The 115343-nt window shown below is 54.2% G+C and carries 90 protein-coding genes, 1 other RNA gene and 1 other annotated feature (2 of these 92 running past the window's edge); of the genes, 53 read left to right on the top strand and 38 right to left on the bottom strand.

The genetic code is table 11. The annotated features are described in order from the left end of the window. The 11 genes from putA to ABRZ26_RS07105 all read right to left on the bottom strand — a co-directional run. Positions 1 to 1365, bottom strand: partial view of a trifunctional transcriptional regulator/proline dehydrogenase/L-glutamate gamma-semialdehyde dehydrogenase gene (gene putA, locus ABRZ26_RS07155; protein WP_319603560.1) — the start only. 2418 nt of this gene lie to the left of the window's left edge; only the first 1365 of its 3783 coding nucleotides appear in the window; it begins with the start codon at positions 1363 to 1365; its stop codon lies beyond the left edge, outside the window. A gap of 185 nt (positions 1366 to 1550) precedes the next feature. Further along, complete coding sequence (locus tag ABRZ26_RS07150) at positions 1551 to 3092, bottom strand: amino acid ABC transporter permease/ATP-binding protein (RefSeq protein ID WP_319603559.1); 1542 nt, start codon at positions 3090 to 3092, stop codon at positions 1551 to 1553. A gap of 331 nt (positions 3093 to 3423) precedes the next feature. Further along, the gene (locus ABRZ26_RS07145) at positions 3424 to 4320 is read right to left on the bottom strand and encodes a transporter substrate-binding domain-containing protein (protein ID WP_319603558.1); all 897 of its coding nucleotides are present in this window, start codon (positions 4318 to 4320) and stop codon (positions 3424 to 3426) included. 365 nt (positions 4321 to 4685) lie between these two features. Next, positions 4686 to 6059, bottom strand: a complete 1374-nt coding sequence (locus ABRZ26_RS07140) for an MFS transporter (protein WP_319603557.1) — start codon at positions 6057 to 6059, stop codon at positions 4686 to 4688. A 155-nt stretch (positions 6060 to 6214) separates the two neighbouring features. Next, positions 6215 to 7102: a heme o synthase gene (gene cyoE, locus ABRZ26_RS07135; protein ID WP_319603556.1), complete on the bottom strand. Its 888-nt coding sequence runs from the start codon at positions 7100 to 7102 to the stop codon at positions 6215 to 6217. 14 nt (positions 7103 to 7116) lie between these two features. Continuing rightward, on the bottom strand, positions 7117 to 7449 hold the full coding sequence (locus ABRZ26_RS07130) for a cytochrome o ubiquinol oxidase subunit IV (protein WP_319603555.1): 333 nt from the start codon (positions 7447 to 7449) through the stop codon (positions 7117 to 7119). Continuing rightward, positions 7449 to 8063, bottom strand: coding sequence for a cytochrome o ubiquinol oxidase subunit III (locus ABRZ26_RS07125; protein WP_319603554.1), 615 nt, complete (start codon positions 8061 to 8063; stop codon positions 7449 to 7451). The genes ABRZ26_RS07130 and ABRZ26_RS07125 overlap by 1 nt, the downstream gene beginning before the upstream one ends. Continuing rightward, positions 8053 to 10044: a cytochrome o ubiquinol oxidase subunit I gene (cyoB, locus tag ABRZ26_RS07120; protein ID WP_319603553.1), complete on the bottom strand. Its 1992-nt coding sequence runs from the start codon at positions 10042 to 10044 to the stop codon at positions 8053 to 8055. The genes ABRZ26_RS07125 and cyoB overlap by 11 nt, the downstream gene beginning before the upstream one ends. A 4-nt stretch (positions 10045 to 10048) precedes the next feature. Further along, positions 10049 to 11011, bottom strand: a complete 963-nt coding sequence (gene cyoA / locus ABRZ26_RS07115; protein WP_319603552.1) for a cytochrome o ubiquinol oxidase subunit II — start codon at positions 11009 to 11011, stop codon at positions 10049 to 10051. A 411-nt stretch (positions 11012 to 11422) separates the two neighbouring features. Next, positions 11423 to 12907, bottom strand: a complete 1485-nt coding sequence (gene ampG, locus ABRZ26_RS07110; protein WP_319603551.1) for a muropeptide MFS transporter AmpG — start codon at positions 12905 to 12907, stop codon at positions 11423 to 11425. Between the two features lie 62 nt (positions 12908 to 12969). Beyond that, positions 12970 to 13548: a lipoprotein gene (locus tag ABRZ26_RS07105; RefSeq protein ID WP_319603550.1), complete on the bottom strand. Its 579-nt coding sequence runs from the start codon at positions 13546 to 13548 to the stop codon at positions 12970 to 12972. A gap of 315 nt (positions 13549 to 13863) precedes the next feature. Between ABRZ26_RS07105 and bolA the strand changes: the two genes are divergently transcribed. The 8 genes from bolA (at position 13864) to ABRZ26_RS07065 (ending at position 24038) form a co-directional block, all read left to right on the top strand. Further along, positions 13864 to 14178 (top strand): transcriptional regulator BolA, encoded by a 315-nt coding sequence (gene bolA, locus ABRZ26_RS07100; RefSeq protein ID WP_319603549.1) that lies wholly within the window; start codon positions 13864 to 13866, stop codon positions 14176 to 14178. 306 nt (positions 14179 to 14484) lie between these two features. Continuing rightward, a complete protein-coding gene (gene tig, locus ABRZ26_RS07095; RefSeq protein ID WP_319603548.1) occupies positions 14485 to 15789 on the top strand; it encodes a trigger factor in 1305 nt (434 codons plus the stop codon). 406 nt (positions 15790 to 16195) lie between these two features. Beyond that, positions 16196 to 16819: an ATP-dependent Clp endopeptidase proteolytic subunit ClpP gene (clpP, locus tag ABRZ26_RS07090; RefSeq protein WP_319603547.1), complete on the top strand. Its 624-nt coding sequence runs from the start codon at positions 16196 to 16198 to the stop codon at positions 16817 to 16819. A 163-nt stretch (positions 16820 to 16982) separates the two neighbouring features. Next, a complete protein-coding gene (clpX, locus tag ABRZ26_RS07085) occupies positions 16983 to 18257 on the top strand; it encodes an ATP-dependent protease ATP-binding subunit ClpX (RefSeq protein WP_319603546.1) in 1275 nt (424 codons plus the stop codon). Positions 18258 to 18447: 190 nt separating this feature from the next. Then, positions 18448 to 20814, top strand: coding sequence for an endopeptidase La (gene lon / locus ABRZ26_RS07080; RefSeq protein ID WP_319603544.1), 2367 nt, complete (start codon positions 18448 to 18450; stop codon positions 20812 to 20814). A gap of 196 nt (positions 20815 to 21010) precedes the next feature. Next, positions 21011 to 21283: a nucleoid-associated protein HU-beta gene (gene hupB, locus ABRZ26_RS07075; RefSeq protein ID WP_005976031.1), complete on the top strand. Its 273-nt coding sequence runs from the start codon at positions 21011 to 21013 to the stop codon at positions 21281 to 21283. Between the two features lie 373 nt (positions 21284 to 21656). Continuing rightward, positions 21657 to 23537, top strand: coding sequence for a peptidylprolyl isomerase (gene ppiD, locus ABRZ26_RS07070; RefSeq protein ID WP_319603543.1), 1881 nt, complete (start codon positions 21657 to 21659; stop codon positions 23535 to 23537). A gap of 138 nt (positions 23538 to 23675) precedes the next feature. Beyond that, positions 23676 to 24038: a helix-hairpin-helix domain-containing protein gene (locus tag ABRZ26_RS07065; protein ID WP_319603542.1), complete on the top strand. Its 363-nt coding sequence runs from the start codon at positions 23676 to 23678 to the stop codon at positions 24036 to 24038. A gap of 154 nt (positions 24039 to 24192) precedes the next feature. Here ABRZ26_RS07065 and queC read toward each other — a convergent pair whose 3' ends face one another. After that, the gene (queC, locus tag ABRZ26_RS07060; RefSeq protein WP_319603541.1) at positions 24193 to 24888 is read right to left on the bottom strand and encodes a 7-cyano-7-deazaguanine synthase QueC; all 696 of its coding nucleotides are present in this window, start codon (positions 24886 to 24888) and stop codon (positions 24193 to 24195) included. A 246-nt stretch (positions 24889 to 25134) separates the two neighbouring features. Here queC and ABRZ26_RS07055 point away from each other — a divergent pair, with 246 nt between their 5' ends. The 5 genes from ABRZ26_RS07055 to amtB all read left to right on the top strand — a co-directional run bounded on the left by ABRZ26_RS07055 (position 25135) and on the right by amtB (position 31224). Next, positions 25135 to 25596 (top strand): Lrp/AsnC family transcriptional regulator, encoded by a 462-nt coding sequence (locus ABRZ26_RS07055; protein ID WP_319603540.1) that lies wholly within the window; start codon positions 25135 to 25137, stop codon positions 25594 to 25596. Between the two features lie 78 nt (positions 25597 to 25674). Then, entirely contained in the window at positions 25675 to 27441 is a 1767-nt protein-coding gene (locus ABRZ26_RS07050) for a SmdA family multidrug ABC transporter permease/ATP-binding protein (protein ID WP_319603539.1), read from the top strand. Then, positions 27441 to 29222, top strand: coding sequence for a SmdB family multidrug efflux ABC transporter permease/ATP-binding protein (locus ABRZ26_RS07045; RefSeq protein ID WP_319603538.1), 1782 nt, complete (start codon positions 27441 to 27443; stop codon positions 29220 to 29222). Before ABRZ26_RS07050 ends, ABRZ26_RS07045 begins: the two co-directional genes overlap by 1 nt. A gap of 340 nt (positions 29223 to 29562) precedes the next feature. Then, positions 29563 to 29901 carry a P-II family nitrogen regulator gene (gene glnK, locus ABRZ26_RS07040; protein WP_002208627.1) on the top strand — a complete coding sequence of 113 codons (339 nt, stop codon included), beginning with the start codon at positions 29563 to 29565 and terminating at the stop codon, positions 29899 to 29901. A gap of 36 nt (positions 29902 to 29937) precedes the next feature. Beyond that, the gene (gene amtB, locus ABRZ26_RS07035; protein WP_319603537.1) at positions 29938 to 31224 is read left to right on the top strand and encodes an ammonium transporter AmtB; all 1287 of its coding nucleotides are present in this window, start codon (positions 29938 to 29940) and stop codon (positions 31222 to 31224) included. Between the two features lie 167 nt (positions 31225 to 31391). Here the strand turns inward: amtB and tesB are convergent, their stop codons facing one another. Beyond that, positions 31392 to 32255 carry an acyl-CoA thioesterase II gene (gene tesB, locus ABRZ26_RS07030; protein ID WP_319603536.1) on the bottom strand — a complete coding sequence of 288 codons (864 nt, stop codon included), beginning with the start codon at positions 32253 to 32255 and terminating at the stop codon, positions 31392 to 31394. 250 nt (positions 32256 to 32505) lie between these two features. Here tesB and ABRZ26_RS07025 point away from each other — a divergent pair, with 250 nt between their 5' ends. Next, on the top strand, positions 32506 to 33057 hold the full coding sequence (locus ABRZ26_RS07025) for a YbaY family lipoprotein (RefSeq protein WP_319603535.1): 552 nt from the start codon (positions 32506 to 32508) through the stop codon (positions 33055 to 33057). A gap of 29 nt (positions 33058 to 33086) precedes the next feature. Here the strand turns inward: ABRZ26_RS07025 and ABRZ26_RS07020 are convergent, their stop codons facing one another. Further along, positions 33087 to 33407, bottom strand: a complete 321-nt coding sequence (locus ABRZ26_RS07020; protein ID WP_319603534.1) for an MGMT family protein — start codon at positions 33405 to 33407, stop codon at positions 33087 to 33089. A 163-nt stretch (positions 33408 to 33570) separates the two neighbouring features. Here ABRZ26_RS07020 and ffs point away from each other — a divergent pair. Further along, an RNA gene (gene ffs / locus ABRZ26_RS07015) (signal recognition particle sRNA small type) lies at positions 33571 to 33667 on the top strand. Between the two features lie 470 nt (positions 33668 to 34137). Here the strand turns inward: ffs and ABRZ26_RS07010 are convergent. The 6 genes from ABRZ26_RS07010 to ABRZ26_RS06985 form a co-directional block, all read right to left on the bottom strand. After that, a complete protein-coding gene (locus ABRZ26_RS07010) occupies positions 34138 to 34341 on the bottom strand; it encodes an HHA domain-containing protein (RefSeq protein WP_009114000.1) in 204 nt (67 codons plus the stop codon). 56 nt (positions 34342 to 34397) lie between these two features. Continuing rightward, complete coding sequence (gene tomB / locus ABRZ26_RS07005) at positions 34398 to 34766, bottom strand: Hha toxicity modulator TomB (RefSeq protein WP_239781879.1); 369 nt, start codon at positions 34764 to 34766, stop codon at positions 34398 to 34400. A gap of 576 nt (positions 34767 to 35342) precedes the next feature. Next, complete coding sequence (ykgO, locus tag ABRZ26_RS07000) at positions 35343 to 35486, bottom strand: type B 50S ribosomal protein L36 (protein ID WP_136165254.1); 144 nt, start codon at positions 35484 to 35486, stop codon at positions 35343 to 35345. Positions 35487 to 35618: 132 nt separating this feature from the next. Then, positions 35619 to 35867, bottom strand: coding sequence for a type B 50S ribosomal protein L31 (locus ABRZ26_RS06995; RefSeq protein ID WP_319603533.1), 249 nt, complete (start codon positions 35865 to 35867; stop codon positions 35619 to 35621). Positions 35868 to 36066: 199 nt separating this feature from the next. Beyond that, positions 36067 to 39216, bottom strand: coding sequence for an efflux RND transporter permease subunit (locus ABRZ26_RS06990; protein ID WP_319603532.1), 3150 nt, complete (start codon positions 39214 to 39216; stop codon positions 36067 to 36069). 16 nt (positions 39217 to 39232) lie between these two features. After that, positions 39233 to 40426: an efflux RND transporter periplasmic adaptor subunit gene (locus ABRZ26_RS06985; RefSeq protein ID WP_319603531.1), complete on the bottom strand. Its 1194-nt coding sequence runs from the start codon at positions 40424 to 40426 to the stop codon at positions 39233 to 39235. Between the two features lie 142 nt (positions 40427 to 40568). On the opposite strand from ABRZ26_RS06985, the gene acrR reads away from it, so the two are divergent. Then, on the top strand, positions 40569 to 41201 hold the full coding sequence (gene acrR, locus ABRZ26_RS06980) for a multidrug efflux transporter transcriptional repressor AcrR (RefSeq protein WP_319603530.1): 633 nt from the start codon (positions 40569 to 40571) through the stop codon (positions 41199 to 41201). A gap of 26 nt (positions 41202 to 41227) precedes the next feature. Here acrR and rsmS read toward each other — a convergent pair whose 3' ends face one another. Together rsmS and priC are read right to left on the bottom strand one after the other, a co-directional pair. Then, positions 41228 to 41404 (bottom strand): pleiotropic regulatory protein RsmS, encoded by a 177-nt coding sequence (gene rsmS / locus ABRZ26_RS06975; protein WP_319603529.1) that lies wholly within the window; start codon positions 41402 to 41404, stop codon positions 41228 to 41230. Between the two features lie 67 nt (positions 41405 to 41471). Continuing rightward, positions 41472 to 42008 (bottom strand): primosomal replication protein PriC, encoded by a 537-nt coding sequence (gene priC / locus ABRZ26_RS06970; RefSeq protein ID WP_319603528.1) that lies wholly within the window; start codon positions 42006 to 42008, stop codon positions 41472 to 41474. Between the two features lie 311 nt (positions 42009 to 42319). On the opposite strand from priC, the gene ABRZ26_RS06965 reads away from it, so the two are divergent. The 15 genes from ABRZ26_RS06965 (at position 42320) to ABRZ26_RS06895 (ending at position 62468) form a co-directional block, all read left to right on the top strand. After that, positions 42320 to 42688 carry a DUF454 family protein gene (locus ABRZ26_RS06965; protein WP_319603699.1) on the top strand — a complete coding sequence of 123 codons (369 nt, stop codon included), beginning with the start codon at positions 42320 to 42322 and terminating at the stop codon, positions 42686 to 42688. A gap of 188 nt (positions 42689 to 42876) precedes the next feature. Continuing rightward, complete coding sequence (gene apt, locus ABRZ26_RS06960; protein ID WP_319603698.1) at positions 42877 to 43428, top strand: adenine phosphoribosyltransferase; 552 nt, start codon at positions 42877 to 42879, stop codon at positions 43426 to 43428. A 74-nt stretch (positions 43429 to 43502) separates the two neighbouring features. After that, positions 43503 to 45533 carry a DNA polymerase III subunit gamma/tau gene (gene dnaX / locus ABRZ26_RS06955; RefSeq protein ID WP_319603527.1) on the top strand — a complete coding sequence of 677 codons (2031 nt, stop codon included), beginning with the start codon at positions 43503 to 43505 and terminating at the stop codon, positions 45531 to 45533. Continuing rightward, positions 44863 to 44927 (top strand) — a sequence feature (DnaX frameshifting element). It overlaps the preceding gene by 65 nt. A 39-nt stretch (positions 45534 to 45572) precedes the next feature. Next, a complete protein-coding gene (locus ABRZ26_RS06950) occupies positions 45573 to 45902 on the top strand; it encodes a YbaB/EbfC family nucleoid-associated protein (RefSeq protein ID WP_319603526.1) in 330 nt (109 codons plus the stop codon). Next, positions 45902 to 46507, top strand: coding sequence for a recombination mediator RecR (gene recR / locus ABRZ26_RS06945; RefSeq protein ID WP_319603525.1), 606 nt, complete (start codon positions 45902 to 45904; stop codon positions 46505 to 46507). The genes ABRZ26_RS06950 and recR overlap by 1 nt, the downstream gene beginning before the upstream one ends. 178 nt (positions 46508 to 46685) lie before the next feature. Next, positions 46686 to 48569 (top strand): molecular chaperone HtpG, encoded by a 1884-nt coding sequence (gene htpG / locus ABRZ26_RS06940; RefSeq protein ID WP_319603697.1) that lies wholly within the window; start codon positions 46686 to 46688, stop codon positions 48567 to 48569. A 252-nt stretch (positions 48570 to 48821) separates the two neighbouring features. After that, positions 48822 to 49466, top strand: a complete 645-nt coding sequence (gene adk / locus ABRZ26_RS06935; RefSeq protein ID WP_319603524.1) for an adenylate kinase — start codon at positions 48822 to 48824, stop codon at positions 49464 to 49466. A 279-nt stretch (positions 49467 to 49745) separates the two neighbouring features. Continuing rightward, the gene (gene hemH / locus ABRZ26_RS06930; protein WP_319603523.1) at positions 49746 to 50708 is read left to right on the top strand and encodes a ferrochelatase; all 963 of its coding nucleotides are present in this window, start codon (positions 49746 to 49748) and stop codon (positions 50706 to 50708) included. 433 nt (positions 50709 to 51141) lie between these two features. Continuing rightward, positions 51142 to 51618, top strand: coding sequence for a cellulose biosynthesis protein BcsO (gene bcsO / locus ABRZ26_RS06925; protein ID WP_319603522.1), 477 nt, complete (start codon positions 51142 to 51144; stop codon positions 51616 to 51618). Next, entirely contained in the window at positions 51609 to 52412 is an 804-nt protein-coding gene (gene bcsQ / locus ABRZ26_RS06920; protein ID WP_319603521.1) for a cellulose biosynthesis protein BcsQ, read from the top strand. The genes bcsO and bcsQ overlap by 10 nt, the downstream gene beginning before the upstream one ends. A 24-nt stretch (positions 52413 to 52436) precedes the next feature. Continuing rightward, positions 52437 to 54548 (top strand): UDP-forming cellulose synthase catalytic subunit, encoded by a 2112-nt coding sequence (gene bcsA / locus ABRZ26_RS06915; RefSeq protein ID WP_319603520.1) that lies wholly within the window; start codon positions 52437 to 52439, stop codon positions 54546 to 54548. Beyond that, positions 54545 to 56926, top strand: a complete 2382-nt coding sequence (bcsB, locus tag ABRZ26_RS06910; protein WP_319603519.1) for a cellulose biosynthesis cyclic di-GMP-binding regulatory protein BcsB — start codon at positions 54545 to 54547, stop codon at positions 56924 to 56926. Before bcsA ends, bcsB begins: the two co-directional genes overlap by 4 nt. A gap of 27 nt (positions 56927 to 56953) precedes the next feature. Beyond that, entirely contained in the window at positions 56954 to 60952 is a 3999-nt protein-coding gene (locus ABRZ26_RS06905; RefSeq protein ID WP_413556163.1) for a cellulose biosynthesis protein BcsC, read from the top strand. Between the two features lie 2 nt (positions 60953 to 60954). Further along, the gene (gene bcsD / locus ABRZ26_RS06900) at positions 60955 to 61449 is read left to right on the top strand and encodes a cellulose biosynthesis protein BcsD (protein ID WP_319603517.1); all 495 of its coding nucleotides are present in this window, start codon (positions 60955 to 60957) and stop codon (positions 61447 to 61449) included. A gap of 17 nt (positions 61450 to 61466) precedes the next feature. Continuing rightward, entirely contained in the window at positions 61467 to 62468 is a 1002-nt protein-coding gene (locus ABRZ26_RS06895; protein ID WP_319603516.1) for a family 8 glycosyl hydrolase, read from the top strand. A 58-nt stretch (positions 62469 to 62526) separates the two neighbouring features. On the opposite strand, the gene ybaL is transcribed toward ABRZ26_RS06895, so the two are convergent. Then, the gene (ybaL, locus tag ABRZ26_RS06890) at positions 62527 to 64212 is read right to left on the bottom strand and encodes a YbaL family putative K(+) efflux transporter (RefSeq protein WP_319603515.1); all 1686 of its coding nucleotides are present in this window, start codon (positions 64210 to 64212) and stop codon (positions 62527 to 62529) included. Positions 64213 to 64734: 522 nt separating this feature from the next. Between ybaL and ushA the strand changes: the two genes are divergently transcribed. The 4 genes from ushA to yjiA all read left to right on the top strand — a co-directional run bounded on the left by ushA (position 64735) and on the right by yjiA (position 70436). Next, positions 64735 to 66387: a bifunctional UDP-sugar hydrolase/5'-nucleotidase UshA gene (gene ushA, locus ABRZ26_RS06885; protein WP_319603514.1), complete on the top strand. Its 1653-nt coding sequence runs from the start codon at positions 64735 to 64737 to the stop codon at positions 66385 to 66387. 569 nt (positions 66388 to 66956) lie between these two features. Next, positions 66957 to 69110, top strand: coding sequence for a carbon starvation CstA family protein (locus ABRZ26_RS06880; RefSeq protein WP_319603513.1), 2154 nt, complete (start codon positions 66957 to 66959; stop codon positions 69108 to 69110). Between the two features lie 141 nt (positions 69111 to 69251). Further along, positions 69252 to 69455, top strand: a complete 204-nt coding sequence (locus ABRZ26_RS06875) for a YbdD/YjiX family protein (RefSeq protein ID WP_121573326.1) — start codon at positions 69252 to 69254, stop codon at positions 69453 to 69455. A 15-nt stretch (positions 69456 to 69470) separates the two neighbouring features. After that, entirely contained in the window at positions 69471 to 70436 is a 966-nt protein-coding gene (gene yjiA, locus ABRZ26_RS06870) for a GTPase (RefSeq protein WP_319603512.1), read from the top strand. A gap of 68 nt (positions 70437 to 70504) precedes the next feature. On the opposite strand, the gene ybaK is transcribed toward yjiA, so the two are convergent. The 4 genes from ybaK to ABRZ26_RS06850 all read right to left on the bottom strand — a co-directional run bounded on the left by ybaK (position 70505) and on the right by ABRZ26_RS06850 (position 75567). After that, positions 70505 to 70987 (bottom strand): Cys-tRNA(Pro)/Cys-tRNA(Cys) deacylase YbaK, encoded by a 483-nt coding sequence (gene ybaK / locus ABRZ26_RS06865; protein ID WP_319603511.1) that lies wholly within the window; start codon positions 70985 to 70987, stop codon positions 70505 to 70507. Between the two features lie 90 nt (positions 70988 to 71077). Further along, on the bottom strand, positions 71078 to 71881 hold the full coding sequence (locus ABRZ26_RS06860) for a TraB/GumN family protein (protein ID WP_319603510.1): 804 nt from the start codon (positions 71879 to 71881) through the stop codon (positions 71078 to 71080). 155 nt (positions 71882 to 72036) lie between these two features. Then, positions 72037 to 74781, bottom strand: a complete 2745-nt coding sequence (gene copA / locus ABRZ26_RS06855; protein WP_319603509.1) for a copper-exporting P-type ATPase CopA — start codon at positions 74779 to 74781, stop codon at positions 72037 to 72039. A gap of 306 nt (positions 74782 to 75087) precedes the next feature. Further along, positions 75088 to 75567 carry a DUF6097 family protein gene (locus tag ABRZ26_RS06850; protein ID WP_319603508.1) on the bottom strand — a complete coding sequence of 160 codons (480 nt, stop codon included), beginning with the start codon at positions 75565 to 75567 and terminating at the stop codon, positions 75088 to 75090. A 259-nt stretch (positions 75568 to 75826) separates the two neighbouring features. Here ABRZ26_RS06850 and cueR point away from each other — a divergent pair, with 259 nt between their 5' ends. The 7 genes from cueR (at position 75827) to ABRZ26_RS06815 (ending at position 83802) form a co-directional block, all read left to right on the top strand. Further along, positions 75827 to 76237: a Cu(I)-responsive transcriptional regulator gene (gene cueR / locus ABRZ26_RS06845; RefSeq protein WP_319603696.1), complete on the top strand. Its 411-nt coding sequence runs from the start codon at positions 75827 to 75829 to the stop codon at positions 76235 to 76237. Positions 76238 to 76380: 143 nt separating this feature from the next. Further along, on the top strand, positions 76381 to 78273 hold the full coding sequence (gene atoS / locus ABRZ26_RS06840; protein WP_413556158.1) for a two-component system sensor histidine kinase AtoS: 1893 nt from the start codon (positions 76381 to 76383) through the stop codon (positions 78271 to 78273). Then, the gene (gene atoC / locus ABRZ26_RS06835) at positions 78270 to 79652 is read left to right on the top strand and encodes an acetoacetate metabolism transcriptional regulator AtoC (protein WP_319603507.1); all 1383 of its coding nucleotides are present in this window, start codon (positions 78270 to 78272) and stop codon (positions 79650 to 79652) included. Before atoS ends, atoC begins: the two co-directional genes overlap by 4 nt. 297 nt (positions 79653 to 79949) lie before the next feature. After that, entirely contained in the window at positions 79950 to 80615 is a 666-nt protein-coding gene (atoD, locus tag ABRZ26_RS06830; RefSeq protein WP_319603506.1) for an acetate CoA-transferase subunit alpha, read from the top strand. Next, complete coding sequence (locus tag ABRZ26_RS06825) at positions 80612 to 81277, top strand: CoA transferase subunit B (RefSeq protein WP_319603505.1); 666 nt, start codon at positions 80612 to 80614, stop codon at positions 81275 to 81277. The genes atoD and ABRZ26_RS06825 overlap by 4 nt, the downstream gene beginning before the upstream one ends. After that, positions 81274 to 82596 (top strand): TIGR00366 family protein, encoded by a 1323-nt coding sequence (locus ABRZ26_RS06820; protein WP_319603504.1) that lies wholly within the window; start codon positions 81274 to 81276, stop codon positions 82594 to 82596. The genes ABRZ26_RS06825 and ABRZ26_RS06820 overlap by 4 nt, the downstream gene beginning before the upstream one ends. 24 nt (positions 82597 to 82620) lie before the next feature. Beyond that, positions 82621 to 83802: an acetyl-CoA C-acetyltransferase gene (locus tag ABRZ26_RS06815; RefSeq protein ID WP_319603503.1), complete on the top strand. Its 1182-nt coding sequence runs from the start codon at positions 82621 to 82623 to the stop codon at positions 83800 to 83802. A 162-nt stretch (positions 83803 to 83964) separates the two neighbouring features. Here the strand turns inward: ABRZ26_RS06815 and ABRZ26_RS06810 are convergent, their stop codons facing one another. Both ABRZ26_RS06810 and ABRZ26_RS06805 read right to left on the bottom strand, forming a co-directional pair. Continuing rightward, positions 83965 to 84432 (bottom strand): NfeD family protein, encoded by a 468-nt coding sequence (locus ABRZ26_RS06810; RefSeq protein ID WP_319603502.1) that lies wholly within the window; start codon positions 84430 to 84432, stop codon positions 83965 to 83967. Next, the gene (locus ABRZ26_RS06805) at positions 84432 to 85346 is read right to left on the bottom strand and encodes an SPFH domain-containing protein (protein WP_319603501.1); all 915 of its coding nucleotides are present in this window, start codon (positions 85344 to 85346) and stop codon (positions 84432 to 84434) included. The genes ABRZ26_RS06810 and ABRZ26_RS06805 overlap by 1 nt, the downstream gene beginning before the upstream one ends. Before the next feature lie 132 nt (positions 85347 to 85478). Here ABRZ26_RS06805 and ABRZ26_RS06800 point away from each other — a divergent pair, with 132 nt between their 5' ends. Continuing rightward, positions 85479 to 85661: a hypothetical protein gene (locus ABRZ26_RS06800; protein ID WP_319603500.1), complete on the top strand. Its 183-nt coding sequence runs from the start codon at positions 85479 to 85481 to the stop codon at positions 85659 to 85661. A gap of 27 nt (positions 85662 to 85688) precedes the next feature. Here the strand turns inward: ABRZ26_RS06800 and yfaE are convergent, their stop codons facing one another. The 5 genes from yfaE to ABRZ26_RS06775 all read right to left on the bottom strand — a co-directional run bounded on the left by yfaE (position 85689) and on the right by ABRZ26_RS06775 (position 93089). Then, positions 85689 to 85949: a class I ribonucleotide reductase maintenance protein YfaE gene (gene yfaE, locus ABRZ26_RS06795; RefSeq protein ID WP_319603499.1), complete on the bottom strand. Its 261-nt coding sequence runs from the start codon at positions 85947 to 85949 to the stop codon at positions 85689 to 85691. A gap of 4 nt (positions 85950 to 85953) precedes the next feature. Then, positions 85954 to 87084 carry a class Ia ribonucleoside-diphosphate reductase subunit beta gene (nrdB, locus tag ABRZ26_RS06790; protein ID WP_319603498.1) on the bottom strand — a complete coding sequence of 377 codons (1131 nt, stop codon included), beginning with the start codon at positions 87082 to 87084 and terminating at the stop codon, positions 85954 to 85956. A 294-nt stretch (positions 87085 to 87378) separates the two neighbouring features. Then, positions 87379 to 89664, bottom strand: a complete 2286-nt coding sequence (nrdA, locus tag ABRZ26_RS06785; RefSeq protein WP_319603497.1) for a class 1a ribonucleoside-diphosphate reductase subunit alpha — start codon at positions 89662 to 89664, stop codon at positions 87379 to 87381. A 495-nt stretch (positions 89665 to 90159) separates the two neighbouring features. Continuing rightward, positions 90160 to 90879 (bottom strand): bifunctional 2-polyprenyl-6-hydroxyphenol methylase/3-demethylubiquinol 3-O-methyltransferase UbiG, encoded by a 720-nt coding sequence (gene ubiG, locus ABRZ26_RS06780; protein ID WP_319603496.1) that lies wholly within the window; start codon positions 90877 to 90879, stop codon positions 90160 to 90162. Positions 90880 to 90962: 83 nt separating this feature from the next. After that, positions 90963 to 93089: a DKNYY domain-containing protein gene (locus ABRZ26_RS06775; protein ID WP_319603495.1), complete on the bottom strand. Its 2127-nt coding sequence runs from the start codon at positions 93087 to 93089 to the stop codon at positions 90963 to 90965. Between the two features lie 188 nt (positions 93090 to 93277). Here ABRZ26_RS06775 and gyrA point away from each other — a divergent pair, with 188 nt between their 5' ends. Further along, positions 93278 to 95920 carry a DNA topoisomerase (ATP-hydrolyzing) subunit A gene (gyrA, locus tag ABRZ26_RS06770; RefSeq protein WP_319603494.1) on the top strand — a complete coding sequence of 881 codons (2643 nt, stop codon included), beginning with the start codon at positions 93278 to 93280 and terminating at the stop codon, positions 95918 to 95920. 123 nt (positions 95921 to 96043) lie between these two features. Continuing rightward, on the top strand, positions 96044 to 98914 hold the full coding sequence (rcsC, locus tag ABRZ26_RS06765; protein ID WP_319603493.1) for a two-component system sensor histidine kinase RcsC: 2871 nt from the start codon (positions 96044 to 96046) through the stop codon (positions 98912 to 98914). A 927-nt stretch (positions 98915 to 99841) separates the two neighbouring features. Here the strand turns inward: rcsC and rcsB are convergent. Genes rcsB through ABRZ26_RS06750 form a run of 3 tightly spaced genes read right to left on the bottom strand, consistent with a single transcriptional unit; the run spans position 99842 to position 104340 of the window. After that, positions 99842 to 100492, bottom strand: coding sequence for a response regulator transcription factor RcsB (gene rcsB / locus ABRZ26_RS06760; protein WP_319603492.1), 651 nt, complete (start codon positions 100490 to 100492; stop codon positions 99842 to 99844). Then, entirely contained in the window at positions 100485 to 103157 is a 2673-nt protein-coding gene (rcsD, locus tag ABRZ26_RS06755) for a phosphotransferase RcsD (RefSeq protein WP_319603491.1), read from the bottom strand. Before rcsD ends, rcsB begins: the two co-directional genes overlap by 8 nt. Positions 103158 to 103173: 16 nt before the next feature. Beyond that, on the bottom strand, positions 103174 to 104340 hold the full coding sequence (locus ABRZ26_RS06750; RefSeq protein WP_319603490.1) for an MFS transporter: 1167 nt from the start codon (positions 104338 to 104340) through the stop codon (positions 103174 to 103176). A gap of 312 nt (positions 104341 to 104652) precedes the next feature. On the opposite strand from ABRZ26_RS06750, the gene menF reads away from it, so the two are divergent. The 6 genes from menF to menE all read left to right on the top strand — a co-directional run bounded on the left by menF (position 104653) and on the right by menE (position 111836). After that, positions 104653 to 105981, top strand: coding sequence for an isochorismate synthase MenF (menF, locus tag ABRZ26_RS06745; protein WP_319603489.1), 1329 nt, complete (start codon positions 104653 to 104655; stop codon positions 105979 to 105981). Between the two features lie 183 nt (positions 105982 to 106164). After that, the gene (gene menD, locus ABRZ26_RS06740) at positions 106165 to 107841 is read left to right on the top strand and encodes a 2-succinyl-5-enolpyruvyl-6-hydroxy-3-cyclohexene-1-carboxylic-acid synthase (RefSeq protein WP_319603488.1); all 1677 of its coding nucleotides are present in this window, start codon (positions 106165 to 106167) and stop codon (positions 107839 to 107841) included. Next, positions 107841 to 108620 (top strand): 2-succinyl-6-hydroxy-2,4-cyclohexadiene-1-carboxylate synthase, encoded by a 780-nt coding sequence (gene menH / locus ABRZ26_RS06735; RefSeq protein WP_319603487.1) that lies wholly within the window; start codon positions 107841 to 107843, stop codon positions 108618 to 108620. The genes menD and menH overlap by 1 nt, the downstream gene beginning before the upstream one ends. Positions 108621 to 108625: 5 nt before the next feature. After that, entirely contained in the window at positions 108626 to 109483 is an 858-nt protein-coding gene (menB, locus tag ABRZ26_RS06730; protein WP_319603486.1) for a 1,4-dihydroxy-2-naphthoyl-CoA synthase, read from the top strand. Further along, complete coding sequence (menC, locus tag ABRZ26_RS06725; RefSeq protein ID WP_319603485.1) at positions 109483 to 110454, top strand: o-succinylbenzoate synthase; 972 nt, start codon at positions 109483 to 109485, stop codon at positions 110452 to 110454. Before menB ends, menC begins: the two co-directional genes overlap by 1 nt. Further along, positions 110442 to 111836 carry an o-succinylbenzoate--CoA ligase gene (menE, locus tag ABRZ26_RS06720; protein WP_319603484.1) on the top strand — a complete coding sequence of 465 codons (1395 nt, stop codon included), beginning with the start codon at positions 110442 to 110444 and terminating at the stop codon, positions 111834 to 111836. Before menC ends, menE begins: the two co-directional genes overlap by 13 nt. A gap of 163 nt (positions 111837 to 111999) precedes the next feature. Here the strand turns inward: menE and ABRZ26_RS06715 are convergent, their stop codons facing one another. Continuing rightward, entirely contained in the window at positions 112000 to 113442 is a 1443-nt protein-coding gene (locus tag ABRZ26_RS06715) for a catalase (RefSeq protein ID WP_319603694.1), read from the bottom strand. A 249-nt stretch (positions 113443 to 113691) separates the two neighbouring features. On the opposite strand from ABRZ26_RS06715, the gene ABRZ26_RS06710 reads away from it, so the two are divergent. Continuing rightward, positions 113692 to 114234, top strand: a complete 543-nt coding sequence (locus ABRZ26_RS06710; RefSeq protein ID WP_319603483.1) for a YfaZ family outer membrane protein — start codon at positions 113692 to 113694, stop codon at positions 114232 to 114234. Between the two features lie 270 nt (positions 114235 to 114504). Then, positions 114505 to 115343, top strand: partial view of a nicotinamide mononucleotide deamidase-related protein YfaY gene (locus ABRZ26_RS06705; protein WP_319603482.1) — the 5' portion only. It continues 409 nt past the right edge of the window; the window shows 839 of its 1248 coding nt (coding positions 1–839); its start codon is at positions 114505 to 114507; the stop codon falls past the right edge of the window.

The following is a 115343-nucleotide window of genomic DNA, read 5'->3' as shown; positions in this document are numbered from 1 at the left end:
ACATTGAAATTCATATTGCCGGGGATGATAGGTCTCTCCGGCCAGATAATAGACGGCGGCAAGCGTGTGGGCGTTATGCGTGGCGAACTGCGGATAAAACCATTCGGGCGCCGACAGTAACGAGGCGGCGCACGCCAGATAGGAAACATCGGAGTAGACCTTGCGCGTAAACACCGGATAGGTGTCGAGCCCGGCAATCTGCGCCCGTTTTATTTCGCTGTCCCAATAGGCGCCCTTAACCAGACGCACGCGCAGTCGCCGCCGGCTTTTTTGCGCCAGGTCTTTCAGAAATTCAATGACGTAAGCGCAGCGTTTTTGATAGGCCTGAACGACAAAACCAATTCCGTCCCAGGACTGAAGTTCGGGTTCGTTGCACAGGCGAGTCAATAAATCCAATGAAATATCTAAGCGATCGGCTTCCTCGGCATCAATCGTGATGGCGACATCATAGGATTTGGCCAGCAGGACTAACGACTTCAACGTTGGATAGATTTCATCAAACAGCCGGTCATATTGATGGCGGCTATAGCGCGGATGCAGCGCCGATAGCTTGAGTGAAAATTCGGCGCCGGAATAGATATCTTTTCCGGCGGAATATTGACCGATCTCGTGTAACGCGTTCTGGCAGCGCTGAATATAATTTTCCGCGTCGCTTTGCGTTAACGCCGCTTCACCCAGCATGTCATAGGTGTAGGTGAATCCCTGGCGCTCTATGCTGGATGCGCACTGCAACGCTTGCGATATCGTTTCTCCGGTAACAAAATGTCCGCTCATGATATGCATGGCGGCGTCCATCGCCTTGCGGATAAGCAGGGATGAACCATTGGCGACGATTTTTTTTAAACTGCCCGACATCGCTTTGGGGTCATTGTAACGCACCAGCGAGCCGGTAATTAATAATCCCCATGTCGCGGCATTAATAAAAAGAGATCGGTTTTTGCCGAAGTGGGCTTTCCAGTTTCGTCCCATGATTTTGTCGCGGATTAATAAATCACGGGTATAGTCATCGGGGATCCTGAGTAAGGCTTCGGCCAGGCACATCAGAGCCACGCCCTCTTTTGAAGAGAGCGAATATTCCTGTAATAAATTCTGGATTATTGACGCGCGATCCGTGCTGACTTTTTTATTGCGTAATGATGAGGCAAGCGAATGCGCAAGATGATGCGTTTTTGTATTTTGATCATCAGACATTTTAGCCTGATGAAAAAGACGCGTGACGACGTCCTGTTCCGGCAGTTCCCATGCCTGCGTGATGGCTTCTCTTTTCTCATCCTGCTCAGTCAGTTGCAGCGCGAATGCATTGAACGGCGCATATTTTTCCACGCCCTTATCCGGAACGTCCGTTTTATCCGTACTGATAATCATAAAAAACCTCATTCTATTTATTAATCAATTCGTGAAATTAATAGTCAGACGCGGTAAATATGTTTTTAGCCTGATTCCGGCAATAGCGGCGCTCGCTTACCTTGTTATCTTGATAAGTATATCCCAGGCATATCCACTCGCCATTTGACGCTGTTTTTAAATGAATTATCGCGATGACGCGCTAATCAAAGATTAAGATGATTAAGAGCATGCTTTTGACTATGAAGAAATTTTTCTAGTCTTACATCCCTGGAATGATGAATTTCATTCGGCGTGCCAATAGCGAGAATATTGCCATCTTCCATAAAGACGATGCGATCGGAGATTTTGAAAGCAAAAGACATCTCGTGAGTGACGATAACCATGGTCATGCCCTCTTGCGCCAGATCCTCGATAACTTTCAGCACTTCGCCGACCAGTTCCGGATCTAAAGCCGATGTCGGTTCGTCAAACAACATGATCGACGGTTTCATGGCCAGCGCGCGGGCCATGGCAACGCGTTGTTGTTGCCCTCCCGATAACTGATGCGGATATTTGTGCGCATGTTCAAGCAGGCCCACCTTTTTCAACAATATTAACCCTTGCATCTGGATGTCTTCTTTGGCGCCCAGGTGATGGTATAGAGGGGCGAACGTCACGTTGTCCAACGCCGTTTTATGCGGGAAGAGGTAAAACCCCTGAAAAACCATGCCGATTTTATCGGCTTGCTGATAGTAGTTTTTATCCGGCCGGCCATTGGCGGTAGGCTGAAGGAAAAGTTTATCATCAAGCATAATCAGGCCTTCATCGAGAGGCTCCAAGCCATTCATAGCCCGGATTAAGGTCGTTTTTCCTGAACCTGACGGACCGATAATCGAGATAACTTCGCCTTTTTTAACATCGAGATTGATATTCTTCAGGACGGTTTTATTGCCATAGCGTTTGCTTACATCGTTAAGTTGCATGGTGACGCGATGCTTGCTGCTATCAAATTTCCTCGCCTCCTGAAGGACGGGCGCCGTCGGCTGCGCTTCAACCAGCGCCAGCTCCCCGGCGCTGAGGGACTTGTGGCTTTTTTGGCTGGTATCCATCCATTTTTCAAGCAGATAGACGATGCGGTCAAAAACAGTAACGATAAGAATGTAGTAACACGAAACCGCGAGTAATGTTTCAATCACTTTGAAGTTCTGCGTGTAAAGCCGTTGCCCCACAAGCAGTATTTCGCCTAATGAAATAACGGAAACTAATGAGGTCAGCTTGACGATAACAATGAATTCATTAGCCAGCGAAGGCAGCGCGATGCGTATGGCCTGGGGAATGATGATGCATCTTTGGATCCCGAGGTAGTTAATATTGAGCGATTTCGCCGCTTCAATTTGTCCTTTATGCACCGACATCAGCCCGCCGCGATAAATTTCGGCGATAAAGGCGGATTCACATAAGATTAATGATATTAATCCGGCGATGAACGGTGATGAAAGCAAGTCCGACGTCGAGGTGAAGAACTGAGGCAAGTTGTAGATGAGGATGATTAAGACCAGCAGCGGCAGACTGCGGAAGAACCAGATATATAATTTTGCTATGGCGCTGATTACGGTGAAATGGGACTGTTTTGCCAGCGCAAGAATAAGTCCTAATAGGTTGCCGCCGATCCACGAGGAGATGCTTAATGCAATGACGACCAGCGTCGCTTGCCAAAAGTCATAATAAGAAAATAGCTCTATGAAATAATGAGTATCAAAATCCATAATTCATCCTGTTCTGAAATAACGCCAATCATCATTCGGCGGCGCAGGGCATCTGATTGGGATTAAATATCGCCCAAGAAGATTTAACAGCGCTTATCTGCTGATAAATATCGCCATGGCTCTTATTACGGCGTCAGGAAACACCGTTGTTGTGGCCAGTCGTTATCCGGAACAGACTCATATAGGGTAAAAATTGGATAAATTCACCCAGTGAGAATGTCCGTATCGTTATGGTTTAAAAAAATACTCCCGAGGCGTCATTACCGTCCCGACAGGATTTATTAATTAAATGCCGGCGGCTAATAAGCCCTGTTAACCGGCATGTTCTCCTTTACTGAAGCGTGCCGTTGAGTGCGGCTTCAACCTCGCTCGGCGAGGAAGCCGTGAGATTATAATTGGTCAGCAATGTTTTATATTCTGGCGACTGGACGACTTTTTTTACCGCCGCATCAAGCGTTTTATAGGTCTCTTCGTTACCTTTTTTCACGCCCAGTCCAATGAGGATAGGATAAATAATGCCGCTGCTTACGGTCAGCCGCTGCGTTTTTTTGGCGACATCGAATGCCACCGCCGAATCGTCAAACTGCACATCGACAGCCCGGGACATGACGGCCTGACTTGCTTCCGGGGCCGTTGGAAACTCTCTGATATCAATCGGTTTCAGCCCCTTATCGACACACAGGGTTTTAGATTCCCGGGCCATTTTAAACACCCACGCGGCGCCTTTGATTGAGCTGACTTTTTTCCCGCATAGCATGCCGAGCTCCGTCGGCTGAAAGGCATCGCCTTTTCTGGCGATTAATACACCGCCGGTTTTTACATAGGGAATAAAGTCGATCTGTTTTGCTCGCTCTGGCGTCATATATAATGAAGAGGCGATAACGTCAAATTTTCCGTTGTTCACTCCCATAATAAGATTAGCGAAGCGCGTGTCGATAAATTCCGGCGTTACGTTAAGTTCTTTTACCACCATGCTGATAAATTCCGCATCAAAACCAGCCGCTTTATGATTTTCAATATAATTATAAGGCGGGTAGGTGAGGTCTGCGCCCACCTTCAGCGATTCCGCGAATACGGGTTTTATTAGTGCGGATAACAGCGCGGCACACACGGGAATCGTATATTTTTTCATAAAATATGTTTTTTTCTCGGATAAATTTTCGTCCATGTCATTCCCCTTGATAGGCTGGCGGTTTAAGTTATTCCTTTGTTGAAAAGCATATATCATGCCACCTTATAAAATAAGAAATTATTATCTATGTAAACCCGGACATAAACTTAACTTATTTCACTGTCTCTATGCGCAATATATCGGGGGCGATAGCCAATAATAATGGCTGATTTTATTTTTATGGCGCAGCCGATAACCGGTGAATTTTCGTCTGACTGCGGGGGTTTTGTCGATTGACGGGATTGATAAGGGCTTTTAATGTTCGATACCGGAGCAGTTGCACAATGACGGTGCGGACGACCGTTAATCCCTATTTTAAATAGGGATACGGCGGTCATTAAGCTGATTTATCAGATGATTGATTTAGCCCTTGCGCGCTTCCGTGAATAGGATATTGCCAGATGAAACAAGGATATAGGCGTTTAATGCGAACTCAGGGTCAGCAGCCACTGTTCTAACTGTTGTCGGTTGATTTTCTTATTATCGATCTTGACGTAAGCGCTGCGCTCATCCGGCACGATAATCACCTCCGCCACGCCGGGCTGGGTACGCATTTGTTGTTCGAGATCGCGGTGATGCAAAGCCAAATCGGAGAGGGTAATTCTCAGACTGCTGAGGTAGGGCGGCTCCTGCATGGTGAAGCCGATAAGCAGCCACAATACGGCGATGCCTGCGCCGGCCGCGAAGACGACCGCCGCGCCATAGAGTTCAAACAGGGCGCCGCCCAGACTGCCGCCGATAGCCACGCCAAGAAACTGTGTCGTGGAATACACGCCCATCGCGGTGCCTTTATAGCCGGCTGGCGATTCTTTGCTGATCAACGACGGCAATAGCGCTTCCATCACGTTAAACGCCAGAAAGAACAACTGCACGCCGGCGATAATCTGCCAGAGCTGATTACCCGCGCCCCACAGCGCCAGCTCGGCGGCGATAAGCACCGCAATGCAGCCGACGAATACCTGCTTCATACGTCGTTTCAACTCGGCGTAGATAATGAACGGTACGACGCCGGCGAAGGAAACCAGCATGGTGACCAGATAGACTTTCCAGTGATCCTGCGGCGCAAGTCCGGCCTGTTCCATCACGCGCGGCAACGCCACAAAACTCGACATCAGCAGAATATGCAAACTCATAATGCCGAAGTTCAGTTTCAGCAGGCGGCTATTGGCTAAAACCTTATGAAAGCTGCCGCGTACGATGGCCGATTCCCGATTCAGCACGTGAGCCGGAGGGACGGGGATCAGAGTCATGGTGATCGCAATGCCCATCAGCGCCAGCGCGGCAATCCCCCAGAATAAGGCCTGCAAGCCAAAAGCATGGGTGACGATAGGGCCTGCCACCATGGCGATGGCAAAAGTGACGCCGAAGCTGACGCCGATAAAGGCCATCGCTTTGGTTCGATTTTGCTCGCGGGTAAGATCGGACAGCAAAGCCATCACCGCGGCGGAAATCGCCCCGGAACCCTGTAGCGCGCGGCCAAGAATGATTCCCCAGATGGAGTCGCTGAGCGCGGCGATGACGCTGCCCAGGGTAAAGACCAGCAGGCCAACGACAATCAAAGGCTTGCGGCCGATACGATCCGACATCAGACCAAAGGGAATTTGAAAAATCGCCTGCATCAGGCCATAAATGCCGATAGCAACGCCGATAAGCGATTCGCTGGCGCCCTGCAATGCCATGCCGTAGGTGGTCAGAACGGGCAGTACCATAAACATGCCGAGCATACGCAGCGAAAATACCGTACCTAGCCCCCACGTTGCGCGCAGCTCGCCGGGAGTCATTTTATTGTCGTTCATTAATACCTCTGGAAAACAGTCGGCGTTATTCTAGTGCGTTATTCGTCTTTGCGTAAACGACAGGTTTGTTACGGTATTTGCCATTGACGCCCTCCCCAGCGAAGGGGAGGGGCGGGGGGAAAGCCGGAAGGGTTGCTTGAGCGGCGTGCCGATGATTAACGTAAATAAGTCAGTAACACTTCCTGCGTCGGCGCGATGGAGTCAACGGACATCATCACGCTCAGCGAGGTAATGGCGACAATCGAGAAGATAAACAGTTTTTTCGCCCATACCCGGTCATCATTGGCGTTTTTATAGCCTGACAACGCCATGCCTAACCACCACACGCTGACGGCGGCGGCAACCACCAGGTATTTGTAACCCGCATAACCGCCCAGAGACAGCATCAGGGTGGCAATCATAAACGCCAGGATATACAGCGTGATATGGTTTTTCGCCACGGAAATGCCTTTCACCACCGGCAATACCGGAATATTGGCGGCCTGGTAATCCTTAAAGCGGAAAATGGCGATCGCGTAGGAGTGCGGCATCTGCCACAGGCTGAAGATCAGCAGCAGAATCAGCGCGCCTGCGTCGAATTGGTTGCTGACGGCGCAATAACCGATAACCGGCGGCGCGGCGCCGGACAGGCTGCCAATCAGCGTGCCGTAAACCGAATGACGCTTCATATACAGGCTGTAAACGCCGACATAAACCACGAAGCCCATCACCGCCAGCCACATGGCCAGCGGATTGGCGGCGATATACAGCAGCGCAAAACCGGCAATACCCAGCAGCGAAGCGTAAACCAGGGTTACCTTCAGCGAAATCAGACCCTTCACCAGAACCCTGTTTTTGGTTCTCTCCATTTTTTTATCGATATCGCGGTCGATAACGTTGTTAAACACACAACCCGACGCAACGACCAGCGATACTCCAAACAGCGTGGAAAGGAACAGGGGGTAATCAATGCTGCCTTGCGCGGCGAGGAGAAATCCGCCGATAACAGAAATCAGATTACCGAAAATAATGCCTGGTTTAGTGACTTGCAGGTATTTAATCATCTTTTACGGCTCGGTTACTGGATCATCATATTGGCGTGCGTGTTCCACATAATCCATATGGAACCGACGACGACAATGGCGATAATCAGGACGGTAAACACAAGGGCCACCACGTTCCAGCGCTCTTCCGAGGCGGAACTCAGATGCAGGAAGTACACCAGATGAACCAGAATCTGGATAACCGCACATCCGACAACGGCCAGGATGATGACGTTATGTGAGGCTGAACCGGCCATGACCATCGCAAAAGGGATCACGGTCAGGATAACGGACAGAACAAACCCTATCAGATAGGATTTGGCGCTACCGTGGCTGGCGCCTGCATGATCGGTGGTTGAATGACTCATTACATCGCCCCCATCAGATAAACAACGGTGAACACGCAAATCCAGACCACGTCCAGGAAGTGCCAGAACAGGCTAAGGCACATCAGGCGGGTTCTGTTGACGGCGGTCAGCCCACGGCTGGAAACCTGCGCCATCAAGATGGCGAGCCAGATCAGACCGGCGGTCACGTGGATGCCGTGGGTGCCGACCAACGCAAAGAACGCCGACAGGAAAGCGCTGCGATCCGGGCCGAAACCTTCGGCGATCAGGTGGTGGAATTCATAGATTTCCATGGCGATAAACGCCAGCCCGAACAGGAACGTCAGTCCCAGCCAGAGATTAACCTGCGATTTATTCCCCTTGTGCATGGCGATCATCGCCATGCCGTAGGTAATGCTGCTGAACAGCAGAACGAAGGTTTCCACCAGTACGAAAGGCAGTTCGAAAATGTCCTTTCCCGTCGGGCCGCCCGCGGTACCGTTAACCAGCACGGCATAGGTCGCGAACAGAGACGCAAACAGGATGCAGTCGCTCATCAGGTAGATCCAGAAGCCGAATACCTTGGTGGCCCCCGCATCGTGGTGCCCATGCTCGGCATGGGCTGCGCTATGGTTAGTCAGAGTTTCAGTTGACATGTTTCAGACCTGCTTTGCTGATTTGATCAAAATTCTGATTCTCAATTTGCTCGATGTCTTTAACCGGCACGTAGTAGTCAACGTCCTGATTAAAGCTATGCACGATCCAGGTCACGACCATACCGGCGAAGCCGATAATCGCCAGCCACCAGATATGCCAGATCATGGCGAAACCGAACACCAGGCTGAATGCAGAGATGATCACGCCCGCGCCGGTGTTTTTCGGCATATGGATCTCTTCATAACCCGCCGGGCGCTTATAAGCCTGGCCTTTCTCTTTGTCGTCCCAGAACGCATCGCGATCGTTGACGTGCGGCACGGTGGCGAAGTTATAGAACGGCGCCGGAGAAGAGGTTGACCATTCCAGCGTACGTCCGTCCCACGGGTCGCCCGTCAGGTCGCGGTTCTGATGGCGATCGCGAATACTGACGTAGAACTGCATCACCTGGCACAGAATACCGATGCCGATAAGCACGACGCCCGCGGAAGCCACCAGCAGCAGAGGATGGAATTCCGGGTTGATTTGCTGACTTAGACGACGGGTCATGCCCATAAAGCCCAGTACGTACAGCGGCATAAAGGCAACGAAGAAGCCGATGATCCAGAACCAGAACGCGCGTTTACCCCAGGTTTCGTTCAGGGTGAAGCCGAACGCTTTCGGGAACCAGTAAGTGATGCCGGCAAAGCAGCCGAACACCACGCCGCCGATGATCACGTTGTGGAAGTGAGCGATCAGGAACAGGCTGTTGTGCAGCACGAAGTTGGCGCCCGGCACCGCCAGCAATACGCCGGTCATCCCGCCGATGGAGAAGGTGATGATGAAACCGGTGGTCCACAGCATCGCGGAGTGCGACTGAATGCGACCCTGATACATGGTGAACAGCCAGTTAAAGATTTTCACCCCGGTCGGGATGGAAATAATCATCGTGGCGATGCCGAAGAAGGCGTTGACGTTGGCGCCGGAACCCATGGTGAAGAAGTGGTGCAGCCAGACGACGAACGACAGTACGGTAATCGCGATGGTCGCCCACACCAGCGAGGTGTAGCCGAACAGCCGTTTTTTACAGAACGTAGCCACGACTTCGGAATAGATACCGAATACCGGCAGCACCAGAATGTAAACTTCCGGATGACCCCAGGCCCAGATGAGGTTGATATACATCATCATGTTGCCGCCCATATCATTGGTAAAGAAATGGGTGCCGAGGTAACGATCCAGCGTCAGCAGCGCGATGGTCACGGTTAAAATCGGGAAGGCGGCGATAATCAGCACGTTGGTACACAGCGCCGTCCAGGTAAATACCGGCATTTTCATCAATGACATGCCGGGCGCGCGCATTTTCATGATGGTGGCGAAGAAGTTAACGCCGGTCAGCGTGGTGCCTAAACCGGATATCTGTAGACTCCATATCCAGTAATCGACCCCGACGCCGGGACTGTACTCCTTACCCGAAAGCGGCGGATAGGCCACCCAACCGGTCTGGGCGAATTCGCCGACCCCCAGAGAGATGTTGATCAGAATGACGCCGGCGACGAATAACCAGAAACTCAGCGAGTTCAGGAAAGGGAACGCCACGTCGCGGGCGCCGATTTGCAGCGGCACCGCCAGGTTCATCAACCCCACAACGAACGGCGTCGCCACAAAGAAAATCATGATCACGCCGTGCGCGGTAAAGATCTGATCGTAGTGGTGGGCGTTGAGGAAGCCGGCTTCGCCGGCGGAGGCAAGCGCCTGCTGACCGCGCATCATGATGGCGTCGGCGAAACCACGTATCATCATCACCAGCGCGACGATGACATACATGATGCCGATCTTTTTATGGTCTACGGAGGTAAACCATTCCGTCCATAACCATTTCCACTTGCCGAAATAGGTTAATGCCGCCAGCAGCGCCAGGCCGCCGACGATGATCGCCACCACGGTAACCATGATGATGGGTTCATGATACGGAATTGCATCGAGTGTAAGTTTTCCGAACATCTTATTATCCCTCGGCTCCTTGATGTGAGGCATGCTCACTCATGTTCACACCCTCACTGTGCGGCATGTTTTCGTCGTGCTTCATGCCGTCACCATGATGTTGCATGTTCATGTCGTTGCCTGTGAATTTGCGAATAATATTTCTGAACAAATCCGGTTGAACGCTGGAGAAGTATTCCACGGGATGGTATTCACTTGGCTGAGCCAGCTTATTGAACTCATCCATGCTGTCGAGCGTTTTGGTCGATGCACGGACGTTCGCCACCCATTGGTCGAATTCCTGCTGGGTGGGGGTGGCAATGGCGGTGAACTTCATGCCGGAGAAGCCTTTTCCGCTATAGCCGCCGGAAATCCCGTCATATTTTCCAGGTTCATTCGCGATCAAATGAAGCTTGGTTTGCATACCGGCCATGGCGTATATCTGGCCCCCGAGACGCGGAATGAAGAAGGAATTCATGACCGAGTCAGAGGTGATTTTGAATGCGACAGGAACGTTTGCCGGGAACGCCAGTTCATTAACGCTGGCAATGCCCAGGTCCGGGTAAACAAACAGCCATTTCCAGTCAAGGGAAACCACTTCGACGTTAATTGGCTTAACGTCTGATTCCAAAGGCTTATAGGGATCAAGCGAATGGGTTGTCTTCCAGGTGATAGCGGCAAGGATCGCCACGATAATAATCGGCACGGTCCAGACAACGGCTTCAATCTTGTTGGAGTGCGACCAGTTGGGGGTATACTTTGCCTTTTCATTGGAAGCTCTGAACTTCCAGGCAAAGGCGATCGTCATAATGATGACGGGAACAACAACGATCAACATCAGCCCGATGGCCGTCAGTATTAACGATCTTTGTTCTAACCCGACTTGTCCTTTGGGATTCATCAGTGCCATATCGCAGCCGCTGAGTAGTACGGTAGCTGCAAATAAAGACAACATCCCAAAAATTTTATTGTAGTTCCTGAGTCTCATCTAGCGACCTCAATTACAAGGGCTCTATTGTCATTTCACGCGAGCGGGCATTTTACGGGAAGGTTACTGTACTGTAAACATGATTAAGGTTATGTCAGCCAGTTGTTGCCGCTTTTTGCACGGATTGTCACAAAGTCAGCGGTGAATAAAAATGGTATTTAAAAACAGGGAATTATCTCGTTACCCAAGCAAAAGTATGGATTGATAATAAAAAATTACAACCGCTAGCCGCTTTTATTTTCAAAGCGGCGAAAATTCCCGTCACAGCGAGACTTTTCGCCGTAGAAAATTTGTTTCGGCGAAATGTTTGGCGCGATGAAATAAATCTTTTCATTACGACATTATTCAGAATAAAAATAATTTAATAAGGGGAAAACAGCACAATAAGGCGCTTTTATCCCCTTAAAGCGTTCAACCGGAACGCGTTAAGGGCGCTCGCAACGCGAGATAATCCAGCAGGCTGCCCAGAATAATGCCCAGCAGCGCCAATCCGCCGCCCGTCATCAGCAAGTAATCAGCCAGCCGCGGCAGGATGGTCCAGCCGATGGCGTTGGTAATCAGCAATGCCAACCATAACCCCAGCAAGCCTGCGCCGATAGCCAGCGTGCGTAACGCCCCGGCATAATAACGGGAAAAAGCGTTGCGCGGCAGAAAATCGTCGGTTTGTTGCGTGTATTCCAGCGTTCCCCGACACACCATCAACAGCGCCAGCCCCGGCAGGGCGGCGAAGATGGAAAACAGATAAAACCACGCCCAGCCGTAGGACTCAACAAACCAGCCGGCAATCGGGCCGACATAGACCCGCCCCACGGCGGAAAGGGCCGACAGCAGGGCGAATTGCGTGGCGGAAAACGATTTGTTGCACAGCGTCATCAACAACGCCACGAACGCCGAGGTACCCATCCCGCCGCACAGGTTCTCCAGAAAGACGGCGCTGGCCATGGTGAACATGTTTTTATCGGTGACGGATAACAGCCAGTAACCCGCATTGGAAACCGCCTGCAAAATCCCGAACAGCATTAACGCCCTGAACAACGTTAGCCGCTGCATCAGCAGTCCGCCATAAACGGCGCCGACAATAGTGGCGAACAACCCGAGCGTTTTGTTGATCAGACCGACATCGCCGGCATTGAAGCCGACGCCGCGAATAAGGAAGGTGGTGGTCAGGGTGATGGCGAAGGCGTCGCCCAATTTATACAGCACGATTAACAGCAATATCAGCCAGGCATTGTTGCGTCCGAAGAAGTCACGCAACGGCGCGACGATCGCCTGCTCAATGGTGCGGGGCGCGGGTTGGCTGTTATGCGGTTCCGGCGCCAGCAGGGTGGCGAGCGCGCCGATGAGCATCAACCCGCCCATCAGCCAGTAAGTGGCCTGCCAGCCTAATACCCGGTCTGCAATCCATAGCGCCAGTCCGCCGGAAACCAGCATGGCCAGGCGATAACCCAATACCGAAACCGCCGCGCCGGTTCCCCGTTCTTCCGGCGGCAGCAGGTCCGTTTTGTAGGCGTCGAAAACAATATCCTGCGAGGCCGAGCAGAAAGCCACCAGCACCGCCAGCGCGGCCAGCCACCACAGGTGGTCCGCCGGATTCATAAACCCCATGGCGATAATCGCGCCAACCAGAGAGAGCTGGCTGAGCACCAACCATCCCCGGCGTCTGCCAAGGAACGGCGGAGTATAGCGATCCATCAGCGGCGACCACAAAAATTTGAACACGTAGGCTTGCCCGACCAGGGAAAAAAAGCCGATGGTTCTCAGATCGACGTTTTCCACCGTCATCCAGGCTTGCAGCGTGCCGGACGTCAACGCCAGAGGCAGACCGGAAGCAAAACCCAGCAGCAGAAGGAAAAGTGAATTACGCTGACTAAACAGATTAACGATACGACTAAGCATGAAAAGTCCTTTCCCTTGCTCCGCAGGGAAGGTTGCGGAGCAAAGGAAGCGGAATGGAAAGATTAACGGGCGTTTTCTTTAATGAAGGCGCTGACGCTGGTGTCCTGCGCCATGTCATTGATGACATCGGCCAACACCGTATTGACCGCATCGGTGATTTTATCGTTGGTCGCCGTGAAAGCGCCCTGAACATTATAGGTTGAACGGTAGTTCTTAACCTGTTTGTTGCCGTTGGCGGCCTGGGAGATGATGGAAATGTCGGCTTTGGTCGTGATGTTGTAACGCAGATTCCCTTCGGAGACGTCGGCATACAGATTGTTTACCACGATCTGTACAGCGACCGGGCCGCCGGTACCGATCATATAGCCCCGGGCGGTCATTTGTTTCTCCAGCGCTTCCTGCAACAGGAAACGCAGATCGCGCGACGGGGTCAGGGTAACCAGTTGTCCCTCGCGGTTTACTTTCGCCAGGGCCTGGTCGGCGCGTTGATCTGCGCCATTGATACTGATCGTCACGCCCATCAGCGTCGGATCCTGTGAAGGAAGCGTAATCTTCGGCGTCACGTTAAGCGTGTTGCTTTTACTTGCGCAGCCGGCAAGCATCAGTACAGCCAAAAGCGGGAAAAATAATTTTTTTAACATGCGTAATTTCTCAGTAATGATTAGGGTGGTTAGCTGACAAAAATTGCTGGTATCATATCATTGCCGCCGACGGGGGAAAGAGCGGAGTCGGGGTAAATTTTTCTGAAATTTATCTTTATTCCCGTCATCGTTGTCGTTATCACGTCAGCGTCGGTGAAGATACGCCATTTAGCTGCTATTTATTATCTGCCGGCAGCGAGGCGTCAGCGATCATAACGGCTTGAAAAATAGCTAAGATTGAAGCGGACGGCCAGTCTGTCAACGACAGAGACGCCGGGCTGATACCGAACTTTTCAGCGTCGAAGGGGAAGCCGTATGATGCGTCAGGTTATAGAGGAAAAATTGCGGGCGGAATTCGAACCGCTTCACCTGGAAGTGATTGATGAAAGCTATCGTCATAATGTACCCGCCGGTTCTGAAAGCCATTTCAAAGTCGTTATCGTCAGCGACCGTTTTGCAGGGGAGCGGGTGTTGGGACGTCATCGGGCTATTTATGCGGTGCTGGCCGCGGAACTGGCGAGTTCGCTGCATGCGTTGGCATTACATACCTACACGGCCAAAGAGTGGGATAGCCTGCAAAATGCCGTCCCTTCGTCACCGCCCTGCGGCGGCGCGGGCATCATGTCCTAGATTTCGGATCCAACCCGTTTACGGACGGGTTGGATGAAAAAGAGCGCTAGTCCCGTTGAATAGTCTATCCGCCGTCCTCGACTCATCCTATCTATACCGCTATAATGCGGCGTCTATTTTTCCGGAATGTATTCGGGACGCTTCTGACTACAGGGAACAAGGGTCTGGTAACAACATGGTAGCCGTCCCGGTTCTGTAAGGTTTTTTTCCGTCGAGCGCTGCTGGCGCCTCGTTTGGAATTGAGCTTTGCTGTTGTGAGAATAGTTTTGGGGTTGACCGAGCACTGTGATTTTTTGAGGTAACAAGATGCAAGTTTCTGTTGAAACCACTCAAGGCCTTGGGCGCCGTGTAACGATTACCGTTGCTGCTGACAGCATTGAGAGTGCAGTTAAGAGCGAGCTGGTCAACGCGGCCAAAAAAGTACGTATTGACGGCTTTCGCAAAGGCAAAGTGCCGATGAATATTGTTGCTCAGCGTTATGGTGCATCCGTGCGTCAGGACGTGCTGAGCGATTTGATGCAGCGTAATTTCGTTGATGCCATCATCAAGGAAAAGATTAACCCAGTTGGTGCGCCGAACTATGTTCCGGGTGAATATCAAGTGGGCGGCGACTTCACTTACTCCGTTGAATTCGAAGTGTATCCAGAAGTTGAACTGAAAGATCTGGAATCAATCGAAGTCGAAAAACCGGTTGTTGAAGTGACGGAAGCCGATGTCGATACCATGCTGGAAACGCTGCGTAAACAGCAGGCGACCTGGAAGGAAAGCGACGGTGCGGCGACTGCTGAAGATCGCGTGACCCTCGATTTCACCGGTTCTATCGATGGCGAAGAGTTTGAAGGCGGTAAAGCTTCCGACTTCGTACTGGCGATGGGCCAGGGTCGTATGATCCCTGGTTTTGAAGATGGCGTTGTCGGTCACAAAGCCGGCGAAGAATTCACGATTGATGTGAACTTCCCTGAAGACTACCACGCGGAAAACCTGAAAGGTAAGGCGGCTAAATTCGCCATCGTGCTGAAAAAGGTCGAAGAGCGTGAATTGCCTGAACTGACTGAAGAATTCATCAAACGTTTCGGCGTGGAAGATGGTTCTCAGGAAGGTCTGCGTGCCGAAGTTCGCAAAAATATGGAACGCGAGCTGAAAGGCGCGGTACGTAACCGTGTGAAAACCCAGGTTCTGGATGGTCTGATCAAAGCGAACGACATCGACGTTCCGGCTGCGCTGATCGACGGCGAAATCGACGTTCTGCGTCGTCAGGCTGCGCAGCGTTTCGGCGGCAACGAAAAACAGGCGCTGGAACTGCCGCGCGAACTGTTTGAAGAGCAAGCCAAACGCCGCGTTGTTATTGGTCTGCTGCTGGGTGAAGTCATCAGCGCCAATGAGCTGAAAGCTGACGAAGAGCGCGTTAAAGCGTTGATCGACGAAATGGCTTCCGCGTATGAAGATCCGCAGGAAGTTGTCGAGTTCTACAGCAAAAACAAAGAACTGATGAACAACATGCGCAACGTTGCCCTGGAAGAACAAGCGGTTGAAACGCTGCTTGCCAAGGCAAAAGTGGTTGAAAAATCCGTCGGCTTTAACGAGCTGATGAATCAGACTACGACAGCATAAGCATCATTATCTTTGTTTTTCAGGGGATTTTTTCCCCTGTCAAAAAAGCCCGTAGCCCTATGGCGCGGGTTTTTTCTATTTAAATGATAGCCTGATCATCGGTTGGTTTTTCAACGGAATGCCTTAAAGTACACTACTATAAAAAGAGTATGTCGCGCCGGCTGGTTGGACGTTGACGTTATCGCCGATAACACTTTAATGTAAAACAAGGGATAGTGTAAGCTTGAAAAAACGGTGCGGATACCCCAAATAACTGAAGAGAAAAAGAGGCATCATTAGGGATCTCCGGCCAATCGTGTTTGTCCCTTGGATGAATGAAGCGCATGCATCGGCATGGTCATCATCATTTATCTAAAGTAGAATCGGACAAGAATGATGCCGGACGTATTTTATTTAGGAGACGTGAATGTCATACAGTGGCGAACAAGAAAGACAAGCACCGCACATGGCCCTGGTGCCGATGGTGGTTGAGCAAACCTCTCGTGGGGAACGTTCTTACGATATTTATTCCCGTCTGCTTAAAGAACGGATCATCTTCCTGACCGGTCAGGTCGAAGATCATATGGCGAACCTGATCGTCGCCCAGATGCTGTTTCTGGAAGCTGAAAATCCGGAAAAAGACATTTTCCTGTACATCAACTCCCCTGGGGGCGTCATTACCGCCGGCATGTCCATCTACGATACCATGCAGTTTATCAAGCCGGACGTCAGCACCATCTGTATGGGACAGGCTTGTTCCATGGGGTCGTTCCTGCTGGCCGCGGGCGCGAAGGGCAAACGTATCTGCCTGCCCAATTCCCGGGTAATGATTCACCAGCCGCTGGGCGGATTCCAGGGGCAGGCAACGGATATTGAAATCCATGCCAAAGAAATATTGAAAGTGAAGGCCAGAATGAATGAATTGATGGCCAAACATACGGGTCAGCCTCTTGAAGTGATAGAAAGAGACACTGAGCGCGACCGTTTCCTCTCCGCCAATGAGGCGGTAGACTACGGTCTGGTAGATTCTGTATTCACTAATCGTCATTGATGTTTTGCGATGTGAGCAGTTTATAGTGGCTGAAAAATCAGTGTTCGACCGATAGTCTGTTGTGCAGTGTATGCTTGCGCGTATTGGCTATAAATGTCGGCGTTCGCTGTAGCGATATCGCTGTGGTTGGCCTGCGGGCAAAAGACTAAGAAGAGGTTTACTGATGACAGATAAGCGCAAAGACGGTTCAGGAAAGTTGCTGTACTGCTCTTTCTGCGGCAAAAGCCAGCATGAAGTACGCAAGCTGATTGCCGGGCCGTCAGTGTATATCTGCGATGAATGTGTTGACTTGTGTAACGACATTATTCGCGAAGAAATTAAAGAAGTGTCTCCGCATCGTGAGCGCAGTGCGCTACCGACGCCGCATGAAATCCGTCACCATCTTGACGATTACGTCATCGGTCAGGAACAGGCCAAGAAGGTGCTGTCGGTCGCGGTATATAACCACTATAAACGGTTACGCAACGGCGACAGCAGTAACGGCATCGAATTGGGCAAAAGTAACATTTTGCTGATCGGCCCGACCGGTAGCGGTAAAACATTGCTGGCGGAAACGCTGGCGCGTTTTCTGGACGTACCGTTCACCATGGCCGACGCCACTACGCTGACCGAAGCCGGTTATGTGGGCGAGGACGTGGAGAACATCATTCAGAAGCTGCTGCAAAAATGTGACTACGATGTGCAGAAAGCGCAGCGCGGGATTGTCTATATTGATGAAATCGACAAGATTTCACGTAAATCCGACAACCCGTCGATTACGCGCGATGTGTCCGGCGAAGGGGTTCAGCAAGCGCTGCTGAAACTGATCGAAGGGACCATCGCCGCGGTGCCGCCGCAGGGCGGGCGCAAGCATCCGCAGCAGGAGTTTTTGCAGGTTGATACCTCCAAGATCCTCTTTATTTGCGGCGGCGCGTTTGCCGGTCTGGACAAGGTTATCGAGCAGCGTACCGACACCGGACGCGGCATCGGTTTTGGCGCGACGGTAAAAGGGACGTCGGAAAAGGCGACGGAAGGCGAGCTGTTAGGCCAGGTCGAACCCGGCGATTTGATCAAGTTTGGATTGATCCCTGAATTTATCGGTCGTTTGCCGGTGGTCGCCACGCTGAAAGAACTGAGCGAAGATGCGCTGATCCAGATTCTGCGTGAACCGAAAAATGCGCTGACCAAGCAGTATCAGGCGTTGTTCAACCTGGAAGGCGTTGAGCTGGAGTTTCGTGATGAAGCGCTGACGGCGATCGCCAAGAAAGCGATGGCGCGTAAAACCGGCGCGCGTGGTTTGCGCTCAATCGTGGAAGCCGCATTGCTGGATACCATGTACGACCTGCCGTCACTGGAAAGCGTTGATAAAGTGGTGATTGATGAGTCAGTCATCGCTGGTCAGTCCGAGCCTTTGTTGATCTACGGTAAGCCCGAAGCTCAGCAGGCATCCGGCGAATAGTTAACCAAAAAAACGTCTTGCAAGGCAAAAATGGGGGATTTTATCCCCCATTCGCTTTTACACGGATTCTGATCGTTGAATGTAAGATATTTATCCCCATATACTCAATTACCTATTTGGTGAAACCCGTGAAGATCGTGTTTCACGAGATTCCCTTAACCTGGCGGAAACGAAACTAAGAGAGAGCTCTATGAACCCTGAGCGTTCCGAACGCATAGAAATCCCCGTATTGCCGCTGCGCGATGTGGTGGTTTATCCGCACATGGTGATTCCGTTGTTTGTTGGTCGGGAAAAGTCAATTCGGTGCCTTGAAGCCGCGATGGATCATGATAAAAAGATCATGCTGGTGGCGCAGAAAGAAGCTTCAACGGATGAGCCAAGTATTAACGATCTTTTCTCGGTAGGGACGGTAGCCTCGATTCTTCAAATGCTGAAACTGCCGGACGGCACGGTGAAAGTACTGGTTGAAGGGTTGCAGCGTGCGCGTATTACGACACTGTCTGACAGCGGCGAACATTTCACCGCGCAGGCGGAATATCTTGATTCCCCGGCGATTGACGAGCGTGAGCAGGAAGTTCTGATGCGCACGGCAATCAATCAGTTCGAAGGCTATATCAAGCTGAATAAAAAGATCCCGCCGGAAGTGCTGACATCGTTGAACAGCATTGACGATGCCGCGCGTCTGGCCGATACCATCGCCGCCCATATGCCGCTGAAGCTGACGGATAAGCAGTCGGTGCTTGAAATGTCCGATATAACGGAACGTTTAGAGTATCTGATGGCGATGATGGAATCCGAAATCGACCTGTTGCAGGTTGAAAAGCGGATCCGCAGCCGCGTCAAGAAGCAGATGGAGAAGAGCCAGCGCGAGTATTATCTGAATGAGCAAATGAAAGCGATTCAGAAAGAACTCGGCGAAATGGATGATGCGCCGGACGAACATGAAGCGCTGAAGCGCAAGATTGAAGCGGCGAAAATGCCGAAGGAAGCGCGCGAAAAAACCGAAGCGGAACTGCAAAAGCTGAAGATGATGTCGCCGATGTCTGCTGAGGCGACGGTGGTACGCGGTTATATCGACTGGATGGTGCAGGTTCCCTGGAATGCCCGCAGCAAAGTGAAGAAAGATTTGCGCAAGGCGCAGGAGATGCTGGATACCGACCATTATGGCCTTGAGCGCGTCAAAGAACGCATTCTGGAATACCTTGCGGTGCAGAGTCGCGTCAGCAAGATCAAAGGGCCGATCCTGTGTCTGGTCGGGCCGCCGGGGGTGGGTAAAACCTCGTTGGGGCAGTCTATCGCCAAAGCGACCGGTCGTCAGTACGTGCGGATGGCGCTGGGCGGGGTGCGTGATGAAGCGGAAATCCGTGGTCACCGTCGTACCTATATCGGTTCCATGCCGGGTAAATTGATCCAGAAGATGGCGAAAGTCGGGGTGAAAAACCCGCTGTTCCTGTTGGATGAGATAGACAAAATGTCTTCCGACATGCGCGGCGATCCCGCTTCGGCATTGCTGGAAGTGCTGGATCCGGAACAGAACGTGGCGTTTAACGACCACTATCTGGAAGTGGATTACGATCTGTCGGATGTGATGTTTGTCGCAACATCCAACTCGATGAACATTCCTGCGCCGCTGCTTGATCGTATGGAAGTGATCCGCCTTTCCGGCTATACCGAAGACGAAAAGCTGAACATTGCCAAACAGCATCTGCTGCCGAAACAGATTGAACGCAATGCGCTGAAGAAAAACGAGCTGGTGGTTGATGATAGCGCGATTGTCGGCATTATCCGCTACTACACGCGTGAAGCAGGCGTGCGTAGTCTGGAACGGGAAATTTCCAAACTATGCCGCAAAGCGGTGAAAACGCTGTTGATGGATAAATCGGTTAAGCATATCGAGATCACCGGCGACAACCTCAAGGATTTCCTTGGCGTACAGCGCTTCGATTATGGTCGGGCGGATGATGAAAACCGTGTCGGTCAGGTTACCGGATTGGCGTGGACGGAGGTGGGCGGCGACCTGTTGACCATTGAAACCGCCTGTGTTCCTGGTAAAGGCAAGCTGACGTATACCGGGTCATTGGGCGAGGTCATGCAGGAGTCGATTCAGGCCGCGCTCACCGTGGTGCGCGCCAGAGCCGATAAGCTGGGCATCAATGCGGATTTCTATGAAAAACGCGATATCCACGTGCATGTTCCCGAAGGCGCGACGCCGAAAGACGGCCCGAGCGCCGGGATTGCGATGTGTACCGCGCTGGTCTCCTGTCTGACCGGGAATCCGGTGCGGGCTGATGTCGCCATGACGGGGGAGATTACCTTGCGTGGTCTGGTGCTGCCCATCGGCGGTTTGAAAGAGAAACTGCTGGCAGCCCATCGCGGCGGTATCAAAACGGTATTGATCCCGGATGATAACAAGCGCGATCTTGAAGAGATTCCGCAAAACGTCATCGCCGATCTGGACATCCATCCGGTGAAACGGATCGAGGAAGTTCTGTCGCTGGCATTGCAGAATGCGCCGTATGGTATGCAGGTTGTTACCTCTACGGCCAAGGCGAAATAGTGATATATCGCAAAAACCCTTGAGAAAATCAGAGCTGGTAAGTGAAATCGTGCTTGCCAGCTTTTTTTTGTACCGCTAAGTTAGAGCACTGTTGGTTTTAGCGGTAACTTGCTAAGGTCTGACAGGATTGTTATAAATTTGGTGTCGTGTTTTGGGAATTTCAGCGCGACCATAGAATTCCAAAGGGGATGAAAGAGTGAACAAGTCACAATTGATCGACAAAATTGCCGCAGATGCTGACATTTCCAAGGCAGCGGCAGGGCGTGTGTTGGATGCAATTATTGGTTCCGTAACTGAATCTCTGAAAGAAGGAGATGATGTTGCTCTTGTTGGTTTCGGTACTTTCTCCGTACGTGAACGCGCTGCTCGTACCGGTCGTAACCCGCAGACTGGTAAAGAAATCAGTATCCCGGCAGCAAAAGTACCAGGCTTCCGTGCCGGTAAGACGCTGAAAGACGCCGTTAACTGATTATTACGTCACAGGTTTGGCGGGTAGCCAAACATTACCTGACGCAAAGATAATGGTAGGGTAAGATACGAGGCGCATCATTTTATGATGTGCCTTTTATTATGACGGGCCGTTTTGCCCACCGCCTCTGGGGCTGCCGCACGCGATGTTCAACATTGCTCCCGGCGATCTTTTATGCCGGTTATTCGCGGCGGCCTGCTTTAGTGGTCATTGTGGTGCAATGTTAAAGAACATTCCTGATGTTTTTTAGCGGGTAATTCAGGTTACTATTGTCAGATAAAGATTAAACTCGCCCTAGCCTTGTTTGTGGAGGATGCATGGTTTTACCAGCGCAGGGAGTGTTATTCATTCTACAGCGGAGTGTTGTCACATTATGATGGACAATTTACGCGCGGCCGCTAATAACGTCGTGCTCAAAATTATTCTTGCCTTAATCATTGCATCGTTCGTTTTAACCGGCGTCGGCGATTATCTTATCGGCGGCTCCGGAAACTATGCCGCGAAGGTTAATGGGCAGGAAATTTCCAGTGCTCAGCTTGAGCAAGCCGTACAGAACGAGCGTAACCGCCAGCAAAACGCGTTAGGTGAAAACTTTTCCATTCTGGCGGGCAACGAGGGCTATATGCAGCAACTGCGCCAGCAGGCGCTCTCTCAGCTGATTGATGAAGTCCTGTTGGATCAATATGCCGACACCTTAGGGCTGAACATCAGCGATGAACAGATCAAGCAGGCGATTTTCGCTGTTCCGGCATTCCAGACGAATAACCGTTTTGATAATGAAAAATATCTGGCTCAGGTTCGTCGTCTGGGTTTGACGCCCGATGGCTATGCCGAACTGCTGCGCAAGCAATTGACTTCCCAGCAGCTGATTCGCGGGTTTGGCGATACGGCGTTCATCCTGCCGCAGGAAATCGACAATCTGGTCAAGCTTGCCGCCCAGGATAGGGTAGTTCGTCTGGCGACCATCGATATTGACGCCGGCGCTAAAGCTCAAACCGCTTCTGATGAGGAAATTCAAAGCTATTACGACCAGAATAAGATCCGTTTCATTGCGCCGGAAGCGTTCAAGGTCAGCTATATCACGCTGGACGCCGCGAGCCTGATGGATAAAACCGTGGTCGATGATGCGGCTATCGCTGATTTTTATGAAAAAAATAAAAACGACTATACCCAGCCCGAACGCAAGAAATTCAGCATCATTCAGGTAAAAACCGATGCGGAGGCGCAGTCTGCGCTGGATGCGCTTAAACAAGGCGCAGACTTTGCGACCCTGGCGAAAGAAAAGTCGACGGACCCGATTTCTCGTCGCAACGGCGGGGATTTGGGATGGATGGATGAAAACGCCATCGTTGACGATCTTAAGCAAGCGAATCTGACGGAGAAAGGGCAGCTCTCTGCGGCAATCAAATCCTCGGTGGGATATTTGGTCGTGCGTCTGGATGATATCCAGCCGTCTCAGGTTAAACCGCTTGGCGAAGTGCGTGACGAGATTGCCGCCAAGGTTAAGCATGAAAAAGCGCTCGATGAATATTTTGCCTTACAGCAAAAAGTCAGCGAGGCCGCCAGCAACGACAATGAGTCTTTGGCTTCCGCCGAAGAAGCCGCCGGCGTGAAGGCGACGCAGACTGACTGGTTTACTCGCGAGCAGGTACCCGCCGCCTTGAATTTCCAGCCTGTGACTCAGGCCATTTTTGATGGCGGACTGATTGGCGAAAGCGGCAGCCCCGGAAGCAATTCCGACGTGATCAGCGTTGACGGCGATCGTGCCTTTGTCATCCGGGTTACCGATCATAAAGCGGAAAGCACGCGTCCGCTGGATCAGGTGCGCGATCAGGTCATTCAGACGGTTAAACGTCAGAAGGCGGAACAGCAAGCCCGCGTGGACGCTGAAAAAATTCTGGCCGACCTGAAACAGGGCAAGGATGATGCGCTAAAAGCGGCGAAACTGAGTTTCGGCGAGCCGAAAACCCTGTCTTCGCTTTCTCAGGGGGACGTGATGGCCGAGTCTGTTTTTGCTCTGCCTCATCCTGCCAAAGATCAATCATCTTACGGCATTACCCAGGATCAGGCGGGTAATGTGGTGTTGGTGGCGCTCGACAGCGTGAATCCGCACCCATTGACCGATCAGCAGAAAGAGCAGTTCGCCGGTCAGATACAGCAAAGTACGGTAGGATCGCTATTTGATGCCTTACTGATTAGCTTGCGCAGCGAAGCGAAAATTAAGCAGGGTTCCGCCGCTCAGGAACAGCAATAAGCTCCGCATAAATTTGCAAACCGTTGCAACGCCAAAAGGCCGCTTTCGCGGCCTTTTCCACATTCAGACAAGGCCATTTGCGGTGCGACAAGGCTTGCGGCAAGGTAGCCGGGCTGTCAAACACATGGAGGAAACAGCATGAAAAAGTCTGGAGTAAGAGCGCTTTGTCTGATCGTCGGCATGAGTTTGTCGGGGTTGCCGCTATTGGCGCAGGCGGCGCCAAAAAACGAAAATGCCGGTATTGAAGCGAAGTCAGCCCCGGCCTCTCAAAAGACGGAAAAGGCATTACTTCCCGCCGCTGAAGAGGATGAAGTAAGCATTAACACGGGGACGGCGGAAGATCTGGCGGGCGTGATGAACGGCGTCGGTCTTAAAAAAGCGGAAGCAATCGTGAGTTACCGTGAACAAAACGGCCCTTTCACGCAGATAGAGCAGTTGCAGGAAGTTCCGGGGATCGGCGCCGCGTTGGTTAAGCGTAATTTGTCGCGTTTAAAACTGTGATGCTTTTCGCAACCGGTGGAAGTTCTACCGGTTGCGAACTGCTCTGCGGCGCATAGCCAGGACAGGTCACCGAGATGGACACGTCGTTCCAACGTGATGGCGGGCAAGCGTGTGATAGGGGCCGTCGATCTTGCCTGATTTTTATTGACGATGGTTATCGTAACCCGGTTTTCTGCTTCAGCGTCGCCATTATTGCGGCCGGATCGCGCTGATACGCCTGCAAGCCGTTGGCCCGTAGATGACAGGCGGCGCAATGACCGCAGCCATCGCCTTTAATACCGTTATAGCAGGTCAGGGTGTGATGACGGATGGTATCCAACTGCTGATAATAGTCCGCCAGCGCCCAGGTTTCCGCCTTATTGAGCCACATCAAGGGCGTGACGAAGCGAATGTCGCGCGCAATACCCAATACCACAGCCTGATTCAATGCCTTGACGAATTCGTCCCGGCAGTCCGGATAACCGGAGAAGTCCGTTTCGCACACGCCGGTAATAACGGCTTCGGCGCCAACCTGATAGGCATAGATAGACGCCAGCGTCAGGAAAAGGATATTCCGCCCTGGGACAAATGTACTGGGAAGTCCTTGCGCATCGCTGTCATAGTCGGGTACGGGAATGTTGTCGCGCGTCAGACTGCTGGCGGCCAGTTCATTCAGTAAACCGACATCCAAAACTTTATGCGCGGTTGCGCCAAGTTGCCGTGAGAGCTCACTGGCTATCTCGATTTCCGCACGGTGACGTTGTCCGTAATCGAAGGTAATACAGTGAACTTCATCATAGTGCTTCAGAGCCTGAATCAGGCAGGTTGTGGAATCTTGTCCACCGCTGAAAACGACAACCGCGCGCTTCATTTTTCATTTACCTTGATGCAATTGGGGCCGCAACGTGGGTAGCATGCGTTGGGGCATAAAGTCGGTATGTTACCTGAAAATTTGTCGTCATTCAGCGATCCGCTGGCATCGCGGCAAGCGACGGGCATCGTGACGAGCTTTGATTATCCGCTTTCTACCGGCGTTGGATTGATTTTTGCCGAAAAAAGTTGCCTTTTTATCTTTAATGCGGGGAAATTGGAGAAAACTTTCCTACGGAATGGCGCCATGTTAGATAAAATAGATCGCACCTTGTTGAGTTTACTGCAACAGGACTGCACGCTTTCACTGCAAACGCTGGCTGAGTCGGTCAATCTCACGTCCACCCCTTGCTGGAAAAGATTGAAGCGGCTGGAAGAGGAAGGCTATATCCGCGGGCGCGTCGCGTTGCTGGATAATGAGCGGCTGGGTCTGGGATTAACGGCGTTTGTATTATTGAAAACCCAGCAACATAACAGCGTCTGGTATCAAACGTTCACCCGCGTCGTGTCGGAAATGCCTGAAGTATTGTCTTTCTATCGGATGGCCGGAGAGTATGATTATCTGATGCAAGTACAGGTTGCTGATATGAAAAGCTATGATGATTTTTATAAGCGGTTGGTGAATGGTATTCCGGGACTGGTGGATGTGACGTCCAGTTTCGCGATGGAGCGCATCAAGTACACGACGGCGCTGCCGTTATCTCTCTAATTCATCGGTCATAAGCTTTCTGTATAATCATTTTCCCGGGTTGATACCCGCACTTCTGAATATTGGAATCAAAACTGCGTGAGACTGTTTGCTCAACTAAGCTGGTATTTTCGCCGGGAATGGCGACGCTATGTAGGCGCGGTGCTGTTGTTAATGGTGATCGCCATCCTGCAATTATTACCGCCGAAACTGGTCGGGGTGGTGGTGGACGGCGTGACGCAACACACTATGACAACAGCCGGGGTGATGCAGTGGATCGGCCTGATGTTGCTTACCGCCGTGATGGTGTATCTACTGAGGTGCGTATGGCGCGTCTTGCTGTTTGGGGCCTCTTACCAACTGGCTGTTGAACTGCGTGAGGATTTTTATCGTCAACTCAGCCGCCAGCATCCCGCCTTTTATTTACGTCATCGTACCGGCGATTTGATGGCGCTTGCCACCAACGACGTTGACCGGGTGGTCTTCGCCGCTGGCGAAGGGGTGCTGACGCTGGTGGATTCCATGGTCATGGGCTGCGCCGTTCTGGTTATTATGTGTACCCAGATTAGCTGGCAGCTGACGTTGCTGGCATTGTTGCCGATGCCCATCATGGCGCTGATCATCAAACATTACGGCACGCAGTTGCATCATCGCTTTAAATCGGCTCAGGCGGCGTTTTCCTCGCTTAACGATCAGGCTCAGGAGAGTTTGACCAGCATTCGAATGATTAAATCGTTTGGTCTGGAAGACTATCAATCAGAGCGTTTTGCTCAGGTTGCAGAAGACGCCGGCGCCAAAAACATGTATGTCGCACGGGTTGATGCGCGTTTTAATCCCACCATTTATATCGCTATCGGATTGTCGCACCTCCTGGCTATCGGCTGGGGCAGTTGGATGGTGGTCCATGGCTCGCTGACGCTGGGCATGTTAACCAGCTTTGTTATGTACCTTGGCCTGATGATATGGCCGATGCTGGCATTGGCATGGATGTTCAATATCGTTGAGCGCGGAAGCGCGGCATATGGGCGAATTCGCAAGCTGTTGTCGGAGGAGGCGGTCGTTATGGACGGTACGCAATCCCTGCCTGACGAACGTGGCGCTCTGGTCGTGAATATTCATGATTTCCATTATCCCGAAAGTTCCGGCAGCGCGTTAAAAGAGGTCGGTTTTACGCTAAAACCGGGGCAAATGCTGGGACTGTGTGGTCCCACGGGATCGGGTAAAAGCACCTTACTGGCGCTGATCCTGCGCCATTTTGACATTCAGTCGGGGGATATTCGCTACCACAATCTTTCTTTGTCTGACATCCGCCTCAATGAGTTGCGCCATCGCTTTGCCGTCGTGGGCCAAACGCCTTTTCTTTTTTCCGATACGGTCGCGAACAACATTTCTCTGGGACGACCGGATGCGACCCAACGGCAGATTGAACAAGCGGCTCGCCTTGCCAGCGTGCATGATGACATTTTGCGGCTGCCGCAAGGCTATGATACCGAAGTCGGCGAGCGCGGCGTTATGTTGTCCGGCGGCCAGAAGCAGCGCATCGCCATCGCGCGCGCGCTATTGCTGGATGCGGAAATTTTGATTCTGGATGACGCATTATCCGCCGTTGACGGTCGAACGGAACACCGGATCCTACAGAATCTTCAACAGTGGGGAGAGCAACGGACGCTGATTATCAGCGCTCATCGTCTTTCAGCCCTGACCGAAGCCAACGAGATTCTGGTACTACAGCATGGGTGCACCGTTCAACGAGGCAACCATCGGGATCTGGTCGCTGAAGCCGGCTGGTATCGGGATATGTATCGTTATCAACAATTAGAAGCCGCGCTGGATGATGTGCCGTTGGCGGAGGGGGAAGAGCGTTAATGAATAACCCTAAACAGCTTTGGCCCACATTAAAACGGTTATTGTCCTACGCCTCACCGTGGAGAAAGCCGCTGACGCTGGGAATGCTGATGCTATGGATAGCCGCGGCGGCCGAGGTTTCCGGGCCCGTACTGGTGAGTTACTTTCTTGATAACCTGGTTGCGAAAGGCGAGTTTCCTTTGGCATTGGCGGCAGGATTGGCCAGCGCCTATCTTCTGTTGCAGATTTTGGCGGCGACGCTGCACTATTTTCAGGCGTTGTTATTTAATCGAGTGGCGGTCGGCGTGGTGCAGCAATTACGTATCGATGTGATGGACGCCGCGCTGCGGCAACCGCTCAGCACCTTTGACACTCAGCCGGTAGGGCAACTGATCTCGCGCGTCACCAACGACACGGAGGTGGTGAAGGATCTGTATGTCATGGTGGTATCGACCGCACTACGCAGTGCGGCGTTGATCGGCGCCATGCTGGTGGCGATGTTCAGCCTGGACTGGCGGATGGCGCTGGTCGCGCTGACGATTTTCCCGGCGGTATTGATCGTCATGTTGATTTATCAGCGCTACAGCACGCCGATTGTTCGTCGGGTGCGCGGTTATCTGGCCGACATCAACGATGGCTTTAATGAAGTCATCAACGGGATGGGGGTCATTCAGCAATTCCGTCAGCAGGCCCGATTCGGTGAGCGATTGAGCGCCGCGAGTTGGGCGCATTATCGGGCGCGGATGGAAACGCTGCGTCTTGATGGTTTTCTCTTACGTCCATTGCTCAGTCTGTTTTCGACCATGGTGCTGTGCGGGTTGCTGATGCAATTTGGTTTCGGCTCCGTCGGTTCGGTCGGCGTCGGGGTGCTGTATGCGTTTATTAATTATCTTGGGCGTTTGAATGAGCCGCTGATTGAGATGACGACTCAGCAATCCATGTTGCAGCAAGCCGTCGTCGCCGGTGAGCGCATTTTTGAACTGATGGATGGCGCGAAGCAGGATTATGGCGCCGACGAGCGAACGCTTCCCCACGGACGCGTCGAGATTGATGATGTGTCCTTCTCTTATGGTTCGGGAAAAAGGGTTCTGCAACATATTTCACTGACGATTCCGGCGCGGGGATTTGTCGCGCTGGTCGGTCATACCGGCAGCGGCAAGAGTACGTTGGCTAACTTGCTGATGGGGTATTACGCGCCCGATGAAGGCGAGATCCGGTTGGATGGCCGTCCGCTGCCTACGTTATCGCATCAGGCATTACGCCATAATGTCGCCATGGTGCAGCAGGATCCGGTGGTGCTGGCCGAATCAATGTATACCAACGTCACCTTGGGGCGCGACATCAGTGAAGAGGAAGTATGGCGCGTGCTTGACATTGTTCAGCTATCTGAGTTGGTGCATGGGTTTCCTGATGGTTTACATACCCCGATTGGCGAGCAGGGGAATAATCTATCAACCGGGCAGAAACAGCTGTTGGCGATTGCCCGGGTATTGGTGCAAACCCCTAAAATTCTGATATTGGATGAAGCGACGGCGAACATTGACTCCGGTACGGAGCAGGCGGTGCAAAAGGCGCTGAATATTGTTCGGGCTGAGACGACGTTAATCGTTATTGCTCATCGATTGTCGACGATTGTTGATGCCGATACGATTATGGTGCTCCATCATGGACAAGCCGTTGAGCAGGGGACTCACGGGCAACTATTGCGCCGGCAGGGACGTTATTATCAGATGTATCAATTGCAGTTGGCGGGAGAAGAGCTGGCGGCGGCGGGGACGCCTGAATCTGTTTCCGCATCGTAAGCGGTTTGCACTCTCAAATACAATCGCCGGCGGACGGCGGTTGTTTGCTACGCACCATCACTAAGCATATTCATTCTGTTTTTAGCCTCGATGCACCAAATTTACCCGATGCGCACCAATGTGGTGCGTCTGATGCCCGCTTTTTTAAGTTTTTCTTTTCCTGACAGCATGTTCCCTACCGTTAACAGACCTTAACCGCGTTCTTCTGGCTGATATCTTTCAGATAAATCATTTATGGCACACCCTTTGCTTTATCCATTGCGTGAAGATAATTCGAAATGATGGAAATCCGAGATAGCAGCGGGCGCAAGTCTGAACTTAACGGTTAGGGGGATGATGAATGAAACTGGTTACTGTGGTTATAAAGCCATTCAAGCTGGAAGATGTGCGTGAAGCATTATCTTCCGTTGGCATTCAGGGACTAACTGTCACTGAAGTTAAAGGGTTCGGACGCCAGAAAGGGCATGCTGAACTGTATCGCGGCGCAGAGTACAGCGTTAACTTTTTACCTAAAGTAAAAATTGACATCGCAATAGCTGATGATCAACTGGATGAAGTCATTGATGTAATCAGTAAAGCGGCCTATACCGGAAAAATTGGTGACGGAAAGATTTTTGTCGCTGAATTACAAAGGGTTATTCGCATTCGTACTGGCGAAACCGACGAAGCCGCACTTTAACACCTGACTTAGATGCGTAAATAGGGATGGATGAAAATGAAAAAACTTGTCTCCTCATTGGGTCTTGGTGTGGCTGCTTTGCTCCCGTCCTGGGCTATGGCTGCCGCACCAACGATCGATAAAGCAGATAATGCTTTTATTATGATTTGTACCGCTTTGGTACTTTTTATGACTATACCTGGGATTGCGTTGTTTTATGGCGGTTTGATTCGTTCTAAGAACGTACTTTCCATGTTGTCGCAGGTGTTTGTTTCTTTCGCGCTGGTTTGCATCTTATGGGTTGTTTATGGCTATAGCCTGGCCTTTAGCGAGGGTAACGCTTTTTTCGGCGGCTTTTCCAACTTCCTGCTGAAGGGCATTGCCATTGATGCGATCAGCGGTACGTTCTATCAGTATGTTCACGTTGCTTATCAGGCCTCTTTCGCCTGTATCACCGTAGGGCTGATTGTCGGCGCCATTGCCGAGCGTGTTCGCTTCTCCGCGGTACTGATTTTCGTCGCGCTGTGGCTGACTTTCTCTTACCTGCCGATGACTCACATGGTATGGGGCGGCGGTTATCTGGCTGCTGACGGCGCTCTGGACTTCGCCGGTGGTACGGTGGTGCATATTAACGCCGCTGTTGCCGGTCTGGTCGGCGCTTACCTGCTGGGCAAACGCGCCGGTTTCGGTAAAGAAGCGCTTAAACCACACAATCTGCCGATGGTGTTTATTGGTACGGCGGTGCTGTATATCGGCTGGTTTGGCTTTAACGCCGGCTCTGCCGGTGCAGCAAACGAAATCGCGGGTCTGGCTTTCCTGAATACGGTTGTCGCTACTGCGGCCGCTATCCTGGCATGGGTTGCCGGCGAGTGGATGGTGCGTGGCAAACCTTCGCTGTTAGGCGCCTGTTCGGGCTGTATCGCCGGTCTGGTCGCCATTACGCCGGCGGCGGGTTTGGTGGGCGTCGGCGGCGCGCTGATCATCGGTATCGCCGGCGGCATCGCTGGCCTGTGGGGCGTAACCGTTCTGAAAAGATGGCTGCGTGTTGATGACCCTTGTGACGTGTTCGGCGTGCATGGCGTCTGTGGTATCGTAGGTTGTATCCTGACCGGCGTATTCACCTCCGCCTCTCTCGGCGGCGTGGGTTATGCGGAAGGCGTGACTATGGCTCACCAGGTTTGGGTGCAGTTGTTCAGCGTGATTGTCTGCTTCGTGTGGACCGGCGTTGTGTCTTTCATCGCTTTCAAAATTGCTGATATGGTGGTTGGTCTGCGTGTACCGGAAGAACAGGAACGCGAAGGTCTGGACGTCAACAGCCATGGCGAGAATGCTTACAACCAGTAAGTGTGTGAACCTGAATTGATAAACAGGGCGTCGGATAACTCCACGCCCTGTTTTTTTATAGCTGTTACGCGGAACGTCGCAACGATGTTAAAAATCGTCCAGACGAGTTTCGTCCGCTCGCTGGTTTGGAGTATTGCAAACGGCGCTTAAACGCGCTCTCGGCGTTTTTAATGGGGGGCGCGACGTATCACCCCTTCCTGCACGCTGGATGCAACCAGCACGCCTTCCCGGGTATAAAATTGCCCGCGCACGAAGCCTCTGGCGCCTGAAGCGGAGGTGCTTTCTACGACATACAGCAACCAATCATCCAGACGGAAATTCCGATGGAACCACATGGAGTGATCGATGGTAGCGACTTGCATGCCGGGTTCCAGAAAACCAACCCCGTGCGGTTGTAATGCCGTTAACAGAAAATTGCAGTCGGAGGTATAGCCAAGCAGATACTGATGGAGCCGTTCATCATCCGGCAATGGCCCGTCGGCGCGACACCAGACATGCCGTACCGGTTCTTCCACTTTTCCTTTTAGCGGGTTATGAAACTTTACCGGACGAAACTCAATGGGCTTGGGGCGAGTGAATTTGTCACGCAGCTGCGGCGGCAATGAATGCGCGATGCTTTGCGCGATCTCCATCTCGGACTTAAGCGCTTCAGGTGGCGTCACTACGGGCATGACATTTTGATGTTCAAACCCTGCTTCGTGACTTTGAAACGAGGCCATCATATAAAATATCGGTTTACCATTCTGAATGGCGTTGACGCGACGGGCGCTAAAGCTATTGCCATCGCGCAGGTTTTCCACATCGTAAATAATCGGTTTTCGGCTATCTCCGGGCAGGAGAAAGTAGCTGTGAAATGAGTGGATACGACGATCTGCGGGTACGGTTTGTTTTGCCGCCGACATCGCCTGGCCGACCACTTGCCCGCCAAATACCTGCCGTAGCCCTAAATCATCACTTTGCCCTCGGAATAATCCTTCCTCGATTTTTTCCAGGTTAAGCAGATCGAGAAGATTTTGTAACGCCTGGCTCATGGTGTCGGCCTCATTGGTTGAGCCTCTTTAAATTAAGGGCTAACGAGTTGAACTCAGTAATTTAAATTATTGAACAGGAAAATATCAGAATTTTGTACCATCATTATTCTATAGGGTGACTCATACTACTTATACCCCTTGTTTTTAAGTCGCAGGGGGGATGACCTACTGGACCTTGAAGTGAGTTGGGTATCTGAATGCCGGTTTTCTGATGCCGGTAGTCTGACAATAATAAAAGGAGACTGACCGAATGAAATTATGGCATATCTTAGGCAGTATCACGTTATCAATGGTTCTGGCAGCCTGCGCGGACCGGAGTGGACCGGGTGTTTCCCCAGAAGCCGGCGCGCCGCCGGTCAGCGGCAATGCCGCTCAGGCGTCTGCAATATCCCAGCCCGCCGTCACCGGGACCGTGAATATTCGTCAGCGCATTGCTTTACCACCGAATGCGGCGTTGACGGTTACGGTATCCGATGCCTCATTGGCCGATGCGCCGTCAAAAGTGATTACTCAGCGCGTCACGCGTACCGGGGGAAAACAGGCGCCTTTTACATTCGTGTTGCCGTATAACCCGGCTGATATTCAACCCCACGCCCGTATTCTGCTTAGTGCGGCTATCGCGATAGATAACAGGGTGGTGATGGTGACGGAAAATGTCTTACCGGTTATCACCAATGGTGTGAATAGCGCCGATCTTATTTTGACGCCGGTGACCTCCGTACCCTTGCCCGCGCAAGGACAAACAACCGGCGCGCCGATTTCCGCGCCCTTGACCACGCAACCGTCACAGCCCGCTTGGTAACGTAGCTTGCAGCAGCGTGCGTCATGGTGTCATGGCGCATGCTGCCAGCGGAACACGGCAAGATCGATTTTCCCCTGTTTGTTAAAGATGACTCCCTCAGCCTGTAATGCTGATTTCTGGCGTTGGCGATCGTCACCGATAAGCGATATTTCACCTTTTCGATTTATCACCCGGTGCCAGGGGAGTTTACTGCCTTTGGGTAAACGCCTCAGTACGCCGCCAACTTGCCTAGAGGCCCGGGGGGATCCAGCCATCAGCGCTACATCTCCATAGGTCGCTATTTTTCCATAAGGGATTGCGGCCACAATCTGAAAAACACGTTGTTGAAACGTGTCTATTTCTCCTGTCATCAACGGAACCTTGTATGTCAATCGGTTGAAGTATAGTGGTATCGCATGCTGGATAAGAAAACAACGGTTGGCGTATGTTAGCTTGCAATTGAACTACCCATCACCCATAATGCCCACCGCTCTATATTAATGAGTAGTTAGTTAGAGCTGTCAATGGGGGCCCTGTCGGTTCTCCCGCAATGCTAACCTGTGAACTCGGTCAGGTCCGGAAGGAAGCAGCCGCAGCAGGAGACGCGTGTGCCGGGATGTAGCTGGCGGGGCCTCCACCAATTTCCCCCATTGATATTCTTTCTCTCGTTTGAAAACCGCTCAAAACAGTTTCGTGACGCCGATGGCTTACGTCCGTCGCTCCCTTTATCCATGCTGTAATGTCGCGCTTCCCGGTTGGCTTTCGATGGTTTGATTTTCCTGAAATTCCACTGGCGTTAGTTGCGTGCGTAACGCCCGCAAGAGAACGCGACGTAGCCATTTGCCGGGTACAATATGTTTGTGAAACGCGATACGGCATAACCGTAATTATTGTAATAGGTTTTGCAATGATATTGTGGAGGGGCGACAGATCGCGGTTTTATAAAACTCAGTGTTCTAATTATTTACATTATATGAAATACAATTTGTTACAATCAGGGTTTTATTAAAGCGTTAAAAAGACAATAAAAACAAAGGCCGATAATGCTATCGGCACAGTGTATTAATTTATATCAGTGTTTGTATACGTTGCGTCTAGGAATTAACGGACGTATTTCCATACGGCAGTGGGAACTTTGTCATAAAGTTTGTTCATCGTCAGTTCTGCCAGACGATGATCAGCAGCGGAATAGAACATCTCCAGTTCATCGTTGGAGAGTTCATACTTGTTTTTCTCAATAACGCGTTCCAGCGTGTCTATGGTTGTGCATTTACGTAAACGCATCAAATAATCGATTTTTTTCATGTTGGCCTTTATGCTAACAGTACCTGGTGGTTAATAAATATAAGATAAATTATTGCTTAAGTTTTAGCAGGCGTACAGATACCCGGTTCTGAGAACATTCCGAATAATCTTTCTTTAGATTTCTTCCATCCTCGCAATTCAGCATCATTGATGCCGTAGTTGCTAAACAGGACATAGGTGTCATCTAAATACTTTTCAACCCGCTGAGAAAGTTCGCTTTCGTCAGGATATTTTATTTTAAATGTGAGAATAAATGTAGCGATATGCTCAATAAGTTCATTTAACTGGAGATTGATCGCAGATGTCGGGTCATTGACCCAGCCATGACTGCTATCGCCTAACGTTGCTATGCTTTCGTCGCATAGATTCTCACATAAGAATCTGAGTTGGGCAATATCATAATGTTTAGGAGTGTACTCATCCATATCAATCCCTCCGTTAAGCCGTTATTCAGTGTTACCGAGGTTAACACCGGGTAAACAGGCAGACTGACAAACTCGTAAAGAATAGCCTTAACCATGCTTCTACAATCATGATGCCTACATGCAAGCGTTCAACGTCTGGGATTTAGACAACCACAATCAGCCCACAATGGTTTTACACCTCCCGCTGGCGACAGCGTATCTTTTCATTTTAATGCAAACAGGAGACGTCTACATTATGCCATTTTGATACGTATCGGTCGTTCTGTATATAACTATAGCAAAAGAGTCGGTAAGATTCGCGGACATTAGATGAGGTTTTCAATGCTATTTATCAGGATTAAATCACAAAACTTCAGATAGCGGAATAGTTTCGGAATAACCATGATATTAGTCTATCAAATTAATTTGCGGACCGGCTATGATTTCATAACTTAAGAAAGCAAGCGTTACGGGGTAGTGTAAAGACGTGTATCAATAAGGGTTTTTTATCCTATTGTTTTTACTGTTTTTATTTGGACAATAAAAAAGCTCTGTTACATATATCACAGAGCTGTAGGGAATTGTTACGGAAAAGAATTAACCCTTTTTCTTTTTTCTGCCCTGTACGGCTTTAAAGCGGGGGTTGGTTTTGCATATCACATAGATACGTCCGCGACGGCGGACCACTATGCAGTCTTTATGACGGTTTTTGGCTGAGCGTAGGGAGCTAAGTACCTGCATTTGAATATTCCTCTTTACCTATCATCTGTCCGGTTACAGCGATATGACTCTCTTCATTGACTCGTTTCCTGGTCGACGTTATTTGCCTGAAGTGCCGGCGTCATGCCAGTTTCTGAGCTATTCAGGCGTCGTTTATTTGAAAAAATTGCCAAAACGCTGCTGGAAGCGCGCCGTGCTGCCCTCTTTGGCGTACTCTTTTTGTTTCCCGGTATAGTAAGGATGGGAAGCGGAAGAAACATCAATGGTGACGTAGGGGTAACTGACGCCATCCAATTCAATGGTGCGCTCAGTTTTGATGGTTGAACCGATTCTATAGTATGTATCGGCGCTGGTATCATGAAACACCACCGTCCGATAATCCGGGTGAATGCCTGCTTTCATATTTCCTCAATTTGTTATGTTATAACATAACTTAATGTTGCGCTTTTTTGTTGTCGAGATCAACCCTGTAATTTATAGGGATATGACGGGTTCAGGGCATGGATTGCGCGAGGTAGGGGCAAAGGGGAAGGGGAGTATCGGTCATAACAATCGTTATAAAAAAGGCCGCAGTCGCGGCCTTTTGAAATCAGATAGAGGATTAGTGATGCTCTATATGCTGATTAGGCTTTTCCGCCTCTTCGTTTTTCTTACCAAAGCGGCGGCGGACCACCACAAAGAATACCGGAACGAAGAAGATGGCCAGCACGGTTGCGGTAATCATCCCGCCCATTACGCCGGTACCAACGGCGTTCTGCGCGCCGGAACCTGCGCCAGAACTGATAACCAGCGGCACAACCCCGAGGATAAAGGCCAGGGAAGTCATCAGGATGGGGCGCAAACGCATGCGCACCGCATCCAGCGTCGCCTCGATCAGGCCTTTCCCTTCTTTTTCCATCAGATCTTTGGCGAATTCGACGATCAGTATGGCGTTCTTCGCCGATAGCCCAATGGTTGTCAGCATGCCCACCTTGAAGTAGACGTCGTTTTCCAGTCCGCGCATGGAGGCGGCAACCACCGCGCCCAGAATCCCCAGCGGCACGACCAGCATGACCGAGAAGGGAATCGACCAGCTTTCATACAGGGCGGCCAGACACAGGAACACCACAATCAGCGAAATGGTGTACAGCGCCGGAGCCTGGTTGCCGGACAGTCGTTCCTGATAGGACATGCCGGTCCATTCATAGCCAATGCCCTGCGGCAGCTTGGTGACGAACTCTTCCATCAGCGCCATGGCTTCACCGGTACTTTTACCCGGCGCGGCCGCCCCCTGAATCTGCATGGATGGCTGGCCGTTATAGCGTTCCAGACGCGGCGAGCCGAATTCCCAGTGGCTTGTCGAGAACGAGGAGAACGGCACCATCTGCCCATTGCTGCCGCGCACATACCAGTTTTTGATATCGTCCGGCAGCATGCGGAACGGCGCATCACCCTGAACGTAAACTTTCTTCACGCGGCCGCGGTCGGTAAAGTCATTCACATAGGTACCGCCTAATGCCGTTGCCAGCGTGGCGTTGATATCCGACAGGGCAACGCCCAGCGCCTGCGCTTTTTCCTGATCGATATTAAGCCGGAACTGTGGCGTATCTTCCATGCCGTTAGGACGTACCTGCACCAGCGTATCCGACCGCTGCGCGGCCATACCCAACAGTTGGTTACGCGCCTCGGTGAGCTTTTCATGTCCCAGGTTGGCCTGGTCGATCAACTGGAAGTCAAAGCCTGTCGCCGTCCCCAGTTCGACAATCGCCGGGATGTTGGTGGCAATAACGATACTTTCCTTGATCTGGCTGAATGCGGCGTTGGCCCGGGCTGCGATAGCGGCAACCTTATTCTCCGAACCGCTACGCTCGTCCCAGTCTTTCAGACTGACAAACGCCAGACCGGCGTTCTGACCGCGTCCGGCGAAACCGAAGCCATTGACGGAAAACACCGATTTGACCGTGTCTTTCTCATTTTCCAGATAGTGCTTAGTTACCTTATCCAGCACTTTCTGGGTGTTTTCCTGCGTTCCCCCGGCCGGCAATTGCACGATGTTAAGCAGCACGCCCTGATCTTCTTCCGGCAGGAAGGAGCTGGGCAGGCGCATAAACAGCAAGGCCAGACCGATAACAATCAGCAGATAGAGCAACAGATAGCGGCCGGTGCTGCGCAGAATATTGCCGATGCTGTCGGTATAGTGATTAGTACTTTTCTCGAACAGGTTGTTAAACCAGCCGAAGAAGCCCGTTTTGGCGCCGTGATCGCCTTTGGCGACCGGTTTTAACAGTGTGGCGCACAGCGCCGGCGTTAGAATCAACGCCACCAGCACCGACAGCGCCATCGCGGAAACAATGGTAATGGAGAACTGGCGGTAGATGGCGCCGGTTGAACCGCCGGTGAACGCCATCGGCACAAATACCGCCGACAGAACCAGCGCGATACCGACCAGCGCGCCCTGTATCTGCCCCATCGATTTTCTGGTGGCCTCCCTGGGCGGCAGGCCTTCCTCCACCATCACACGCTCGACGTTTTCCACCACCACAATGGCGTCATCCACCAGCAGGCCGATCGCCAGGACCATCGCAAACATGGTTAGCGTGTTGATGGAATAGCCGAATGCCGACAGGATGGCGAACGTCCCCAACAGTACGACAGGCACCGCGATGGTTGGAATCAGGGTGGCGCGGAAGTTTTGCAGGAACAGATACATCACCAGGAACACCAGCACGATGGCTTCCACCAGCGTTTTCACCACTTCGTTAATGGAGATTTTAACGAAAGGCGTAGTGTCATAGGGGTAAACCACGTTCAGTCCGCTTGGGAAGAACTCCTGCAAACGAGAGAACTCTTCCTTTACCGCCGATGCGGTATTCAGCGCGTTGGCGCCGGTCGCCAGTTTAATCCCGATACCGGCGGCAGGCTGGCCGTTGTAGCGCGCAATCAGGTCGTAGCTTTCACCGCCAAGCTCAACGCGCGCCACGTCTTTCAGGCGTACCTGCGAGCCGTCGGCGTTAACCTTCAGTAAGATATTGGAGAACTCTTCCGGCGATTTCAGCCGTGTTTGCGCGATGATCGAGGCATTCAACTGCTGGCCGGCGACCGGCGGCGAACCGCCTAACTGGCCGGCGGCAATCTGGTTGTTTTGCACGGTAATGGCTGAAGTGACATCGCCGGTCGTCAGTTGATAGTTGTTCAGTTTGTTCGGATCCAGCCAGATACGCATGGCGTACTGGGCGCCGAACAGTTGAGCGTCGCCGACGCCGTTGGTACGGCTGATGGGATCCAGCACGTTGGCGGCCGCATAGTCGGCAATATCCTGCTGGGTCATTGTGCCGTCCTCGTTGATGAAGGCGGCGATCAGCAGAAAGCTGCTGCTGGACTTCTGAACGTTGACGCCCTGTTGCTGAACTTCCTGCGGCAACAACGGCATTGCCAACTGGAGTTTGTTCTGCACCTGGACCTGTGCGATATCAGGGTCGGTTCCCGCTTCAAAGGTCAGCGTAATCTGAACCGTACCTGATGAGTCGCTGCTGGAAGCCATATACATCAGGTTATCGATGCCGTTCATATTCTGTTCGATAACCTGGGTTACCGAGTCTTGCAGCGTTGAGGCGTCCGCCCCTGGATAGTTTGCTGTAATTTCAATCGCCGGAGGCGCGATTGTCGGGTATTGGGCGACGGGCAAATTCACAATCGCCAGCGCACCGGCCAACATCACCACGATGGCGATTACCCATGCAAAAATGGGTCGATCTATAAAAAAATTAGCCATTAATTACCGGCTCCTGTTAAGACTTCGCGGGTTCAGCCTGGGACGGCTGCGGCTGTTCGTTATCTTGAGCGACTTCTTTTCCTGTTACCTGAAGGCCGTCTTGGATCTTTTGCAATCCGGTCACAATGATACGATCGCCCGCTTTTAAACCGTCGGTGACGAGCCATTTATTACCCACCGCTTTAGAGGTGGTCACGTTGCGAGTCTCAACCTTATCATCTTTGCCGATCACCATGGCGGTCGCCTCGCCGCGCGCATTACGGGTAATACCCATCTGCGGAGCCAGCAATGCGTCGTCTTTCACGCCGGAATCCAGGCGAGCGCGGACAAACATGCCGGGTAAGAGATCGTGCTGCGGATTAGGGAAGATGGCCCGCAAAGTAATCGAGCCTGTCGTTTCGTCAACGGTAACGTCGGAAAACTCCAGCGTGCCGGGATGCGCATATTCAGAACCATTTTCCAGCAGCAGGCGCACGTTGGCTTTGCCTTCGCTTTGTTTCAGCGTACCGTCTTCCAATTCTTTTTTCAGACGCAGGAAGTCATTGCTTGATTGGGTTACATCGACATAAATCGGATCAAGTTGTTGCACGGTGGTTAAGGCGGTGGTCTGGCCTGTGGAAACCAGCGCGCCTTCCGTCACCGTGGATTTCCCCACCCGGCCGGATATCGGCGCGTTGACTTTAGTATAGGCGAGATTGATTTGCGCATTATCCACCGCGGCCTGGGCAGCCTGTACGCTGGCATTGGCCTGACGCGACGTGGCGACGGCCTGATCGTAATCCTGCTTGCTGATGTAATTGGTTCCCAGCAGCGGTTTATAGCGGTTAACCGTCAGGCGGGCGATTTCAGCGCTTGCCTGAGCCTGGGCCAATGAACCTTTGGCGCTATTGTAATCGGCCTGATAAGGCGCGGGATCGATTTGATACAGCGATGAGCCGGCCTGGACATCGCTCCCCTCGATAAAATTACGTTTGAGAATAATACCGCCGACCTGAGGGCGGACTTCCGCGATACGATAGGCGTTGGTGCGGCCAGGCAAATCAGTCGTTACATTAAATGGCTGAGTTTTCAATGTTACAATACCGACTTCAGGTGCTGCTTGTTGCGCTCCAGCCTGTTGTTTATCACTATTATCACATCCCGCGAGAATTAAGCCGCCAGAAAGCATCAGAACTGCCGCCAGAGGCGTTAGCCCTCTGTTTTTGTTCATAGATAAACCTCAAGTGTCCGATTTTAAATTGACCAATGGATCACGCGCTTTAAAACCCATTGCTGCGATAATCTTATGTTGATGCTATGTTACATACATACTCGAATGTATGTAAATCATCCTTTGTTTCAAATACAACGATATGGCACGAAAAACCAAACAGCAGGCTCAGGAAACCCGACAACAGATACTGGACTCTGCCTTGAGAGTGTTCTCAGAGCATGGCGTGTCCGCAACATCGCTGGCTGACATCGCCGCCGCCTCTGGGGTAACCCGGGGTGCTATTTACTGGCATTTTAAAAATAAAGCCGAACTGTTTGATGAAATATGGGGTCAGGCCGAATCAAAACTCAATCAGTTTGAATTAGAGTATCAAACAAAATTTCCTGATAATCCACTGCATGTGATGCGTGAGCTGTTGATTTATATGCTTCGTTTAACGGTGAATGACCATCAGTGGCGATCGATGATGGAGATTATATTTCATAAGTGCGAGTTTGTCGGTGAGATGTTACCTTCTTTCAACGCCCGCAGGGAGCTTTATCTCGGCTGTTACTCGGATATTGAAAGCCATTTAATGCGCTGTATCCGCATGGGGTTGCTGCCGGGGAATATTCAACCTCGGCGAGCCGCCGTCGCGCTGCGCGCTTATTTTTCCGGTCTGATGGAGAACTGGCTGTTCATGCCGGAAAGCTTCGATCTTGATCGCGATGCGCCCGAACTGGTTGACGGCTTTATCGATATGCTGCGCTATAGCGAATCGTTACGTCACTAACAGCATGCTGATTCTGCACGTTGGCGCTATTTGGCGTTGGCGCTCGCATCGGCCTCGTTTTCTTTCTGCGCTTTTTTCAGGAAGTCCTGACGAACGATTTCCAACGCGGCCAGCACCACGTGCGGTTCGATGTCGTTCTCTTCCAGTAGCATAATAAGGTCGACCGCCAGTTTGATTTCTGGCGCGGCATTTTCTAGTGACATGGCTTTCCACCTTCCGCAACTCGAATTATTTAGTGTACAGCAGAGAATCTGGGAACGTCGCCACAACTTAAAAGCCTTGTTCTCTGCGCTCAATCGCGCGCTCCAGCCGCGTCAGCGCCTGACGACAGCGCGCCAACCGTCCTTCAAGCGCCGCCAGCTCTTTTTGCAGCCGTTGTTGTTCGCTGAACTTTGTTTGATAGTTCAGCAGACTTTCTCGGTCATGGATCATGGATAGCAGACGTCTCTCATAATCCTGATGTTCCGCCAGCTTGTGATAAAGATCCTGCGGCGCGCTTGCCGACGCCGGTTCCTGGCGTCGTAAAGATTGGGTCGCCAGTTCACGTTGCAGCGCCGTGATTTGCCGCACCAGTTTTTCCGCCATGAACGCAACCTGGTCGGTGCGTTGCTCGGAGACTAGCTGGCGGATGGATTGCAGATTCAGGGTCACTTCATTGAAATAGTCTTTTAGCCGCGTGCCGTAGCTGCTGAATAGCTGCCGATCGAAGCGCGACTGCGCAACGGGTTTATCCGCCAGCGGTTCGATCTCTTTTGCCAGAGAATCGATTTGTTGTTCAAGCGCGAGCAGCAGTTTGTGAGTATTCACACTGTTCCTTATTACCGATGAGTGCGCCGATTTATCTTTCGGGGCCAAGGTTGCGCATATTAAAACATGATTCGCGTTTTATCGCGTGATGCCGTTCGCTTCAGCGCGCACAGGTCGGTGCGGGGACGCTGATAACGCTTCTTGTCGGACTCTCTCGATGTTTAAACCAGCCGGGTGAATGCAACGAGGAAAATAGCTTGCCATAGGCTAATGATGTCCGCCATTAACAAGCACTCAGTGTTGATGATAGAGTATTCGAGCCGGGGTGCGCTTTATTTGCCCAATCAAGGGTGGATTGACTAAAGGTGAATATGTATCGGGCATTGCTGATTGTCATGGGGTGGACGGCCGTCGTTCTGGCAACCTTGGGCGTTGTATTGCCTTTATTGCCGACCACGCCTTTTTTGTTGTTGGCGGCCTGGTGCTTTGCCCGTTCATCGCCGCGTTTCCACCATTGGCTGCTCTACCGCTCCTGGTTCGGCGGATACCTGCGCCACTGGCAGCGACACCGGGCTTTGCCGCCCGGGGCGAAATGGAAAGCCGTTGTCGTGATTTTACTGACGTTTGCCATCTCGCTCTGGCTGATTAAGATGATCTGGGTAAGGGTTTTATTATTGGTCATTATGGCGATTTTACTGACCTTTATGCTTCGTTTGCCGGTCGTCGATCCGGAGCGATAAACACGCGCTGAATCATAGGGAGCGGTTGCAATTATTAGCCAGTTTGACTAGATTTGAGCGTTTTCGTGCGCGGACCGCCGCTTTCCTGTTGCAGAAGCCGGCATTCCATCTGGGGAATGTCGGGCGTAATAGGCTGGCCGCGGCCAGCATTTGTACTATATCAGAACGTTTTATCAGGCACAGATATGATGACCTCAACTGCGCAGCAGTCAGAATTGATTAAAAACAGTATCAAAAGCATTCCCGATTATCCGAAACCGGGCATACTGTTCCGCGATGTTACAAGCCTGCTGGTTGATCCGACAGCCTACGCGACCAGTATTGAGATGCTGGCAAACCGTTATCGCGATAGCGGCATTAACAAAGTGGTGGGTACCGAAGCACGCGGCTTTCTGTTCGGCGCGCCGGTCGCTCTGGCGTTGGGCGTTGGATTCGTGCCGGTACGCAAACCGGGCAAATTGCCGCCGCCGACCATCAGCGAAAGTTATGAGCTGGAATATGGCACTGATTGCCTGGAAATTCACTCGGATGCGATCGGCCCGAATGATAACGTTCTGGTGATTGACGACTTGCTGGCAACCGGCGGAACGGTCGAAGCCACGGTAAAACTGATTCGTCGTTTAGGCGGAACGACGACCGACGCCGCATTTGTGATCAATCTGTTCGATCTGGGCGGCGCCGAGCGTCTGAAAGCCATCGGCGTGAATTGCTATAGTCTGGTTGACTTCCCCGGTCATTAATCATAACAGTCTCGCGGACACCCGCGCGGCTGTGTTAGCATGGCCTCCTCAATAACTCGACTATTGCGGTATTGATGAGCTATCAGGTTCTTGCCCGTAAGTGGCGTCCCCAAACCTTTGCTGATGTCGTCGGTCAGGAGCATGTCCTGACCGCATTAGCCAATGGCCTTTCTCTAGGCAGAATCCATCACGCCTATTTGTTTTCCGGCACGCGCGGCGTCGGGAAAACCACCATCGCCCGTTTGCTGGCGAAAGGGCTTAACTGCGAACAAGGCGTGACGGCGACGCCCTGCGGGCAGTGCGATAATTGTCGTGAAATCGAGCAGGGCCGCTTTGTCGATTTGATCGAAATCGATGCGGCTTCGCGCACCAAGGTCGAGGATACCCGCGACCTGCTGGATAACGTGCAGTATGCCCCGGCGCGCGGGCGTTTCAAGGTGTATCTGATCGATGAAGTTCACATGTTGTCGCGCCACAGCTTTAATGCGTTGCTGAAAACGCTGGAAGAGCCGCCGCCGCATGTGAAATTTCTGCTGGCGACCACCGATCCGCAAAAGCTGCCGGTGACGATTCTGTCGCGCTGCCTGCAATTCCATCTTAAGGCGCTGGATGTCGAGCAAATCCGGGCGCACCTGGAGAAGGTGTTGCAGGCCGAAAATCTGGCGAGCGAGCCGAGAGCGCTGCAACTGCTGGCCCGGGCCGCCGATGGCAGCCTGCGCGATGCGCTGAGCCTCACCGATCAGGCGATCGCCATGGGGCAAGGCCAGGTGACGACCGACTCGGTCAGCCAGATGCTGGGAACCCTGGATGATGAACAACCGCTGGCGATTATTGAAGCGCTGGTGAAAGCCGACGGCGCGAAAGTTATGTCCTTGCTCGATCAGGCGGCGGCGCGCGGCGTTGACTGGGAATCTCTGCTGGTTGAAACCCTGACGCTGTTGCATCGTATTGCGATGGTTCAACTGCTGCCGACCGCGCTGAGTAATGATTATGCGGCGGTGGAAGCCCGTTTGCGGGATCTGGCCCGGGTATTGCCGCCTGCGGATGTGCAACTTTATTACCAGACATTGCTGATCGGCCGTAAAGAGCTCTCTTACGCGCCGGATCGTCGTATGGGCGTTGAGATGACGCTGCTGCGCGCGCTGGCTTTCCATCCTAAACAGGTTATCGCCGCGCCGGCGCCCATCTTGCCGCAATCCGCGCCGGCCGCCATCTCTTCATCAAAATCGGCTCCGCCATTAACAACCGCGCCGCCGCAGGCCATGCGCGAAGAACATGCGGGCGCGCCGTCTTACCCGGACGAGCAAGGGGGCGCATTCGATGGCGCGGCCGCTTTTGAGCAACATACACCGCAGTTTACGGAATCGCCGCCCGATAGCGGGCTTTCCGATACCACCTCGCAGCTTTTACAGGCGCGTAGTCAGCTGTTGCGAAAACAGGGAGCAACCCCGCCAAAAAAAGCTGAACCGGCGGCGTTCAATAAAACGCGGCCGGCAAACTCGGCGCTTGAACGGTTAGCCTCGGTGGCTGAGCGCGGCGCTCAGCGGAAAAGCGCGAAAGACAGCGCGGCGGCTACGACAAAAAAACCGGAAGCCTATCGCTGGCGGGCGCAGAATAAAGTGGAGGAGGTTAAAGCCGACGTCACTACGCCAAAGGCGCTGCGTTCCGCGCTGGAGCATGAAAAAACGCCTGAGCTGGCGGCTCGCTTAGCGGAAGAGTCGCTGGAACGCGATGAGTGGGCGGCGGAAATTAATCGCCTGACGTTACCAAAACTGGTACAACAGCTGGCGTTAAACGCATTCAGGGAGTGTCCGGAAGCCGGTAAAATACATCTGCATTTGCGTTCTGCTCAGCGTCACCTTAATTCGCCGGCGGCGCAGAAAACACTGGCGGAAGCCCTGGCGACGCACTACGGACGGCCTATTGAACTGCTGGTGACGGAAGATGACAACCCGGCGGTGCTGACGCCGCTGGAGTGGCGGCAGGCGATTTATGAAGAAAAGCTGGCGCAGGCGCGCCAGTCGATTATGACGGATAATACGATTCAAACGCTGCGGCGTTTCTTTGATGCGGAACTGGACGAAGAAAGTATCCGCCCTGTTTAACCGCTGCGAGTGCGCAGCCGAAGCGATAGAGAGAAAATTATGTTTGGTAAAGGTGGAATTGGCAATCTGATGAAGCAAGCCCAGCAGATGCAGGAAAAAATGCAGCAGATGCAGGAAGAGATTGCAAATCTGGAAGTTACAGGTGAATCGGGCGCGGGCCTGGTCAAAGTCACCATTAACGGTTCTCATAACTGCCGCCGGGTGGAAATCGATCCCAGCCTGATGGAAGACGACAAAGACATGCTGGAAGATCTGATTGCCGCCGCATTCAACGACGCCGCGCGTCGTATTGCTGAAACGCAGAAAGAAAAAATGGCGTCGGTTTCCAGCGGCATGCAGTTGCCGCCAGGCTTTAAGATGCCGTTCTGATGCAAACCAGTCCGCTTCTTGAGTCATTGATGGAGGCCCTGCGCTGTTTACCGGGCGTCGGGCCGAAATCAGCCCAGCGTATGGTTTTTCACCTGTTGCAGCGCGATCGCAGCGGAGGAATGCGTCTGGCGCAGGCGTTGACCCGGGCGATGTCCGAAATTGGTCACTGCGCCGACTGTCGCACGTTTACCGAGCAGGATATTTGCTCCATCTGCGCGAATCCCCGTCGTCGGCAAACGGGGCAAATCTGCGTGGTGGAAAGCCCGGCGGACATTCATGCGATAGAGCAGACCGGGCAGTTCTCCGGGCGTTATTTTGTGCTGATGGGACACCTGTCGCCGCTGGACGGCATCGGTCCGGATGATATCGGTTTGGGGCGGCTGGAAGAACGCCTGCAAAGCGAAACCATCAGCGAAGTCATTCTGGCCACCAATCCGACGGTGGAAGGCGAAGCCACCGCCAACTATATCGCTGAACTGTGCGGGCAGTACGGCGTGATGGCCAGTCGTATCGCGCACGGCGTACCCGTCGGCGGCGAGCTGGAAATGGTGGACGGCACCACCTTGTCTCATTCGCTGGCGGGGCGACAGCCGTTCAAGTTTTAATGCTTCCGGCTGTTGGGCCTGCTGACCGACAGCCTTTTTATTGCTTCATTTTCTGGTGATTTTTCTCCGTTCCGTCTTTTATTGCCCCTTGAAATCATCTTTATCTATCCCCATCTCTTGCTCATCGTCAGTTTAATCAGCCTGAATAATATTAGGATTGAGGTAAGCAACAATGAGTATGAAAGGCCAAGAAACCCGCGGATTCCAGTCTGAAGTAAAGCAACTGCTGCACTTGATGATCCATTCACTCTATTCCAATAAAGAAATCTTTCTGCGTGAACTGATCTCCAATGCCTCCGATGCGGCGGACAAATTACGTTTTCGCGCGCTCTCCTCGCCTGAATTATACGAGGGCGACGGCGAGCTGCGCGTGCGCGTTTCCACCGATAAGGAAAAACGCACGCTGACGATCTCCGACAATGGCATCGGGATGAGCCGCGATGAGGTGATCGATAACCTCGGCACCATCGCCAAATCCGGCACCAAGTCATTTCTGGAATCGCTGGGCTCCGATCAGGTAAAAGACAGCCAACTGATTGGCCAGTTCGGCGTCGGTTTCTACTCGGCGTTTATCGTCGCCGATAAAGTGACCGTGCGCACCCGCGCCGCAGGCGCCGCCGCCGATCAGGGCGTGTTCTGGGAGTCCGCCGGCGAAGGCGATTACACCATTGCGGACATCACCAAAGAAGATCGCGGTACTGAAATCACCCTGCACCTGCGTGAAGGCGAAGATGAGTTCCTTGACGAATGGCGGGTACGTTCCATCATCAGCAAATATTCCGACCACATTGCGCTGCCGGTAGAAATCGAAACCCATCATGAAAGTGAAGAAGAGGGCGGCGAAGCCACGGTAACCTGGGAAAAAATCAACAAAGCCCAGGCGCTGTGGACGCGCAGCAAATCCGACATCAGTGATGAAGAATACACCGAGTTCTATAAACACATCGCACACGACTTTACCGACCCGTTGGCCTGGAGCCACAACCGCGTAGAAGGGAAACAGGAATATACCAGCCTGCTGTACATTCCCGCCCAGGCGCCGTGGGATATGTGGAACCGCGATCATAAGCACGGCCTGAAGCTGTATGTTCAGCGCGTATTCATCATGGACGACGCCGAACAGTTTATGCCGAACTACCTGCGTTTCGTGCGCGGACTGATTGATTCCAACGATCTGCCGCTGAATGTCTCCCGTGAAATTCTGCAAGACAGCCGCGTGACTCAGAATCTGCGTAACGCGCTGACCAAACGCGTATTGCAGATGCTGGAGAAACTGGCGAAAGACGAGCCGGAAAAATATCAGACATTCTGGCAACAGTTTGGTCTGGTGCTGAAAGAAGGCCCGGCCGAGGATACCGCCAACCGTGAAGCAATCGCCAAACTGCTGCGTTTCGCCAGCACGCATAATGACAGCGCCGCGCAGACCGTATCGCTGGAAGAGTATGTCGGCCGGATGGTGGAAGGGCAGGAGAAAATCTATTACATCACTGCGGACAGCTATGCCGCGGCGAAGAGCAGTCCGCATCTGGAGCTGTTCCGTAAAAAAGGTATCGAGGTGCTGTTGCTCTCCGATCGCATTGACGAATGGATGATGAGCTACCTGACGGAGTTTGACGGCAAGCAATTCCAGTCCGTCAGCAAGGCGGATGAAGCGCTGGATAAACTGGTCGATGAAGAAAATGACGCGCAGAAAGAAGCCGAGAAAGCGCTGGAGCCTTTTGTTGAACGCGTGAAAACGCTGCTGGGCGATCGCGTGAAGGAAGTTCGTCTGACGCACCGTTTGACCGATACGCCGGCGATCGTGACGACCGACGCCAATGAAATGAGCACCCAGATGGCGAAGCTATTCGCCGCCGCCGGGCAGCAGGCGCCGGAAGTGAAGTATATTTTCGAACTGAATCCGGAACATGCGCTGGTTAAACGCGCGTCCGACGTCAGCGACGATGCCCAGTTTGCCGAGTGGGTTGAACTGCTGCTGGATCAGGCTTTACTGGCTGAACGCGGCACGCTGGACGATCCAAACCAGTTTATCCGTCGTATGAATCAGTTGCTGAGCGCCTGATGCATATTCAACCCCGGTTGATGCCGGGGTTGATTTTCCCCTGTTTTTTCCTTCATCCCCGTGACCTTGATGCTTGATTATTCGTCTGTCGCCAGGCGCTTATCGCCGCTGCCCGATGCCCGTGAAGCACTTTTTCTTTTGCCGCCGCCAGGCTGAAACGAGCCCGTTCCTTGAGGATAGCGGCCCGGAATGGTATGGTTTAGCGCTTTCAAATTTATTTTATAAATACTCTATAGCAAGGGGATTTACGCAATGCGTATTATTCTGCTGGGCGCTCCGGGCGCAGGCAAGGGGACTCAAGCTCAATTCATCATGGAAAAATACGGTATTCCGCAGATTTCCACCGGCGACATGCTGCGTGCGGCGGTAAAAGCCGGTACTGAATTGGGAAAACAGGCTAAAGAAATCATGGATGCCGGTAAACTGGTCACCGATGAACTGGTTATCGCTTTGGTAAAAGAGCGTATCACCCAGGAAGACTGCCGCAACGGTTTCCTGCTGGATGGTTTTCCGCGCACGATTCCCCAGGCTGACGCCATGAAAGAAGCCGGCATCAATGTGGATTATGTTATCGAGTTTGCGGTGCCTGATGAGCTGATCGTCGATCGTATCGTCGGCCGTCGCGTGCATCCGGCTTCCGGCCGCGTCTATCATGTGAAATTCAATCCGCCGCAGGTCGCGGACAAAGACGATGTGACCGGTGAAGATTTGGTTACCCGTAAGGACGATCAGGAAGAAACGGTGCGTAAACGTCTGGTGGAATACCATCAGCAGACCGCGCCGCTGGTCTCCTACTACCAGAAAGAAGCGGACGCCGGCAGTACTCGCTACGTTAAAGTCGACGGAACGCGCAAGGTTGCGGAAATTCGTGCCGAGTTGGAAACGATTCTGGGTTAATTTCTCCAGCCGCGTGTGCCAGCGAGTATTGTCGGGATATTTTACGGCAATACTCGCTGATACTTTATCTATATAAATCAATTTATTATCTTGCGTTTAAACTTCAATCTCCGCCATTTTTCCGCTCTGTTCGTCAGAATGTTCGCTTTCTCCTATTAATAATATCGATTTCAACGTCGTTATCTTTCAATCGTTGCCGGACGTTTTTCGCTACAATAGAAAACCTAATGGTACAGATAGGCGCGGGATAACCGGCTTGTCCACAAGAGGAAAGCAGTGATGACGCAAGAGAAGTATGGTGTGTTGATGGTGAATCTTGGTACGCCCGATGCACCCACCCCGCGAGCGGTGAAACGCTATCTGGCCGAGTTTCTCAGCGATCGGCGCGTGGTGGATACCTCTCGCTTGCTGTGGTGGCCGCTGTTGCGTGGCGTGATTCTGCCTCTGCGCGCGCCGCGTGTGGCAAAACTATATCAATCCATCTGGATGGATGGCGGTTCGCCGTTGCTGGTTATCAGTCGCCGTCAGCAACAGGCGCTGGCAAGCCGTATGCCCGGTATTCCGGTGGAGCTGGGGATGAGCTATGGATCTCCCAGCCTGGGTTCGGCGCTGGACAAGCTGTTGGCGCAGGGCGTCACGCAGCTGGCGGTGTTGCCGATGTATCCCCAATATTCCTGTTCCACCACGGCTTCCGTCTGGGATGGGCTGGCCAGAGCGTTGCGCCGTTATCGTCAACTGCCCGCCATTCGTTTTATTCGCGATTATGCCGAACATCCGGCCTATATCGCTGCGTTGAAAGTCCGGGTGGAGCAGTCATTCGCCGAGCATGGCGAGCCAGATCGGTTGGTGCTCTCTTTTCACGGCATTCCGGTACGGTATGCCAGCGAAGGCGATGATTATCCGCAGCGCTGTATGGCGACGAGCAGAGCGCTGATTACGGCCCTGGGATTACCGAAAGAAAAGGTGCTGGTGACCTTCCAGTCGCGTTTTGGCCGCGAGCCGTGGCTGACGCCCTATACGGATGAAACGCTGAAAGGTTTGCCGGGGCAGGGCGTGAAGCATATTCAGATTATGTGTCCCGGTTTTGCCGCGGATTGTCTGGAAACGCTGGAGGAAATTCAGGAGCAGAATCAGGCGATCTTCCGGCATGCGGGGGGGGAAACTTATACCTATATTCCGGCATTAAATGACGATCCCTTGCATATTGATCTGCTGAGACAATTGGTTGAGAAAGTAAAATAAGCGGTCAAAGAGAGGAATATTAGCGTTTGATGGCAGGATATTATTTCGGATAGCGATTTCCGCTTTTCTTCATTTCTTATTGCACAGGCTTCCCGTCTCTCCCGCCCAGGCCTCTCAAGGGGGCCGCCAGCGGCATTTTTATCAAGCGAAAATATGGCGACGAGGTTTTTACCAGCAGACTTCGCGTCATGTTTTCCTGATGATCATTGATCGATATTAAGAAGAAACCGATTTTGATGATCAAAAAAACCTGTTATTGACTATGCTTATATTCGGTGAATTTCAGGATGCAGGCGACCGGCAGGCGACCTTTTGATTTATATTTTTTGTCAGGGCTGAAAAAATATAAAATCAGGAAAATATAAAGGCCTGGCATATCCTCTCCATACATACGGCATTAGTGATAATTTATATATGCTTATTTGGATGGTATATGAATAAATATGACGATATTAAGCAGTTCAAAGAAAAGCTGGGTTTGGAACATATTGATTATAAAGACACATCGGAAAATAATGTACATCTGCCGTCGCAAGAGTGGGCGATTCTAAAACAGGTCGCCGGTGAGAATGGCAACGCCGCCGATAATGCGGCGCCGCCGGGAAAAGGCCGCCTCCCGGCGAGCCCGGTGCCGGTGAGTAAAGAAGAATTTCGTTCGCCCTCCCTGCTGCAAGCGGTCAGCCGGCAACTCCCCGCCGGCCGGGAATCGACCACCGACCGTGCAACGGGGACGCCGCAGCCCGAAACGGTCTCAACATCGGCAAGCGCCGACCCTGCCCCTGACTACCCTGATGACCAGCCGCGTTTTCGGCGCTTGTTCAGACATAAAAATGTTTCCGTTGAGGACAATGACAAACGACGCAATACGCCGCTTAAACCACTGTTAGAGAGCATTGCCTTATGCCGTTAGTTTGCGTGTGCTCTCCCAAAGGGGGCGTAGGGAAAACCACGGTCGCCGCCAATCTGGCATGGACGCTGGCCAGCAGCGGACTCAAAGTCCTGGCCGTGGATTTCGACGTACAGAACGCCCTGCGTCTGCATTTCGGCGTGCCGATTTCGGACGGCCGCGGATATGTGGCGCAGGCCGCCTCGGTTTCCGACTGGGGACAGTTTATCCTGAAAGCGCATTCCAACCTGTTCGTTTTGCCCTATGGAGAAACCACGCAAGAACAGCGGACGGTCTTTGAACAGGCGATTGGCAGCGACGAACATTTTATCCAACGCGGTTTAAACAGCGTGTTGAACTACCCCGATATGGTGGTGATCGCCGATTTTCCTCCCGGCCCGACGCCGGCGCTGAAAGCGACCCGCGAACTGGCCGATATGCACATCGTGGTCATGCTGGCGGATACCGCCTCGCTCTCTTTACTGCCGCAAATGGAGAACCATCAGTTCCTCGGTTCGCCCCTCAATACCAAAGAGCGGGAATATTACATCGTGAACCAGAGCGATATGCGTCGCCCGCTCAATCGCGATGTCACCCTGTTTTTCGAACAGCGGCTGGGCGACAAATTGCTTGGCGCTATTCATCGCGATGAATGCGTACTGGAAGCCAATGCGTCGCAGCAATCCATTCACCAATTTAGTCCGGTATCCGCCGCCGCTTTCGATATTGATCTGATTAGCAAGAAAGTCGCGGCTATTCTGGACGTTAATGTCGGGGGTGGGGAATTCTATTCTGCGCCACAACACAGCCTTTACTAATCATTTTATCAGGCAAGCCAAAAAATGAATAAGTTCCTTTTTTCATTGCTGATACTGCTGCTGTCGCCGCTTATTCTGGTTATCGTCATCACGCCAATGGATAGCGATAAACAGTTTCTTTTCGGTTTGATCTCTATGCTCGCCGTCTTTTTACTTGGGCGAACGCGCAGCCGAAAAACCACCATCATTATCATGGTGATGTGTTTTTTAATGTCTTCGCGTTATCTCTACTGGCGCGCCACCGAGACGCTTTATTTCAACTCCGCGGTCGAAACGGTTCTGGGCATCGGGCTATTTCTCGCCGAGCTCTATGCCTGGATCATGATGCTGCTCAGCTACATACAAACCAGCTGGCCTTTGCAGCGCACTATCGAACCGCTGCCGAAGAACGTCAGCCTGTGGCCGACGGTCGATGTGTATATCCCCACCTACAATGAGAGCCTGAGCGTGGTGCGCGATACGGTGCTGGCCGCTCAATGTATTGATTACCCGAAGGATAAAATCAAGGTCTATCTGCTGGACGACGGCAAACGCAGCGAGTTCGCGGTATTCGCCGCCGACGCCGGCGTCGGCTACATTACCCGCAACGATAACAAACATGCCAAAGCGGGTAACCTGAATCACGCCATGACGCTGACCCAGGGCGAATTGATCTGTATTTTCGACTGCGACCACGTGGCGACCCGCGCGTTTCTACAGGCGACGGTCGGCGCTTTTCTGACCGATCCGAAACTGGCGTTGATTCAGACGCCGCACTATTTCTACTCGCCCGATCCGTTTGAGCGCAATCTATCCGTCGCCCGCCACGTTCCCGGTGAAAACGATCTGTTCTATGGCCCGATTCAGCAGGGCAATGATAACTGGGACGCCACTTCATTCAGCGGCTCGTGCGCGGTCATTCGCCGCAGCGCGCTGGAAGAAATCGGCGGATTCGCCGTCGAAACGGTCACCGAAGATGCCCACACGTCGCTAAAACTACAGCGGCGCGGCTGGCACGCCGCGTTTCTGGCCATTCCGCTCGCCGCCGGGCTGGCGACGGAGCGCCTGGCGCTGCATATCATTCAACGCACCCGCTGGGCGCGCGGCATGACGCAAATCTTCCGGCTGGACAATCCGCTGCTGGGACGCGGATTGAAATGGCAGCAGCGCATCTGTTATCTCAACTCGATGCTCTATTTTCTGTACGGTTTGCCGAGGCTGGTGTTCGTTACCGCTCCGCTGGCCTATCTGCTGTTTAACCAGAATATTATCGCTTCATCCGCGTCGATGATTTTCGCCTATGTTCTGCCGCATCTGGCGTTATCGATCTACGCCAATTCGCGCATCAATGGGCGCCATCGTTACTCGTTCTGGGGTGAAATATACGACACGGTGATTATGTTCCATATCATCATCCCGACGCTGGTTACGCTGTTTTCCCCCAAACGCGGCAAATTCAACGTCACCGATAAAGGGCGGCTGCTGGAAGAGGGCTACTTCGACTTCAATATCGTCCGGCCGCACATTATCGTCACCATCTTGTTGATTCTGGGGATTTGCTGGGGCAGCGTCCGCACGCTGACGGACCATTATATCGGCATGAATCCTCAGGTTATTTTTCTCAACGTATTCTGGGCCGGTTTCAATGTGCTGATCCTGTTGGCCGCGATCGCCGTTGCGCGCGAAACCCGCCAGGTGCGGCAGACCATCCGTATCGATGCCCAAATCCCGGCCATTATTCATTTCGCCAGCGGCATCTCGCTGCGCACGCGCACGCTGGACCTTTCCATGGGCGGCGTGCAATTGGCGACGCCGGACGGACGCTATAAGCACGACGTCATTGAAGAGGTCGAGCTGCTGCTACAGGCCGGCGCCGTCTGTATCCCGGTGCAGGTCATCGACGCGAGTGACGAGATCCTGCGGCTGGAATTTGAGGATATGCCGCTGTCGAAACGGCGGGAGCTGGTGCGCGTGGTGTTGACCCGCGCCGATGCCTGGCTTAATCCCCCTTATCCGCCGGATAACCCGTTCAAATCGCTGGCGGGGATTATTCGCTGCGTGCTGGCGCTATTTTGGTACGCGCTGCGCGGCAACAAACATCCCAAGACGTTGGCCGGCCAGGCGGCGAAAAGCGACGTACCGGGTGATGCGGTATGATGGGGTATCGGTCGCTATTCGCCTTACGCCGCGTATTGTTCGCCACGGCGCTGTTGCCGGCGTTGACGTTGGCGGCTTTGCCGCCTGATTTTCCGCCGTTGCCGCCGTTTGACTACTCTCCGGCCGGTTCGCCAACGGACGGCGCGCCGGAAAACGCCGATTCGGCCGCGCCGCCGCGCTTGCCGATCGCGCCGGGCAGCGAGCGCGCAAGCGAACAGTTAAGCCAGATTGATAACTACACCATCAGCGTGGCCGATATGGGTCAACGCGACGGACTGACCCTGAGCGGCGGGCAGATGCAGTCCGGGGTCCGCTTCACCTTGCCTTACGGTCAGGTGGTAACCCAGGCGAAACTCTACCTGGCGTTCAGGGCCTCTTCCACGCTGGCGGAGGAGGGCGATCGGTTGTCGCTGATGCTCAACGGCCAACCGCTGGGCGACATCCCGCTGGCGGAATCTTCGTTAACGGCGAATACCTACGAACTGGATATTCCGGCGGCGCTGGTGGTCAGCAATAACAATCTCAGCTTCAGCATTTATCGGCAGAACGATTTGCTCTGTGAAAACAGCGACGACAATCGTCGCCAGGTCAGCATTCTGCCGGAAACCCGTATCGAGATGGTTAACCAGCGGCTGAATATCGATAAGGATCTGGGGTATTTCCCGCGCCCGTTCTTCGATCTGATGGTGATGGGCAAAAGCGCCGTTCCGGTGGTGTTCGGCAGCGACCCTTCCGCGCCGACGATTACCGCGGCGACGATCGTCGCTTCTTATCTCGGCATCCGCGCCAACTATCGCGATATCTACTTCCCGGTTTATCAGGATACGTTGCCGGAAAATAACGCCATCATCTTCGCCATGCCGGGGGAAAAAGTTGCCGGCATGACCATACCGGCCGGCGACGGACCGGCGATCGAGATAATCGATAACCCGCTTAACCCGATATATAAGCTTCTGCTGGTTACCGGACGCAACGAGGAAGAACTGCGGCAGGCGGCTTACCGGTTGACCAGCGCGCCGCTGCCCGCCGGGCAGGATCGCCTGCTGGTGCAAAGCCAGGCCATCCCGCCGCGCCGGCCCTACGACGCGCCGCGCTGGATCAATACCGATCGGCCCGTCACCTTTCGCGAGCTGGTCAGCCGGCCGGACGATCTGATCGCCGAGGGGATATACCATGACAGCATTCACATCAATTTCCGCGCCGCGCCCGATCTGTTTATGTGGGACGGACAAAATATTCCGGTGCGCATCAATTACCGTTTCCCTACCGAAAGCTGGATCGACGAAGATTCATCGCTGCTGAACGTTTCGCTGAACGGCACTTTTTTGCACAATCTGCCGGTCAATAAAATCGGCCTGCTGGAGTCGGCCTGGCGCCGGTTGGGCGGCGATATCCGGCAGGAAAGTTACCGGCTGGAACTGGCGCCGTACCTGATTTATGGCGACAACCAGATGGAGCTGTACCATAGCATCAAGCCGAAACCCGGCACGCCTTGTGCAATGCTGCGCAGCGATAACATTAAAAGCACGATAGACGGCAATTCCTCGATAGATCTGAGCGCTTCCCACCATTTCTCCATGTTGCCCAACCTGTCGTACTACGTCGGGGCGGCTTTTCCATTCAGCAAAATGGCCGATTTTTCCCGCACCTGGATCGTGTTGGCTGAGAAACCGGCTACGGCGGAGATCGGCACGTTGCTTAATTTAGCCGCGCGCGCGGGCAATGCCACCGGCGTGCCGCTCAGCCGCGCACGGGTCGGCCTGGGATTGACCAATGTGTCCGCGCTGGCCGATAGCGATGTGCTGATCGTCGCCTCATTAGCCCAGACGGCGCTGATGCGCCAACTACTGCACAGTTCCCCCTATCATATTGATAACGAAAGGCTCTCCCTGAAAACGCCCTCAGTCGGGGACAGATTCCGGCGCTATGTATCCGGCCAGTGGTCGCAGCAATATCTGGCCGCCGATCGTTATTTGTCTTCGATCGGCGCCTGGCGCGGTTTTCTTAGTTTTCCTTCCCCCTGGGCGGAGAATCGTCTGGCGGTGGTGGTTACCGGCAGCAGCGATGAGCAGATCGAACGGCTCGATAACGATTTGAATGCGAAAAATATCAACGCCGGTATCCGCGGAGATATGGCCGTGATCACCTCCGACGGCGGCGTGAAGAGTTTCAACGTCAGTCCGCGCTACCCTGACGGGCAGATGCCCTGGTATCTCATGATTATCTGGTATGCCAATCAGCATGTGCTGCTGCTGTCATTGCTGGCCGTATTGCTCTCTGTGGCGCTTGGCATCCCGTTGTACCGACTGCTGAGCCGTCATGCGCAACAGCGCCTTGCCCGGCCAAATCAAAACAATAAGCCAGACCGGCCTGTTTAATCAGCCTACGCTCAGGTAATCGCAATGATGAAAGTAAAACGAAAAATGAGGTGGAAAACGCGCTATCTGACGGTGGCGAGCCTGTTGATGCTGCCGATCGCGGCCGCGGCGGAGAACTCTCCGGCGATTAAGGCATTGCTGGATCAGGCTGCGTACTGGCATGAAAAGGCGCACAGCGATCTGACCAATGAGGCGTTAAACAAGATACTGGAAGTCGAGCCGAATAACGTCGATGCGTTGTACCTGTTGGCTTTATATGCGCAGCAAAACGGCGACGCCGCCGCCGCGCAGTCCTGGCGTCAGAAGCTCGCCGCCTCGTCGCCGGGCGATAGCCGGCTGGACGAGTTGGATAAGGCGCGCGCCTTGACGTCGGTGCCGCCCGCGCAATTGGCCAGAGCCCGCCAACTGGCGGCGCAGGGTAATTTTGCCCGTGCTATTGAAAGCTATCGCGCCCTGTTTAAAGGGGAGCGGCCGCTGGATAGTCTGGCGGTCGAATATTATCAGACGATGGCCGGCCTGCCGGCGTTGCGTCCGGAGGCCGTCAGCGGTCTGCAACGCCGGCTGACCACGCATCCCGGCGACGCTTCGGCCCAGCTTGCGCTGGCGCGTATTCTGACTTACGACGAAACGACCCGGCGCGTCGGGGTTGACCGTTTAGCCGCGCTGGCGGCGCAGAACGTCTCCGGAGCCGATCCCGCGTTGAAGCAAGCCCTGCTGTGGATGACGCCGCAGTCCGGCGATGAAGCCCTTTATCGCGATTATCAGCGGCGCAATCCCGCCGACCAGGAGGTTCTGGCGCATTATGAGAGCAATTTGGCGGGCATCGGCCTTGGTCAAGGGTACGCCGCATTGCAGCGTGGCGATCTGAACACGGCGAAAAGCCAGTTCGAGACGCTGCTGGCGCAGAAGCCGCAGGATGCCGATGCGTTGGCCGGACTGGGCTATATCGCACTACGTAACGAAGATTTCATCGGGGCGGAGAATTACCTCAACCAGGCGATCAACATCGGCGGACCGAACCGCGAACGCTGGGAGGCGCTGGCGCAGGACGCGCGTTTTTATGCCGAGCTCAACAAGGCGAAACAGACCGCGGCCAGCGGCGCGTTGGATGAGGCGCTGGCGCTGAGCGCGCCTCTCAGCCGGCAAAGCGGCGAACGCGGCATCGCCGCCCAGCTATTTCGGGCCGATCTGCTGCGACGCAAGGGCGATGCGACCGCGGCTGAACAGGCCTATCGCAATATTCTTGCCGGCGCGTCGGAGAACAACGATGCGCGTCTCGGTTTGTATTACAGCTTGCAGGCGCAGCAGAAAACGACCGAGGCGCAGCAGGTGCTGCAAAGCCTGCCCGCCAGTCTGCGGCCGCAGAGCGCCGGAGGCGTCGCCAGCGTCGAACCGCTGCGGCGCGACGCGGCGCTGGCGCTGCAAGCCGGCAACGTCGAACGCGCGCTGGCGCTGCTGCGACAGGCGCAGCAAAGGCAGCCCGGGAACGCCTGGGTGCGGCTGGATATGGCCCGCATTCTGCAACAGCAGGGCAACGACGCGCAGGCCGAGGCGATTATCTCGCCGCTCGCGCAGCCGGGCGCCGCCAGCGAAAACCTGTACGTGGCCGCGCTGTTTGCCGCCGATAATGAACGCTGGGCGGAATCCGATGCGCTGATGGCGCGCATCGCGCCCGCCCGACGAACCAGAGAAATGACCGCGTTGGCCAGACGCGCGCAGTTCAATCAGAACATCGCCCAGGCGCGCGGTTATTTGCAGCAGGGCAACCGAGCGGCCGCCGCCATGCTGCTGAATGAGCTGGCGAAAACGCCGCCTGATGCGCCGGCGAGCCTCGGCAATCTGGCTTTGGCGCTGCAACAGGCCGGCGATAACGCCAATGCGGTACGTCTGGTGCGGCAAAATATGCAGAAGGGCGCGCAGGGCAACGCCGGCGATTATGCCGACCAGATCAACGTCCTGAATCAGGCCGGTCTGACGGAGGAGGCTAACGCCTGGCTGAACAATCCCGCCATCCAGAGCCGCAGCTCGCCGGTGGATATCAGCCGATTGCGTACCGGCTCAATAATCAACGAGGCGGATACGCTGCGCGAGCAGGGACAATATGCTCTTGCGTACGATAAATTGATTGTCGCTCTCCAGCAGGATCCGCAAAACGATGATCTCATGCTGGCGATGGGGCGGTTATATCAGTCCGGTAAAATGAATCGGGAGGCCGGTCAGGTCTACGATTATCTGTTGCAGCGCGACGCGCAAAATCAGCAAGCGCGGGAAGGCGCGGTGAATGTCGCGCTGGCCAATAGCGATGTCGCGCGCGCGAAAACCCTGATGGCCGGCATGAGCGGGCCGCGCACGCCGGAACGCCTGCTGCTGGCGGCGCGCGTGGCGCAGGCGGAAGGCGATCGTCAGCAGGCGCTGGCGTTGCTGCGTTCGGCCAAAGGGAAGATGATGGGGTTGCAGGGCGCCGACGGCAACGCGACCATCGCCGGGTTGCCGATCACCGACAACCCGTTTATCAACCGGCAGACCCGTACCAGCCGTAGTCCGTCGGCCTATGGCATGGTGCTGCCCTGGCAACTCTCTCCGCGCCAGGCGGATAATCGTTACGATCTGAATAGCGGTACCGGACAGGTCGCGGCCAGTCGCGCGGAGAACTCGACGCTGAGTCAGGTCGATCGCCTGCTGGATGAGGTGCAGGGACAGGAAGCCAACTGGGCGCAGGGAAATGTCAGCGTGCGCGGACGCGACGGGGAAAGCGGACTGAGCGAACTGACGGAAGCGAAAGCGCCGCTTAGCCTGTCCGGCGTGCCTTTCGATACCTCGCGTCTGAGTTTTACCGTCACGCCGGTGACGCTGAATGCCGGCACGCCGACCGGCACCGCCAGCAATCGTTTCGGTACCGGCGCGCTACAGCAAGCGCAACTGGCGCAAGCGGCAACCGCCGCCTCCGCGCAGGCGGCGACGGAATCGGCGCAGGCCGCCGTCGCCGCGGATACCCACTACCAGACGCTAAAGAGCAATCAGGATTCGATTTGCGCGGCCAACTCCACATCCGCCGAGTGTGTGGCGGCGACAAGCGCGGCGAGTGAGGCCTATATCGCTAAACAGCTGGCCGACAGCAATGTCACCACGGCGCAAACGTTCGGCCCCAACGATTTCAACGCCGCCTCGCCCGGATCGCAAAAAGCCAACGGCGTTGAGTTGAATCTGGCGCTGGCCGGCGACGGTTATAAAGCGGACATCGGCACTACGCCGCTGGGTCAGGATCTCAGCTCGCTGGTGGGCGGCGTGCAATGGTCGCCGAAACTGAGCGACTACACTACGCTTACCCTGAACGCCGAGCGGCGGCCGGTGACCGATAGCCTGCTGTCGTATGTCGGCGTGCGCGACAGGTTCGAAGGCAAAAAGTGGGGCGCGGTTACGCGCAACGGCGGCGGCGTCAACCTTAGCTACGACAACGGCGACGCCGGCTTTTACAGCGGACTGGGTTATTACAGCTACCTCGGCGATAACGTCGCCAGCAATAAGGGGCTGACCACCTCATCGGGCGTGTATATCCGCCCTTACCGCTATGACGATCGGGAACTGAAACTGGGCGTCAACGTCAGCTATATGGATTTTTCCAAAAACCTGAGCTATTTCAGCTATGGCCAGGGCGGCTACTTCAGCCCGCAGGATTACATCAGCGTATCGTTCCCGGTGGAATACAGCCAGCAGTACGATAGCTGGAGTTATAAACTCAGCGGCGCCGTCGGCTATCAGTCATACTCGCAAAAAGAGAGCGCCTACTTCCCGAATAATCCGGCCTGGCAGTCCGAACTGGAGTCGCTGGTGGCGGCGGGTTATGGCTCGGAAGCCTGGTATCCCGGTAAAAGTCAGAATGGGATTGGCTATAACCTGAAAGCCGAAGGAAACTATAAACTCAATAAAAACATGATAATAGGCGGGCAGGCCGGTTACGATACCTTCGGTGATTATTCCGAGAGTACGGCTTTGGTCTATTTCAGGTACTTACTGGATGGGAAATAACTATGCAAGCGTATGACCCCGTGGCGCATCAGCTTGAGTATTATCAGTACAGGCAGCAAAAGCCAGGCTGGCAGGATCTATTACAGGTTGTTTTTTCGGGTATTTTTTCTGATGCGGACGAGAACGACGCCCGCGATTTCCTGCGCCAGGCCGGTAAGCATCTGGCGCGTCGATACCCCCTGGCCGCCAGTCTGACGCTGGGCGAACTGGAAGATCGCATCAATCAGCGCCTGGCCGAATTTGACTGGGGATTTATCAGACTGGAGCCGGCGGAACGGCAAATAACGTTATTGCATCAGGCGTGGCCGGCGCGGCTGCCTTCGGAACAGCAGCAAAATGAAGAGCAAAGCTGGCGTCGCGCCTTCACCTGCGTACTGGAAGGCCTCTACGGCGAATGGATGCTGTCCCAGAGCGGACATCCCCATGTTGCGGTACGCAAACAATCGAGCGACGTCGCAGGGCAGACTTTGGTTTTTCTTTATAAAAGCGGTTTGTGAAGTCAGGAGAAATGGTCATGCCCATGCGATGGATGAAAGGGATTTCGTTATTACTGCTATGGAGTTTGCTATCCGGCGGCGCGCTGGCGCAGGATAGCGGCTGGGAGCAGTTTAAGCAGCGCTATATTTTGTCGGAAGGCCGGGTGGCGGATACCGGCAATCATAATATCAGCCATACTGAAGGGCAGGGGTTTACCCTGCTGCTGGCGGTGTTCAATGATGATCGGCTCGCTTTCGACAATCTGTGGCGTTGGACCAAAACCACGCTGTACCAGCCCGACACCGGTCTGTTCTCCTGGCGTTACGATCCGGCCGCGCAGCAGAAAGTCGGCGATAAAAACAACGCCTCCGATGGCGATACGCTCATTGCGTGGGCGTTGCTGCTGGCCGCGGATAAATGGCAAAAACCGGAATACCGCAGAGAATCGCGACAGATTCAGGCGGCGCTGATTAAACATACGGTGATCCCTTTTGCCGGCTATCAGATCATGTTGCCCGGTATGAACGGTTTTAATCACACCAGTTCCGTTATTCTCAATCCGTCCTATTTTCTGTTTCCGGCCTGGCAGGCCTTCTACCGCGACAGCCGCCTGAAAGTGTGGTCTGACCTACAGCGGGACGGGTTGCGCCTGTTGAACCAGATGACCTTCGGTCAGCCGCCGTTGCCCGCCGACTGGGTTACGCTGAGCATCGACGGCAAGGTGATGCCGGCCGCCGGCTGGCCGCCTCGTTTCAGCTTCGATGCGGTGCGCATCCCACTCTATCTGCGCTGGGCGCGCGCCGATGAGCGCGCGCTGGCGCCGTTTCGTGTGTATTGGCAGCGTTTCACGCGCGAAAAGACGCCGGCATGGGTTAACGTCGTCAGCGGCGAACAGGCGGAATATCCGCTTCCCGGCGGGATGATGGCGATTCGCGATATCACGCTGGGGCAGGATGGTCTGGTCAGCGACCGGTTGCTGCCGGAAGAGGATTACTATTCGGCCAGCCTGCATCTGCTGGCCTGGTGGGCAATGCGCTAGCCGGCATACCGGCGGCTTAGCAAGTAGAGGGCGGGTTTGACGGCCCGCCCTGCGAAGATCAGATCGGACACTCCTGCGGCGTTGCCGGTATTTCTTCGAGCTTGAGCAGGGTAATCATGCTGTTGGCGATTTCCCGCTCGCCCATCACCACCTGATTGGCGCCGTGTTCGGTTATGTAGCTGACTTCATCATCATAATGAGCGCGGGCGATAATCTCTAAATCGGCGCGTTTCTCACGCGCCGCCGCGACGATTTCACCTGCTTCATAGCCGTTGGGGATCGTCAGCAAGAGCCAGCGTGCGCAGTCCAGTCGGGCGATTTCCATAATTTCCGGTTTCGCGGCATTGCCGAGCACCGCCTTGATGCCCTGTTCGCGCAACGCATCGACCCGCGCGCGCGAGTTTTCGATGACCACCACCGGGATGCCTGCCTGATGAAGTTTGGCGCCGATCAGGCTGCCGACCCGTCCGTAACCGACCAGCAGCGCGTGGTTGCACATATCGACGGGAATTTGTTTCTCTTCTTCGATCGCCTCTTCCACTATCTGTTCTTCAATGGTTTCATTTTTAGCCAGATAGCGTTCAAGGAGCGTGAAGAGCACCGGGTTGATCATGATGGAGAGGATCGCGCCCGCCAGCACCAGGCTGCGTCCTTCCTGGGACAGTAAGCCCAGGGCAATACCCAGACCGGCAAGAATAAAGGCAAACTCGCCGATTTGCGCCAGACTGGCCGAAATGGTTAACGCGGTGCGTTTGGAGTGGCCAAAAAGGCGCACCAGCATGAATGCGGCGGCCGATTTACCAAAGACGATGATCGCCAGCGTAACCAGTACCGCGATGGGTTCGTTAATCAGGATCATCGGGTCGAACAGCATGCCGACGGAAACGAAGAACAGAACCGCAAAGGCGTCGCGCAGCGGCAGCGTATCGTGCGCGGCCCGCTGGCTTAGCTCGGACTCATTCAGCACCACGCCGGCAAAGAACGCGCCCAACGCGAAAGAGACATCGAACAGTTTCACCGCGCCAAAGGCGATCCCCAGCGCCATGGCCAGCACGGCCAGCGTGAACAGCTCGCGGGAGCCGGTGCTGGCGCTCTTTGCCAGCACCCAGGGAACCAGGCGACGGCCGACGACGATCATCAATGTGATGAAAGCGATGACTTTACCGATGGTCCACGCCAGGTCGCGCAGCAATTTACTGGTATCGGCGTGTTCCGCGCTAATCATGTCGCCGAAGGCGGGCAGCAGCACCAGCGTCAGCACCATCGCCAGATCTTCGACGATAAGCCAGCCGATGGCGATTTGGCCGCGCTGGCTATCGATAAGCTGACGTTCTTCCAGCGCGCGCAACAGCACGACGGTACTGGCCGTGGAAAGGCAGAGACCGAATACCAGACCGTTCGGCAGGCTCCAGCCCAGCAGGGCGGACAGCCCGATGCCGAGCAGCGTCGCCACCGCGATCTGAGCGATGGCGCCGGGAATGGCGATCGATTTCACCGCCATGAGGTCTTTCAGCGAGAAGTGCAAACCCACACCAAACATCAACAGAATGACGCCGAGTTCCGCTAATTCAGGCGCCAGCGAGGTATCAGCGACAAATCCCGGCGTAAAAGGTCCGACAAGCACGCCGGCGACCAGATAACCAACAAGAGGAGAGATGCGCAGGCGGTTTGCCAGAATACCGAGAAGGAAGGCAAGCACGAGCCCTCCGGCGATTGTTGAAATTAGAGGTGTTGCAGCATGCATCCCGACTCCTTTTACCATGTATGAAACGTGAATGAGCGGACTTCTTACATAAATTCTATTGTATATGGAGAAATGTTGCTTGGGAAAAATAGGTATTTTGCTAAAAATGTTGGCTTATCAGCTTATTCTCATGATAACACAGATTTAATCATGGTTTCTTCAGATAGGCATTGATAAACATGCGTAATTATCAATAGGAAGCCTGCCTCTTAACGCGTATAGATCAGGGTTTCTCCGGTCGGTCAGTAAAAATACGCTATCAGCCGGCGGGAAACCGTAGAAAATAAGGAATAAAAGGGCTGATGACGGATTATTTGGATGAAGCATCCATATTATAAAAATTTCGTGACAGCAAGAAGACAGCCATAAGCAGACTGTTATGTGATCTTCATAAAGAAGTCTCTATTATTAACCTATGCCGTCAGGATGAAGGCTATTGTGTCAATGGCTTATCATTGCGCTTTACAAATTCGCTCAGGTAGAGTTTCTTTACGGGTATTTTTTAAGACACGGAGATTTTTTATGCGTTTTTCAACAAAAACACTGGGATGCGCTTTGGCGGTATCCCTGGTGTTGACGCCTTATGGCGCAATGGCCTGGGAAAAAGATAAAACCTATTCCATCACCATTCTTCATACTAACGATCATCACGGTCATTTCTGGCACAACGATCACGGCGAATATGGACTGGCGGCGCAAAAAACACTGGTTGATGAGATTCGTCAGGAAGTCGCCGGCAAGGGCGGCAGCCTGCTGTTGCTTTCCGGCGGGGATATTAATACCGGCGTTCCCGAATCCGATTTACAAGACGCCGAACCCGACTTCCGCGGCATGAGCATGGTGGGTTACGATGCGATGGCGTTGGGTAATCATGAGTTTGATAAACCGCTTTCCGTACTGCGACAGCAGGAAAAATGGGCGAATTTCCCGCTGCTTTCCGCCAATATTTATCAAAAGAGCACCAATCAACGCTTATTTAAGCCATATGCGTTATTTGATAAACAGGGGGTAAAAATCGCCGTTATCGGTTTGACCACCGATGACACCGTCAAATTAGGCAACCCTGAATATTTCACCGATATCGAGTTCCGCAAGCCGGCGACGGAAGTGACACAGGTGGTTGAAACGTTACGTAAAGACGAAAAACCCGATGTCATTATCGCGGCGACCCACATGGGACACTATGACGATGGTAATCACGGCTCCAATGCGCCCGGCGACGTAGAGATGGCGCGCAGCATTCCCGCCGGCTATTTGGATATGATCGTCGGCGGTCACTCGCAGGATCCGGTCTGCATGGCCGGCGAGAATAAAAAGCAGGTGGATTATGTGCCGGGTACGCCTTGCGCGCCGGATCGTCAGAATGGCGTCTGGATTGTGCAGGCTCATGAGTGGGGCAAATATGTCGGTCGCGCGGATTTCACCTTTCGCAACGGCGAGTTGAAACTGGAACATTATCAACTGATCCCGGTCAACCTGAAGAAGAAAGTCGAAACGGCGGATGGCAAAACCGAACGGGTGTTCTACACGCAGGAAATCCCGCAGGATTCGTCAATGCTGAAACTGCTGACGCCGTTCCAGGAAAAAGGACATGAGCAGCTTGACGTTAAAGTGGGCAGCGTCAAGGGCAATCTGGATGGCGATCGCAAGCAGGTTCGCTTCTTCCAGACCAATCTGGCCCGGTTATTGTTGACCGCTCAGCTTGAGCGCGCGAACGCCGACTTCGCTGTAATGAGCGGCGGCGGTATTCGTGATTCGATTGAGTCCGGCGATATTACCTATAAAGACGTGCTGAAAGTGCAGCCGTTCGCCAACACGCTGGTCTACGTCGATATGAAAGGCAGCGAAGTCGAGCAATATCTGGCCGTGGTGGCGAACAAAGTAGTGGATTCCGGCGCCTATGCGCAGTTCCTTAACGTCAGCCTGACGGCGGACGGCAAAGGCGTACGGGATGTTAAAATCAAAGGCGAGCCGTTGCAGGCGGATAAAGTCTATCGGATGTCCACGCTGAACTTTAACGCGATGGGCGGGGATGCCTATCCGCGTATTGATAGTTTCCCCAGCTATGTGAACACCGGCTTTATCGATGCGGATGTGCTGAAGCAGTATATTGCGAAAAACTCGCCGCTGGATGCGGCCGCCTATCAGCCCAAAGGCGAGATAGTTTATAAATAGCGGCAATCAGATACAGGCTGAGCCTTGCCCGGCCTGTATCCTTCCTCAGTCTGATAAAAGCCGGTTGCTGACGCGGTCAGACAGGCACAGCAGCCAGGCTATCGCAAAGATGACGGACGCGAAAATGATTGCGGCATGCGCCCATGCACGAGCTCATAGCGGCGGCCACGCTGCGAAACCAGGCGCTAAGCCCGCGCCGAGCGTTCGTTCCCCCGTTCTTTGAAAGATACCGTTCACCGCAGGATTCTAACCGCTTAGCACGCTATTTTGCCGGATAGTGAAATAGCGGCGGTTTGCTCTCGCGCGCTGAAGTAATGTCCTGCCACCAGCGGTGTTTCGGTAGAACATGATGACAACTTCATTTCCACGTCCCTGCAATCCTGCGCTGAATCCGAAAGATTTACCGGCGCATCCGGCCAGGCCGTCCCGGTTCTCCATGCTGTTGCCGCTGCTGTATCCACACTATTCCTTTTCATCTGGGCCAGATACGTGATGACCTGGGTTATTGCGTTGATTTTATTTAAAAAATATCAAAACCAAATCATTATGACTTTTATGAAGGATGTCTTATGAAGAGCGGTACCTTTCTTAAACACATCCCCTGGATAATCTTAGCGATTATCGGGGCTGCTTGTCTGGGCGTGGTTGCGTTACGCCGTGGCGAGCATGTCAGCGCGTTATGGATTATTGTCGCTTCCGTCGCCGTCTATCTGGTGGCCTACCGTTACTACAGCCTGTATATCGCCCAGAAGGTGATGAAGCTGGATCCCTCAAGAGCGACGCCGGCGGTAGTGAACAATGACGGGCTGAACTATGTGCCGACCAATCGCAATGTGCTGTTCGGCCACCACTTCGCGGCGATCGCCGGCGCCGGTCCGCTGGTCGGGCCGGTACTGGCGGCGCAGGTCGGTTATCTGCCCGGTACGCTGTGGCTGTTGGGCGGCGTCGTGCTGGCCGGCGCGGTGCAGGATTTCATGGTGCTGTTTCTCTCCACCCGGCGTAATGGCGCCTCACTGGGAGAAATGGTCAAGAAAGAGCTGGGACCGGTGCCGGGCACCATCGCGCTGTTCGGTTGTTTCTTAATCATGATCATCATTCTGGCGGTGCTGGCGCTGATTGTGGTGAAAGCGCTGGCGGAAAGTCCGTGGGGCGTGTTTACCGTGTGTTCGACGGTGCCGATCGCGCTGTTTATGGGCATCTATATGCGCTATATCCGCCCCGGTCGCGTGGGCGAGGTATCGGTGATCGGTATCGTGCTGCTGGTGCTGGCGATCTGGTTTGGCGGCGTGGTGGCGCATGACCCGTACTGGGGGCCGGCGCTAACCTTTAAAGACACCACCATCACCTTTACGCTGATCGGCTATGCGTTTATTTCCGCGCTGCTGCCGGTGTGGCTGATCCTGGCGCCGCGCGACTACCTGGCGACCTTCCTGAAAATCGGGGTGATCGTCGGTCTGGCCATCGGTATCGTGATCCTCAACCCGGATCTGAAAATGCCGGCGGTCACGCAGTTTATCGACGGCACCGGCCCGGTATGGAAGGGGACGCTGTTCCCGTTCCTGTTTATTACCATCGCCTGCGGCGCGGTATCCGGTTTCCATGCGCTGATTGCTTCCGGCACCACGCCGAAACTGCTGGCTAATGAAAACGACGCCCGCTTCATCGGCTACGGCGCGATGCTGATGGAGTCTTTCGTCGCCGTGATGGCGCTGGTGGCGGCCTCTATCATCGAGCCGGGTCTGTACTTCGCCATGAACACCCCGCCGGCGGCGCTCGGCATTACCATGCCGGACCTGCACCGTCTGGGTACGGCGGATGCGCCGATGATCCTGGCGCAGTTGCAGGATGTCTCCGCGCACGCGGCGGCGGCGGTCAGCTCCTGGGGCTTCGTGATTTCTCCCGAGCAGATCCTGCAAACGGCGAAAGATATCGGCGAGCCTTCCGTTCTTAACCGTGCCGGCGGCGCGCCGACGCTGGCGGTGGGTATTGCGCACGTGTTCCACCAGATCATTCCGGGCGCCGATATGGGCTTCTGGTATCACTTCGGCATTCTGTTCGAAGCGCTGTTCATTCTGACCGCGCTGGATGCAGGCACCCGCGCCGGGCGCTTTATGTTGCAGGATCTGCTGGGCAACTTCGTGCCGTTCCTGAAGAAAACCGACTCGCTGGTCGCCGGTATTATCGGCACCGCCGGTTGCGTCGGACTGTGGGGCTATCTGCTGTATCAGGGCGTGGTGGATCCGCTGGGCGGCGTGAAGAGCCTGTGGCCGCTGTTCGGTATCTCCAACCAGATGCTGGCCGCCGTGGCGCTGGTGCTGGGTACCGTTATCCTGATCAAGATGAAGCGCGCGCAGTACGTTTGGGTGACGCTGGTGCCGGCCGTCTGGCTGCTGATCTGCACCACCTGGGCGCTGGGTCTGAAACTGTTCAGCGACAACCCGCAGTTGGAAGGCTTTTTCTATATGGCCAACATGTTTAAAGGCAAGATTGCCGAAGGCGGCGCGGACTTGACCGCACAGCAGATTGCCAACATGAACCATATCGTGACCAACAACTACACCAACGCCGGGCTGAGCATCCTGTTCCTGATCGTGGTCTACAGCATCATCGCGTACGGCATCAAAGCGGGGCTGGCTGCCCGCAAGAACCCCGAACGCACCGACCAGGAAACGCCTTATGTGCCGGTTCCGGAAGGCGGCGTGAAACTCTCTTCCGGCCACTAAGCCGGCGATATCGCCCGTCGGATTTCGCGAGGTCGCCGACATGACCGAGCAATGAAAGATGACGGGCGCAAATACCCCCTATAATATATAAATGTTATGCGGGGTATTTTTTATAAAGCGGCCGATGGCCCGGAGGTGATGATGTTCGGTAATCTGGGAAAGGCGGGCAAATATTTGGGCCAGGCGGCGCGCATGCTGGTTGGTATGCCCGACTACGATACCTACGTCGCGCATATGCAGACCAATCATCCGGATAAGCCGATGATGACTTACGAAGAATTTTTCCGCGAGCGCCAGCAGGCGCGTTACGGCGGCGACGGCAAAGGCGGAATGCGCTGCTGTTAGCCAATTGGAGCAGTTATGACTCAACCACTTTCTGTCACTATCCTGACCGGCTTTCTCGGCGCCGGTAAAACCACCCTATTACGACATATGCTCAATGCCGATCATGGCTATAAGATTGCCGTGATTGAAAACGAATTCGGCGAAGTGCCGATCGATAATGCGTTGATCGGCGAACGGGCAAGCAAAATCACCACCCTGAGCAATGGTTGCATCTGCTGTAGTCAGGCCAATGAGCTGGCCGATGCGCTGTTGGATTTACTGGACGGTATCGACGACGGGACGTTGGATTTCGATCATGTGGTGATTGAGTGTACCGGTATGGCCGACCCCGGCCCGGTGGCGCAAACCTTCTTTTCCCATGAGGTGCTCTGCGAACGCTTCCTGCTGGACGGCATTATTACGCTGGTGGATGCGGTACACGCTCAGCAGCAGTTGGATCGCTTCACCATTGCGCAGTCGCAGATCGGCTATGCCGATCGCATTCTGCTGAGCAAAACCGATATCGCCGGCGAAGACCCGGCCTTGATCCAACGCCTTCAGCGCATTAACGCCAGAGCGCCGATTTATCCCGTGGTGAACGGAGACATTGATTTAAGCGTCTTATTCAATATCGAAGGTTTTATCCTCAACGATAAGCTGGCGGTGACTACGCCGGTATTTCGCTTTATCGCCCCCGCGCAAAATGATATTCAATCGATCGTCGTTCAGCTTGATACCCCGCTTGAACTCGCCGCGGTGTCGGATTTGATGGAAAGTTTTCTGCTGAACCACGCCGAGAATTTATTGCGTTACAAAGGCATCCTGGCGATTAACGGCGATGCGCGCCGTCTGCTGTTTCAGGGCGTACAGCGTCTGTACAGCGCCGACTGGGACAGAGAGTGGCGGGATGACGAAGAAAGGCGCAGCGTATTGGTTTTCATCGGCCGGGATCTGCCCGAGCAGGAAATTCGCGACGGTTTTGCCCGCCTCACGGCGAACTGATATCGAACGCTGAGCGGCGGGTGATGCGCCCGCCGCGCGCCATGTCCGCGTCGGCCGGTACGGCAAACTCAGCCATCATGCTTGGCGACGTCGGCAAACTTCGCCTGTAACAGACTCGCCAGATCGCCGGCCGCCAGCTCGATATCCAGTCCGCGCTTGCCGCCGGAAATAAAAATGGTCTCGAAGCGCTGCGCCGTTTCGTCAATCACCGTCGGCAAGCGTTTTTTCTGCCCCAGCGGGCTGATGCCGCCGACCAGATAACCGGTGACCCGTTGAGCGATGGCCGGATCGGCCATATCGGCTTTTTTGGCCGACAGCGCGCGCGCCACTTTCTTTAAATCCAGCATGCCGGCGACTGGCGTCACCGCCACGGCGAGATTTTTTGCGTCGCCGTTCAGCGCGACCAACAGCGTTTTGTAAACCTGCTCTTTGTTCAGCCCCAGCTTTTTGGCCGCTTCCTCGCCAAAGTTCGTTTCGTCGCTGTCGTGGTGATAGCTGTGGACGGTAAATGCGATCTTGTTTTTCTCGAGCAGTTTAATTGCGGGTGTCATGATTCAAATATCCTTACGGGCGATATCCTGTTTTTTCTCGTCACGGGCGGCGGGTTGACGCCCTGTGCTTAGAAAATGGGTATTTCTCGCTCAATTAGCCTGTAATAACGTAGGTAGGTTGTCATCACCATATAAATGTAACGCGCCGACTGCAACCACATAGTTGCCGGGAGGCAGCGACCGGAGCTTTTGTTGCCAGAGGCGGTTGCGTTGATTCATCAGCAAATTATTCATTTCATCGCTGAACGTGGCGGGAAGCCGAACGGTCATTTTGCCCGGTTTACTGTCCAGCCACCAGCCGACCATGGTTTGCAACAGCCGGGCATTGGCATGCCAGTGCCTGATCGTATCCTGCAACAGCGGCAGGCCGCCCTGCGGCAGTTGATGCAGTAAATCGATCTGCGTTTGTTGCCCTTCAAGCTCAATAATCTGCAACCCCTGAGCTTTCGCGGCGTTGATCAACTGATAGTCAATGCCGTAATCCGGGCGTAACCCCAACTGCTGCGCCTGGCGGGCCTGTAACATCAGCGCCGCCTGCCAGGCGGGAACGCGGTCGATGTAACTTTCGCTGAAAGACAGTTTTTCGCAGATTTGCCGCAGCTGACGATAATCATCCGGGCTGAGCCGTTGCGATAGCGGCGGCTCGGCCCCGGTCTGGTCGAAAGGGGAGCCGGTATCGGAAATATCGGCTTCGACAATCAGCGCGGTGGCGTTTTGCAACTGCTTCAGCAGCGTGTCGGGCAGGGGAGCCATATCCATGCTGCCCATATGAATGCTGCCGACCAGGTGCAGCTGACGCGCGTCCTCAAGCTGGACATCCACCGCGGGGTAGGCGTAAGCCAGCGGCGAGATAAAGCCAAGAAAAGTCGCAATGTTACGCAGCAGTTGCCCCATAGATCCTGTCTCCTGATTCTTGTCCGTCTATGCTAAACGTATCAGGCGACAAGTTGTACTGGTAATCGGCTGAAAATAGCGGCGGCGGTTAAAGAGAGGTCTCTGCGCATGTTGACCGCCGGCAGAGCATCAAACACAGATGCCTGCCGGGTTGGTTACGCCTTCGGCTTAAAACGCAGCAGACGATTGGCGTTGCTGACCACGGTAATGGAGGAGAGCGCCATGGCGGCGCCGGCGACCACCGGGTTTAACAGGGTGCCGGTCAGCGGATAGAGTACGCCCGCCGCAATCGGGATCCCCAGCGAATTGTAGACGAACGCCCCCAGCAGATTTTGTTTCATATTGCGCAGCGTGGCTTTGGAAATGGCCAGGGCGTCGGCCACGCCGTGCAGGCTGTGGCGCATCAGCGTAATCGCCGCGGTTTCGATGGCGATATCGCTGCCGCCGCCCATGGCGATCCCCACATCGGCCTGCGCCAGCGCGGGAGCGTCGTTAATGCCGTCGCCGATCATCGCCACGCGTTTCCCCTGTTCCTGCAACTGCCGGATGGCATCCGCCTTGCCGTCCGGCAATATGCCGGCGATCACCCGGTCGATACCGGCCTCTTTGGCGATCGCGTTGGCCGTTAGCGGATTATCGCCGGTTAACATCACCAACTCATAGCCCTGATGGCGCAGGCGCTGTAAGGCCGCGACGCTGTCGGCGCGTAATGGATCGCGGATGAAGAACACGGCGGCGAGCTGACCGTCGGCCGCCAGCAATACCGGCGTGATGCCGCGCTGAGCCTGTTCATCGATCAGCGTTTCGCCGGCGGGAATATTAATATTATGCTGTTTCAACAACGCCGGATTGCCGAGCAGCAACGCGACGCCGTCAGCCTGTCCGCTGACGCCCAGACCGCGCAAGGTTCTGAACTGCTCGATCGCCGTCAGGCTCAGCCCTTCCGCCCGTTCGACGACGGCGCGCGCCAGCGGGTGGTTCGCGCCTTGCTCCAGCGACGCGGCCCAGATCAAAACCTGCTGTTCCGTCGCCGCGCCAAAGGCGTGAACCTCGACGACCTGCGGCTGGCCTTCGGTCAGGGTGCCGGTTTTGTCGAAAACCAGCGTATCCAGCCTGCTGGCCTGTTGCAGGGCATCGGCGTCGCGCACCAGAACGCCGAATTCCGCCGCGCGGCCCACCCCGGAAATAATCGACATCGGCGTCGCCAGGCCGAGGGCGCACGGGCAGGCGATAATCAGTACGGTGGTGGCGATCACCAGCGTATAGACAATTTGCGGCGCCGGCCCGGCGAAGAACCAGACCGCGCCGCTGATGACGGCGATCGCCACCACCACCGGCACGAAGACCGCGGAAATGCGATCCGCCAGTTGGCCGATGGCCGGTTTACTGCTTTGCGCCTGCCGAACCAGCCGGATGATACGCGAGAGCGTCGTCTGGCTGCCGATAGCGTCCGCGCGGAACAATGCGCTGCCGTCGGTCACCAGCGTGCCGGCGTGAACCGTATGGCCTTGATCTTTTTGCTGCGGCAGCGGTTCGCCGGTCAGCATCGCTTCGTCGACCCAGATTTCTCCTTGCAGGATCTCGCCGTCGACGGGAATACGGTCGCCGGTGGTCAGACGTAACGTCATCCCGGACCGCACGGCGGCCAGCGGCAGCGTTTTCTCGCCGTCCGGCGTCACTACGCGGGCGGTCGGCGGGGTGAGATCCAGCAGCTTTTCCAGCGCCTGGGAGGAACGCTGGCGGGCGCGTTGCTCCAGCGCATGACCCAGATTGATCAAACCGATGATCATCGCGCTGGCCTCATAATAGAGGTGACGCGCCGCCATGGGGAAAACGTCCGGCCACAGGTTGACGGTAATGGAATAGAGCCAGGCCGCGCCGGTGCCGAGCGCCACCAGCGTATCCATCGTGGCGGCGCCGTTCTTCAGGCTGCGCCAGGCGTTGCGATAAAAATGTCCGCCGGCGAACACCATCACCGCCAGCGTCAGCGCGCCGACAAGCAGCCACGGCGTGCGGCTTTCGGGCGTCAGGGTCATACTGCCGCCCAGCACGCCCCAGAGCATTAGCGGCGCCCCCAGCAGCAGGCCAAGCGCCGCCTGCCACTGAAAGCGCCGGATGCTTTGCTGCGAAGTCTGTTGCCGGCGCGCGCGGCGTTGCTCTTCATCCTGAATGATTTCCGCGCCGTAGCCCGCTTGTTCAACGGCGGCGATCAACGCTTGCGGCGTCGCGTGTCCGCTCACCAGCGCGCTGCGCTCGGCCAGGTTCACGCGCGCCTGCGTCACGCCGGTCACGCCCTGCAAGGCTTTTTGCACCCGGCTGACGCAACTGGCGCAGCTCATCCCCTGGAGCAGCATTTGTACATTATCATCATCAGGGGCAGCGTCGAGGACGGGAATTTCCTCAACGGCGGGAGAGGCCGGAACATTACTCTGGGCCGCTGGCAGCGTTTCCGGCGTGGTCGCTACCTGTGCCAGCGGCTCAGTTTTTGGGTGAGACGGCTCCGGCAATACGCTGGCCTGATACCCGGCCTGTTCTACCGCGCCGATCAGCGCGGCAGGCGCCGCATCGCCGTAGATATCGGCCCGCTCTTTTGATACTTGCGCCGCGACCACGCCCTGCACGCCTTCCAGCGCCTTCCGCGTTGAGGCGACGCAATGCTGGCAGCTTAATCCGGACAGTTGCAGAGCGATATCCGGGGCCGCAGTCTGGCTTGCCTCGTATCCCGCCTGTTCGATACTGGCGATCAGCGCGGGCAGTTGCGCCTCGCCTGTCACTTTGGCGTAATTCAGCGAGACGTCCGCCTGTTCGACGTCCGGCAGCGCTTCCAGCGTTTTTTTCACCCGCTGTATGCAGTGTCCGCAGGTGAGTCCCTGCAATGACAAAACGAGAGTTTGCGACATAACAATGATCTCCGGTGAGGATAATCGGCGGTCGGATATATTGACCGTCTGCCTGATTTCTATGAGTTGTAAAGCAGGTTAAACCTTCCATCAAGGGGAGGGTCAAGCGTTTATTTCGCTGATGAAAGCGACCTGTTGACATCAACCGCTATATCGCGAGCGCGCTTTGAAAAAGCCGCTATAGGGCAGGGGAATCCGGCAGGTTTCTGAAATTTTGCGCCGTACTATTGTTGACGGCGCTGGTTGTTGAATTATGGTTCTGGTTTTCCTGGCAAATCAGGTCGCGAGAGACGCTGATTTGCCGGGTTATTCGACGATAGCATTAATGGTCGAGGGGGATTTGGTCATAAGCGCATGAATAATCTTGTCCGCTTGCGTCGCGGCTTGACTGTTTAATCGATAAAAATAGAAGACCAGTGCGGCAAACACGCCCGCATACAAGATCACCGCCCACAGGTATTCGATGGTCATCAGAAAAATGGTTTTCATCGTACCGCCCATATCAAATCCGAAGCCAAAATATCCTTGATAACGGTCGAAAAGAAGCACAAACGCGAAAATTAACGGGGGTAACGCTAAAATCCCCGTCATGATGTTGGCGACGCGTTTGCGTTTATCCAGATTGGCGTAGGTTGAACCGCCCATGTATCGTTCAATCTCGATAATCTGATGAGAAAGGTCATCTTTCGACGTGACGGGTACATTGTGACGTTCAATGTATTGATGAAGCTCTTTCAGCCGTTGTGCATTATCAATCGACTGACTCAACGCTTTGAAATATCCCATAACATTCCTGTTTTATCCATTCATTCAATCATCGTCTGCTTGCCGGTTTTTATGGCAAACCCATCGCTTCGCTCAATTGTACATAAATCAATATACTCATTGAAATCATTTAATAATGGCGTGCGCCAGAGGCGCTGGCTTTGGAAAACATCGTCGATAAATATTCAGATTTGATGCGGTTGCCCTGACAGCTCATCGTCGATGGCGTATGCTCATTTTGATAGGCTATCTTCCGCGAGGAATGGGCAAGAGGTGCATGATGAATATCAGCGATGTGGCAAAAAAAACCGGACTCACCAGTAAAACCATCCGCTTCTATGAAGAGAAAGGGGTGCTGACCGCGCCGCTGCGTTCTGAAAACGGTTACCGCAGCTATAATGCCCATCACATCGAAGAGCTGACGCTGCTGCGTCAGGCCCGTCAGGTAGGGTTTACCTTAGACGAGTGCCGGGAACTGGTCGCGCTGTTTAACGATCCGTTACGGCGCAGCGCCGACGTCAAGGCGCGCACGATGCAGAAAGTCACGGAAATTGAAGCCCATATCGAAGAACTGAAGGCGATGCGCCGGCGTTTGCTGGCGCTGGCGGAACAATGTCCGGGCGACGGCGGCGCGGATTGCCCGATTATCAATAATCTGGCCGGCTGCTGTCATGCCAAAAACATAAAATAAATTATTGAATTCAGATAAATATGTTTTGGCGGAATAATAATGTCTTTGTGCTGAAAAGAGACCTGTCTCGCGTTTGTTTCGCCCGTGGAATTTTATAATCATCACCGTCATAGGAGAGATATAAACTAAAAAGAATAATCAACATGATACGATCCGTAATTAGAACCGTTTTTAATAAAGCCAATTTGTCACTTGTCTCACCTGAGATCACCACCAGCCTACGCGCGTTTTTTCCTCATAGTTTACGCAGTAAAATGATATTTCTGGCGGTGTTTATGGTATTTCTCCCTACTTTAATCATGGCTTATATTGTGGAAATCCAGGGAAAAGAAGCCCTGTTGCGAGAGAAAGAGAAAAAACTTTATGCCGTCACCCACCTTCTGGATGATGTACTGGACGATAAATTAGAACTATTCGCCGATCTTCCCCGCACCGAGCGTATTCATGCGCTGAATCAGCATTTATCTGCGGCGACGGATAAAATAACGCAGGCTTTTTTAAATGTGGGCGCCGGGTATTACAGTAAAAAATTAGATGCGATTATTACTTATGCGCCGCAGGATCAATACGGTGATACCGTTGGCTCCGCTATTTCAGACGAACATCCCGGCAGGCAGGTTATGTTGACGGGAGAGCCGTCGATAAAATCGGGTTTTCAGGTCAGAGGACATATTATGAATGCCATGATCCCGATTGTTCGACATGGCGAAATAATCGGTTATATTTGGGCTAACGAATTATCCAATGATATTGATAAACAAGCCATGGCAATGGATATCAGTATTATTACGGTTATTACCATCGGTTTGATGATTAGTCTTTTTCTGATTATCAATTTCTCCCGCCGTCTTACCCGAGATGTGGATTTAATCGAAGCGGGGCTAAATCAGCTTCCCGTCGATTTAAAAACACAGTTGCCGCCGTTGCAGGGGGAAATGGGCCGAATCGCCGCCAGTATTAACACCTTGTCTCGCGCCCTGCGGGAGGTTCGAACATTAAATGAATTAATTATTGAGAGCGCGGCCGATGGCGTAATCAGTATTGATAATTACGGTAAAATAACCATGTGCAATCCGGCGGCGCAGGCGATATCCGGATACAGTCATGAAGAGTTAATCGGCAAACATTACCAATCCGTTTTTGATAAAGAGGGTTTTCAAAGTCCGGTGCTGGATACCCTGATGCATGGCGTCGGACATGTCGGGGTCGAATTGGATTATCCGGCGAAAGAAAAGATTTTACAGATCAAGGCCAGCAGTAGTCGGCTAAGGAATGCGGAAGGCGAAATCATTGGCGCGCTGGTGATCTTTACCGATCTCACCGCGCAAAAGCAGATGCAAAAACAAATTGAACGGGCGGAGCGCCTGGCGACCCTGGGCGAACTGATGGCGGGCGTCGCCCATGAGGTGCGCAATCCGCTGACGGCAATCAGCGGTTTTGTACAATATCTGAAAGAGGGAGAACGGGATCTCCAGCGGGTTGAATATATCAACATTATTCTCAAGGAAGTGCGCTCCATTAATAACGTGATACAGCAATTACTTGATTTTGCCCGGCCTCATCCGCGCCGTTATCAGTGTATCGCCATTAATACGCTAATTCGCGAAACGCTATTGCTGGTGCATACGCATGGTTTGGATAATCGGGTGGATTTCACTATTACGCTGGATGAAACATTACCGGATATTGAAGCGGACGCCGAATTGCTGAAACAGGTGATCCTGAACTTAATGATTAATGCCGTTCAGGCGATCCCGGCGCGCGGCGAAATTGAGGTTTCTACCCGCCGCTATGGCGACGATAAGTTACAAATCCAAATTCGCGATAGCGGCGTCGGGATCGATCCCGATGTCATGGAAAAGATATTCACGCCGTTTTTCACCACCAAACCGACCGGTACCGGACTGGGGCTCTCTATCGCCCAGCGTATTATGACGGCCCACAGCGGCGATATTACGATAGAAAGCCGGCCGCAGCACGGCACGACGGTAACCCTGATTCTTCCGATTCTGACGTGTGACAGGAGCATGCAATGACCCAACCGTATCGTATTCTTATTGCGGATGATGAAGAGAGCGTCCGCCGGATGCTGACTGCGGTATTTTCCAGCGACGGTCATCAGGTTATCTGCTCCGGGGATGGGCAGTCGGCCATCTCCGCCTACAGGGAGCAGCGGCCTGATATTGTGCTGATGGATATCAGAATGCCCAACGTCAACGGCATCAGCGCGCTGAAACGTATGCGGGAAATTCAACAGGATATTCCCATTATTCTGATGACGGCCTACGCGGCGGTGGAGACGGCGGTTGAAGCCTTGCGGCTGGGGGCCTTTGATTATGTGATAAAACCGTTTGAGCTGGATGAGTTAAAACTGCTAATGAGCCGGGCGCTGCAATTACGCGATATGAAACAGGAAATTAATTTACTGCATCGTGAGTTGTCGGAAAGCTATACCTGGGATCGCATTTTGACCAACAATCCGAAAATGATGGAGCTATGCCGGGATATTGCCAAGGTAGCCCATAGTAATGCGACGGCGCTGATTACCGGCGAGAGCGGGACCGGTAAGGAATTGATCGCCAGAGCGATTCATTATAATAGCGCCAGAGCGAACGGGCCGTTTATTCGGGTGAACTGCGGCGCTTTGCCGGAGTCGTTACTGGAAAGCGAACTGTTCGGTCATGAGAAGGGGGCGTTTACCGGCGCGCAAATGCAACGGCAAGGGCTGTTTGAACGCGCGCACTGCGGAACCTTGCTGCTGGATGAGATAGGAGAGATGCCTTATAACTTGCAGGTCAAACTGCTACGCGTTTTGCAGGAGCGGGAATTTGAACGGCTTGGCGGCAGTCAGACGATTAAAACCGATATTCGCATTATTGCCGCCACCAATCGAAATCTGGCTGAAATGATTGATAGCGGCGAGTTTCGGCGCGATTTGTTTTATCGTTTAAACGTGATGCATTTATCCTCGCTCCCCCTTAGAGAAAGGCCGGAAGATATCGCTTTGCTGTCGCAGCATTTTTTACATAAGTTCAGCGCTGAGAATGGTAAGGAAATCATTGGGCTGGATATTAGCGCCATCGTCGCGCTTGAAAAGTATAGCTGGCCGGGCAATGTTCGCGAACTGGAGAATGCCATTGAGCGTGCGGTGATCATGAGCACCGGATTTATGATTTTCGCCGACGATTTGCCGCAACAGGTGCAACAGATAAGTGATAATGACCCGCAAGATGATATGGCCGCGCCTATTGACGACGGCGGGCCGGGTCTGAAAGAACGGATGAAATCCTACGAACGCGAGCTGATTTTCAAGGCGTTGAATAATAACCAGGGTAATAGGATGCAAACAGCAAAAATATTAGGCATCAGTCGGCGTGCGCTAATTTATAAATTACAAGAGTATTGCATCGAATAAAAATTAAATTATAGTTAATGTGATGTTATTATTAAAGCTAGCCTTGTTATTGGTTGGCTTTTTTATTATGTGATCCATTTCACCAAAACACCCGCTTTGTGCGCAATTTTATGTGCGCAGTTCCGACGTTTAATTTCACATTATCTTTTCTTTTTTATTTTTATTTTGATCGGATTATATTTTTATTTGTTTTATTTCATTGTGTTGCAAATTTAGGTCGTTGCCGGAAAAGCTGGCCTGCGCTTTGCAATTCCTGAGTGGATCCATTTTCCATTGGATATAACCCCAGGAGTCATAATGAAAGATAAAAGAATAAAAATATCTCAGGTCGCCCAATATTTTAATGATGGCATGACAATCATGGTCGGCGGTTTTATGGGGATAGGTACGCCTCCTCGTTTAATTGCCGCCTTACTCGATTCCGGCGTAAAAGAACTTACGTTGATTTGCAACGACACGGCCTTTGTCGATACCGGTATCGGCCCGTTGATTACCAACGGACGCGTGAAAAAGGTTATTGCCTCTCATATTGGTACTAACCCTGAAACGGGGCGACGGATGATCGCCGGCGAGATCGATGTCGAGCTGGTTCCTCAGGGAACGCTGACCGAACGTATTCGCTGCGGAGGCGCCGGGCTGGGGGGCGTGCTGACGCCCACCGGCGTCGGCACCGTGGTTGAAGAGGGCAAACAAAAGATTACCCAAAACGGTATCGACTATTTGCTGGAACTGCCGTTACGCGCGGATCTGGCGCTCATTCAGGCTCACACCGCCGATTTGTTCGGCAATCTCACTTATGAACTCACCGCCCGTAATTTCAATCCGCTTATCGCGCTGGCGGCGGACCGGGTCATCGTTGAACCGGATGCGTTGGTCAATACCGGCGATATCGCCCCGGATGTCGTCGTCACCCCCGGCGCCCTGATTAATCACATCGTCGTTCCCATGGAGGCTGCTGCATGAATACCAAGACACTTATTGCTCAACGTGTTGCGCAGGAATTACAGGATGGCGACATTGTCAATCTGGGGATTGGGCTGCCGACGCTGGTCGCCAATTATCTGCCTGAGAATGTGGATATCACGCTTCAGTCTGAAAATGGCTTTCTGGGACTGGGGCCGATAGGGGAGCCTCATCCCAATCTGGTTAATGCCGGCGGGCAACCTTGCGGCATGCTGCCGGGAGCGGCGATGTTCGACAGCGCGTTCTCGTTTGCCCTGATCCGCGGGGGTCACGTGGATATCAGCGTACTCGGCGGGTTGCAGGTCGATCAGCAGGCGAATCTGGCTAACTGGATGGTCCCCGGAAAAATGGTGCCCGGTATGGGCGGAGCAATGGACCTGGTGACCGGCGCCCGTAAAGTCATCATTGCGATGGAGCATTGCGCAAAAGACGGTTCATCCAAATTGCTGGCGCATTGCACATTACCGCTGACCGCTAAAAATAAAGTCGACATGGTGGTGACGGAGCTTGGCGTGTTCGTGTTCGATAACGGACAACTTACGCTCACTGAATTGGCGCCGGGCGTAGCGCTGGAAACGGTAAAGGAAAAAACCGCGGCCAGGTTTATCGTCGCCGACAATCTGAAGGTGATGCCGGTTGTCGTGAGTGAGGCGGCATCATGATCGGAAAAATTTCCAGAGGGATGACGACGGTCGTCAGCCGTTACCTTCCCGATCCGCTTATCTTCGCGATGTTACTGACTATTCTGATGTTTATCATCGGACTGACGTTTACGCCGCATACGCCGATGGATATGGTGAAAATGTGGGGAGATGGATTCTGGAATCTGCTTGGTTTCGGGATGCAGATGGCGTTGATCATTGTTACCGGTCATGCGTTGGCCAGTTCTCCACCGGTTAAGCGGGTGCTGAAGAACACGGCTTCACTGGCGAAAACGCCGGTTCAGGGCGTGATGCTGGTGACGTTTTTCGGTCTGGTTGCCTGCGTCATCAACTGGGGATTCGGCTTAATCGTGGGCGCGATGTTCGCCCGTGAAGTGGCTCGTCGCGTACCTGGCTCCGATTACCCGCTGTTGATCGCCTGCGCCTACATCGGTTTCCTCTCCTGGGGCGGGGGATTCTCCGGCTCAATGCCGTTACTGGCGGCGACGCCGGGTAATCCGGTGGAGCATATCGCCGGCATTATACCCATCGGTGAAACCCTGCTGACCGGCTATAACTTTTTCATCACGATTGGGCTGATTATCGTCATGCCTTTCGTGACGAGAATGATGATGCCGAAGCCAGAAAATGTGATCGCCATCGATCCCGCATTGCTGGAAGAGGAACCCGATTTTCAGAAGAAACTGCCGGCCGATGCTTCGATAGCGGAAAAGCTGGAAGAAAGCCGGATTATTACGCTGATTATCTGTGCGCTGGGCGTGGCCTATCTCGGCATGTACTTCTGGAAAAACGGTTTCAATATCACCATCAATACGGTCAATCTGATGTTTCTGGTCGGCGGCATGTTACTGCATAAAACGCCGATGGCGTATATGCGGGCCATTTCCGCCGCGGCGCGTAGTACCTCCGGTATTCTGGTGCAGTTTCCTTTCTATGCCGGTATTCAACTGATGATGGAGCATTCCGGCCTCGGCGGCATGATTACCGAGTGGTTCATCAACATCGCCAATAAAGACACCTTCCCCGTCATGACGTTCTTCAGTTCCGCGTTAATTAACTTTGCCGTGCCTTCCGGCGGCGGACACTGGGTCATTCAAGGACCGTTTGTTCTGCCCGCCGCCCAGGCTCTGGGCGCCGATCTGGGCAAAGCCACCATGGCCATCGCCTATGGCGAACAGTGGATGAACATGGCTCAACCGTTCTGGGCGCTGCCGGCGCTGGCCATCGCCGGGCTGGGCGTGCGCGACATCATGGGCTATTGCGTCACCGCTTTGCTGTTCTCCGGCGTCATTTTCGTTATTGGTCTCACGCTGTTCTGACCCTCATCATAAGGAATACAAATAATGAATAATCCCGTTATCGTCAGTGCTACCCGTACCGCGGTAGGCAGTTTTAATGGCGGTCTGGCAACCGTGTCGGCCACCGATCTGGGCGCGTACGTGATCCGTGAAGCCATCCGCCGGGCCGGCATCGAGGCCGGCGTGATTGATGAAGTTATCATGGGAAATGTTTTACAGGCGGGGCTGGGACAGAATCCGGCGCGCCAGGCGGCGTTGAAAGGCGGTATTACGCAAGAAATCAGTTCATTCACCGTGAATAAAGTCTGTGGTTCCGGCCTGAAAAGCGTGGCGCTGGCGGCGCAGGCTATCCGTTCAGGCGATGCCCATGTCGTGCTGGCCGGCGGTATGGAAAATATGAGTCAGGCGCCGTATCTGCTTGATAGCAAAGCCCGCTGGGGATACCGCCTCGGTCATGGCAATCTTCAGGATGTTATTCTGCAAGACGGTCTGCTTTGCGCCATTAATGGTTACCACATGGGTATTACGGCGGAAAATGTGGCGAAAGCGTACCAGATTACCCGGGAACAACAGGATAACGCCGCGTTGGCTTCCCAGCAAAAAGCGGCGGCGGCGATAGAGCAAGGCGCGTTTGCGAAGGAAATTATCCCTGTGGTGATTAAAGGCCGAAAGGGCGAGGTGATTTTCGATACCGATGAGCATCCGCGGCCTGAAACCACGCTGGAAAAACTGGCTGCGTTGCGCCCGGCATTTGATAAACAGGGTTCGGTGACGGCGGGCAACGCCTCCGGCATCAACGATGGCGCGGCGGCGCTGATCGTGATGTCCGAAGCGCGCGCCCGCGAGCTGGGGCTGAAACCTCTGGCGCGTATCCGTGGCTATGCCAGCGGCGGCGTCGGGCCGGATGTCATGGGCATGGGGCCGGTGCCTGCAACGTTGAATGTACTGAAAAACACGGGATTAAGCCTGTCGGATATCGATCTGATTGAAGCGAATGAAGCCTTTGCCGCACAGTTTCTGGCTGTAGGGAAAGAGCTGGGGTTTGCTGAGGAAAAGGTCAATGTGAATGGCGGCGCGATTGCGCTGGGACATCCGATTGGCGCCAGCGGCGCGCGTATTCTGGTGACGCTGTTGCACGCGATGGAGGCCAGGGATAAAGCGCTGGGTCTGGCGACGCTGTGTATCGGCGGCGGTCAGGGAACGGCAATGATCGTTGAACGGGTTTAAGGATTGAGATACTCGGGAACGAGAGGTTTAGCCTCATCATGCTGTTTGCCTGAGTATCTTGACGTTCGGCTATCATCAGCGGTGTAGACGATACCCGTTTAAGGAAGGGTATTTAAGGTTCTGGCGTGGTATTTTCACGCCAGAATCCGATGGAGTATGGCGTCAACTCAGGGATTGCGGCGTGACCGGGCGCACATGCAGCGTAATGCCATCAATGGCGATCACTTCAATATGCGTTCCGGCTGCCAGATCCTGCTCTGATTTTACCCGCCAGGTGCCGTCGCCGATTTTGATGCGGCCAAAACCATCCACTATGGGTTCGACAAGCGTGGCGCGCCGGCCAATCAGCTGCTGTCCGCGCTGATTGAGCGTGGAGGCCGGACGGGCAAGCGTGCGCTTACGCAGCCAGTACCACCAGAGCACGGCGGTGATGATGGTCAGAACCGCAAAAGCCATGCCTTGCCACGGCCACGCCAGCGGCATCAGCCAGACCAGCAGCCCGACCAATACCGCGGATATCCCGCTCCATAACAGATAGCCGCTGGCGCCCAGCAACTCGGCCGCCAGCAGCAGACCGCCGAGCGACAGCCAGAACCAGTGCGCATTTTCCATCACCAGTTCAATATCCATTATTGACTCCGTTTATCCTGGCTATCTTTAATCAGTTCGGTAATACCGCCGATAGCCCCCATCAGGTTGCTGGCTTCCAGCGGCATCATGATGACTTTGCTGTTGTTGGAAGAACCGATCTGTTGCAGCGCGTCGGTATATTTCTGCGCCACGAAATAGTTGATGGCCTGAATATTGCCCGCGGCGATAGCCTCGGATACCATTTTGGTCGCCTGCGCTTCGGCTTCTGCGGCACGTTCACGCGCTTCGGCTTCTAAAAAGGCGGACTGACGCTCGCCTTCCGCTTTCAGGATTTGCGACTGTTTCTCCCCTTCCGCCCGCAGAATGGCGGCCTGGCGCACGCCTTCGGCTTCGAGGATATCCGCACGCTTGTTACGTTCCGCTTTCATCTGCGCGTTCATCGCCGCAATCAGCTCGGCGGGCGGACGCACGTCGCGGATTTCAATCCGGGTGATTTTGACGCCCCACGGGTTGGTGGCCTCATCGACAATGTGCAGTAAACGGCTGTTGATGCTGTCGCGCTGGGAAAGCATTTCATCCAGTTCCATCGAACCCAGCACGGTACGGAAGTTGGTCATGGTCAGGTTGACGATCGCCTGTTCCAGGTTACTGACTTCATACGCCGCGCGCGCAGGGTCGATCACCTGAATGAAGCAGACCGCATCGATTGCGACGTTGGCATTGTCGCGCGAAATGACTTCCTGCGACGGAATATCCAATACCTGTTCCATCATATTGATTTTCCGACCGACGCGATCCATAAATGGCACGACCAGATTCAGCCCCGGCATCAGCGTTTTGGTATAGCGGCCGAAGCGCTCGACGGTCCATTGGTAGCCCTGCGGTACGATTTTAATACCTGACCAGACGATGATCAGTGCGACAATAATCAAAACGGGAATGACGCTAAACATTATCTAAAACCTCCTGGTTGTTTTATCTGCCGTTAGTGTAACGTACTCAAGGATAAAAAGGGGAGGCAATGCGGTTTTATGATAGCGGCGAGGGGCGGTCTGGGGCGGGATACGTAATCAGGTAAGTGAAAGATGAAAAAACGTTTAAAATATGCGCTGATTGATTTGGTTTTCGAGCTTATTCCCATGATGGCGATAATCGCGATCGCCATTTTTTCCGTCAGTTTTTTCCCTGACCACTGGCACTATATTACCGGTGTGGGAATAGTGGTCGTGTTTATTTTATTTTGGAAATTAGCCAAAAAACCCTGGTAAACGCTGAAGCGTCGTTCACTACCGGGCTTACATATCCAATTCAATATCGTTAACGGGCATGCAGCAGCAGGGCAGGATCTCCCCTTGCTGAATACAGGCCAGCGGCGTCTGGCGGTAGGCGACTTTGCCTTTCAGCAGGCGCAGTCGGCAAGAGCCGCAGTAGCCGGAACGGCACTGGTACTCGACGCTGACCTGATGGGACTCCAGCACATCCAGCAAGGAATGTCCTGTCTCCGCACAGGTCAGCTGCGCGCCGGAAGCGCGCAGCGTGATGGTTGATGCCGTCATAGGATTACAGTTGGAAGTCGCTGAGGTCATCGGCATTGATTTCGGAATCAATCTGCCCCACCAGATAAGAGCTGACTTCCACTTCCTGCGGCGCGACCTGCACGTTATCGGAAACCAGCCAGGCGTTAATCCACGGGATCGGGTTGGTGCGCGTTTCGAACGGCAGCGACAGTCCCACGGCCTGCATACGAATATTGGTAATATATTCAATGTACTGACACAAAATATCTTTGTTCAGACCGATCATGGAGCCATCGCGGAACAGATATTCGGCCCACTCTTTTTCCTGCTGCGCGGCCAGGACGAACAGGTCGTAGCATTCCTGCTGACATTCTGCGGCAATCTGCGCCATATCCGGATCGTCATGGCCGGAACGCATCAGGTTCAGCATATGCTGGGTGCCGGTCAGGTGCAGCGCTTCATCGCGGGCGATCAGCTTGATGATTTTGGCGTTGCCTTCCATCAGTTCACGCTCGGCAAAAGCGAACGAGCAGGCGAAGCTGACGTAGAAACGGATCGCTTCCAGCGCGTTCACGCTCATCAGGCACAGATACAGGCGCTTTTTCAGTTCATACAAATTGACGGTGACGGTTTTGCCATCCACCTGATGCGTGCCTTCGCCCAGCAGATGATAGTAGCCGGTCATTTCAATCAGCGTGTCGTAGTAGCCGGAGATATCCTTGGCGCGTTTGAGGATCTCTTCATTGGTGACGATGTCGTCGAATACCAGTGACGGATCGTTAACGATGTTGCGGATGATGTGCGTATAGGAGCGCGAGTGGATGGTTTCGGAAAACGCCCAGGTTTCCACCCAGGTTTCCAGTTCCGGAATGGAAATCAGCGGCAGCAGCGCCACGTTCGGGCTGCGGCCCTGAATGGAGTCCAGCAGGGTCTGGTATTTCAGGTTGCTGATGAAAATATGTTTTTCATGCTCAGGCAGCGCCTGATAATCGATACGATCGCGGGAAACGTCGACCTCTTCCGGACGCCAGAAGAAAGAGAGCTGTTTTTCAATCAGCTTTTCGAAAATTTCGTATTTCTGCTGATCGTAACGGGCAACGTTAACCGACTGACCAAAAAACATGGGTTCCAGTAGCTGGTCGTTTTTATTCTGTGAAAAAGTGGTATAGGCCATTGTTCTCTCCAAAAAAATGCCGGGAGCATTTTTTAACGCCGCTTGCGGCGGCCGTAGGGGCGGGCAGGATAGCCCGCCATAAAAAAATGCCGGGAGCATTTTTTAACGCCGCTTGCGGCGGCCCACAAAGGTGGTTGCAGGGATTGCCCGCGATAAAAAACGCAGAAGCTGCATAGCAGCCTGAGGTCGTCTGAATCAACCCCTCCCGGCCTCCCCCTTGTCAGGGGGAGGCGCCAACTCCCGTCCCTGCGAAGGGGAGGGTTGGGGTGGGGTGTCGGCAGCCTGCGTCAAGGCTTAAATCTTACAGGCTCCGCCTTCGCAACCGTCGTCCTGCGGCTCGGCCGACAGGTCATCCTGCGCGTCTTCAGCGCCGTCGCGGGTGTTTTGATAGTAAAGCGTTTTGACGCCGAACTTATACGCCGTCAGCAGATCTTTCAGCAACTGTTTCATCGGCACTTTTCCCGATGCGAAACGCGACGGATCGTAGTTGGTGTTGGACGAAATGGCCTGATCGACAAATTTCTGCATCAGGCCGACCAGTTGCAGGTAGCCGTCGTTGCCGGGCATTTCCCACAGCAGTTCGTAAGCGTCTTTCAGCGTTTCATATTCAGGCACCACCTGACGCAGAATACCATCTTTGGACGCCTTAACGCTGATGTGACCGCGCGGCGGTTCAATACCGTTGGTGGCGTTGGAGATCTGCGAAGAGGTTTCAGACGGCATCAGCGCGGACAGCGTCGAGTTGCGCAAACCGTATTCCTTAATGTCATTGCGCAGCGTTTCCCAGTCGTAATGCAGCGGTTCGTTGCAAATCGCATCCAGATCGCGTTTATAGGTATCAATCGGCAAGACGCCCTGAGAATAGGTGGTTTCGTTGAACCACGGGCAGGCGCCTTGTTCGCGCGCCAGCACGTTAGAGGCTTTCAACAGATAATATTGAATGGCTTCGAACGTTTTATGCGTCAGGTTATTGGCGCTGCCGTCGGAGTAGCGCACGCCGTTTTTCGCCAGATAGTAGGCGAAGTTAATCACGCCGATGCCCAGCGTACGACGGCCCATGGCGCCGCGTTGGGCGGCCGGGATCGGGTAGTCCTGATAATCCAGCAGCGCGTCCAGCGCGCGAACCGCCAGCGTCGCCAGCTCTTCCAGATCGTCAAGGCTGTCGATGGCGCCGAGGTTAAAGGCGGACAGCGTACAAAGCGCGATCTCGCCGTTTTCGTCGTTCACATCTTCCAGCGGCTTGGTCGGCAGGGCGATTTCCAGGCACAGGTTGGACTGACGCACCGGCGCGACCTCGGCGTCAAACGGGCTATGGGTATTGCAGTGGTCTACGTTCTGAATGTAGATACGGCCGGTCGAGGCGCGTTCCTGCATCATCAGCGAGAACAGCTCAACCGCTTTAATGCGCTGCTTACGGATGCCGTCGTCCTGTTCATATTGTACGTAGAGACGTTCGAATTCGTCCTGATCGGCAAAGAAGGCGTCATAAAGCCCCGGAACGTCCGACGGGCTGAACAGCGTAATATCGCCGCCTTTCACCAGACGTTGATACATCAGCTTGTTGAGCTGCACGCCGTAATCGAGGTGACGAACGCGGTTGCCTTCCACGCCGCGGTTGTTTTTCAGCACCAGCAGACTTTCCACTTCCAGATGCCATAGCGGGTAGAACAAGGTGGCCGCGCCGCCGCGCACGCCGCCCTGGGAACAGGATTTCACCGCCGTCTGGAAGTGTTTATAGAACGGGATACAACCGGTATGGAAAGCCTCGCCGCCGCGGATCGGGCTGCCCAGCGCGCGAATGCGGCCGGCATTGATGCCGATGCCTGCACGTTGAGAAACGTATTTCACAATGGCGCTGGAGGTGGCGTTGATGGAATCCAGGCTGTCGCCGCATTCGATCAGCACGCAAGAGCTGAACTGACGGGTAGGGGTGCGCACGCCGGACATAATCGGCGTCGGCAGTGAAATTTTGAATGTCGAGATGGCGTCGTAGAAACGCTTCACGTAATCCAGTCGGGTTTCACGCGGATAGCCGGAGAACAGACACGCGGCGACCAGAATATACAGGAACTGGGCGCTCTCGTAGATTTCGCCGGTCACGCGGTTCTGAACCAGGTATTTCCCTTCCAACTGCTTGACCGCGGCATAAGAGAAGTTCATATCGCGCCAGTGATCGACGAAGCCGTCCATCTCGGCGAACTCTTCCGCGCTATAGTCTTCCAACAGGTGCTCGTCGTATTTGCCCAGTTCGACCATCTTTTTCACGTGATCGAGCAGCGTGGGCGGCTCAAACTGACCGTAAGCCTTTTTGCGCAGGTGGAAGATGGCGAGACGCGCCGCCAGATACTGATAATCCGGGCTTTCACGGGAAATCAGATCGGCCGCGGCTTTGATAATGGTTTCATGGATATCCGCGGTGCGGATGCCGTCATAAAACTGAATGTGGGAGCGCAGTTCGACCTGAGATACGGAGACGTTGTGCAATCCTTCAGCGGCCCAGGTAATGACTCGGTGGATTTTATCCAGATTGATTTTTTCTTTACTGCCATCGCGCTTGGTTACTAGCAGGCTCTGGTTCATGGGAAGTAACACCTATTATCCGTTTTTTTAACCCTGTAATGATTGCCGAGTACAACAGAAAAAGCCAGGCGCGACGGCGCCTTTTTGTTGGCGGCAAACACAATATATAGGGGGTGATTTTGATTTGATAACAAGATAATGAGAAAAACGGCTTATTGCAAGTGAGCAAAACCGGGGTAGATTGTGGATAACTTGGGTAGGAAATGTTATTGATTCGCTAAACGCCGGTTCACTCGCGGCCTGTGGTGTTGTCAATGCATGGGGATAAAAAAATAAATATTTGATCGGTTGCCGCTTTCTTGTTCGCGCTGAAAACCGCTGTTTTGATCCAATCGCCAATGCGGCATCCTGGCTCGGAATGGATTGCTTATCAAGTCGCCAGCTTTTAACGATATTTTAATAAAATAGCTTATGGCGCTACATTGCGGGCCGGACGGCTCGGCATACCCGTCGGCGCGGGTATGCGCGGGAGCCGCGAAGAGACGCGGGCGGCGGTTACGCCTCGCGCCGGGTGTGCAGCGTGTAATTAACATCCACGTTCGGGCCGAGTTTGAAGTGGTCCGTCAGCGGGTTGTAGTGCAGCCCGATGATATGTTGTTCGCGCAGCGGCGTGGCATCGATCCAGCCAATCAATTCCGCCGGACGGATGAATTTTTTTATATCATGCGTGCCGCGCGGCACCAGCTTCAGAATATATTCGGCGCCGATCACCGCCATCGCCCAGGCTTTAGCATTGCGATTAATGGTGGAGAAAAAGACGTCGCCGCCCGGTTTGACCAGTTGCGCGCAGGCCTGAACCACGGATTGCGGATCGGGAACGTGCTCCAGCATCTCCATGCAGGTCACCACGTCGTATTCGCCCGCATGCGCCTGCGCGTGGGCTTCCACGGTTTCCTGCACGTAGTTCACCGTTATGCCGCTTTCCAGTGCGTGCAATCGGGCCACCTGCAACGGCTCCGCGCCCATATCCAGGCCGGTAACCTCGGCGCCTTCTTTCGCCATGCTTTCGGCCAGAATACCGCCGCCGCAACCCACATCCAGCACTTTTTTGCCAAACAAACCTTCGGTATGCTGCGCGATATACCCCAGTCGCAGCGGGTTGATGCGGTGCAGGGGTTTGAATTCGCCTTCCAGATCCCACCAGCGCGACGCGATCGCCTCAAATTTGGCGATTTCCTGCTGGTCGACGTTCGCGGTTTGATTTTCTGCATTCATATGCAATCACTGCCTTTGGTTATCATTTATTGGGGCGAGTATATACTATACCGTCCATCTTACAGCCTGTACTCATGTCGACTTCAGTGATGTCTTGAGATTAACGACCACCATTCATAGCGACGATGGCAATCCTGCGCTCGCGTGCCGTCCAGGACGGTGAATGACGCGTAATCCGCCTGCTGCAAAGGGTGCAGCGTCCTGATGTCGTCAAAATAATAGATATGATTCCGGTCGCGGGCGAAATAGTGGTTGAGAAACGTCAGGGTGGGCAAGTGGATGCGCCGGGCGCTGACGGTATAACGTTCGCATAGCAACTTTTTTTGGCCGATCATCACAAAAAACGGATGGGGGAAGTGTAGTTCTTCGGGGGTAAAATCGATCTTGACCCGTTTTCCGTGGCAGAACAGATGCCGTTGGTCATAGGCATAAATACCGTGGAAATGCGTTTGCGCCGCGGACAGATCCTTTTTTATGCTGCCGTGATAATAAACGTGCGTCTTGTCGCGCGCCCAGCCGTAATCGTAGCTTTTGAATGAAGCCAAATCGGCTTTTTTTATCGCTTGCGGTAAATGATAAAAAATGGTGTGACACCATACCGTCGCGCCATCGGTGAAATAGGTTTGCGAATAATCGAGCAGGCGGAAGCGTTCTACGGGCTGCGCGGAAAAACGCTCCGGCACGTTTTTTTCCGGATTATGGAAAGGAATAAGGTATAAACCAAACCGATCGCCGCACAGGTACGGCGTCAGCAGCCGGAAGCTCTCCACGTCCATATCATCCAGCCGCTGTTGGTGAAAATAGAGCCAGCGTCCGGCCTGAAAGCCCTGACCTATCTCCCTGAGCGACGCCGGCGCCTCATCTTCCACATGATTAAGCCGCCGCCACCATCGCGGCCGGTATTCAGGATGGGCGGCGAAAAACTCGCCCCACCGTTCTTTCTCCTGCTGGCCCATACTGCCGGTACTTCCCAGCGCCCGATTGTCGTCGCAGGTGAACAGTTGATCGTTCCACGGAACGGCGATAAAGCTGTCCGCGTCAACGTCCAGCGGTTTATTTTGATAAAACACCGTATGGTCGTCGCGATAATAGTTGTCGCAGATATGGCGGAAGGTCGCGCCGTCGGCGTTTTTAATGCGCAGTCCGCAGCAGTAGGCATAGCGATCGTCAACGGCGAAATAGTCGCTGTTTACCTGAGGGAGACGAGTATCGCTGAATATATGACCGCGGGGGTAAACCTTGAGCAGCCGAAAATCGCCGTGGTAACGGATTGTTTTGCCGGTAATGTAATACGCGCGTTTGGCGTCTTTGGCATAGCGCTGATTCAGGCGCTGGAACGTGGCAAGATCGCCGTTTTTGATCAGATAGTGGTAGATTTTGACCACCTTACTCCCCATTTGCCCCTGCACGATAAGATCCTCGCCATCGGTTCCCCAGCGCGGTGCAAGCATGCGGAAGTTTTCCGGATGTTTAATCGCCAACGGCTCGCCGTTTTTATCGCGCAGCGGTTGCAGCTTTGCATCGCAAATCTGTCCGTTCACCCATAAATAACCGTTGTGATTGGTTTGCCGCAGCGCGCCGGCCGGGTAGGGAAGGCGAGAGCCGGAAGCGTAGACGTCATCACCGTGAGTAAGGTACGTATACGGTGAAAATTGCGGCAATGGGCTAACGTTAAGCAGCGGCAGCGGCGCCAGTTTGCCGGGCGTCACTGCGTCCAGCCGTTCAAAATAGGGCAGCGTTTTGCCAGGTTGCGTCGTCAGCAAGTGATTGTGAACGTCTGAAATGTGGTAAACGCAATAGACGTTCGCCGCATCGCGAAGATAGTAGAGGGTATCGGCTTGCGTCGGCGTGAATAACCAGCAGAGGCGTTCGCCGAGGCGGAATGGCAGCGGCAGCGCTTCGGTAAACCAGGGTTCATTATCCGAATACAGGTTGTCCGGCAGGTAATAGTCGCATTCCGTAGCGCGCAGCAGCCAGGGAAAATCGCGGTGACGGTACAACGGCTCACCGGCACGGCACGGAGAGGCCGGGTGTCGCGAGCGCAACAGTCTGGCCGCACGCTGTTCTATATTTTCATGGGGATTGATATCGCCGTCCATACGGCGTTGTAAACGCGCTCGGGCATTGCTGGTTTCCGCCAGAAATTGACCGCCGATGAAAGCATAAGGTCCATGCCAGACTACAGGTTGTATTATCCACTCGCTGTTCACGCCGATTCCTTTTGTTGCTATTGGGTGAGTCGATGATTTTACTCATGCGGATTCAAAGAATGCCACAGGGATTGATGTGGGCCTACACATTCCCCGAGCGCCATAGTTTTCCCCGAATCCGCGCTTTGTGATATACTTTTTCACCTTTTGAACTCGGGTAGATGCATAAATAGAGGGATAGCGGCTCCATGAGCGACCTTGCCAGAGAAATCACACCGGTCAACATTGAAGAAGAGCTTAAAAGCTCGTATCTGGACTATGCCATGTCCGTTATTGTCGGGCGTGCGTTACCAGATGTTCGTGATGGACTAAAACCGGTACACCGGCGCGTATTATACGCGATGAGCGTATTGGGCAACGACTGGAACAAACCTTATAAAAAATCAGCCCGCGTGGTCGGGGATGTCATCGGTAAATATCACCCGCACGGTGATTCCGCCGTGTATGAAACTATCGTACGTATGGCGCAGCCATTTTCGCTGCGTTATATGCTGGTCGACGGACAGGGCAACTTCGGTTCGATTGACGGCGACTCGGCGGCGGCAATGCGTTATACCGAAATACGCATGGCGAGAATCGCCCACGAGTTGTTAGCTGACCTGGAAAAAGACACCGTTGATTTCGTGCCGAACTATGACGGCACAGAGCAAATTCCAGATGTCATGCCAACCCGTATACCCAACCTGTTGGTTAACGGGTCTTCCGGCATCGCGGTCGGGATGGCGACCAACATTCCGCCGCACAACCTCACGGAAGTGGTGAACGGCTGTCTGGCCTATATCGACGACGAAAACATCAGCCTTGAAGGCTTGATGGAGCACATTAAAGGGCCGGACTTCCCGACCGCCGCCATCATCAATGGTCGGCGCGGCATTGAAGAGGCTTATCGTACCGGTCGCGGCAAGATTTACATCCGCGCGCGCGCTGAAGTGGAAGCCGACGCCAAATCCGGGCGTGAAACCATCATCGTGCATGAAATTCCCTATCAGGTGAATAAAGCGCGCCTGATTGAAAAAATCGCCGAACTGGTGAAAGACAAACGTATCGAAGGCATCAGCGCGCTGCGCGACGAATCCGACAAAGACGGTATGCGTATCGTTATCGAGATCAAGCGCGACGCGGTGGGCGAAGTGGTGCTGAATAACCTTTACTCGCAAACGCAACTGCAAACCTCTTTCGGCATCAACATGGTGGCGCTGCATCAGGGCCAACCCAAGATCATGCCGCTGAAGGATATTCTGGCGGCGTTTGTTCGCCATCGCCGTGAAGTAGTGACCCGCCGGACGATTTTTGAATTGCGCAAAGCCCGCGATCGCGCGCATATCCTGGAAGGTCTGGCGATCGCGCTGGCGAATATCGATCCGATCATCGAATTGATTCGTCGCGCGCCGTCTCCGGCGGAAGCGAAAGCCGGATTGATCGCCCAATCATGGGAACTGGGTACGGTTTCCGCGATGCTGGAACGCGCGGGTGATGACGCCGCGCGGCCTGAATGGCTGGAGCCGGAATTCGGGATTCGCGACGGTCGTTATTATCTGACCGAGCAACAGGCTCAGGCGATACTGGATCTGCGCTTGCAGAAACTGACCGGCCTGGAGCATGAAAAGCTGCTGGATGAATATAAAGCCCTGTTGGAGCAAATTGCCGAACTGCTTTATATCCTGCAAAGTCCTGAGCGTTTGATGGAAGTGATCCGCGAAGAGCTGGAAGCCATCAAAGAGCAATACAGCGATGAGCGCCGCACGGAAATTACCGCCAATACCGCCGATATCAACATCGAAGATCTGATTAATCAGGAAGATGTGGTCGTGACCTTGTCGCACCAGGGTTACGTTAAATATCAGCCGCTGAGCGATTATGAAGCGCAGCGCCGCGGCGGCCGCGGCAAGTCGGCGGCGCGTATCAAAGAAGAAGACTTTATCGATCGCCTGCTGGTGGCCAATACGCACGATACCATCCTGTGCTTCTCCAGCCGGGGCCGTCTGTACTGGATGAAGGTTTATCAGTTGCCGGAAGCCAGCCGCGGCGCGCGCGGTCGTCCGATAGTCAACCTGTTGCCGCTGGAGCCGGACGAACGTATTACGGCGATCCTGCCGGTACGCGAGTACGAAGAAGGGCGCCACGTCTTTATGGCCACCGCCAGCGGTACGGTGAAGAAAACCGCGCTGACCGAGTTCAGCCGTCCGCGCAGCGCCGGTATCATTGCCGTTAATTTGAATGACGGCGATGAGCTGATCGGCGTGGATCTGACCGACGGCAGCGATGAAGTGATGCTGTTCTCGGCGGAAGGGAAAGTGGTGCGCTTCAGTGAAAGCGCGGTGCGTTCCATGGGCCGTACGGCAACCGGGGTGCGCGGCATCAATCTGCAAGGCGACGATCGCGTCGTTTCCCTGATCATTCCTCGCGGCGAAGGGGATATCCTGACCGTTACGCAGAATGGTTTCGGTAAACGTACCGCCGTCGCTGAGTATCCGACCAAATCGCGCGCCACCAAGGGGGTTATCTCCATCAAGGTGAGCGAGCGTAACGGCAAGGTAGTCGGCGCCGTTCAGGTGGATACCGCCGATCAGATCATGATGATCACCGATGCGGGAACGCTGGTGCGCACCCGTGTTTCCGAGGTCAGCATTGTTGGGCGTAATACCCAGGGCGTGACGCTGATCCGTACCGCGGAAGACGAACACGTGGTGGGGCTGCAACGCGTTGCCGAACCGGTGGAAGATGAAGAGTTGGATGGCGTCGCCAGCGTTGACGGCGAAATCGTCGAAGACGAAGAGGCTGCCGACGACGACATTGATGCCGACGACGACATTGTGGAAGACGACGAATAAGCACCGCCGCGCTTATTGTAAAGGTCAGGCCAGCGTGTGATGCGCTGGCTTTTTTTATGTAGTATCGGTACTGTATCGACAAATCATTGTCGCCATCAGCTGTCTCAATTCAATGGTATTCACTTGAAATATCTGGCCTCGTTCCATACGACATTAAAAGTCTCCCGTTATTTGTTCCGGGTGTTGGCGGTTATGCTGTGGACGCTTGGCGCGCTGATATCCATTTTTTATATCAGTAATACGCTGAATGACAAAGAGTCCGAGCTGCGCCAGGAATATAATCTGAGCTTCGATCAGTCGCAGGGATATATTCGCCACGCGGCGGATATTGTAAGAGAACTGAAGTATCTGGCCGCCAACCGCCTGATGAACGCGACGGGAAATCAGCAGCCGTCGCCGGATGGAAATTCATCTTTATCTATTTATCCCTTATCGCCCGGCGCCAATTGCTCGGTTAATTACGGCGCAAAGAATAGCCCTTTAGCCTCATTGAATGATTTTTTTAACGGCTGGCGTGAAAACTTTTCTGCGGTGTATGACCTGAATCGGGTATTTTTTGTCGGCGGCGATCGGCAGTGTATGGTGGATTTTGGTATTCGCAACCAGTCGCTAGATCGCGATAACCTGCTTAAGAATGTGCAAGATCGTTTTCTTGAGCAAAAAAATACCAACCAGTCCGCGATTAGGGATGAAACGGTCTATTGGATTACGCCGGCGTCGATATCGGATGTCGGCTATCTCTATGCGCTTACGCCGATTTATATCGGTAACAAGCTGGAAGTGATCATGGGGATTGAGCAAACCATTCGCCTTGATGACTTCGTGATCCTGGGTAAATTCCCGATAAGCGCCAAGCTGTTGAATCAATATAACCAGCCGGTGTTGCAGTTTACCGAAGAGTCGGGCCGCCATATCTCATCGATGAATAGCTATCCGGTCGATCATAACTATTTCGGCTACGTGAATGGTTATGGTGAAATTATTCTGAAAAAGAACCTGACGCCGACAGCGTTCAGCATCATTTATTCGCTGCCGGTAAAAGTTCTGCTGTCTCATATCGGTCCGCTGATCATTAATATGGTTATGCTCAATGCTCTGTCGGCGATACTCCTGTTTATGCTGACCTGGTTCTTTGAGCGGAAAATGCTGGTGCCGGCCGAAGTGAATGCGTTCCAGTTGGAAGAGAATGAACAATTCAACCGCAAGATTGTGGCTTCCGCCCCGGTAGGCATTTGTATTCTGCGCATCAACGACGGGACGAATATTCTCAGTAACGAGTTGGCGCATAATTACCTGAATTTGCTCACGCATGAGGATCGTCTGCGCATTACCCGTATTATTTGCGAGCAGCAGTCCAAGTTCGTCGATGTGATGACCAGCCGAAACCATCACCTGCAAATCAGTTTCGTTCACTCGCGTTATCGCAATGAGAATGTGGCGATTTGCGTGCTGCTGGATGTGAGCGCCCGCGTCAAAATGGAAGAGTCGCTACAGGAAATGGCCAACGCCGCGGAGCAGGCGAGTCAGTCGAAATCGATGTTTCTGGCGACGGTCAGCCACGAACTGCGTACCCCGCTTTACGGTATTATCGGTAATCTGGATTTATTACAAACCAAAGCGCTGCCCAAGGATGCCAATCGGCTGGTGGCGGCGATGAATAATTCATCCTCGCTATTGCTGAAAATCATCAGCGATATTCTCGACTTCTCCAAGATTGAATCTGAACAATTAAAAATCGAACCCTGTGAATTTGCGCCGCACGAGGTGATCAGCCATATCTCCAGCAATTATTTACCGCTGGTGGTAAAAAAACGCCTGACGTTGTACTGCTTTATCGATCCCAATGTGCCGGTGAGCTTGTCCGGCGATCCGGTGCGTTTACAGCAGGTGCTCTCCAATCTGCTGAGCAACGCCATCAAGTTTACCGATACGGGATGCATTATTTTTCAGGTCGGCTGCCGCGATGGCTATCTGGAGTTTCTGGTGCGGGATACCGGCGTGGGGATCCCCGCCCGGGAAACCATTAAGCTGTTTGATCCGTTCTTTCAGGCGGGGAGCGGCGTGCAGCGTCACTTCCAGGGGACCGGGCTTGGCCTGGCCATCTGCGAGAAACTGGTCAATCTGATGGATGGGGATATTTCCATTGAGTCCGACCCTGGCCTGGGGAGTCAATTCGGCGTCAGGATCCCGCTCTATAAAGCGCGCTATGTGCCGGTGGCGATTAACGCCGGTTTGCAGGGGAAAATGTGCTGGCTCATGGTGCGCAATGTGCGCATGGAATCTTATCTGCTGACGTTCTTGCAGGCGCATGGGATGCGGGCCAGCCGTTATCAGGAGCAAACGATCGGCAGCGATGACGTGGTCATCAGTGATTATGCGGTATCGCAGCAGTTTGAGGCGCGGGCGCATATCATCATTAGCGGTTCGCATACCGGCGCCGCACAGGAAATCAGCCCCGGACGCTGGGCGCACAGCACCTCCACCCCGCAATACCTGCCGAATCTGCTGGAGAAAATTTATCGCCCGGCCGCCGCCGACGCATCGCACTCCGTGCTTTCGGCGCCGCTGACCAACTATAGCAGCATCGAGAACGGCGATATTATGATTCTGGTGGTGGATGACCACCCGATCAACCGCCGCTTACTGGCCGATCAGCTCGGATCGCTGGGCTATATGGTGATGACCGCCAATGACGGTATTGATGCGCTTGGCGTGTTAAGTAAAAACCAGATTGATATCGTGCTGACGGACGTCAATATGCCGAATATGGATGGTTATCGATTGACTCAGCGCTTACGCGAACTTGAGCAGACTTTCCCGGTTATCGGCGTGACGGCGAATGCGCTGGCGGAAGAAAAACAGCGTTGTTTGCAGTCGGGAATGGATAACTGTTTATCCAAACCCGTAACGCTGGATACGCTGCAACAGAGCCTGTCCTACTACAGTAGCCTGGTGCGTCAATCGCGGGAAAAGGCGGTCGCGTCGGAAACCTGAGCCGAAACGGATCGCCCGCGGCGAAAGCGTGATTCCCGCCTGTGGCCATTCCCTGCGTGGCGGGAATCACTTAATGACTACGCACGGTTCCAGCAGGCGATTCCCGCCTAAAAACGCGGGAATGACGGGGAATTGGACGCAGGAATGACAGGGAGCGGACGCAGGAATGACGGAGAGCGGACGCGGTGATCGCTACACTGTCATTCCCGCGCAGGCGGGAATCACTTAATGACTACGCGCGGTTCCAGCAGGCGATTCCCGCCTAAAAACGCGGGAATGACGGGGAGTTGGACGCAGGAATGACAGGGAGCAGGCGCGGGGATCGCTACACTGTCATTCCGCGCAGGCGGGAATCACTTAATGACTACGCACGGTTCCAGCAGGCGATTCCCGCCTAAAAACGCAGGAATGACAAGGAATTGGACGCAGGAATGACAGGGAGCGGGCGCGGGGATCGCTACACTGTCATTCCCGCGCAGGCGGGAATCACTTAATGACTACGCGCGGTTCCAGCAGGCGATTCCCGCCTAAAAATGCGGGAATGACGGTGCGTTGGACGCAGAAATGACGGGGAGCGGACGCAGGGATCGCTACACCGTCATTCCCGCGCAGGCGGGAATCACTTAATGACTACGCACGGTTCCAGCAGGCGATTCCCGCCTAAAAACGCGGGAATGACGGGGAGTTGGACGCAGGAATGACAGGGAGCGGGCGCGGGGATCGCTACACTGTCATTCCCGCGCAGGCGGGAATCACTTAATGACTACGCGCGGTTCCAGCAGGCGATTCCCGCCTAAAAATGCGGGAATGACGGTGCGTTGGACGCAGAAATGACGGGGAGCGGACGCAGGGATCGCTACACTGTCATTCCCGCGCAGGCGGGAATCACTTAATGACTACGCACGGTTCCAGCAGAAGATTCCCGCCTTATTCTGTTTGCGAGCCATTGCCGTTAACGGAAGAAAGGTAGTTCAGCAGGGCGATATCGTTATCCACGCCCAGTTTGGTCATGGCTGACTTTTTCTGACTGCTGATGGTCTTGATGCTCCGATTGAGTTTCTTGGCGATTTCGGTGACCAGAAAACCCTCGGCGAATAACCGCAAGACTTCGCTCTCTTTCGGCGACAGGCGCTTGTCGCCATAGCCGCCGGCGCTGATTTTTTCCAATACCTTGGAGACGCTGTCCGGGGTGAATTTCTTGCCTTTCTGTAAGGCCGCCAATGCTTTAGGCAGGTCGGTCGGCGCGCCTTGTTTCAGCACGATGCCTTCAATATCCAAATCCAGCACGGCGCTTAGAATGGCCGGGTTATTGTTCATGGTCAGAACAATAATAGAGAGATGAGGGAAGTGACGCTTAATGTATTTAATTAAAGTGATGCCATCGCCGTATTTATCTCCCGGCATGGACAAATCGGTAATTAATACGTTGGCGTCCAGTTTAGGGAGGTTATTGATCAGCGCTGTCGAGTCTTCAAATTCACCAACGACATTGACCCATTCAATTTGTTCAAGCGACTTTCTGATGCCAAAAAGAACAATAGGATGGTCGTCGGCAATAATTACGTTTAGATTACTCATCGTTTAGGTTACTCATATGTTGGCTACCTTGCTGTAACAATGCACTGACGAATGCCTCAATTTCATGAAGGTTATTTTCTATCTGTACACTATCGTGCGCGGTAATATGCTGTTCCAGCTGCTCACACAGTTGTTTGCCGGGATGCAGATTTAACATGGCAAACACGCCTTTCAACCGATGTGCTGTCTGCGCAAGTGACAAAAAATCACCATCTTCCGCCTCAGTATACAGCCTCTTTAAATCATCCGGTACTGTCTCAACAAACAGCGAATAATAATCGCTTGCGGCCAACTGATTGGCATAAAAAGCGCTATCGTTGCCATCCCCTGTCGACGACGCGTCCGCGGGCGTTTCCAACTGCTGCTCAATCAGTTTAAGCAGCGCCTCCAGCAGTTGCTGGCTGATATTGAAATTCGCCTGTAGTCGCCGCGGCGCCAGCGAAATCAATGTCGTTTCATCGCCGCAAAGCAGTATGGAATAGTCCGCGTTTTTATCCGCATCGTCGGTGATATACAAATCCGCCGATTGGTTAACCTGACGTTCATCGGCCAGCGCATAATTGGCTCCCCAGCCGGTCAGCAGCCGGCTGACGATGTGTTGAACTTCCTCTGATGTAACGTCCAGCAATACCGTGATGCCTTCCAGCAGCTTTTCCTCTTCAACGGGGAGAGGCTCCGGCTCCAGGGGCAGCGTTAAAATATAGTGCGTTCCCAGTCCGGTTGTACTGTTGATATTCAGTTTGCCGCCAAGTTTATTACAGAGTTGATTGCACAGAAATAGCGTCATGCCCGAGTTTTTATTGAAACGATCCGCCGTTGCCGGATGTAAAAACGGATAGTCGAGATTATCCTGCTCGCTGCCGGAAATTTGCGCGCCGGTATCGCTGATTTGAATAATCAGTTTGCCCGGGATATTCGCATCGCGGTCGGTTGAAAGCGTAATCTTGCCGTAATCGGTGTTGGTAATGGCGTAATTAAGCAGCAGCGACAGCGTTTTTTGCAGCAGTTCGCTATCGCCCAGATAGCTCTGGTTAATATCCAGCTTGTAGTGATTAAAGAGGGCCAGTCCTTTCTGATTAATCCTGGGCAATAATGTCAGCAACAGATTGTCGATCACGGTCAGCGGCGAAAAACTATTTTGCGCGGGCTGCCATTCCGGCATCTCCAGTTTTTCCTGAAGTTCGATATTCTCCAGTAATTCAATGGCGCTGCCCGCATCGGTCAACAGTTGCTGAATGATGCGCTGTTGGTCGGCAATCTCGTCGGTACGACCAAGAGAAAGCATATTTTGACGCAGGGAAAGCAGGGGCTGCCTGATTTCATCGAGCAGATTTTTGAACAGACGTTTTCTGGCCTGAACATTCTTCTCATATTCCCGCTGCGCCAACTGGAGTTTTTTATTAACCAGAATTTCTTTGTCTTGTTCTCGCAGCAAAAATAGACAGTAATCCGGCGAATATTGACTGCGGAACTGGCGAATTTCATACATTTCATTATTCACCGTCACCTGAACAATGCCCTGATGTTCATCGGCCATATTGGTGATTTTCTGCAAGCTGAGGTGAGGTAATAAGCTCTCCGACAGCGCGTTCTGTATGACAACCTTGTTGCTGCTGAAATCATAGATCAGCACGCCCATCGGAATACGGCCGATCGTTTCATCATAAATATTCAACCGATCGCGCAACTGCTCGGAGACATCTTCGCCGGGATGGATATATTTCCGACGGAAAATATAAAAGCCGGCAAGGGCGAAAAGCAGCAAGGCCAGATTAAGCAACAGCAGCCAAATATTATTATTCAGCATATTGAGCACCAGCACTCTTATCGGAATCTGAAAAACGATTTTTACCGGTGCGTTAATCAACTGGGAGGATATCTCAATCAATGAGCCGTTCAACTGAATCACCGAGATATCTTCGCTGCCGCTATTGGCATCAATACTGGTTGACGTATCTTGTCGCAGAATAAAATTTTCGCGCGACATATCGATGGGAATCAGGTCGTTAATGGGCAAGTCGAAAGCGATAATGGTCGCCAGGTGGCCGGGCTGATTAAAGGTGGTGCGCAGCGTGAAGTAATAGTTGTTATAAAAGCGCAGTTTGCGGATGGGCGAGAAACTTTCGCGTTCGTCTAACGCGTTGGCCTGCTGGAGCATTTCCGTGCGGCGCGCCTCCGCTATCGCGGTGATATAGCTCCCCCGAAACTGAGACGAGATGTCTTTCAACGTTTGGGTTGAGATCATCGTCAGACTATTATCGATGCCGTTAAGATAGTACATGGTGTAAACGTCGTTTTCCGCGCCCCACAGGATATCCAGATAGCGCGATATGCGGTAGACGGAATTCAAGGTTGAATCGTCGTGTTGACCGAATATCAGGGCGTCGGTCTTTTGATCGTTCTTCTCGACGTAAAAGACATCCGGCATCAGGCTGATGGCGTTGATATTCGTGTCTTTCGGCGGGGCGCCGTTCAGGTTGCCATAAATCTGATAGGTAAAAAAGCGATAGGTATCAATGCGTTTTTGCACTCCCTGAGCAATATCCGTTAATGCATGTTTCTTATTGATTAGCCAGCTAGACAGGTAGTTATAGCTAAACGTGCCGGTGGTAAGCAGCAACAGCACGATGAACAGGGCAAAATAGCGCATGATTATTGCGGGCATTGATTAACGCTCCTGATTAACGAATAACGGCACGCGCGCTGAGACTGACGAGCAATAACAATAGCGCGACGCAGCCAAACGCCATTGCCAGGTCGCTGATTTGCGCGATAAACCCCAGCAGCGTCGGGCCAATCAGAATACCGGCGTAGCCGAGGGTGGTAATCGAGGCGATAGCCAGATTCGCCGGCATGACTTTTTGATTCCCCGCGGCGCTGAAAAGAATAGGCACCACGTTGGACGCTCCCAATCCCACCATAACGAAACCGAATATCGAGGTTATCGCGTTGTCGATGGCGATGGTCAGCAGCAGGCCTAACGCCGCGCACAGGCTGCCGCCGGCCAGAATGGCGAAACGCCCCAGAGCATTGACGATGCGGTCGCCATTCAGCCTGCCCAGCGTCATCGCAACGGAAAATGCGGCATAGCCGATACCTGCCTGCGCGCTGGTCAGATGGCGTTCGGCGCTTAAGAACAGGGCGCTCCAGTCCAGAATTGCACCTTCAGCCAGAAACATAATAAAGCACAGCAGGCCGATAAACATGATCCAACCGCGCGGGATGACGAATAAGGGGGTGTTATCGGCCTGCCGGGTGGCGCGCAACAGATGATTTTGCGCTGACGCCAGGAATATCAGCACCAGGACGGCAATCGTCAGAATCGCCATCAGCGGCGACAGCCCCAGCCACAGCAAGGCGCTGACGCCGCCCGCGCCGGCTATGCCGCCGACGCTGAAAAATCCGTGAAACCCGGACATCATGGCCCGGCCGCTGGCCTGTTCGACAATCACCGCCTGAATATTCATCGACACATCGATGGTGCCGATGGTCGCGCCAAAAAAGAGCAGAGCAAGAGCCATCAGCGGCAGGGTATCCGCCTGCGTCAGCATCGGCAACACCAGGCAAAGCAAGACGCCGGCCATTAATATGACGGTCCGGCATCCCAGCTTGCTGGTTAACATGCCGGTCAGCGGCATCGCCAGAAGGGAACCGATACCGAGCGAAAGCAGCAGCATGCCGAGGGAAGCGTCATTGATCGCCAGGCGATCTTTGACAAAAGGCACCAGCGGCGCCCAGGAAGCCATGGCAAACCCCGCGATAAAGAAAGTCATCCGCGTTGCCGCCTGCGCCTTTTTGCCGGGCTGTTGCTGATTAATGGACTGCTCGGGATTCAGTGTTGTACTCATCACCTGAAGGACACATACCTAATAGACGCAATGGGGCTTCTTTCTACCATAATTGCGTGGCTGAATCGAAGAGTTCGTCATTTTTGCGCCATAGATGGCGGGATTATCGGATAAGTTAACGCCGGTTGTACGAAAGATGAGCAATCATTCGGCGCGGGATAAATCTTGTACGCCGGAAGAATGCCGCGGCAAAGCGCATCGGGAGCGGGATCCCTTGCCCGGAAAATTCCTTTTATCCTGAATAACCTCTCACCCACAGCGCCTTTTTTTCCCGTATAATCCCCTACTTTACGTTAGGATTCCGGGGTTACGTTGAGACAACTTTCCGACTTGTTGCGTCACATGCAACAGGATTTGCGCAAGCCACTGCCATCAAATGCGGGATTCAAACAGATAACGCGCTCCCTGGTTATCAGCGAACCGGCTGAGTTATTGCCGTGGCTGGCGACGCAACCCGCCTATCCGCAGTTTTACTGGCAGCATCGTCAGGAGAGTGAAGAAGCGGCGGTTTGCGGGCGAGTATGCGGTTTTCATCATATTCGGCAGGCGGAAGCGTTCCTTGCTCAGCATCATTGCGCGCCGGACGTACGCATCTGGGGGCTTAACGCGTTTAACCAAACGTCCCGCGAAAACGAGCAGGGCGCCTCTGCCGGTTATCTCTTTTTGCCGCGCGTCGAGTTATTGCGTCAGGGCCATACGCTCAGGCTGCAAATTAACCTGTTTAGTGAAACTTCGCTCCGGCAGGATGCTGATGAAGCGGCGGCGTTTATCAATTTTCTTCTGCCGGTCAGGCCGCTTCCCCCTTTGCAGAGCGAGATTAAGACGGTGGAACACCAGCCGGATCGTCGGCACTGGGATCGTCTGATACAGCTTGCGCTGCGCGATATTACGGCCGGAGAGATGGACAAAGTGGTGCTGGCGCGAACCACGACGCTAACGTTGGATCAACCATTGCAGGCCACGACGTTTATGGCCGCCAGCCGCGCCGTCAATCACCACTGTTTCCATTTTATGCTGGCGCATGACGCCCGGCAGGCGTTTCTCGGTTCCAGCCCTGAGCGGCTTTATCGCCGATGCGATACGCAGCTTGAAACCGAAGCGCTGGCCGGTACGGTAGCCAATGATAAAGACGCGGGCAAAACCGCGGCGCTTGCCGACTGGCTGATGAAAGATAGCAAAAACCAACGCGAAAACATGCTGGTGGTTGATGATATCTGCCAGCGGTTGCAACAGTCTGCGCGCGCGCTGGATGTGATGCCGCCGGAAATCGTGCGTTTGCGCAAGGTGCAGCATTTGCGTCGAACCATTCAGGCGGAGCTGAAGGAGAAGTCGGACGCCGTCTGTCTTGATGATTTGCAGCCCACGGCCGCGGTGGCCGGTCTGCCCAGAACGGCCGCCCGTCGTTTTATAACGCAATATGAGCCGTTCGATCGCGGCTGGTATGCCGGTTCCGCCGGTTATCTCTCCCGTCGGCGATCGGAGTTTTGCGTGGCGCTGCGTTCAGCGGAAATCAACGATAATATTCTCAAGCTGTACGCCGGCGCCGGCATTGTGGCGGGATCCGATCCGGAACAGGAATGGCGGGAGTTGGAAAACAAGGCCGCCGGGTTAAAATCCCTGTTAGAGGGCGATATGTCCTAGTTTGATTTTATGTCTGTTGTACCAGGCGCCGGTTTATATCAACGTCGGCGCTACATACCCAATTGATGTCGAGTTGCAGGCCTGCTGCCTGCGGCAGCCCGAAGAGGGCGTATAGCCGGGTCAGCGCCGTTGCGACTGGAAAGATGATGGGGATAGTCCGCCACCTGAGTTGTTGAGTGAATAATGTCAACAAGTGTATTTAATCGTCGCTGGGCCGCGTTATTGCTGGAGGCGCTGACCCGTCATGGCGTCCGCCATATCTGTATCGCGCCCGGCTCCCGTTCGACGCCGCTGACGCTGTCCGCGGCGGAGCATGGCGCGTTGATTTGCCACACCCATTTTGACGAGCGGGGGTTAGGGCATTTGGCGCTGGGATTGGCGAAAACCCGCGGTGAGCCCGTCGCCATCGTCGTGACGTCCGGTACGGCGGCGGCCAATCTTTATCCTGCGATTATTGAAGCGGGATTGACCGGCGAGCGTTTGATCGTGCTGACGGCCGACCGTCCTCCTGAATTAATCGACTGCGGCGCCAATCAAGCCATTCGCCAGCATGGGTTATACGCCTCTCACCCGACTCAGGCGCTGAACCTGCCGCGTCCCACGCCGGATATTCCCGCCCGCTGGCTGGTTTCGACGCTGGACAGCGCGCTATCCGAACTCGCGCACGGCGCATTGCACATCAATTGCCCGTTCGCCGAACCGTTATACGGCGCGGATGATGAAGATGCCTACCTTGACTGGCTGGCGCCTTTGGGCGACTGGCTGCAAGGGCGCGAGCCCTGGCTGCAACAGGTACGGCGACAGGCGTTGACGGTTCAAGCCGACTGGGGGGAATGGCGGCAGCGACGCGGCGTGGTGATTGCCGGCAACGTCGGCCCGCGGCAGGGCGCGCAAATCGCGCAATGGGCGGCCGCCCTTGGCTGGCCGCTGATTGGCGATGTGTTATCGCAAAGCGGTCAACCCTTGCCCTGCGCCGATATTTGGCTGGCCTGTCCCGCGGCGGTTGAACGGCTGCGGCAAGCCGAGATTGTGGTGCAGTTCGGCGGCAATCTGACCGGCAAACGGTTGTTGCAATGGCAGGCGCAGTGTCAGCCGCGTGAGTTTTGGCTGGTCGATGAGCGACCCGGCCGGTTGGATCCGGCCCACCATCGCGGACGGCGCCTGATTGCCGATGTCGGCGACTGGCTGAGCGCGCATCCGCCGGTCAGGCAGATCCCCTGGGCCGACGACCTGACAACCATCGCGCATCATGCCCGCCGGCAGGCTATGGCCTATCTGGCGCCGCGTTTCGGCGAAGCGCAACTGGCGCAACGCGTACCAGAACTGTTGCCGCCGGAAGGACAGCTTTTCGTCGGCAACAGTCTGGCGATCCGTCTTATTGATGCGCTGGCGCAGCTGCCGGCGCAATACCCGGTGTACGCGAATCGCGGCGCCAGCGGGATTGATGGGTTAATCTCGACGCTGGCCGGCGTGCAGCGCGGCAATTCGCGCGCCACGCTGGGGATTGTGGGCGATCTTTCCGCGCTGTACGACCTGAATGCGTTAGCCCTGCTGCGTCAGGCGCCGGCGCCGCTGGTATTGATTGTGGTTAACAACAATGGCGGTCAGATCTTTTCTCTGCTGCCGACGCCGGAGGCTCAGCGGGAGACGTTTTACTGCATGCCGCAAAATGTGGAATTCGCGCACGCCGCCGCGATGTTCGGCCTGAATTATGTGCGCGCCGAGCGGTGGCAGCAGGTGGCCGATGCGGTCGCCAACGCTTGGCGGCAGGGCGGCGTGACGCTGCTGGAGGTTATCGTGCCGCCGCAAGACGGCGCGCAAACGTTGAACGCGTTGGTTTCTCTGGCGGAGACGTGGTGATGCTGCACTGCCGGAAAATTACCCCTGAGAGCGTTTCGCCCGCGCGGCCGTGGCTGGTATGCCTGCATGGCCTGTTGGGCAGCGGCGAGGACTGGCGGCCGGTGACGCCGTTTTTCAACGACTGGCCTTTGCTGCTGGTGGATTTACCCGGACACGGCGGATCGCGGGCGGTAAGAACCAGCGGCTTTGCACAGGTCAGTCGGCAGTTAACCGCCACGTTGCGGCAGCAGGGTATTGACGACTTTTGGCTGCTGGGGTATTCGTTGGGCGGCCGTATCGCCATGTATCACGCCTGTCACGGGCCAGCGTGCGGAATGCTCGGGCTGCTGGTCGAAGGGGGAAACCCCGGTCTGGCGCAACCGCGATCACGGCAAGAACGCCTGTCGCACGATGCCGACTGGGCGCGGCGTTTTCGCCATGAACCCATCGAGGCGGTGTTGGATGATTGGTATCGACAGGCGGTGTTTGCGGATTTAAACGCCGTTCAGCGCGCCGCGCTGGTTGCTCGGCGTCGGCATAATGACGGCGCGGCGGTCGCCGATATGCTGGAGGCCACCTCGCTCGGGCATCAACCCTGGTTAGGAGAAACGCTGCGCCAGCGGGCTTTCCCTTTCGCTTACCTGTGCGGCGAACAGGACGCTAAATTTCAAACGTTGGCAAAACAGGATAACCTGCCGTTACTGACGGTGACTCAGGCCGGTCATAACGCCCATTTAGCCAATCCGGCGGAGTATGCCGCGCGGATACTTTCTTTCATTTCGCATCCCGTTAAGGATTAATTATTATGCTTTATCCCAGTGAAGAACTGCTTTACGCCCCGGTAGAATGGCACGATTGCAGCGGCGATTTCGTCGATATCCTTTATCACAAATCCGCCGACGGCATCGCCAAAATCACCATCAACCGTCCTCAGGTGCGTAATGCCTTTCGCCCGCAAACGGTGAAAGAGATGATCCAGGCGCTGGATAACGCCCGTCACGACGACGGCATCGGCGTGATTATTCTGACCGGCGCGGGCGACAAGGCGTTCTGCTCCGGCGGCGATCAGAAAGTGCGCGGCGATTACGGCGGTTATCAGGACGACAGCGGCGTACACCATCTGAACGTGCTGGACTTCCAGCGTCAAATCCGCACCTGTCCGAAACCGGTGGTGGCGATGGTGGCCGGCTACTCCATCGGCGGCGGACACGTGCTGCATATGATGTGCGATCTGACCATCGCCGCGGAAAACGCCGTCTTCGGCCAGACCGGGCCGCGCGTCGGATCCTTTGACGGCGGCTGGGGCGCATCCTATATGGCGCGCATCGTCGGGCAGAAAAAAGCGCGCGAAATCTGGTTCCTGTGCCGCCAGTATGACGCCGCCCAGGCGCTGGATATGGGGTTGGTCAACACCGTGGTGCCGTTGGCCGAGCTGGAAAAAGAGACGGTGCGCTGGTGCCGCGAGATGTTGCAGAACAGCCCGATGGCGCTGCGCTGCCTGAAAGCCGCCCTCAACGCCGACTGCGACGGTCAGGCCGGTTTGCAGGAACTGGCGGGCAACGCCACCATGCTGTTCTACATGACCGACGAAGGGCAGGAAGGGCGTAACGCCTTTAATGAAAAACGCCAGCCTGACTTCAGCAAATTCAAACGGAATCCGTAATGCGTCAGGTTAAGGTTTATCGCTACAGCGTACCGATGGAAGCCGGCGTGGTGCTGCGTAACCAGCGTCTGAAAAGCCGCGAGGGGCTAATCGTTCACCTGCGTCAGGGCGACGAGCAGGGCTGGGGAGAGATTGCGCCGCTGCCGGCGTTCAGCGTGGAAACGCTGGCGCAGGCCGAATCGGCGACGCTGGCGCAGTTGTCGCGCTGGGCGGCCGGCGAGTCGCTGGCCGATGAACTTCCGCCATCGGTCGCCTTTGGTCTGAGCTGCGCGCTGGCCGAGCTGGATCAACGCTTGCCGGCGCAGGCCGACTATCGCAAGGCGCCGCTGTGCAACGGCGATCCCGACGAACTGTTCGCCATGCTTCAGGGACTGCCGGGCGAAAAAGTCGCCAAGGTCAAAGTCGGCCTGTATGAAGCGGTGCGCGACGGCATGATCGTGAATATGTTGCTGGAGGCGTTACCGGATCTGAAACTGCGGCTGGATGCCAATCGCAGTTGGACGCGCGCCAAAGCCGACGGTTTTGCCCGCTATGTGGATCCGGCCCTGCGCTCGCGCATCGCTTTTCTGGAAGAACCGTGCAAAACGCGACAGGAGTCCCGCGAGTTCGCGCGGGAAACCGGTATCAATATCGCCTGGGATGAAAGCGTGCGCGAGGCGGATTTCCGGGTCGAAGCGGAGCCGGGCGTCAGCGCGATTGTGATAAAACCAACGCTGGTCGGCAGCCTGGCGCGTTGTCAGCGCCTTATTCAGCAGGCGCATCAGGCGGGGCTAACGGCGGTTATCAGCTCCAGTATCGAATCCAGTCTGGGGTTAAGCCAACTGGCGCGGCTGGCGCATTGGCTGACGCCCGACGCCATTCCCGGCCTGGATACGCTGGAATTGATGCAGGCGCAGGTGGTCAGACGCTGGCCGGAAAGCGAATTGCCGCTGTTGACGGCCGGGCAACTGGAACCGGTATGGCAATCCTGAACGACTGGCCCTGGCATTACTGGGCCGAACGCGCGGCGCAACGCGTCGCGTTAATCGAAAACGATACCTGCTGGAACTGGCGGCAGACGGCCTGCCGGATTAATCAACTGGCTGCCTGCTTTGCGCGACAGGGGGTGACGCCGGGATGCGGCGTCGTGCTGCGAGGCAGGAACAGCGCCGATATGCTGTTCTGTTATCTCGCGCTGTTGCAATGCGGCGCGCGGCTGCTGCCGCTGAATCCGCAGTTGCCGGAACCATTGACCCATTCGCTGCTGCGTTCGCTTGATATCGACCACGGGCTATGTCTGAACGGGCAAGCGTGGCCGTCCGGCATAGCCGCGTTGCGGCATGAAGCCGTTGAACCGCTCTTTTCCGCGTCGCCGGTACTGCGCTGGCAACCGCAACGGTTGGCGACGCTGACGCTAACCTCCGGCTCCAGCGGCGAGCCTAAAGCGGCGGCGCATACCTTTGCCGCCCATCTGGCCAGCGCCGAAGGCGTGTTGGCGATGATGGCGTTTGCGCCCGGCGATAGCTGGCTATTGTCATTGCCGCTGTTTCACGTTTCAGGGCAGGGGATCGTATGGCGCTGGCTCTCCTCTGGCGCAACCGTTGCGGTGCGCGTCAATCAACCTCTGGAGTCGGCGTTGCAGGGGTGTACTCACGCGTCGCTGGTGCCGACCCAACTGTGGCGTCTGGTATCGCATAATACTCTGCCGGCCACATTGAAAGCGGTATTGCTGGGCGGCGCGATGATCCCGCAGGATCTTACGCGGCAGGCGGAAGCGCGCGGCGTGAGCTGCTGGTGCGGATACGGCTTAACTGAACTGGCTTCAACGGTGTGCGCCAAACGCGCCGATGGCCGGGGCGGCGTCGGACTGCCGTTGCGCGGACGGGAAATCCGGCTGGTGGATGAAGAGGTACAGTTGCGGGGCAGTTCGCTGGCGTCGGGCTACTGGCGGGATGGGCGGCTTTCGCCGCTGGTCGATGAGGACGGATGGTTCCATACCCGGGATCGCGGCAGCTTTGCCGATGGCGAGTGGCGAATTCTGGGGCGACTGGACAATCAGTTTTTCAGCGGCGGCGAAGGTATTCAACCGGAAAATATTGAATCGGTGTTGCTGGCGCACCCGGATGTTCAGCAGGCCTGCGTGGTGCCGGTTGATGACGTGGAGTTCGGCCAGCGTCCGGCGGCGGTGGTTGAAATAACCGGCTCGACCACGCTGGATGCGCTGCGGGATTGGTTGCAGCCACAGTTGGCGGGATTCCAGCGCCCGGTCGCCTATTATTATCTGCCGGCGGTATTGAAGAACGGCGGTATTAAAGTCTCTCGCCGTCAGGTGCAGGCGTGGGTTGATAGTGAGCGCAATCAGAAGCAAGGCTGAGGCGTGTTTTCGTTTGGTTTGCTGACCGACTTTGTTGTTCCGACCCCACCCCGGCCCTCCCCTTCGCAGGGGAGGGGGACAGCACCTCCCCCTGACAAGGGGGAGGCCGGGTGGGGGTTGTTAAGGACAACGCGAGTCCTGAAACGACCTCACGCTCATTCAGTTATTTCCCAACGGCCGCCAGCGCTTTTTTGACCCCGTCGCCATAAGCGGGATCGACCTTATTGAATAGCGCAATCTGGCGCTCCTGAATAAATTCAGGCACCTGCGACAGTTCTCCGGCGATACGCTGGAACATGCGCTGGTGTTCCTCTTCGCTCAGCAGATGGAACAGCGCCCTGGGCTGGCTGTAGTAATCATCATCTTCACGGTGATTCCAGTGATCGGCTGCGCCTTCAATGGTTAACGGCGGTTCGCTGAAGTCCGGCTGTTCCTGAAAGACGCCAAAGCTGTTCGGTTCATAGGTCGCGCCGTTGCCGCTGTTGCCGTCGACGCGCATGGCGCCATCGCGGTGGTAATTGTGGAACGGACATTTCGGCGCATTTACCGGGATCTGGTGGTGGTTAACCCCCAGGCGGTAACGTGCGGCGTCGCCATAGGAGAACAGGCGGCCCTGCAACATTTTATCCGGCGAGAAGCTGACGCCGGGTACGACGTGCGCCGGGTTAAAGGCGACTTGTTCCACTTCGGAAAAATAGTTATCCGGATTGCGGTTCAGTTCGAAAAAGCCGACATCGATTAGCGGATAATCGCCGTGCGGCCACACTTTGGTCAGATCGAACGGGTTATACGGAACCTGCGACGCTTCGGCTTCCGGCATGATCTGAATCTGTAGTTTCCAGCGCGGGAAGTCGCCGTTTTCAATGGCGTTGAACAGATCGCGCTGCGAACTTTCGCGGTCTTTGCCCACCAGCGCTTCCGCTTCGTCATCCATTAGATTTTCGATGCCCTGCTGGCAACGGAAGTGAAATTTCACCCAAAAGCGTTCATTGGCGGCGTTGATAAAGCTGTAGGTGTGGCTGCCGAAGCCGTGAATATGACGGAAGGATTTGGGTAATCCACGGTCGCTGAAATCAATCGTCAACTGGTGCAGCGCTTCCGGCAGATGAGAGAAGAAATCCCATTTGTAGACCGGGTTACGCAGATTGGTGCGCGGGTCGCGTTTGACGATGTGGTTAAGGTCGGGGAATTTCAGCGGATCGCGCAGGTAAAACACCGGCGTATTGTTGCCCACCAGATCCCAGTTGCCTTCTTCGGTATAGAATTTCATGGCGAAACCGCGGATATCGCGTTCCGCGTCGGCGGCCCCGCGTTCACCGGCTACGGTGGAAAAACGCGCAAACATCTCGGTTTGCTTGCCTATTTCAGAAAAGATTTTAGCCCGGGTATAACGGGTGATATCGTGGGTCACGGTAAAGGTGCCGTGAGCGCCGGAGCCTTTGGCATGCATACGTCGTTCCGGAATGACTTCACGGTCGAAGTGCGCCAGTTTTTCCAAAAACCAAACGTCTTGCAATAACATCGGGCCACGCGGGCCGGCGGTAACAACATTGTTATTATCAACCACGGGCGAGCCGGCAACGGTGGTCAGCTTTTTCTTGCTCATCATTTTTTCCTTATATCTATCTCGCTATGCGTATTTGAGTTTCTCCCTTAAATACTATTAGTCATTATGTGGTTTTTAGGCAAATTGAGGCGCTTATCTTTTTAGGCCCGTCAGGCGGCGGCGCTGCCGGGAATAAATGAACTTTTCGGACAAGGTTACGCTGGAGTCGCTATACGATTCGCGTAGAATCGGCGACGATACCTACCTATTTTGCACGCGCGTTTATAACTGCTTTGAAGGATATTCAAAATGAAAAAGTTTGTGATTGCTTGTGCGGGAAGTTTGCTGTTTGCCGCATCCTCTGTATCCGCCATCGGCATCTCCGGAGAAGCCGGGCGTGATTATGCGGGGGCAAATGTCGGTTTTGGCCTGCTTGTCCCCGGATTGTCGGGTAATGTGAGCTATGCGCACGGGGACAATAATAACGATATTTATGGTTTCGGACTGGGCTACACGCTTCCGGTGGGGCCGCTGAAGGTGACGCTCGGCGGCAAGGCGCTGTATTTGAATCAGGATCGCGGTTCAGACGGCCATGCGCTGGCGCTGGGCGGCGGTCTGCAATGGCCGATCAACCGCTACTTCTCCCTCTATGGCGAAGGTTATTACTCTCCGGACGCCTTCTCCAGCCACGTCGATCACTATGTTGAAGGCAAGGCCGGCGTTCGCTGGCAGGTCATTGGTCCGCTCAATGTCGATGTCGGTTATCGTTATATCAATCTGGCCGGCGAGAACGGTCGTTCAGATAATAAACTGGCCGATTCCGCCTATATCGGCGTGGGTTTGAATTTCTGATCATCGTCAACGAAATAGCCGGGAGAGATTTTCAACGTCGCCTGCGACGCCCCGGCATTTTCTTTCCGCTACGGCGGCAAAGAAACATTGTGTTTCGCCCGTCGAGTTTCTAAAGTGTCCGTTATACCCCCATCTTTCAAGTGACTACGGCGTTGGCTTCCCTTCCTTCTTCCCGTTATCTGATTGACGAAACGCTCAGGGATTTATCCGGCGGCCGCCCGACTTCATCTTGAAAACGATGAGGCGTAGAACAACAAATAGGAGTGGAAAATGCTTAGGGTCGAGATGTTATGTACTGGCGATGAAGTGCTGCATGGTCAAATTGTTGATACCAATGCGGCCTGGCTGGCGGATTACCTGTTTCATCAGGGGCTGCCGATGGCGAGCCGCATGACGGTGGGGGACGATCTCGAGGCTTTGGTCTCGGCGTTGACCCAGCGCAGCCAAATTGCGGACGTCTTGATCGTCAATGGCGGATTAGGGCCAACCAGTGATGACCTTAGCGCGTTAGCGGCGGCCACGGCAGCCGGAGAGGGGTTGGTCGAACATGAGGAATGGCTTGAGCGGATGGAAGCCTTCTTCGCCGAGCGGGGCCGGGTGATGTCGCCGAACAACCGTAAACAGGCGCAACTGCCGGCGAGCGCGGAAATGATTGATAACCCTGTCGGCACCGCCTGCGGTTTTGCCCTGCGGTTAAATAAGTGCCTGATGTTTTTTACGCCGGGCGTGCCGTCCGAATTCAAGGTTATGGTGGATCGGCAAATCATGCCGCGTCTGCGCGAACGTTTTACTATCTCCCCGCCGCCGCTGTGTCTGCGTTTAACCACCTTTGGCCGTTCGGAAAGCGATCTCGCCAGCCAACTGGACGGGGTCGCGCTTCCTTCCGGCGTGGTATTGGGCTATCGCTCCTCCGTGCCGGTGATTGAATTGAAATTAACCGGGCCGGCCGCACAGCGGGCGGCAATGGAACAACGCTGGGAACAGGTGCGCGCCGTAGCCGGAGAAAATACGCTATTCGAAGGCACGGAGGGGCTGCCCGCACAGTTGGCGCGTCGGCTGGCTGAACGCGATCTGCAACTGGCGGTGAGTGAAGATTTTACCGCCGGTCT

This window comes from Brenneria sp. L4-2C (assembly GCF_040240335.1).
Taxonomy (GTDB): Bacteria; Pseudomonadota; Gammaproteobacteria; order Enterobacterales; family Enterobacteriaceae; genus Brenneria.
The sequence above is the reverse complement of the archived record's forward strand: the minus strand, read 5'-3'. Positions and strand labels throughout refer to the sequence as shown.

What these genes read in the sequence shown, in the direction of transcription:
- bcsB (WP_319603519.1), top strand. Translation starts at nt 54,545, where the DNA reads ATGATGGGGTATCGGTCGCTATTCGCCTTACGCCGCGTATTGTTCGCC.
- ABRZ26_RS06965 (WP_319603699.1), top strand. Translation starts at nt 42,320, where the DNA reads ATGTATCGGGCATTGCTGATTGTCATGGGGTGGACGGCCGTCGTTCTG.
- bcsO (WP_319603522.1), top strand. Translation starts at nt 51,142, where the DNA reads ATGAATAAATATGACGATATTAAGCAGTTCAAAGAAAAGCTGGGTTTG.
- ABRZ26_RS07025 (WP_319603535.1), top strand. Translation starts at nt 32,506, where the DNA reads ATGAAATTATGGCATATCTTAGGCAGTATCACGTTATCAATGGTTCTG.
- cyoB (WP_319603553.1), bottom strand. Translation starts at nt 10,044, where the DNA reads ATGTTCGGAAAACTTACACTCGATGCAATTCCGTATCATGAACCCATC.
- lon (WP_319603544.1), top strand. Translation starts at nt 18,448, where the DNA reads ATGAACCCTGAGCGTTCCGAACGCATAGAAATCCCCGTATTGCCGCTG.
- bcsQ (WP_319603521.1), top strand. Translation starts at nt 51,609, where the DNA reads ATGCCGTTAGTTTGCGTGTGCTCTCCCAAAGGGGGCGTAGGGAAAACC.
- queC (WP_319603541.1), bottom strand. Translation starts at nt 24,888, where the DNA reads ATGAAGCGCGCGGTTGTCGTTTTCAGCGGTGGACAAGATTCCACAACC.
- ABRZ26_RS06880 (WP_319603513.1), top strand. Translation starts at nt 66,957, where the DNA reads ATGAAGAGCGGTACCTTTCTTAAACACATCCCCTGGATAATCTTAGCG.
- cyoE (WP_319603556.1), bottom strand. Translation starts at nt 7,102, where the DNA reads ATGATTAAATACCTGCAAGTCACTAAACCAGGCATTATTTTCGGTAAT.
- yfaE (WP_319603499.1), bottom strand. Translation starts at nt 85,949, where the DNA reads ATGACGGCATCAACCATCACGCTGCGCGCTTCCGGCGCGCAGCTGACC.
- atoC (WP_319603507.1), top strand. Translation starts at nt 78,270, where the DNA reads ATGACCCAACCGTATCGTATTCTTATTGCGGATGATGAAGAGAGCGTC.
- bolA (WP_319603549.1), top strand. Translation starts at nt 13,864, where the DNA reads ATGATGCGTCAGGTTATAGAGGAAAAATTGCGGGCGGAATTCGAACCG.
- clpP (WP_319603547.1), top strand. Translation starts at nt 16,196, where the DNA reads ATGTCATACAGTGGCGAACAAGAAAGACAAGCACCGCACATGGCCCTG.
- ABRZ26_RS07010 (WP_009114000.1), bottom strand. Translation starts at nt 34,341, where the DNA reads ATGAAAAAAATCGATTATTTGATGCGTTTACGTAAATGCACAACCATA.
- tomB (WP_239781879.1), bottom strand. Translation starts at nt 34,766, where the DNA reads ATGGATGAGTACACTCCTAAACATTATGATATTGCCCAACTCAGATTC.
- ABRZ26_RS06805 (WP_319603501.1), bottom strand. Translation starts at nt 85,346, where the DNA reads ATGTTTAGCGTCATTCCCGTTTTGATTATTGTCGCACTGATCATCGTC.
- gyrA (WP_319603494.1), top strand. Translation starts at nt 93,278, where the DNA reads ATGAGCGACCTTGCCAGAGAAATCACACCGGTCAACATTGAAGAAGAG.
- ushA (WP_319603514.1), top strand. Translation starts at nt 64,735, where the DNA reads ATGCGTTTTTCAACAAAAACACTGGGATGCGCTTTGGCGGTATCCCTG.
- ykgO (WP_136165254.1), bottom strand. Translation starts at nt 35,486, where the DNA reads ATGCAGGTACTTAGCTCCCTACGCTCAGCCAAAAACCGTCATAAAGAC.
- nrdB (WP_319603498.1), bottom strand. Translation starts at nt 87,084, where the DNA reads ATGGCCTATACCACTTTTTCACAGAATAAAAACGACCAGCTACTGGAA.
- ABRZ26_RS06810 (WP_319603502.1), bottom strand. Translation starts at nt 84,432, where the DNA reads ATGGATATTGAACTGGTGATGGAAAATGCGCACTGGTTCTGGCTGTCG.
- rcsB (WP_319603492.1), bottom strand. Translation starts at nt 100,492, where the DNA reads ATGAGTAATCTAAACGTAATTATTGCCGACGACCATCCTATTGTTCTT.
- menH (WP_319603487.1), top strand. Translation starts at nt 107,841, where the DNA reads ATGCTGCACTGCCGGAAAATTACCCCTGAGAGCGTTTCGCCCGCGCGG.
- menD (WP_319603488.1), top strand. Translation starts at nt 106,165, where the DNA reads ATGTCAACAAGTGTATTTAATCGTCGCTGGGCCGCGTTATTGCTGGAG.
- ABRZ26_RS06990 (WP_319603532.1), bottom strand. Translation starts at nt 39,216, where the DNA reads ATGGCTAATTTTTTTATAGATCGACCCATTTTTGCATGGGTAATCGCC.
- ABRZ26_RS06985 (WP_319603531.1), bottom strand. Translation starts at nt 40,426, where the DNA reads ATGAACAAAAACAGAGGGCTAACGCCTCTGGCGGCAGTTCTGATGCTT.
- ABRZ26_RS06905 (WP_413556163.1), top strand. Translation starts at nt 56,954, where the DNA reads ATGAAAGTAAAACGAAAAATGAGGTGGAAAACGCGCTATCTGACGGTG.
- hemH (WP_319603523.1), top strand. Translation starts at nt 49,746, where the DNA reads ATGACGCAAGAGAAGTATGGTGTGTTGATGGTGAATCTTGGTACGCCC.
- ABRZ26_RS06875 (WP_121573326.1), top strand. Translation starts at nt 69,252, where the DNA reads ATGTTCGGTAATCTGGGAAAGGCGGGCAAATATTTGGGCCAGGCGGCG.
- clpX (WP_319603546.1), top strand. Translation starts at nt 16,983, where the DNA reads ATGACAGATAAGCGCAAAGACGGTTCAGGAAAGTTGCTGTACTGCTCT.
- yjiA (WP_319603512.1), top strand. Translation starts at nt 69,471, where the DNA reads ATGACTCAACCACTTTCTGTCACTATCCTGACCGGCTTTCTCGGCGCC.
- ABRZ26_RS07065 (WP_319603542.1), top strand. Translation starts at nt 23,676, where the DNA reads ATGAAAAAGTCTGGAGTAAGAGCGCTTTGTCTGATCGTCGGCATGAGT.
- ybaK (WP_319603511.1), bottom strand. Translation starts at nt 70,987, where the DNA reads ATGACACCCGCAATTAAACTGCTCGAGAAAAACAAGATCGCATTTACC.
- menE (WP_319603484.1), top strand. Translation starts at nt 110,442, where the DNA reads ATGGCAATCCTGAACGACTGGCCCTGGCATTACTGGGCCGAACGCGCG.
- ampG (WP_319603551.1), bottom strand. Translation starts at nt 12,907, where the DNA reads ATGCTTAGTCGTATCGTTAATCTGTTTAGTCAGCGTAATTCACTTTTC.
- ABRZ26_RS06895 (WP_319603516.1), top strand. Translation starts at nt 61,467, where the DNA reads ATGCCCATGCGATGGATGAAAGGGATTTCGTTATTACTGCTATGGAGT.
- adk (WP_319603524.1), top strand. Translation starts at nt 48,822, where the DNA reads ATGCGTATTATTCTGCTGGGCGCTCCGGGCGCAGGCAAGGGGACTCAA.
- ABRZ26_RS06825 (WP_319603505.1), top strand. Translation starts at nt 80,612, where the DNA reads ATGAATACCAAGACACTTATTGCTCAACGTGTTGCGCAGGAATTACAG.
- apt (WP_319603698.1), top strand. Translation starts at nt 42,877, where the DNA reads ATGACCTCAACTGCGCAGCAGTCAGAATTGATTAAAAACAGTATCAAA.
- ABRZ26_RS07055 (WP_319603540.1), top strand. Translation starts at nt 25,135, where the DNA reads ATGTTAGATAAAATAGATCGCACCTTGTTGAGTTTACTGCAACAGGAC.
- rcsD (WP_319603491.1), bottom strand. Translation starts at nt 103,157, where the DNA reads ATGCCCGCAATAATCATGCGCTATTTTGCCCTGTTCATCGTGCTGTTG.
- ABRZ26_RS07045 (WP_319603538.1), top strand. Translation starts at nt 27,441, where the DNA reads ATGAATAACCCTAAACAGCTTTGGCCCACATTAAAACGGTTATTGTCC.
- ABRZ26_RS06815 (WP_319603503.1), top strand. Translation starts at nt 82,621, where the DNA reads ATGAATAATCCCGTTATCGTCAGTGCTACCCGTACCGCGGTAGGCAGT.
- ABRZ26_RS07150 (WP_319603559.1), bottom strand. Translation starts at nt 3,092, where the DNA reads ATGGATTTTGATACTCATTATTTCATAGAGCTATTTTCTTATTATGAC.
- atoD (WP_319603506.1), top strand. Translation starts at nt 79,950, where the DNA reads ATGAAAGATAAAAGAATAAAAATATCTCAGGTCGCCCAATATTTTAAT.
- ABRZ26_RS07140 (WP_319603557.1), bottom strand. Translation starts at nt 6,059, where the DNA reads ATGAACGACAATAAAATGACTCCCGGCGAGCTGCGCGCAACGTGGGGG.
- rsmS (WP_319603529.1), bottom strand. Translation starts at nt 41,404, where the DNA reads ATGTCACTAGAAAATGCCGCGCCAGAAATCAAACTGGCGGTCGACCTT.
- ABRZ26_RS06710 (WP_319603483.1), top strand. Translation starts at nt 113,692, where the DNA reads ATGAAAAAGTTTGTGATTGCTTGTGCGGGAAGTTTGCTGTTTGCCGCA.
- ABRZ26_RS06820 (WP_319603504.1), top strand. Translation starts at nt 81,274, where the DNA reads ATGATCGGAAAAATTTCCAGAGGGATGACGACGGTCGTCAGCCGTTAC.
- ubiG (WP_319603496.1), bottom strand. Translation starts at nt 90,879, where the DNA reads ATGAATGCAGAAAATCAAACCGCGAACGTCGACCAGCAGGAAATCGCC.
- menB (WP_319603486.1), top strand. Translation starts at nt 108,626, where the DNA reads ATGCTTTATCCCAGTGAAGAACTGCTTTACGCCCCGGTAGAATGGCAC.
- recR (WP_319603525.1), top strand. Translation starts at nt 45,902, where the DNA reads ATGCAAACCAGTCCGCTTCTTGAGTCATTGATGGAGGCCCTGCGCTGT.
- menC (WP_319603485.1), top strand. Translation starts at nt 109,483, where the DNA reads ATGCGTCAGGTTAAGGTTTATCGCTACAGCGTACCGATGGAAGCCGGC.
- ABRZ26_RS06800 (WP_319603500.1), top strand. Translation starts at nt 85,479, where the DNA reads ATGAAAAAACGTTTAAAATATGCGCTGATTGATTTGGTTTTCGAGCTT.
- ABRZ26_RS06860 (WP_319603510.1), bottom strand. Translation starts at nt 71,881, where the DNA reads ATGGGGCAACTGCTGCGTAACATTGCGACTTTTCTTGGCTTTATCTCG.
- atoS (WP_413556158.1), top strand. Translation starts at nt 76,381, where the DNA reads ATGATACGATCCGTAATTAGAACCGTTTTTAATAAAGCCAATTTGTCA.
- copA (WP_319603509.1), bottom strand. Translation starts at nt 74,781, where the DNA reads ATGTCGCAAACTCTCGTTTTGTCATTGCAGGGACTCACCTGCGGACAC.
- ABRZ26_RS06850 (WP_319603508.1), bottom strand. Translation starts at nt 75,567, where the DNA reads ATGGGATATTTCAAAGCGTTGAGTCAGTCGATTGATAATGCACAACGG.
- tig (WP_319603548.1), top strand. Translation starts at nt 14,485, where the DNA reads ATGCAAGTTTCTGTTGAAACCACTCAAGGCCTTGGGCGCCGTGTAACG.
- bcsD (WP_319603517.1), top strand. Translation starts at nt 60,955, where the DNA reads ATGCAAGCGTATGACCCCGTGGCGCATCAGCTTGAGTATTATCAGTAC.
- htpG (WP_319603697.1), top strand. Translation starts at nt 46,686, where the DNA reads ATGAAAGGCCAAGAAACCCGCGGATTCCAGTCTGAAGTAAAGCAACTG.
- ABRZ26_RS06715 (WP_319603694.1), bottom strand. Translation starts at nt 113,442, where the DNA reads ATGAGCAAGAAAAAGCTGACCACCGTTGCCGGCTCGCCCGTGGTTGAT.
- ABRZ26_RS06950 (WP_319603526.1), top strand. Translation starts at nt 45,573, where the DNA reads ATGTTTGGTAAAGGTGGAATTGGCAATCTGATGAAGCAAGCCCAGCAG.
- ABRZ26_RS07125 (WP_319603554.1), bottom strand. Translation starts at nt 8,063, where the DNA reads ATGTCAACTGAAACTCTGACTAACCATAGCGCAGCCCATGCCGAGCAT.
- cueR (WP_319603696.1), top strand. Translation starts at nt 75,827, where the DNA reads ATGAATATCAGCGATGTGGCAAAAAAAACCGGACTCACCAGTAAAACC.
- ABRZ26_RS07020 (WP_319603534.1), bottom strand. Translation starts at nt 33,407, where the DNA reads ATGACAGGAGAAATAGACACGTTTCAACAACGTGTTTTTCAGATTGTG.
- amtB (WP_319603537.1), top strand. Translation starts at nt 29,938, where the DNA reads ATGAAAAAACTTGTCTCCTCATTGGGTCTTGGTGTGGCTGCTTTGCTC.
- ABRZ26_RS06750 (WP_319603490.1), bottom strand. Translation starts at nt 104,340, where the DNA reads ATGAGTACAACACTGAATCCCGAGCAGTCCATTAATCAGCAACAGCCC.
- dnaX (WP_319603527.1), top strand. Translation starts at nt 43,503, where the DNA reads ATGAGCTATCAGGTTCTTGCCCGTAAGTGGCGTCCCCAAACCTTTGCT.
- ybaL (WP_319603515.1), bottom strand. Translation starts at nt 64,212, where the DNA reads ATGCATGCTGCAACACCTCTAATTTCAACAATCGCCGGAGGGCTCGTG.
- nrdA (WP_319603497.1), bottom strand. Translation starts at nt 89,664, where the DNA reads ATGAACCAGAGCCTGCTAGTAACCAAGCGCGATGGCAGTAAAGAAAAA.
- ABRZ26_RS07105 (WP_319603550.1), bottom strand. Translation starts at nt 13,548, where the DNA reads ATGTTAAAAAAATTATTTTTCCCGCTTTTGGCTGTACTGATGCTTGCC.
- ppiD (WP_319603543.1), top strand. Translation starts at nt 21,657, where the DNA reads ATGATGGACAATTTACGCGCGGCCGCTAATAACGTCGTGCTCAAAATT.
- ABRZ26_RS07130 (WP_319603555.1), bottom strand. Translation starts at nt 7,449, where the DNA reads ATGAGTCATTCAACCACCGATCATGCAGGCGCCAGCCACGGTAGCGCC.
- acrR (WP_319603530.1), top strand. Translation starts at nt 40,569, where the DNA reads ATGGCACGAAAAACCAAACAGCAGGCTCAGGAAACCCGACAACAGATA.
- tesB (WP_319603536.1), bottom strand. Translation starts at nt 32,255, where the DNA reads ATGAGCCAGGCGTTACAAAATCTTCTCGATCTGCTTAACCTGGAAAAA.
- ABRZ26_RS07145 (WP_319603558.1), bottom strand. Translation starts at nt 4,320, where the DNA reads ATGATATATGCTTTTCAACAAAGGAATAACTTAAACCGCCAGCCTATC.
- bcsA (WP_319603520.1), top strand. Translation starts at nt 52,437, where the DNA reads ATGAATAAGTTCCTTTTTTCATTGCTGATACTGCTGCTGTCGCCGCTT.
- glnK (WP_002208627.1), top strand. Translation starts at nt 29,563, where the DNA reads ATGAAACTGGTTACTGTGGTTATAAAGCCATTCAAGCTGGAAGATGTG.
- cyoA (WP_319603552.1), bottom strand. Translation starts at nt 11,011, where the DNA reads ATGAGACTCAGGAACTACAATAAAATTTTTGGGATGTTGTCTTTATTT.
- ABRZ26_RS06995 (WP_319603533.1), bottom strand. Translation starts at nt 35,867, where the DNA reads ATGAAAGCAGGCATTCACCCGGATTATCGGACGGTGGTGTTTCATGAT.